The sequence below is a fragment of the Lewinellaceae bacterium genome (assembly GCA_020636105.1).
Lineage (GTDB): Bacteria > Bacteroidota > Bacteroidia > Chitinophagales > Saprospiraceae > BCD1.
Window position 1 is genome coordinate 1,791,373 of record JACJYL010000002.1, and the last position, 115,343, is coordinate 1,906,715.

The following is a 115,343-nucleotide window of genomic DNA, read 5'->3' on the forward strand; positions in this document are numbered from 1 at the left end:
TAAAACTCAGGTAGCCCTCGGCAGGTATTACAATTTCTAATTGTAGCCTGTCGGTGGGCCTACTTCTAACCAGCAGATCGCCAGCCCCTTCAGCCAGCAATCCCATGGGAGCTCCGGTGACATCTACCCCACCGTCACCATTTATCTTGGAAGCTTTCCACTTTTCAATTTCAAAGTACCCTGAAAAACCTTTAGTATTCCCAAATTCGTAATAACGCTCTTCGTATCCGGCAAGAAAAGCCGGCGTTCCACACTCACTGATTACAAACGGTTTTTCAATCTTACTTTCCTCCCAATCGTCCGAACAGAACATTTCGGTATGATTTGCCTGGTAGTGCAATGCGCAACCAGGAACATTATTTTGTACTGAGGTAAAGTTTGAAACTTTTGCAGAAAAAACATTTGTTGCCAAAGCGATGATGAACCCAATTGTCAATTGGACTCTACAAAAGTCATTTTTAAATAGTCGTAACATATTTTGTTCGTGTGGTCTTCTATCGCTCGGCTAAAGGGCATTCCTTCGGATTAAATACCGCAGCTAGTAGTGATGATCACAAAAGCTTTTTTTTACTAAAGATGCATTGGAAGGAAGACAATCAGAATTATCAAAACGCCCGTACAGGCATGAGACTTGCATGTTAATAATCATGGGACTAAACAGTTTAAGGGACTTTGAGAAAATTTGGTTGCGAAGATACATCCTTTCCTGCACTAACGCAACCTTTAATAAGGTATTTTTCTTTTTGCCATCTGTTATCGTCAAACCTTTGCATTTATCCGCCATCCCGTTAAATTCAGAGGTAATGCTTTGATATATATCGTTTTTACATCTTACGTTTTAATGACATAAATGTTTCAAAACCCAGCAAAAAAATCGACCACGTCTGCCTTCGGAGGATATTTTCGCAGGATGGAATCAGAAAGGTTAAAGGATCTAGACTAAAGGGTAAAGGGTTCAAAGAGATAGCCTATTGGTTGATTCCTGGTGATAGGGAGGCAGAAAATTAGCGGTGTTTTTTTATAGCGAATGGTTCATTGAAATTGACGGACAAAAATTTAGCCCTAACGCACTAACGGGTATTATTTTATCCCATCATTTTAAGCAGGAAATTCGCCAGCCAATGGTCATCAGAATTGGTAAGTGCATCGAGTGCTTTCTCCGCTTTGGCAGAAACGGCATTGATGTCATGAATCACTTTTTTAAATGCATCGGCCTCCGCGCTTTTCTCTTCTACCTGGGAAAGTTGTTCCAGCGTTTTTATGATGGGATCGAGTTCTTTCTTCTTGCGTTGGGCGGTAATTTTTCGCACTACATCCCAGATATCCTTCTCCGCAATGAAAAATTCCTTACGTTGCCCGACGACCAGTTCTTTATACACAAGTCCCCAGTCGATGAGGGCTCGTATATTCATATTGGCATTGCCACGGGAAATTTGCAGCTGCTCCATGATGTCATCCGCACTCAGGGACTCAGGAGCGATGAGCAAAAGGGCATGAATCTGAGCCATCGTACGATTGATGCCCCAGTTTGATCCCAATGCTCCCCAAGATTGGATAAATTTTTCTTTAGCAGCTGCAAGTTCCATAGTTAAATTTTATAAAACGGCAATTTCACCACTTTGGCCGGGAGGTTTTTTTTGCCCAGGGAAACGAAAATTTCCGTACCCGGTACAGCAAAAGCAGTCTGAACATAACCCATTCCAATGGGAATGCCCAGGGATGGGGATAATGTTCCTGAAGTGACCACCCCGATAACCAAACCATTGGCATCTTCAATAGGATAATCATGACGTGGGACCCGGCGACCGTCCACCTCAAAGGCGACCAGTTTGCGGCTCACCCCTTCCGCCCGCTGTTGGGCAAAGAGATCCCTGTTGATAAAATCCGTATCCTTGGTCTTGGTGATCCACCCTAATCCTGCTTCAATCGGTGAGGTTTCGTCGTTAATGTCATTTCCGTAAAGGCAAAAGCCCATTTCTAGTCGAAGCGTATCACGTGCACCCAGCCCAATGGGTTTTATCCCAAAGTCGGCTCCAGCTTCAAAAACGGCATCCCAAATAGCAGGAAGATCCTTATCGTCCGCATAAATTTCAAAACCGCCAGAACCGGTATAACCAGTTGCCGAAACGAGGACATTGTCAAAACCTGCAAATCTGCCTTTTTCAAAGGTATAATACTTCATGGCTTTGAGGTCAATATCCGTCAATGACTGCAATGCTTCGGCCGCCTTGGGACCCTGGATGGCCAGCAAGCCCGTCCTGTCGGAAATATTCTCAAGGGAAGTGTCAAACTTGTTGTGTGCATTGATCCAATCCCAGTCTTTCTGGATATTGGAAGCATTTACAACCAGTAAAAACACCTTCTCTCCTTCAGCACACTTATCTTCAGGAAGACGATAAACGAGAAGATCATCCACGATACCGCCTTTTCCATTTGGCAGGCAGGAGTATTGTATCTGGCCAATTTCCAGGCGGGATACATCGTTGCTCGTCACCCATTGTACCAGGTCAAGGGCTTGTTTTCCTTTTACAATAAATTCACCCATATGGGTCACGTCAAAAACGCCCACCCCTTCACGTACCGTCTGGTGCTCTTCCTGGATGGAACTATAAACAATAGGCATGTTGTAGCCTGCAAATTCAGCCATTTTTGCCCCAAGGGCAATATGCTTGTCTGTTATCGGTGTATTTTTCATTAGTAAATAATACTTCGGTTCTATTAGAAAAGTTGGTTTTTTACCCTGCCACAAAAGTAGTCATTTTCTTTCTAATGTAATAGTTTTTAAGCCATACTCAGAACCCCTTAAGGGTTCGACCAAGGATGAAAATAAAAAAACTCAGATCAGGGGCCTGACGCTTACATGACGGCTTAGCCTGTTATTTGCCGAATAATTCTTTAGACTATGCCCCAATATGGTCAAAGATCCAACTAAATATCCATCATAAATTGAACGAGACCGGCTTCAACATCAGCTTAGTCAAAAACGGTCAGATCGTTTAAACGAAAAGAATAATCAACCAATAATCCACTTATGCGTTGGCTCAGTTTTATCATTATCCTCATGATTATGCCAGTTTCCTGTCAAAAAAAGGAAACCATAGAGCCATAGTATATGCCTGACCTCTTGGAAATTCCGAACAGTTTCCCAAAGACACCCCCTTTTCAGAAGCAAGATGGCTCTTGGGGAAAAACTGTTTTACGACCCGGTGATGTCTCTCGATTCATCGGTGAGCTGTGCTTCCTGTCATCGTGCGGAGATAGCTTTCAGTGATGATTTAGCATACAGCCTTGGCGTTGAGCAGCGGCCGGGCACAAGGAATGCCCAATGCTTGCCAATATTGCCTATCATCCTTATCTCACTCGTGACGGCGGCGTTCCGACGCTGGAAACGCAAATTCTAGTGCCCGTACAAGAGCATCTTGAATTCGACTTCAACATAGTGCTGCTGGCAGAACGTTAGTGAACGTACCCAATGTTTGGCATGTCACAGCGGCTTCAATTTTACCCATTTTTCTTTTACGAACAACGGCCTTTATGGAAAATACTCCAATCCCGGAAGATTCCGGGTAACAGGAAACGATAGTGACAAATCCGTTTTTAAAGTCCCCACGCTGAGGAACATCGAACTAACGGCCCCTTAACGACGAGTCAATCAATACCCTGGAAGAGGTCATCGACCATTACAACGAAGGCATACGCGCATCTGCCACGGCAGAACCCGCTATTTTAAACACTAAAGATACCGGACTTTTCTCACGGATCAGGACAAGCAGTATTTGGTCAATTTCCTAAAATATGAACTGATGAGGGTTTCTCAATGACGAAAAGTATAAATCTCCTTTTTGAAAATTCCCCCTGGTTAAGTAGTTCGCGGAATTGGGTTACCAATAAGATGGTAGATATTTTGCGCTGAATCGAGGCGCGAAAACCACACATAGCCAAAGCTACGTAAGGATTTGAGTAACGAAGAGTCAGCGTAAAAGATCACCATATTATTATGTTGCTTAATTTCGTGAACTACTTAAATATTAAACCCTATGCTTATAAACCCCAGCAACCGGGCATCCTCGAAGGAGCTGTGCAAGGTTCCTGAAACCGGCCCGAAAGGGGTCATCCAGATCACTTTTAGTCCCCAGCCGGCAAGGTGATCGAGATGGGTATAATCGTCCCATTCCATGTTGTGAATTCCGGCATTGACGATGAAACTTCCGTAGAACTGCCTGTTCATCCGGTAGCGAAAATCCAGGGCACCGGTGGCCACAATCTGGCTGATAAAAACTTCCTGGTAACGATACCCCAAAAATGGTTTTTGATTGTTAAAAAAATAATCCCCGGCTCCCCCAAGGATATGAAAATAGGTGGGAGACGGCCTGTTGAAAAGATTGACTCCCATATTCATATCGGACACAATGGTGAATCGATTGGTGATTGGCCATACGTTTTTCCATTGGCCGCGGGCAGAAATAAAAGCCTTATCCAGCAATCCAGAAAATTTGGGAAACCCTTTCCCTATCGTCATGACAAAATCTCCACGAATCTGTGCAAAAATCCCTTTTTTGGGGACGTAAGCATCATCCAGCCGATCGTAGGTAAGGTCCATAAAAGGCCCCGTTTGCTCGTATTCAAAATGCATCTCCTCATTATTCCCAATACTATCCAAAAAAACACCCACCGGCACATCCTCTATATTGTAATTGCTGTGATTAAAAGCAACCCCTAACTTTAGCCCTACTGAATTCTCAATGGTCTGCAGGGCATAAATCCCTGCATGAATATCCAACTGCTGGTATCTTCCGATAAAATTCCTCTCCTTGTAAAGGCTGTTGGTAAATACCCTCATATTCGCATCAAGCCCGAAACTAAAAGAGCGTCCTGCATCCAAAAGATAGGTCATGTCCAGGCGGGGACGCTCACTGATCACAAAGTTGGCCAGCAACTTACTGCCTTTAAAAAACAAATTTTCAATGTCCCCACTCAGCAAAATACCTGCCTTTAGGTCGGAATCGTAATGCAGTCCCACTCCAACGACCGTTTCTGCTTTTTTTTCTTCAATAACCACCTCACAATCAAAACTTCCCGGGGTTTCAGTTTTATATAGAAAAAAATGACTCTGGACTACCCTGCCAGTACCGAATAATTCTTTATTTTTTGTATCTAAAAGACCATAATTTATTTTTTGACCGACGGGCACATTAAATTTTGCCCCGAGATACTTTTCAGTCAGGTTATTCATCCCCTTGAATGTAAGGCTTGCCAGTACAATGGAATCAGGTATTTCAAATGTTCCATTGGCTGAACGGGCTACGCCGGTTTTTACCCTCTCTGCGATCTTTTGCAATTCAGGAAGCGCTTTTCGTGCCGCTTCATATCCTCTTTTTAAAATTTCTTCTTTCGCACCGAAAGAAGTTACACCGTATTCGGAAATATCCGGTTCAACCAAAACATCGCACAATGCTTTGCGTTCTTCCGCTGATTTAGAATCACTAAACATGGCCGTTTGACCGATAATTTCCATTATGGAAGGATTATCGCCCACTTTTGCAAAAGGGGTACTGACATTCACCCCAATAATAATATCGCATCCCAAAGCTTTCAGATGATCTGAAGGCAAATTATTAATGGCCCCTCCATCGACGAGCATTTTTCCCTCATACCGGTTTGGACTAAACAGCGTAGGGATGGACATGGAACTTCGCAATGCATTGGGAAGACTCCCGGAGGTCATGACCACTTCACTACCCGTTTCCAGGTCGGCAGCAACACAAAGAAAACCTTTAGGAAAAGAAAGGAAATTCTGGTCATCATGGTAACCGAAAGTAAGCTGCAATATCTTATCAAAAACATTCTGACCGGCGAGATAAGCCGTTGGAAAAAAAACTTCTATTTCCTTTTTTTCCTCTGATTTTCTTAACGTCTTGATCCCTATTGAAGCCAACCTGTTCTGCTTGACATCTTTTTCCATGATGGGAATATTCCTGCGCAGGGGAGCATCTTCCAGAATGGCTGACCAATCTTCCTGGTAAATCATCTGTTCTAATTGATCGGGGGTGTAGCCAATTGCATAAAGGCCGCCTATTATGGCTCCCATTGAGGTTCCCGCAACATAATCGACCGGGATACCCAATGAGTCGATCATCTGCAATGCGGGCACATGGGCAAATCCTTTAGCTCCACCTCCACTGAGCACAACCCCAATGATTGGCCTTTTCGCGGGCATTTGTGCGTAAACCCAAAACGGAATTTGGCAGCATAGGTAAATTAAAAAAAAGGAAATAATCAGTTTTTTGGATTTCATCTTTCAAGTGAATTTTTTTTAGTAGCAATATTTTTTTTTACTATCCGGGGCTTATTTCTGGTGGAGAGCATACCTCAAAAAGGAATGGCGCTAAATCGGCTTTTTCTATCAAATCGCAGGGCACGTACAAAACAAAAAATATTCGTATCAGGTAGTTATAATTAGAACAAAACGGCTCCCCCTAAAAGTTCTAGAAAGAGTAAAAAATAGACCAAAAAATTTACAAAAGATTGATTTAGAAATGCTTTAAAATAAATTGACCTATTTCGGGGGAAGACTCCTCTTAATAACGCCGTAAAGCGGCGGCAAGCAGGTCAATTTATTTTCATTAAAGCTCCTAGAGAATATCGACCGATTCGATCATGTCACCGATCTGAATCTGGTGCACCACTTCCATTCCTTTAACCACCTTTCCGAAAATGGTGTAATTTCCATCAAGATGAGGGGTCGGAGAATGGGTGATAAAGAACTGGGTTCCTTCCGTATTATTGCCGGAAGAAGCCATACCGAGGTAACCTCCCTCGTCAAAATGAAGTGGGGATAATTCGGAGCGGATCGTATAATTCAGGCCACCCCAACCGTCGCCGCGTGGGCATCCGCCCTGAATGACAAAATTTGGCACCACCCGGTGAAAGGCGATTTTATCATAAAAACCTGAGCGTGCCAATTCAATAAAATTGATGACAGAACCCGGGGCCACATCCGGAAACAACTCAATCTCAATGAGACCTCTAGCGGTTTTGATATTGACCCTAGGTCTTTTATTTAGCCCCGTCAATTCGGACCACTCTATAGGATGAGAAAATTCGGGTTTTCTCGCCGGCCGCTCTTCAGCTCCGCTAAAATAATCGATCGTTTTTTGTAAGGCATTATAAACCTCCAGGTCTCTCGGTAATTCCACTTTTTGCAGGGCTTTTGTCAAAAACATAGTACTATCTCCAAAGATGGTTTTAAAATCCCGATCCTGATTTTGTAGCGCCTCTGCTGCTGTGGCGACCATGCCTGCATCTCCGGATTCGATGGCAGACCTGAAGAAAGAAGCGATCTCTCTGGTGACAAAATTACTACTCGAAGTGAAGGTACTCCTGAAATTTTCATCATTACTGATATAAGCTAATGATTCTATGCCGGCAGTACGTACCACGGCACTATTCTGCAGCTGAGCTTCCCGAAATACGTAGCGATAGTTCCAGCTAAATTCAGCGAGTGCTACCAGGCAGGCTGCCTTTTCATAAGGGTTTGAACTTCTTAAATAACGCTCCCGCAATTCCGCATTGATGTTGTTCCGGTGATCGATAAAATAAACGGGCAACAGCCGGTTGGCGGCACGGTACAAAATGAGTTTCGGCTCCCAACCCATGGGTTCTTTTGCCCAGTTCCAATAGGCGGTAGCTTCTTCCGGAAGGCCATTTTCCAAAAAATACTGCGCGGCAACAACCGATACGTTGTTATTTTTATCTTTCAATAAGGGATAAATAAGGGGTGTGGCATTTTCGTAAGAAAAATTAGCCAATGCCCGGATGATATTACATTTCACCCGGTAATCTTCTTCTTTGGCGAGCACGGTGGTGAGGGCTTTCAGGGCATTAGGCGATTTCCCCTTACCGATGGCAACAGCCAGTGTCATACGGACCTTGGCATCTTCTTCTTTTTTAAAAAGGTTGGAAAGTCGCAACACCTGCATGCTGTCGAGTTGAATGCCCTGGGCGCGGTAGAGGTAATTGGCGGCAATAGACCGGACGCTTCCCGGCAGTTCAGTATTTAACACCAATTCCAGCATTTTACGGGTACTTTCAGGGCGCACCATTTTACGCAAGGCGAAACGATAAATACCCCAGGCCTGACCTTCCAGTAAAAAAGTATCCTGCGGCATATAAGTCGTAGTACTACTCAAAAATTGAAGGACCTTTTCATCTCCGCATTTGCCCACAGCTTCCAGGATGGCACGGTTGGCAAGTTTAAAATGCCCTGCCGTATCGTTTTGCGCAAAGGCATTTACCAGATAGGGGGTGGCAAAAGAAGCACCTGTCTGGCCGAGAGCAAAAGCCGCCATGGCCCGAACTTTGTCAATTTCATCCTCCAGCAATAAAGCAAGGCTGTCAACGGTAGAAGAATCTTTTATAGACCCCATGGCAGCAGCAGCGAGGTATCTGTAGGTAGGGTTATTATGACGGAAATAAGGATAGAGTTTGTCGATTTTTGCCTCGTCCTGCCACTCAAAAATTTGCCTGCAAATACTATCCCTTGTATCAGGAGTCACCTCCGTCAGTTTTTCTTCCTGGTAAGGCATGCAACTGCTTTGCCCTATCAACCATAAAAGTGCAAATATATATATGACTTTCCTTAGCATTTTTTGGTATGTTTAGTGTTCCTGAAAAAAACTGTTTCGCCTTTACCCTCCTGATTCGTCTTCAAACATATCTTCATCAAAAGTGCCCTCATCTTCAAAGGGCTGCTTCCCGGTGAGCGGGGAAACGTCCTGCCGGTATTTATTGCAATCCATTTCTATATTCAAATTTCCTGCAGGAACCTGAAAGCGGGCATTCATATCGTAATCAATACTGTCGCTTTCCGCCTCCAGTCGTTTGATAAAATTGCGAAAAAAAGGCTTTGCCATGTATGCTCCCTGTCCATAAAGGATTTCACGGAAACGAATCCACTTATCATCACCGCCTACCCAGGTGCCCACCACCAGGTCAGGGGTAATACCCATGAACCAACCGTCGACATAATCATTGGTCGTTCCCGTTTTTCCGCCCGCCTCACTTTTTAAGTCTCCCATTCCCCCAGCGTATTTGAGCATTTCAACCATCACATAGTTGGCCTGTTCTTCCATTACGTCGATTCCGTCAGGGATACTTCGGTATATTTCATTCCCGTCCTTATCCTCAATTTTAAGAATGTAAATAGGTTTGTTGTAATAACCGTTATTGGCAAATGAAGCATAGGCTCCCGTCATTTCTCTTACAGAAAGATCCGTAGAGCCAAGGCAAATGGAAGGAGATTTAGGCACGCGATAACGTCCGTTAGGATATTTGGCATCCTTACTGATGCCCATCCGGTCAACCAGGTTCCTCACGGGTTCCGCGCTGCCTAATTGTTTCATCAGATGTACTGAAACCGTATTTTTTGATTGTTTCAAGCCTTCTTTCAGGGTAAAAACTTTGCCGGTGTAAGTGCCGTCTGAATTCCTGGGAGTCCATTCTTCATTGAGATTAAAGCTGCCGTCTCCCGGCCTGATGGTCACTGGCAGGTCAAGCACCTCATAACAGGGAGAAAACCCCTGCAGGGCGATGGCCGTAGCATAAACAAAAGGCTTGAAAGTAGACCCTACCTGTCGGTTGATCTGAGTGTGATCGAACTTGAAATATTTGTGATCAATCCCTCCCACCCAGGCTTTGATATACCCGGTTTTTGGATCCATAGCCAGGATGCCTGTCTGCAGAAACATCCGATGGTATTTCACGGAATCAAAAGGCGTCATGATGGTATCTTTTTCCATTTGTTCGTTGTAATCGAATACCTTCATTTCGACTTTCTCATTAAAAACACGTTCCACTTCTTCCTGCATCTGATCCCAACTGGTTCTGAGTTTCGGAAAAAGGTCACTGCGCAATACTTCCCGGTACTGGGCTGCAAGGCTCGAGGTGATCAACCCCTGGGAAACCAGTTTGGAGAGGGTGCCTTGCTCTTCATACTCCTGAATGATCCTTTCAATTTCACGGTCATCTTCATGAAAAATGACATCAGTCTGGTTTTCCAACTGCCCAATTAGGTCTTCCAGGTAATCTTTTCTCAGGTTCTGGTAGCGATCAGAGGTACGGATGAGCTTTGCCAGCGATTCCTGCCTTCTGTCAACACTGATTTCAGTGTCCGATCCTTCGCGGTAAGTCCAGGGATCCAGATTTTTCCAACGCTTCCAAAAGGTCTTTTGTACCCTTTCCATATTTTTCACCATCTCCTCCTCTGCGATCCGCTGAATATCAGGGTCGATGGTTGTATAAATCTTCAACCCGTCTTTGTAAATATTGTATTCGGTACCATCTGGGCGAAGGTTTTCAGGTTTTTCGAGGATAGCCTTCACTTCTTTTGCCAGTTCCGACCGAAAATAAGGCGCCAGCCCGTCGATATGGCTTTGCCTGGTGAAGTTCAGTCCTAAAGGCAATTGTCGCAGAGAATCATAAGCGACCTGAGTAATGAGGTCGTTTTTCTCCATTTGCTTCAACACCACTTCCCGTCGATGTAAAACGCGTTCTGCATGTCGTAAAGGGTTGAAATAGGACGGATTTTGAAGCATGCCTACCAACATGGCGGCTTCGTTAACATTGAGTTCGTCTTGTGATTTTGCGAAATAAATTTCAGACGCGGCTTTAATGCCGTAAGCCCCATTGATAAAGTTGAACTTATTGAGGTAAAGGGCGATAATCTCCTCTTTGGTATATTTTCGTTCCAGCCGCACGGCGATAATCCATTCTTTTAATTTCTGAACAATGGCCTGCTTTTTATTTTTGGAACGGACTCCGATAAACAACAACCTGGAGAGTTGCTGGGTAATGGTACTTGCGCCCCCCTTGGTTCCCATATAGGCCAATGCCCTGGCCAAACCTTTAAAATCAATGCCCGTATGTTTGTAATACCGCTCGTCTTCGGTGGCAACGAGGGCCTTAACGAGATTAGGGGAGAGTTCTTCATAATTGACGGGCACCCTGTTTTCAGTAAAATACCGTCCTAAAACCTCCCCGTTTATGGCAAAAACTTCAGAGGCTTCCTCACTGCGCGGATTTTCAAGATCCTTAACCGAAGGAAGGTTCGAAAAAGAAAGGGCCACAAAAAATATGACCGTAAAAATGATCCCTGCAAAAACGAGAAACCATACCCATTTTATAATTTTATTATAATTGGGATGAGCTTCATCGGCGAGGTATTGATTAAACAGATTTCGCATAAATAATTGGGTATTTTTTGAAGTCGCTTTTTAGCCTTCTTATTAAACAAAGCCACGGCACTTCAATACTTTTACAAAACTATCACTTGTAAAGGGTAGTTTCAAACTTTTTGAGTAAATGTTGTGATTTGGAAATTATTCGTTGCTGGTTACTGGTTACTCGTTGCTGGTTACTGGTTACTCGTTGCTGGTTACTGGTTACTCGTTACTCGTTGCTGGTTACTCGTTTGCTGGTTACTGGTTACTCGTTGCTGGTTACTCGTTACTCGTTGCTGGACACTGGTTACTGGTTATTTTGCCAGCATCCTTTCCAGCGACTTCCTCCAGTGAGGAATTTCCATTTCAAAAGTGGTTTTGAATTTTGTTTTGTCGAGGACACTAAACGGGGGCCGCATCGCCGGGGTGGGATAATCCACTGAAGCGATTGGTTTTACGGTGCATTCCGTCCAGGTGATTTCAAAAATGGCCAGCGCAAAATCGTACCAGGAACAAACGCCTTCATTGCTATAATTAAAAATTCCCGAAAGCTGGTTCCTGTCGAGTTTCCCGGATTCAATATTGGCGAGAATCTGTATCACGGCTTTGGCCAGGTCGCGGGCGTTGGTAGGCGTGCCAATCTGGTCAGCCACTACTGACAGTTGGTCACGTTCTTTTCCCAGCCGGAGCATGGTTTTGACGAAATTTTGGCCAAAAACCGAATAGACCCATGAGGTGCGTATGACCATAGCCAAAGGGTGCGAGGCCAGTAATTGTAGCTCGCCCTCAAGTTTAGTGACCGCATAAACCCCCTGTGGGCGGGTGGGGTCCGTTTCCTTGTAAGGCGTATTTTGTGAAGTGTGGTAAACGTAATCCGTGGAAAAATGGATTACCGGGATATTATGGCCGGCGCAGATTTTGCCGAGGTTCGCCACGGCCTTCACATTGATTTCCCGGGCCAGGTCGGCTTCACTTTCTGCCTTATCCACTGCCGTGTAGGCGGCGCAATTGATACAATAATCCACCTTATTTTCAGCAAACCATGATAACAGGGCTTTTTCATCACAAATATCCAGTTCAGCCCTATCGAGGAAGACAAATCTAAAGGCAGGAAAACGGTCGGCGAGGAAGGCAAACTCCCTTCCCATTTGGCCATTGGCTCCGGTGACGAGGATTTTTTGCATGTGTTCAGTTATGTATCAACTTACAAGGTTTCCTTATACGGGAATAAAAACGAATTTGTCATTCATCTTTGAAATCACTCCTGTATCCGCTGCCACAACATATCTTTCAGCTCATCCAACCCTTGCTGTGCAACGGAAGAAATGAACACAAATGGCACCCCTTGTGGCAATTCGGGTCTGAGCATCGCCTTCAACTCTTCATCCAGCAGGTCGGATTTGGTAATGGCCAGCACCCTGGGCTTATCCAGTAGTTCTTCGTTATACATCTTCAGTTCGTTGACCAGAATATCGTATTGTTTTTTAATGTCATCCGCATCGGCAGGCACCATAAACAACAAGGTGGCATTCCTTTCGATGTGGCGCAGGAATCGATGGCCCAAGCCCTTACCTTCATGTGCCTTTTCGATGATCCCGGGAATATCCGCCATGACGAAAGACTGGTTATCCCGGTACTCAACGATCCCCAGGTTGGGCACCAGTGTGGTAAACGGATAGTTGTCAATCTTGGGTTTGGCAGCCGTGACCACAGAAAGCAAGGTAGATTTTCCTGCATTCGGGAACCCCACCAGGCCTACATCGGCAAGGACTTTTAATTCCAGGATCTTCCATTCTTCCAAACCCGGTTCTCCCGGCTGGGCATACATGGGCGTTTGGTTGGTGGCCGATTTAAAATGCCAGTTTCCTTGTCCGCCCCGGCCTCCGGAAACCAGGATGCGTTCCTCCCCGTCCTCGGTGATCTCAAAGTGCACCTCCCCCGTTTCGGCATCCTTGGCCACTGTTCCCAGGGGCACATCCAGGATGACGTCTTCCCCGTTTTTGCCTGTACTCATGCTCGATCCCCCGTTCTCTCCGGGCGTAGCAATAACGTGTTTGCGGTATTTCAGCACCAGCAAAGTCCAAACATTACGATTGCCACGTAAAATGATGTGTCCCCCACGACCGCCATCACCGCCATCCGGTCCTCCCTTGGGATTTCTCTTGTCGCGGTGGAAATGGGCTGAGCCTCCGCCCCCCTTTCCCGACCGACAACAAATCTTTACGTGATCTACAAAATTTTGTGTTGCCATGTTGCTGGTTACTTGTTGCTGGTTACTTGTTGCTGGTTGCGAAACTAAGCGTTTTGATAAAAATAAATTTACTGTTTCCCTAATCTGGTAAATCACTAAAAATCAGAACCTTGAAATCTGCCTTCCAGCGTCTGCAGGCAAGTTTTAAATTTATCAATTTCCCAAGAGCCTAGTCCTGTAATGCATTTACCGCATCGCACAATCTACCGAAGATATCATCGATAGAGCCGATGCCGTATATTTTCTTTCCTACCCCTTTTGATGAATAATAATCAAAAACAGGGGAAGTTTCTTTTTCATAAACCTTGATGCGATTGCGAATGATATTTTCATCCACATCATCGGCACGACCTGACGACTCGCCTCTGAGCAACAATCTTTTGACTAATTCTTCTTCTTCAACATCCAGCATCAGCAAGAGGTTCACTTCGTGGTCCTTTTCGCAGAGCAGGTCATCCAGGGCTTCACACTGGGTAATCGTACGAGGGAATCCGTCAAAAATATACCCCTTCACCTCAGGATTGGCTTCTACCTTATTGCGCAACATTCCGATGGTCACCTCGTCGGGGACCAATTCGCCTTTGGCCATGAAACTTTTTGCCTTTTCTCCCAATGGAGTATTATTGCCCATCTCGTAACGGAAGAGGTCGCCGGTTGAAATGTGTAACAGTTCGTATTGCTCAACCAGTTTTGCAGCCTGGGTCCCCTTACCTGATCCCGGAGGGCCAAAAAGAATTAAATTAATCATCTTTCAGAATTTTAAAGTAGCGTTAAAGTCGCGGCCAATTTGGTTAGGAACGCGAAATTACAAAAATGTATCGAGAAAAGTAAGCCTTCGCCCAAGACTGGGCCGGAATGACCAAAATTTCATGCAATCCCGGATGGCTCGTTTTCATTCGTTATTCGTAATTCTGCGATCATCATTTGTCTATCAACAATCTTTTTTACTTTTGCAGTACGATGGAAATAATGGTACAATCAATAAAATCACTGGATCAGGCAGTAGAAAAGTTGCTGGACTTTGCCGGCAGCCGCAAGGTCATGGTTTTTTCCGGGGAGATCGGAGCCGGTAAGACGACTTTCATCCAGGCTATTTGTCGTTTTTTAAAGGTGAATGAACAGGTGACAAGTCCCACTTTTTCCCTTATCAATGAATATTCATACAGGGATAAAACCGGTCGTGAAACCTTCATTTACCACATGGACCTCTACCGTTTAAAAACCCTTGACGAGGCCCTGAACATTGGCCTGGAAGATTACCTTTACAAAGATGAATACTGTTTTATCGAGTGGCCGGAAATTATAGAGGACCTTTTGCCCGGGGATATCGTCAGAATAAATATTACCATAGAGGCAGATTCCTCCAGGAAATTGGTATTTTTGTAAAGATGCTGTTTTTCCCCTGACCTGTTTGAATTATTTTTGATCCGCGACAGTTAAGTATTTCACGGAATTGGGCTACCAATAAGATGGCATCACCTTTGATAGTAGTATGCGGAAGGCCGAAGCGTATAGCGGAGGTCGCCGCAGGGACGAGGACAGCGAGGGATAGGAGCAAAGCGGATAGCCCGGTGGCCAGCCTGTCTGCCGACCAAAGGAAGGCAGGCAGAGCGCAGGCACGATGCCCAACCCTTTGTATTTGATGTATTAACCCCAATGGGCAAGCCAGGAGGCTTTTGGAAATGTCCCGAAAAAACCGTTAATCGTAAACCGTTGACCGGCTGAAAAATTTTTTTAAACCATGAGTGACCAGGAAAAAAGAATCCCAATTCCCCGAGTATTTAGTGAAGGGTTTTACGAAACCCAGCCTGAAACGCTGCAGGTGCAACAAAAAAACCAAAAGCTTTTTATCGGAATTCCCAAAGAAAGTACCCTCCAGGAAAATCGAGTGGCCCTGGCGCCTACATCTGTTGCTACCCTTGTAGCTCACGGACACAGGATCGTCATCGAAAGTGGCGCAGGAGAAAAGTCAAACTTCTCCGACCGCGACTATTCCGAGGCGGGAGCCGAAATGGCCCACAGCAAAGAACACGTTTACAAAGCAGAAGTCATCATAAAAGTGGCGCCCCCAACCCTGAAAGAGATCGAATTTATGCACCCCAACCAGGTACTTATCTCTCCCCTGCAACTGCCGATTATCTCTGCCGAATATATCAATAAGCTGCGCCAGAAGCGTGTCATTGCCCTGGCCATGGAATACATCAAAGACGAATCAGGCACTTTCCCTGTCGTGCGTATCATGAGTGAGCTGGCCGGCATCAGCGCCATGCTGACTGCTGCCGAACTGATGACCAAAAATCACGGTGGCAAAGGCACGTTATTGGGAGGCATATCCGGTGTACCCAGCGCCCACGTCGTCATTCTGGGGGCCGGAATCGTCGCCGAATACGCCACGCGTGCCGCCCTCGGACTGGGAGCGGTAGTACGCATTTTTGACAATAACATCTATAAACTCAAACGCATACAAAACCTCGTCGGACAAAGGCTTTCCACTTCCGCCATCAATCCGGTTTACCTGGAAAGGGAACTCATCAAAGCCGACGTAGTTATCGGGGCCATCCATTCCGAATCAGGACGCACCCCGATGATCGTCAATGAAGACATCGTTCAGAAAATGAAAACAGGGGCTGTGATCATCGACGTGAGTATCGACCAGGGCGGCTGCTTCGCTACCTCTGAAGTCACCTCCCTCGACAAACCAACGTTTATCAAACACGGGGTCATCCACTATTGTGTGCCCAATATGGCTTCCAATGTTCCACGAACCGCCTCCATCGCCACGAGCAACATACTCACTCCTATTCTGCTCAAGGCGGGAAGCACCGGTAGCATTGAGTATTTGTTTTTCAACAACGTGGGCCTGCGCCATGGTATCTATACGTACAAGGGCTGCCTGACCAACGAATACCTGGGCCGCAGGTTTAACATCAAATCGACGGATCTTGATCTGCTCATGACCTCAAGTTTGTAAACCAGCATAGCACGAGATGACTCCTTTTGCCTGCTCGTAATGCACGCCTGGCGAAGAAGTCACCTCAAGCAACCAGCAAACGAGCAACCAGTAACAAGTAACAAGTAACCAGTAACAAGATGCCCCCTTTTGCGTTTTCACAAGGCCCCCACGGCGAAGAAGTCACCTCAAGCAACCAGCAACAAGTAACCAGTAACCAGTAACAAGTAACCAACATGAATCTCATCTACACCTTCGACCTCGCCGGTACTTTTGTTTTCGCCATCAGTGGTGCATTGACTGCCATCCAGAAAAAATTTGACGTGTTTGGAGCGGCGGTCATCGCTTTTGTTACTGCTGTCGGCGGTGGTACGCTCCGGGATGTACTCATTGGCAGCACCCCGGTAGGATGGATGTTAGATACCAATTATCTGGCCGTCATTACCTTCGCTGTGGTCTGTAGTTATATATTCCTCAATCCCATACAAAAACTGCGCAAGACCATGTTTTTATTCGACACCATCGGCATCAGCCTGTTCACGGTATTGGGGCTGGAAAAGACCTTGTCGCTGGAACTCTCCATGGCCATCGCCATCATGATGGGGGCTGTATCGGCCGTCTTTGGCGGCGTGATCCGGGACATTTTGTGCAATGAAGTTCCCCTCATTTTCAGAAAGGAAATTTACGCTACCGCCTGCATCTTTGGCGGAGTAACCTATATGATTTTACGTCATTTTGAAGTAAACTATCACGTAAGCCTGATTTTTACCGCAATTCTTATTAGCTTTATTCGCATAATGGCTGTGAAGAAAGACTGGTCACTGACCATCAAAAAGTAAAAATCTTCAAACAACAATCCAAAACCCATGCGCTACGACGAAGTAATAACAAAAGAAGATATGCGCCTGCGGGAGCGCCGGCAGAAATTATTTGGCAAAGAAAGTGCCGATAAATTAGATCAAAATCGCTTTGGCATTGCCCTTTCCGGCGGTGGAATCCGTTCTGCAACCATCAACCTGGGGCTCTTAAAGACCCTCAACCGATTTGGCATTTTGAAAAAAAGCGATTATCTCTCCACTGTTTCCGGGGGAGGATATACGGGCTCTTACATTCATGCCACGCTCAAGAATGAAGGCAGTTACGATGCCCTTTTCCAGGAAAAACACATAAAGTACATGCGTTCACGGGGAGAGTACCTTTTCCCCGGGACCGGGCTAAGAAAGTTATGGAACCAGTTTGTACTGATGGTCAGTTATGTAACCAGTTTGTTGATGAGCCTGGTCAGCCCGTTGATCATCGTCCTGTTTCTCACCGGCATCTGGATGTTTGTGGATGAGACCTTCGATAGCAATTCTGCCGGTTTGAATGAGGATTTGCAATGGCTCTTCAGGTACGGGGGCCTTACCGTGCTGGGAATCTTCACAATCCACTTTTTCCTCAATGTGCTGCTGAATTTCCAACTGGATGTCTCCTCCTGGCTCAGCAAGGTCGAGACGGTCGTCATTGGGCTGGCATTAATGATCATCACCTGGTTTTACCTTTTCAACATCCAGCGCATGGAAGCGCCGAGCCTCGACACCATTATTCCCTACCTGGGTTTTGGGGTGCTTTTGGGAGTATTGGGCTTGTTTACCAACCCCAATGCTACGAGTTTTCACCGTTTTTACCGCAAACAACTGTCTGATGCCTTTTTGAACTTTGCCGGTCCTTACCGCAATGTGCTGATCAAAGATCTTTGCAACACTGCCTCTGACCAACCGAGTGATTATTCGGCGCCTTATCCGCTCATCAATACCTGCCTGAATCTACAGTCTTCCAATGACCCCAATTTCAAAGGCACCAAGGCCAGCGACTACTTCCTGTTATCGCCATTGTATTGCGGTGCCAAACTGACCGGGTACATCCCCAGCGCTGAGACCATAGGGTACAAAAGCATGACGCTTCCTGCCGCCGTCACCATCTCCGCAGCAGCAATCAACCCGGGCATGGGCATTTATTCCAACAAGACCATGAGCATTCTCACTACCCTGCTGAATCTTCGCCTTGGCTACTGGACCTGGAATCCGATAAAGCTAAAAAACAACATCCTGCACATCGTCTGGTGGCCGTTGTATTTCTTTTACGAGCTGTTTTCTCTCATAGGTACTGATAACAGGATGGTCAACATCTCCGATGGGGGACATATTGAAAACCTGGCCGTCTTTGAGTTGCTGCGCCGCAAGTGCCGTCTCATCATCGCCATCGATGCCGGCGCCGACCCTGATTTCACTTTCGCCGACCTGGAAAACCTGACCATCCGTGCCCGCAACGAGCTGGGCCTGGAGATCCGGTTCCGAGAGGGCAACATCCCGGAAGAGACCATCCGCCCGAATCCGTCACACGGGTATTCCCGCAAGCGTTTTGCCATTGCCGACGTGTACCAGCTATGGGATAAGGTAGTCAAGGAAGGAAAAGAGGTGATAGAGCATTACAAAAACAAAAAGATCAGCACTTTTGTGTATGTAAAATCCAGTGTGACCGCCCCGATGGGCAAGCCGGAACTTTCTCCTGACGATCACCTTAAATACGGCACCTACAAATACAAAATCTACCACCCGAACTTCCCCCACGAACCGACCTCCGACCAGTTTTTCGACCCCATCCAGTGGGAGGCCTACTACCAGCTCGGCCAATATATCGGGGCTGACATCCTGGATTTTGATAATTTGGAAAGCGATGAAAAACAGGAAGAAATCTCTATCGAACAGCTGATCGCCCACTTCGATGAGGCGGATGCCCTGTTTGGAAAGGTCATCCCGGAAGAAGAGGATATTTTCGCTCCGGTGGAGCCTGCGCCTTCCCGCGAACGCGGCGCTATCGAAGAAGAAACAGAAATCCAGCCTGCAAAGGATGTGAAGGAAGTGGTGCTGGATAAGAAGGTGGATTATACGATGTAAAATATCAAATGTAAAATGTAAAAGTGGCTGCTGGGTGCTTTTTAATCGTTGCTCCGAGGTGAAATCTTCGAGCGAGGCACAAGGAAAAGCATAAGGTATCATCTCGGTTTAGCAAATCCGACCCCGCAAGCGGAAACACCCCCGAATTTGACGGGGTGGAGTTTTGTGTCGGATTAACTTTTTTCGTCAAATCCGACCCCGCAAGCGGGGTGTATTGTTGTTTCAGGGGGAGATGAGGCTGGGCAATTTTTTTTGTTTTAAAGCTGGTTTGTTCAATTGGTCAGTATTCTGCGCACGGCAAAAAACACCCCCAACGCCAATAGCAGGATAATGAACAAAAAAAAGGGGGCATCATCGTGCAGGTTGTAGAGCGTGTCTTCCAGTTTCAGGTAGCCCATGTAGCCCATTCCGGCCAGCAGGATCATTCCGAGTATGCGTTTTGCAATCATTTTTGTGCATTTTAATTTTGGGGCAAATATGGGGAAGATTTGGGAAGATGTTTGTGATGGAGGTTACGGAAGGGAAGGGGTGCGTCCAAATCCAATGTAAACTTTAGACTGCTTTTGTGATAGTATCCAATTCTTAACTTAAATCTGGTTTGATTTTAATTAAAGAGCACCCCATACCTCCCCCAAACGGGCAAATGATCCGAAATTCCCCTCGCTTTTTCGAGTTGATCACAATCCCCCACAAAATCAACTACCCCCGATTCCAGGTTTTCAAAATACCGATGCTGGAACAGCATAAAATCAATGGCATGGTATCGGTACTCCCCTGCTCCGTTGCATTTCTGCTTCAAGGTTGTTTTTTCCAGGTATAAATTAGCTGAGAAACCATTGTTAAACAAGGGTTTAAAAACCGCCTCATCCGTTTCTGTATTAAAATCTCCGGCTATGATCAGAGGATAACCCGGTAATTTTTGAGGGTAGGCATAAAACGTTTGTATTTCCTCTGTCGGGTCGTCCTTATGGGTTCTGGAATGAAAATTGACGATGATGAAGGTTTTTCCTTTCACCTGGAATTTGGCCAGGTAGGGTTCCCTATCCACAATGCTCTTATCATCTTGGGCAAGCCATGGCCGTCCCAATAGCTTTACCTTTGAGGTTTTCCATAAAAAAGCGTAACGTTCAGTTTTGTAGGGAGGGCTATCGGTTGGATCGCTGATGCGATAATCCCATTTGCTGCCCATCCTGTTCAGTTCATCAGCCAGCCGGGCAACAGCCTGGGCACCGCCGTTTCCTGATACCACTTCCTGAATGGCCGCTATATCGTAATTGCGGAGAATGTTGGCCATAAAGGTAATTTCTTCAGAGTCCTTGGACTTTCCTAAATTCTGGATATTCCAGGATAACAGCGTAAATTGTTCCTGCCCGACAAGACTTGAGGCCAGGAGTAAGAAAAGCAGCATGCTTTTCCATCTTTGTACAGATTTCTTTATCATTGGGTCGATGATTCACTAATTTAAAAGATACCATTACCTATTCTAATCTCCTCTTTTCAAATAATTCCAATTTTTTCCTAAAAACCCGGTACCAGCCCCTTCCTGCTTTGTTTTCGGCTTGACGCTCCTCGTCAAATCCGACCCCGCAAGCGGAAACACCCCCGAATTTGACTGCTTGAGTTTTGTTTGCTTCTTGACTCTCTTTGTCAAATTCGACCCCGCAAGCGGAAACACCCCCGAATTTGACGGGGTGGAGTCTGGTTTTAGATTCATGTTCCTCGTCAAATCCGACCCCGCAAGCGGAAACACCCCCGAATTTGACTGCTTGAGTTTTGTTTGCTTCTTGACTCTCTTTGTCAAATTCGACCCCGCAAGCGGAAACACCCCCGAATTTGACTGCTTGAGTTTTGTTTGCTTCTTGACTCTCTTTGTCAAATTCGACCCCGCAAGCGGGGTAGTAGGGAAGGTTATTGGGTTAGGAGGAGGCGGGCGGCAAAGATGGTTTGCCCTGTTTCCACGCGTATCCCATACACCCCAGCGGGAAGCCTGTTGCCGCCGGCATCGTGGCCGTTCCAGCGAAATTCATCACCCTGGGTGGTGGTCTCAAAACACTGACGGCCATCGGCGGCGAAAATCTGTATCGCCCAGGGCGCCGCTGTGACGGTTTTCGGGCGGATGAGAGTATAATCCCGGAAAGGATTGGGGTAGATGTCCAGCCCTTCTTTAATCGACGGAGATTGAGTGGCCGTGAGGCTGCTGTTAGGCTGTCCCGGGGTACCCGTGTTTACCGAGGAGGCCTGCCAGCTTTGGGGCAGGGCGTTGTCGTAATTGTAATAGATGAGCTCCAGGCTGGGGCCTTCACCATTGGGTGCAACAGGCCAGGGGAGGCTGACACCGTAAGCCACAGAATCTACCAGCATGCCTGCTGCATCGTAAAGTCGGACGGCATCACCGCTGCTGCCGAGACCAAAATCAAACTCACCGGCGTAAGGGGCCACATCAGGGTGAATGGCCTCAAATTTATCTGAATCCTGGCACAATACCAGGTAGCCATAAGCAGGGATCACTGTGCCTTCTGGAATCAAAAAAGCATGAGCATCATCATCATCCTTCATCACCCAGGCCGACAGGTCGATGGCATTGGCGGTGGGGTTGAGCAGTTCCACCCAGTCGCCTGCATTGGCCCAGGAGGGAGAATTGTAATTGATCTCGTTGATGACGATGCTGGTCACAGCGCTACCCTCCGCGAAGTAGGCAAAAATATTGGTTCCTTGCGTGATGTCTACCTCGATGGTTTCCGAGGTCAGCGTCTGACCGTTGACCTCCCAGTGATCGAATACATAACCGACGTTGGGCTGTGCCGTCAGCCGGATGGGAACGGTCTGAAAATAAACGCCCGACCACTGGGGCTCGTACAGGGTCAGTGTATTGAGCCGGATGATGCCACCCGTTTCGGGGATCCTGTTGACCCCCACGGCATATTGAGCCGGCAGGTTGAACTTCGTCCGGATATGGTTGCGCAGGTAATATACCCTGACGTTGGCAAAATTTTTCATCTTTTCGATCTCCTGGCTCCATGTCCAAATGTTCGGTCCCTGCCATTGACTGGAATGACGCGGCATTTCCGATTCTATCCTTTCTGCCACGATATCGATGTGGTTTTTTACGGTCAGGGCTTTAAAGCTGGTATTCATCAGGTCGGCAAAGCGGTTGATGAAATAGTTCCGGAATTCAATATTCTGGAGCAACCGCCTCAACAGATAGGTGGACCAGGGCGGGTTGGGCCAGTCGGGGCCATTGGTAGCCGTTGCAAATTCCAGGGTGTTGTTCAAATAATTGGCATCGGCCCAGGTACTGAAGCCGAAATCCGTATCAAACAATATCCACCGCCACTTGCCGCCATCGGAATGGGATCGCCAGAATTTGATGTTGTTGCCCGGCCAGTCCTGATTGTCAAAATAAATTTCTGCGATAGTGTAATCGGCAAAGTTGCTGATATCCATCCGCTCGCTTACCGCCTCGTAATTGGCTGACTGGGCAATGTCATTCGTTTGCAAAAAACTGATCATATCCAGGTAAGCGGCGTTGCTGCCTTCAACGGGAGAAGCATTTCCTTCCAGCAAATCAATATTGCTGGCCGGGACTCCGTGATTGGCTTCGAGGAAATCTTCGTTGACCTTTTCACGGATGTTATGTATGCCCCAATACTGACCATTAAGGTACATCACTGCCGGACGGTAGGCCTGTAGATCAATATCCAGGTTCCTCACCAGGCTCGACATCATGCCGTCCCGCATCATGGACGTATTCCAGTCGTTGCCGCTATTGCGTAATACGAGGGAGTGAAATTGATCAATGGGTTTATCATCGAACAAATGATATTCAATGGCATCATCCCCATATTCACTCCTCATGAAAATGGATAGTGACTTTTGGGCATTACCCCGGCTCCATCCGCCGAATATACTGATGCCGCAATTGACGGAAAAAGCCGTTTGGCCGGAAGGCTCCATCATCGTAATATGGGCAGGACGCTCCCAGTCTTCCCAGAAATTGGCCCCGAAAAAAGGAAAGTTATTGTCATAATTGGTCCCCAGGGCATAAATGCCGGTCTGGTTGCTCCACAAATTCTCGGGATCGGTGGTCAGGGAAATGACCGGCAGATCATGGGGTGAGTCAAAGAGGTAGGTACGTGACGTTATCCGCCCCTGGAGTGCTCCCGTTTTGGTGATCCGTGCCTTGACCACCTTATTGCTGGAAATATTGATGGGCAGGGAATAAATGGCACTGGAGGCCGTCGGATCCGCACCGTTTAGGGTATATCGTATTTGTTCTCCCTCACCGGCCCCGGAAAGAACCAGGCTTTGAGTAGAAGTCAGGAACATCTGGTTGAGGGAAAACTGCACTTCATGATCTACAATCTCTGAATAATAGGTGCCTCCGTTGGGAGCTTCCGGTGTTGGATTGGCAAAATAAACGAGTTCGTCAGGATTATTCAACAGGCGGCCGAAAGAATAATTGGCAGGAAAAGATCCAAAGGTCAGGGAATCTACCACCCCTTCTACGTCATGGGTGAGATACAAAGTCTCCCCGCCGGAAGATAATTTAAAATTGGTATGCAGCCGCCCGCCTTCCAGGTAAACATCATTGGACAAAGGTTCATTTAAACTGACGGGTTGAACATATCCAAGGGTGAGAATAGGAATGCCCGACATATCCGAAGAAACTGCACCAATGTTATGTACCTGTACGGCCAGTACATTATCTCCTTCCACCAGCAGGCTGGTCATCTCCGACAGGTTGAATGCTTCGGGGGAACCTCCGTTGTAGATCGCGGCTTCATGGTCAGACCCAGCGGTCTGGTTGTAGGAAACCATAACCCCCGGGGTGCCAATATTGGCCCGGGCGATCTCGGTACCGTTGAGGTAAGCTACGAAAGAGTCGTCGTAATCCATATGCAGCCAAAGGGCTTCGAGGCCTTCGGTCGTTTCCAACGTAAAATGCTTGCGCATAAATACTGAAATGGTTCCGTTGGGCACATAGGTGGCATCATCGCCATCACCGTAACCGATGCTGGTTCCTCCCATATTCCAGGGGCCGTCATCAAAACCGGGATTCCTCCAGCTGTTCGGCACGGAAGCATTGGGAACTATATATTTCCAAACATCCCCCCGGTCGATCACGGAATACCAGTTCATGGACACCTGGGTTCTGTCCTTATCGGAAGCAAAGATCAAAAACGGATCTCCAGGGTTAAGACTGAGTGCTGGAATGTGCCATTTCAACAAGTCATTGGAATCATCGCTGAGATAATAATCCCCGAGGTTGACGGGTGAAGCGCCAAAGTTGTTGAGTTCTATCCAGTCAGGGGTATCGCCATCCTCGTCGTAGATCACATCGATATTGGAAGACATCACTTCATTGATGCGAACATCCTGCCCGGACAAAGATTGGGCAGCGACTAAAATGACCAAAGAAAAAATGCCTTGAATGAAAAAACGTCCCATCCCCTGTTGTTTTTTTAGATTAAAAAAAGAGTCCACAAAAAAGGTAAATGTCGTGTTTTTTGGACAAAAGACAGGGGGTTTGGGTTTTTAATTACGGGGGGAGTTGTAACAGCTTGCACTTTCTTCAAATGGAAATATCATCCGTCCTTAGAGAACTCAAATAGATTGGGCTCAGTGGCAAATCCCCTCCCCCGGTGTCCCCCTCAGGACAGTTAAGGTAGATAACCCAAACGGTACAGTCGAATTTGTTTTGTTTTTTTTGTAGTATTGCCTTGGCAAAGCATGACGATTTACTCAAGAGGTAACTTTACCGGATGCAATCAGGAACAAATACTGCCCTATTGATTTTCTCCCGCCAGGCCAGGGCTGAAGCGGAGGTAAAGTCATTTGTTCCGACGATGGGTAAAAAAGGAAATACCTCCATTGCCCAGAAGCTCATCCGAAAATCCATTTCCACCGCCCGAAAAACGCGTCTGCCCTTTTTTACCTGCTACGACACAGCCCAACATGGCGATACTTTCGGAGAACGTATGGCCAACGCCATTGAAGGGATTTATGCGAAAGGGTATCAAAACGTCATCGTGCTCGGAAACGACTGTCCCGGAATGGATCACTTGGATCTTTTATCTGTTCCTAACAAGCTGGAATCACACCCCCTGGTTATGGGGCCGGCAACCGACGGAGGGCTATACCTCATCGGGATGCGCCAGGACAGTTACCAGCGGCAGGCTTTTATCGATCTTCCCTGGGAAACGTCCCAATTACAATCCGGACTGATCCAATACGCCGAAACATCCTCCAATGCTATCTTCTGGCTGAAAGTCCAACAGGACATCGACAATGCGGCTGATTTTAACACGCTGCTCACCTGTCTGCCGGGGATCGACCCATTGAGACAACAATTCATCAGCATAATAAATTCTTTCCAAACCGTATCCAGGACAACAAATACGTTAGGGGTCTTCCTGAAATATCTCCTGTACAACGGGCCTTTGAGGGCTCCTCCTCTCGCCTAATTGTTATGCTGAGCTTTAGCCCAAATTGGCTGAAGCAGTTTCACTATTTTCAAATTAACTCAGGAACAACCCGTCCATCAAGCGGGCTGCATCCCTTTGTTTACTTTAACCATTCGAATAATGAAATTTTATCTTTCTCTGATTTTTTCCATCATGACCTCCCTGGTTTTCGCCCAATCCGACCTGGTTTCGGGTATAGTCACCGATGCGGAAACCGGTGAGCCCTTGCCAGGAGTCACTATTTACGAAAAAGAAACCCGTACGGGAACCGTAACGGATGTCAATGGTTTTTATTCCCTGACCATTTCAGGGGAGGAAGCGGTTTTGGTCTTCAGTTTTTACGGTTATAAATCCATTGAAAAAACCCTCGACGAGAGACCTTTCCTGGATGTCGCTCTTTTTTCGGACATCAAATTGCTGGATGAGATCGTCGTCACCGCCCTGGGGCTCAGACGGGAATCCAAAAAACTGGGTTACGCCACCCAAAGCCTTGAAGGCAAAGAAATTTCGGAAGTAAAATCCGTAAATTTTGTGGACAACCTTGCCGGGAAGATCGCCGGACTGACGGTAAGCCACGGGGCCACAGGCGTGGGATCCACCTCCAGGATTACCATCCGCGGCGAGTCCTCTTTTACCAACAATAATCCACTGTTTGTGGTGGACGGCACCCCGATCAACAATAATACCGTCCTGAATTTCAACAACGAAGCCGCGGCCGGTTTCCAGGAGATCGATTTCGGCAACGGAGCCATGGAGATCCCTTCTGACAATGTAGCTTCTGTTTCGGTTTTGAAAGGCCCGGGCGCAGCTGCCCTCTATGGCACAAGAGCCTCCAACGGCGTGGTCATCATCACCACTAAAGACGGATCTGCCTCTGACAAACCAACGGTCAGCATCAATTCCTCTGTTTTTCTCGAAAAACCATTCCGGTTGCCACAGTTCCAAAACAAATACGGGCAGGGCAACAGCGGGCAGTTTGAATTTGTGGATGGACTGGGCGGAGGCATCAATGACAACATCACTTACAGCTGGGGACCGGCTCTTGACCAGGGGTTGCTCATTCCTCAATTCGACAGCCCTGTGAATTTGCCTGACGGCACAATTGTGCGAGGCGGTGATGTAGCGGTCCATGGCGGTGCCCCTATTACTGCGACTCCTTTTCTTTCCCACCCCGACAACCTGAAAGATTTCTACCAGACCGGTGTCACCCTGATCAATAATGTCGCCGTAGCTTCTGGTTTCGACAAAGGACACTACCGTTTGTCCTTTACGGATCTGAGGAGCGAATCCATCATTCCCGGGGTTAATCTCAACCGACAGACCATCGCCGCAAGGTTAGCCTTCAACCCGTTTCAAAAACTGAGGATAGAATCTTCCCTGACCTACGTGAATGCCAAAAGCGATAACCGCCCGGCCAATGGGTACGGTTCCGAAAACATCAACTATGCACTGGTTGCCTGGGGGCCCCGGTCCATGGATATTCAAAACCTGAAAGATTACTGGCAGCCCGGACTGGAAAACATTCAACACTATTCTTTTAATTACACCTTTTTCGACAATCCTTATTTTACGCTGCTGGAAAACCGCAACGCTTTCGGTCGCGACCGCCTGTTCGGCAATATTTCCGCTGTTTATGAATTTACGAAAAATCTGAACCTGAGGGTCAGGTCAGGCATGGATTATTCCGATGAACTGAGGACTTTTCGCAGGGCGCTGAGCAGCAACCGTTTCAAAAACGGAGCCTATGCCGAGCACACCGTTTTTTACAGGGAAAACAATACTGATTTCCTGTTGAACTACAACAAAAATATCGGGGCACTCCAAGTGGATCTTTCCCTTGGCGGTAACCGCCTGGATCAACAGGCGAGAACGGTACAAACCCAGGCACTTTCTCTCGCCCAACCCGGCACCTATAGCCTGACCAATGCCGCTTCCCCCCTGGAGGTCTTCCAATTCAGCTCACGCAAACGCATCAACAGTTTTTACGGACTGGCAAAAGTCAGTTTCAAAGATTTGGTCCACATCGACATTACCGGCAGGAATGACTGGTCGAGTGCCCTGGCCACCCCAACATCATCCGACAATACTTCTTTCTTTTATCCCTCCGTTTCAGCGAGTTTTGTGCTTTCCAACCTCATGGAAATGCCCGCCGGGATATCCTTTGCAAAAGTACGCGCCAGCTGGGCCCGGGCCGGAAATGACACCGACCCTTACCAGACCAGCACGGCTTTTGTTGCCCAGACCCCATACAACGCTCAACCCACTTTTAGTGCCAGTGATCTGATTCCCAATACCAACCTGCTGCCGGAACGCACCACTTCCGTGGAATGGGGGGCCGACATCCGTTTCTTTGACGATAAACTGCGTCTGGACTTCACCGCCTACAATGCCCTGACCGAAAACCAGATCATTTCCCTGCCCATCCCGATTTCTTCAGGTTACAACCAGCAGGTAGTGAACGGCGGAGCGGTAAGATCAAAAGGAATCGAGGCCATCGTAGGACTGAACCCATGGCGCTCCGACCGGTTTTCATGGAATATCCTGTTCAACTTTAGTGAAAATGTGTCCACCGTTGAATCTTTACCCAAAGGGGCCGACCGGATCACCCTCGCCTATTCCCGGGTCTATGATAATGTCAACCAAACGGTATGGTTCCAGGTCGATGAAGGCGGCATTATTGGAGATATTTACGGCACCGGTTACCTGAAAAATAAAAACGGGGACTTTGTGATCGGTAGCGACGGAAGGTATGTCGTGGATAATACGCTAAAAAAACTCGGCAACTACAATCCTGATTTCATCCTGGCAATGAACAATGACTTTCAATTCGGCAACTGGCATCTTAATTTTCTGCTCGACTGGAGACAGGGTGGGGAGATTGTTTCAAGAACCTTATCCCTCGGCGGTGTCGGAGGACAGCTGATCGAAACCGAAGACCGCCCTGGATCAGGCATCGTTGCGGAAGGGGTAGTCAATTTGGGGAGTGATGAAAGTCCGGTGTGGGAAGCCAATACAAAAGCCATCCCGGCAGAGAGTTATTACCGCCAGTATTACGACCGGAATCACGAGGAAAACAATGTTTACGATGCCTCTTATCTGAAACTGCGACAGCTTTCCATCGGGTACACTTTCAACAAGGGTATATTCCGAAACGGCCGGCAACTGGACATTGCCCTCGTCGGCAGGAACCTGTTTGCCCTGAGCGAAATTCCCCACTTCGATCCCGAACAACTGGCCATACAGGGCAACCGTTTTGTGAGCGGGGTGGAAAATATGTCTTACGCCACCACGCGTAGTTTCGGGTTTAAGGTTGGGTTTCAGTTTTAACCAGTACCAAAAATAAATAGTAATGATAAATACCATAAAAATATTTTTCACCTCGGCAGTTATTGTATTGCTTACCTCCTGCGACCGGGATTTTGAGGCCATCAATACCAACCCGAATGCTGCCAACCAGGTAGAGCCCGGGCTTTTATTGCGGCAGATTATTTATAACTACGGCGAAGAAATGTCGTACGAAGGATTTGTAGCCGGCAACCTGCTCGGCCAGTATTTCACGGCCATAGATTTCAACCTGTTTGATCGCCATAGTCTTACAGAACCCCAGTTTGGCGGCAACCCCTGGCCCGTTCTGTACACCAACCTTCGGGACAATGAAATTTTGCTCAACCAGGCACGTTCCAAACCCATCCAGGCGGTTTATGAAGGTCCGGCTCTGATCCTGAAAGCTTACCTCGCAGCGGCACTGACCGACCTCTACGGAGATGTTCCTTACAGCGAAGCATTGAAAGGGCTTGATGGTAATGTGACGCCGGCCTATGATAGCCAGGAAAACATCTATACCGGAGCGAATGGCATCCTCGATAACCTGGACAAAGGCATAACTGCCATTCAAAACTATTCCGGCACCCAAAGCCTCGAAGGAGATATCCTTTTTAACGGCAACCTTCAAAACTGGATCACTTTTGCCAACTCCCTGAAAATAAAAAGCCTGCTGCGCATCAGCGGGAAAGTGGAGGTGGCCGGAGCGCTCCAGGCCATTTACGACGGAGATGATTTTATGAAGGAAAACAGCCAGAGCGCGACCTTTGATTTCACCGACGGGCAGCCCAATAACTTTCGAATGGCAACCCTTCGTGACGGCGATTTTAATTTATTCATTCTATCCGAGACCATGGAAGAAATATTAAAAGGACTTGGCGATCCCCGACTGGAAGTATTCTTCCGCCCGTTGGGCAATGATCCGGCGGGAACACAATTCACGGGCCTGCTGAACGGTCCGGATGCGTCCCAAACCTCCATCTCCGTGGCGGATTATTCCCTGACGGGAACCATTTTCCGGGAACATACGGGCGACCTGGAGGCCAACTTCTTAACTGCCTGGGAAACCCATTTTCTTGTGGCGGAAGCTGCTGAACGTGGCCTCATCACCGCCAATGCCCAAAGCCTTTACGAGACAGGCGTTCAGCTGGCTTTTGAATACTGGCAAACCGCCTTGCCTGCGGATTACCTGGTTTCGGGGCCCGCCGCTTATGGAATGGACGGCACAGACAAAATCCGGCAGATCGTCACCCAAAAATGGATCGCCAACATCATCAACGGCTACGAAGGATGGATAGAATACCGCAGAACAGGATTCCCGGAACTTAAAACCATATCTGCCAGCCTGAACAACGACCTGATCCCCGTGCGCATGCCCTACCCTACAGATGAGGCGGCTTTAAACCCGGTTCACTTCCAGGAAGCCACGGTTGGTAATGACAACAGTATCAATGCGCGGGTCTGGTGGGATTTGGATTAAAAGAAGGGACAGCACAGATAAAATTGCAGCGGTCCCATAAAATGCTTTGCGAACGCTGCACCTACTCCGCGACCATTGCGGTTAAAAATACTAACATACGAAGATCACAATGATAAAAAACCCGATATACTGGCAATGGGGATTGCTGATCGCCTTTGGAATATTCTTTTTCTTCATTGCGCCCTATTCCAAAAAGCGGGAGCAATTTTTCGCGGCCGTCACGGATAAAGGAAAACAACCCGGCTTCTGGATGCTCACCGGCAGCCTGGTCATCTCCTGGATTTTTGCCAAATCCATCACCAATGCCGCCAACCTCGGACTTAGTTTCGGAATGGTTGGAGGCGTGGCCTATGCGGTTTATTATCTCTCTTTTATCGTGGCGGGCATCATCATTTACCGGTTGCGGACGAAGGGCGGATTCACCAGCATTCACCACTTTCTTCAAACACGGTTTGGGATTTATGCCGTGGGCATTTTTTCCATCCTCATCGGTTTCCGACTGTTCAACGAAGTGTGGTCCAACACCATGGTCATCGGCAGTTATTTTGGAGATCCGGGAACGAAATCCTATTACCTCGCCATTCTTGTTTTTACGGTGCTTACCCTCGCTTATGTGATCAAGGGAGGGCTGCGCAGTTCCCTCCTGACCGATGCCATCCAGATGGTTTTTTTCGGGGTATTGCTCGTTTTGTTGCTGGGCGTTATTTTACCCAAAAACGAAGCCGGGGTGATGGATTACGTGCGCTCGGGCACCTGGAAAATGGATTCCGGGTTAAACCTGGTGTTCGCTGCGCTTTTGCAGGTTTTTAGTTATCCGTTCCACGATCCGGTATTGACGGACAGGGGCTTTATCAGTCCCCCAAAAACGACCCTCAAAAGTTATATGTGGGCGGCGGTAATCGGGGTAGTGTGTATGATATTGTTCAGTTTCGTGGGCATTTACGCCCGGTTTGAGGGACTGGAAGGACAGGCACCGGTGGCGGTAGGAAAAACCCTGGGCACCGGTGTCATGCTGGCCATGAATTTTATCATGATCACCTCCGCAGCTTCTACGCTCGATTCCAGTTTTACCTCTTTTTCCAAATTGATGGTCATCGATCTGGGCAAAGGATTGTCTCATTCCCTGACCAAAGGAAGATGGATGATGATCCTGCTTGCCGTTGGAGGTACGCTACCTGTTTTTGCAGGTCCTGAAGTCCTGTCAGCCACCACGGTGAGCGGCACAATGGTGATGGGGCTGGCGCCGGTTTTTCTGTTGTGCCACCTTAAAGCTCCGAAAATTTCGTTTTATTTGTCCACCGGGCTGGGCGTACTGGTGGGAATCATACAGGTTTTAGGTTATTTCCCGGAACAACTGATTTGGACGACCGGCAAATATGCCGACCTGCTCTGGGCCAATGCCTGGGGACTTTTGGCTTGTTTTATGGTTTACCTGGCTCCGGTAATATTCAACTATGGAAAGGAAAAAAGTAACTAAAGACATCGGACAATTAGCAGGAAGGGTACTCGTCTTTGGCGGCGTGTACAGCAATTTACAGGCCCTTCAAAAGATGAAGGCCATCGCCGAAAGTTTGTCCATCCCCCCGGAGCACATCCTCTGCACCGGAGACATTGTGGGGTACTGTGCTCAGCCCGCGGAATGTGTGGAGGAGATCATCTCATGGGGCATTCATTCCATTGCGGGAAACGTGGAAATACAGTTGAGGGAAGGAGAAGAAGATTGTGGTTGTGATTTCACGAGTGGCGGCAGGTGCGATACCTTTTCCCGCCAATGGTACCCCTATGCCGCCGGACAAATGAAACCTAAACACCTGGAGTGGATGCATGAGTTGCCCGATTTTATCACTTTTGATTACGAAGGGAAAAAAGCACTGGTAGTCCATGGTTCTTTTCATGGTACCTCGGATTTCATTTTCAAATCCACCGCATGGTCCCAAAAATCCATTCATTTTGAGGATAGCGGTGCCGACCTGATCCTCGGGGGTCACTGCGGTTTGCCCTTTTCGGATAGCCGGAATGAAAAAACATGGTTGAACGCCGGGGTGATAGGCATGCCTGCTAATGATGGCACCCCGAGCGTCTGGTATTTATTATTGGAACAGGATGCAGCTAACAATATCTCTTTCCAGCACCATTCTTTTGAATACGACCACGCCACAGCGGCCCGGTTGATGAATGAAAAAGGGCTCCCCAAGTCTTACGCCCAAACCTTATCGACGGGCATTTGGGACAATTGTGAGATTTTGCCAGAGGAGGAGACGAGGGCGCAGGGGAGGCGGTTGGTGATTTGATTTTTGTAATTCCGACGGGAGTAGAAAAATAATTTATAACTAATTTATTTTCAGCGCTTTAAGCCAAAAAATATTTTCAACTTAGAAAAAACTAAATCAATAATCAAAAAAATCTACCCTAAAGTTCCTATTAAGGTACTTTCAATTCGAGTATTTCCTTTATTCCTTTTTCGATTTCGGGATTTACTTCTAAATTATTCGAGACTTTAATTAGCATTCCACTACAAAATGCAAGAGTCATAAAAATTAAATCTTTATAATTTTTCATTAAAGATTGTTGATCAGTAGCCGAAAATCGGGTTTCTATTACTTTTAAAGTAAGGCCTCCTAAGTGAGCTATTTTAGAGCTATTGAAATACCAGTTATATAAAAAAATCACCACACCTTTTGATTCTTTTTTGGTACGTGAATTGATGAATGAAATTTTATCAAATACTAAAGATTTTTTTCTATACCTTTTTTTTATTTCACCATTTTTATCCAGGTATTGGCTCATAGAATTTAGGAAATAATTCTCTGCTTCATCATAACCTTCGTTGTGTCCAAAAATTTCTCTATTTAACTTTCTTTTTTGATACATAAATAGGAAATGATCTGCATCTAATTTTTCTAAAACCATATCCATATCAACGGAGGAATCCAAACTCTTTAAACTTAAATATTCTGCAATTATCAAATCTGAAATAATATCCCTCATTGCAGAAGCGAAAGTAATTTGAAAGAAAGGCTTTTTTGAAAAATTACTTAACAAAAAAACTGCTCCTTCAAATGAGTGAATGGTCTTAAATAAGATTACATTATAGACATTTCTAAGTTGATCATTTTCTAACCCCTTGGTTTCCTGGAATTTCAAAAAATCTATGATAATTAACTTTATCACCCCTAAAGTCTTATTTGCCAATTGATCGATCATTTCAAAAGAAATAATGGTTGTGAAAAATTAGTTGATTTAGAAACCGGAAGGAATTCAATTAACTTCCATCAACTTCCCTAACAAAAAAAATATAAAAAAAGCTCCCCCACTCAAATGGAAAAGCTTTTATGCCCAATTCTATTATCGATTTATCCTAATTTAGCCTCCCTTTTTTCCCAATATTCAAACAATTGTCCCCTAGTCTTAAGAATAAGATCTACAATTTGCTCAAGTGATTCCTCGGAAAACTGAATATACTCTTGCTCCATCCCATTTTTCGATATCTTCAACATTACATATGTAAAACCATCTTCGTCTGTGTTTTCCCAATCAGCATGAACCACTAAATTCCTTAAGCGACCACTCTCTTTTAAGTTCCTGACTAATTCCTCATAAGGCTCAAGAATAACCGAAAAATGAAAATGAAAGTCATCACAAAATCTTTTAAATAGTTCTACTTTACTTGAATAGGTCAATTTGTGCAGAACAATTAGTCCAGTAGAATCTGTTCGGTCAGTAAATATTTCACACAGAAGTTTATCCAATGAATTTTCAAGACCATTAAAAAACATAACAATTGTTCCTATTAAAGGAAGAGAAGTTTCCAAATATTGATCTGCCGCATCCTCATCATAAATGTCATGAGAAAGATGCTGAATAAATTCCTTTTTCCTATATTTCATTTGAGTTTCATTTTTTGGCTATTCTAACCCTTTATATTTTGTCTTTCAAAAATTGATTTTTTTATCAATCGCAATACCAACCAAAAATATTACAAAGCTGTATTTTAATTTGGTCATTAAAAAGGTCTTGTACTAAGCCTTCTCCAACAGAAGTTAGAATAAAGGTTAAAATAGCCACAACAAGATACCTGGAAATTAACAGTACATTAGATTCCTTTCTTACAATCCTTTTTGAAAGCTGTTCATTATATTTGATCAAATAAGTGTAATCTTTCTTTTTAATTTTTTTCTCAATATCCATCAAAGCTCGTTTTTCTGCATTAACATTTAAATCGATTTGTGCCATCGCAAACGACAACTTTTCAATATCTGAATATCTCATTATTAGTCTCTGATAATGGGAAAATTTACTTCCATGTTTTACGTATAACAAAAAATGAACTGCGATTCCAAGGAAAATGGCCGCTGAAATCAGGTAAAGGTTTTCTGTAAAATTAGGCTTAATTATGTATGCAAAAATTAGGGTAATTAAAACTGAAAAGGAAATCAAAAGGAATTTATTAATAAATATTTGAATTCTCGAAAATATTAAAACAGGTCTATTGAAGCCCAAAATCAATTGAAGAACATAAATTCCAAGTAACACTACTGGTAAGGTCGCTTTAATTTCAATTTCAAAATATTTTGATCCTCTATCTAGTCCTATTATAATACCAACAACAAGGACTACTAAACTAATCAAAAAAGCCTTGAAAAGCCCGCGCCATTTTTTTCGAACATCCTGGTTTTTGTCAAAGGAAAGGGTTTTTTTATCAGACTTTATTTTGTTAAATAAATATAATCCGTACCCAAAAAAAATAGTTTGTGAAATAGCGATTAAAATACTTGACAACCTGATATTTAAAGGTACTTCGTTTGGCATAAAATCTCGTTCACTCCCAAGGAGAAATGAAACAACCCTGCCAATGGATATTAAAAATAACAAGGCCACAATAAAAACCGAGCTGCTAATTAAGTTCTTGGCAATTATTATTTTTTGATCTTTGGTGTTGAAGAAACTAATTAGTTTCTTGGTTTCTTGAATATTTTTTTCATTTGATTTAATTTCCATTTTTGTTTTTATTGATTAGACAAAATTTCCTACTACTATGCACCTAATTTCTGAGCCAAATTCGGATCGATCATAAGTATTGCCTACTTCATTACTTAAATCCATTGTTTCATCAATCAGATTAATGGATTGTCTTCAGAAGTCGAGGTTTTACCCTGGGCTTCATCTCCATCCTCCTGCCAAATCTCTTCCTCATAAAATAATGACTGGTGAATGGTTAAGAAAATCATTGTAGTACGAAATGGAATTCATTTCAAAACAAATCAACAATACATGGAATAAATATAAAAAAACTATTTAATAAGGCTCAGGTCGCTAACTTTTAATATAATAGAACAGTCAATTTCAGCCTCTTCCCGGCAATAAACAAAAAAACCCCTTATACATTGAATCACAAGAGCTTATGCTTTTTTAATCAGCAACTCCGACGAGTGTGCAAATGTCACACATAACTATCTTTGACTCCTACTTCTAAATAGTACCAATTGTAATCCTTTTCCAATTTTTTGATCTCAAGCTCGTGACCTGAAAATACGGATCTGAGGGTTTTCTCCGTTCCTCCTTCTCGAATTCTATTCTCTGCGTCTAATTTGACATCATTTTTGTCAGTTAGCCAAATGGTTTCATCTTTCCTATGGTAATACTCCGAAATTTGATCCTTGGAAATAGTCGCTATCTTAAGATTATTCATTGTAATTGGAATATCTGAAAAGAAACGTAATTCCCAATTTGTTTTCGGACTATATTTTTTTTGGACTAAATCTATCCATTTTATTCGTTGATTTTTCTGATTTTCAATTACTGCTTCTTGGTCTGCAAACATGTTAATGTCTAAAAAAATTTGATTATTTGTAAGTTTAACAACTTTAGTCTCGGTAAATAAAAACTTTGTTTTGGAAAGATGGTAACGAATTGTTGAGTTATTTGTATATCCAACAAGTCCACTGCCATCAATTGAACCTTTGGCATATAAATTAATCTGATTGGTATTAGGTTTATTCCATAAATTCAATTTATCACCTACTTCTATTTCAAAATCGGAAACAACCCTTTTAAATTCCACTGTTTTGTTGTAAGGTAGTTTTCTTTTATTCCCAAATAAAAAATTAAGAATCCCCATTTTTTATTTTATTTTAATACCTGAATTAAGTTATCTATTGAATTTTCCTTTACTGACCATAATTCCTAACTCAGTAATACATGAACAATCACTCCAAATGGCATACGGCCCTACCCTATCCCCAACTCCCCCGCCAATTCCGGATTATTCCTCCGTATCTCCCGTTCCAATGTTTGGATACGCTGCTTCATTAAGCGGTATAAAGGATCCTCCTGGGAGTAATCGGAATCAGCCATTTCTGTTGGATTCTCCCGATGGTCGCACTTGTAGCTTCGACCTCCTACGCTCACCAAAGTCTTCCCGTTTAAAAATAACGTCTTACTGAAAATGTGGGTGAATAGTCTGCTAATATAATTCAATTATCTGAAAAGGTTGCATTGCATATGGGATTAAGCTGTGTATCTTCTATCCTGCGGCCGAGATGACACCTTTTTGCCCGCCTTAATGGCCACCCGCGAAGATGTCACCTCGTCTTGGCCGGGACAAAGGTTATCGTGGAGTAAGACTACCCGTTTTTAATTTTTCCTTTCAATGACATCCATGACCAAATGAAGTAAATCGCCAATTAAATTGGTGATCCCAAAAGCGTAGGGCGGTGTGCCCAGGGCAGGGTTTATATTGGCGGCAAAAAAGATGAATGGGATGTTCAATCCGTTATGGACGGTTTTATTAAGCAATTCAAGGCCTGCTTTGGGGTCACCATTCCTATTGATATCAGAAATGATCAAATCGTATTCGTTATGATTTATCTGGTACCACGCTTGTTCAGAATTTAAAACGGTATCAAATTTCACGCCTATCGTGGATAATAATTCTTTTTCATACGCCTGGTTGCCGGGGTGATCATCTATCCATAATCCCTTTATGGAAACCTCCTTTTGTTTGATGTAGGACAGTCTTTGCACGAGTGCATCTTTGGCAAAGACCGGCCATTCCACGTTGGTCTTTTCTTTGGCATCCTGTTGAACTTTCTCCTCCACCTTATCATACTTTTCAAACGGTTTTGGATTGTCTTTAATTTCGTTGATCAATGAAAGAATCCCATGGACAATTTCATTATACCGTATCGTTTCGTTTTCATTGGAAATGATGGCTTTCCGCACATCCGAATTCAATTTTTTGAATCTTGCACTCAGCAAAATGGCATCATTAAACAACTCTGAATCCGCCAATGAAAAGATGGATTGAAGTTTTTGCAAGGTTTGCTGTACCTCGTTATTGGCGATTAAATTAAATAATTCCTGAAGGGTTTTTTCCATGAGTGGGTGGGTTTACGGTATCTCCCAAATGTCATACTGGAACTTTTTGATGCCAACAATTCCTGCTATAACCGGGCCGGTGTGGACACCAATTCTTATTTCAAATTCCGTTCTTTTAAAAGCTCTTCCAGGGCTTTATTATTTTTCGGATTATTAAATACTTTGAATATAAAAACCAAAGGGATCAATGTAAAAAATCCAAGACTGTTTTTTACAACACTCCAAACTATAATTCCAATCATAACTCCAATTAATGCAGCATTAATTATGGAAGCTGATTTCATTTTTTTTGCTTCGTTCAACAGTTCCTGATCTGTTAGCTCTGATAGTTCTTTTTGCTTCATCTTTCTCTTTTGATGGTTATCCGGGGTGACCCGCGCGATACTATTTTTCGTGTTTTTTCAGTAAATAGTTGGCCAGAGCAATCGATTTAGCCTCCAGGGCAAGGTGCTGTTCGTCCGTTCTGGTTTTATATTGGAACTTTGGAGCATAACTGATCAATAACCAATTATCATAATTTTCGTTGAGCACAATAACCCGACCATAACGAGGAGATTTTGCTAAATAAGTATCGCCGGTTTCGCTTTTTTCTATGCTCATCCCTAAACCACTATTGGTCTTTTCCAATTCCTGATAATTTTGAATCTCTTTTTTAACCTCTGCTTTGGTTGTTTTTTCCAGAAACCATGAAACTATCGTTTCATCTCCCAGTCCATTTTGGCCAAAACCCTTGATGACGAAAGCACAGCCTTCGGCTTTTTTATAATCCGGGGTACTTACATCGGATTCGGGCACGCCAAACACCTTTGCCACTTCTGCGACACTCATATTGCACGTAAAATCGGTAAAAAGTGAGTTGTAATCTGCACCCGGCAACTTATCATCTGTTTTGACTTCCTGTTGTTCTCCTGGTGCAGCATTTTCATTATTGGTCTTTTCGTTGGTATTGCTACAGGAAAAAGCGAAAGTGCTTAAAAAAATGAATACGGCTATTTTTTTCATAATTGTTAGGTGTTTGTCCTTAAATGTAAGCAATTGGAAGCACTTTCCAAATCATTTAACATTTGAAGGAATTATTGATTATGGAATATTCCAATGATGACAGCTTGCCTTTTCGATCCAATGCGCTCATCCTATACCCTGACCAAAAATAACCCCTTTCTTTGCACATATCAAAATATCCAAAATTATTCCGAAAATCCATGGCTAAAATTTCACAGAAATCCGGGACTGCTGGCGGTAGATAGGGGGCAAGGCCTGTAAGTCATTGATTTTTGTTTTTTTTTGAGGTATGCTTGAAATATCAGGGCTGCCTCAATAGAAAAAATTTAATTTTAATATGGTCTAACGGTTTTGTATATGGTTTCGTGGCCGGCCTTTGGAGGCCATACACTATACATCTTGCTAGCATAAGTTTATTATGTGTTTTGAACTATTACTTGACAGTTTTCAAAATTTCCATTTTCTAAATCTTCATGCTTAATCATATAATAGATTGATCCGTCTCCAAATTCGTCAAAAAAACCAAACCATTTACAATAGGGTGAAACCTGGAGTAGCAAAGTCCAATTAACTGCATCTTTGTAAATGTCATCGCTATAGTCTCTTTGATTAAATACTCTTTCTGCTTCGTAGCTTACACAATTTTGAACACTATCGGGGAAACCAAATAATTTGTTGACTTCATGATCAGTTTTGTCCCCTAACAATAGCTGCATGTAAACTGATCTCAATACATCATACCTGTTTCTTTCTTCCTCCGAAAAGTTAAGAACGTGGAGTAATGAGTGGTCATATCTAGGTAAATCCAATAAGTTTATTATATCAAAGTTATTAGCATTACCAGGCTCACTGGAATTAATTGGATGTTTGACATTGGCATCGTTAAATATTTTAAAATCGTTTTTTCTTTCAGGCCACCCCTTTTCAGTTTCTTGAGTTCTCAAATAGAAGGATAAGACGTTGTTCAACTTTTCAGTGGTTCCATCCTTTGGAAAATCATTAAGTTTCATTGTTGCTAAGTGAAGAAATTTGTATCCCTTTTCATTAGTGATTTCTGTTGCTCCATGTTTGGGGCTTCCCAGGAAGTGAGAAACACTTTCGTCTGTATCATCATTTGGAATGCATAGATATCCTGGTCTTGCAAACTTTAAAATCTCATTTTTCTTAACCGGAATAATATATGCAGCAAGTAAAGAAAGCAATTTCTTCTGGCCGTTTATTGAGTTTAAAGAATCTTTTTCATGTTCAGATAGCCCAACTATTGCACCTCTTTTCTGTATGAAATTCTGAGCACTATATTTTAACCTGTGTCTAAAGATGGCATCAAGTTTAATTTCTATTTTATATCCACCGAAAATCTGTTTTTTCCAATTTAAAAGCCTGCCTTCCTGAGCTTCATCCCCTATAAATAAAACCCGATTAATCTTGTCAAAACTGCCTTCGAGAATTTTCGTTGATAAAACGACTGAACCATATTCTGGATTATTAGGATGATTGCCAACAAAACGAACATAAGTTTGACCTTCAGAGAGTCCTGATAAATCTTTGGATGCCCATTTTGTGGGTTTGAATTTTTGGATGTTTTGGATTTCTAAAAGTATCATTTTTTAATGTGTGGTAATGTCCCCAGTAGCACGCGGTTGGCGAATAATAGAGCTACGGAGCTGCTATGGATTGTTAGAGGTAACCGTTTAATATCCTTGCACTTTGATTTTTATGGGAGTGTGCTGCTATAATTCACCTTTCAATGTCTAATATAATTTTTAGATTTTCAACCACTTTATTCTGCAAAGAACTTGGCAGTTCTCCAATTTTCTTTAATAGTCTCTTATTGTCAATTGCTCTTACTTGATCAATCATTATAGCACTTTCTTTCTTCAATCCACTTGTTTCTTTTTTTAAATTGACCCTTAAAATACTTACTCCTTTTTTGATATGGGGAGTAATAGGGCAGATTATTGAAGAAGGATGTATTTTGTTCAAAATATCGCTTTGAACAATTAAAACTGGTCTTGTTTTTCCTGCTTCAGTTCCAAATCTTGGATTTAAATCAGCCAGCCAAATTTCATATTGCTTAAATTTCATCTTCTAAAGATTCAAATTCACCAAGTATTTCCATAGAATCATCTGACACCAACTTTGACTCTTTGACAAGCTGTTCTTCAATCAATTTCCTTTTTTGATATTGGTTATAATACTCAATAGCCTCATTAATATATTTATTTCGGCTCGTCTTTAGGTGTTCCAACAAATTCTCTGTTTCCCTAAGAATTTGTTCCTGCAATTTTAATGATATACTTTTCATCTTAATTATTTTACCACAAAGGTATATCAAAATATGATATCAATCAAGTGTTATGAATAGTTTTCATTCGAACTGAGTTTTCGAAACAATATCCTGACAGATGTTCATAATTTATTGATTATCAAATATTATGCTTATAAACTCAGGATCATTTTTTAGTAATTTCACCTTTTTGAACCTTAGCTCTTGAAATTTATTTCAGCCCTTGTATAATAGCACACAACTAAGCTATCCAGGAACATTCCTGCCTTTTCATGCACCTCTCCCACCGAGGATCCAGGTCCGGGCCTACTGGCGGCTGAAAGAGGGCAAGCCGTACATGCGTATTTCGGTCAAAGCTACAAGCCTGCCTTCCGGCGGAGCAGGCAGGCCTGGACCATCGACTTTTTATTTTTTTGTTGTGTGCTTGGAACATCAGAGCAATGATCTACATTAAAGTCCGAAGCCTGCGCCCCTATTTCTCCAGCTGATTCACCTTTATGCCCGAAGGATGTCCTTCCTCGCTGTAGATTCTTATGGTTGCCTTTTGAAAATCTGTATTCGAACAGTGGTAAATATCTATCATTTGCTGTGGATTGCGGTCGAACAGGGGGAACCAGGAGTTCTGCACCTGCACCATGATCCGGTGGCCTTTTTTGAAGGTATGCGCTATGGAGGGCAGTTCGTAATTCACCTCGGTGACTTTTCCTGGTACGAATGCCTCCGGCTTTTCATAACTGTTCCGATAGCGGCCCCGAAAGATCTCTCCCCGCACCAGCATTTGATATCCCGCCATGGGCACGCCCTTTTCATTGGCCGGATAATTGGTGAGGGTGTCGGGAAACACATCGATGAGTTTGACCACAAAGTCGGCATCCGTACCGGTGGTGCTCACAAAAAGGTCGGCATCGAAAGGACCTACTATCGTCATATCTTCCGTCAAGGGTTCTGTTTGATAGACCATCACATCAGGGCGGCGGGCGGCAAAACGCTGGTCGTCGGTCATGTACTCCCGGGTGCGTTGAAGATGAACATCCTCCGTGTAGGGCACCGGGTTCATCGGGTCGGAGACGTATTCGTCAAAACCGGCTTTGGCTGAGGGTGGTTGCATCATTAAGCGGTTGCCCGGCTGGAAATAAAGCGTTTTTTCAGTTATGTTTTTCGGCGGCCAGGAATCGAACGAATGCCACTGGTTCTCACCGGTGATGAAAATATCGGCCTCCGGCAGCTGAATGCTGCCTTTGTCTTTGAGGTAATAATTAAAAAATTCCAGCTCGGCAGCCCTGTAATGTTCACTCGTACGGGCTCCAAAGTGAATATTGCCAAGGTTTTCCCCATCTCCTCTTGCCCACTGTCCATGAGACCACGGTCCCATCATCAGGCGGTTGGAAACAGACGGAGGGTTCTGTTTTTCAATGGCCTCATAGGTATGCCAGGCGCCCCAGCAATCCTCGGCATCGAACAGGCCGCCTACCGTCATTACCGCCGGTTTGATATTGGTCAGGTGTGGCAGCGGGTTCCGGGACTTCCAGAAATCGTCATAGTCCGGATGGCTCATCATTTGATTCCAGAATACCATGGTGTCGCCAAAGACCAGTGCCGTGGCATTTTTCAGGGCGCCCAGTTTCAGGAAAAAATCGTAGTTGTCCTGCCCGGGGATACTGTAGCCCGACTGTCTCTCCCTGGTCGGCTCCGGACGGGGCTTGCCGAAGGAGGAATAGAACCGGAAGGCATCCAACTGGGCGAAAGCGCCGTTGTGGTGAAAATCATCCCCAATGAACCAATTGGTAACGGGTGCTTGTGGCGAAACTGCTTTCAGTGCCGGATGTGCATCTATCAGCGACATGGTGGAATAAAAACCAGGGTACGAAATGCCCAGAATGCCTATTCTGCCGTTATTGTGGGGTACGTTTTGTATCAGCCAGTCGATGGCATCATAGGTGTCGCTGCTTTCGTCAATATCTTTGCTGCTTTTTTTCCGGGGATTGTAGGGGCGCACGTCCATGTAATCGCCCTCACTCATATATTTGCCCCGGACATCCTGGAACACGAAAATATACCCTTCTTCGGCCAGGTTGGCATAACCGCCAAGGCGGGGAGAATACTTGTCCGGGCCGAGTGGTTCTATATTGTAAGGAGTTCTGGACATCAGCATGGGGTAGGTTTTGCTGGTGTCTTTGGGCGTATATATGGAGGTGAACAAGCGCACACCGTCACGCATGGTGATGTACACTTCCTGTTTGTCGTAGCGGGCCATTAACCATTCAGGGCTTCCTTTGGGAGCCTCAATGGCCTGGGCGTTTAATGGTACCGTAAACATGCTACAGAAAATCAGAGAAAAGAGCAGTAGAAGGGTTGATTTGTTCATTTGTTTAAACATTTTATAAATTTATTGCTAACGATCCCCACCGATGGCCGCAGCCTGTCTGCTTACGCCAGGGACAGGCTTGCAGCTTTGATCCAATGCGCTCATCACATAACCTGACCAAAAATAACCCGTTCCGCAGCACATATCAAAATATCCAATATTATTCCGAAAATCGACTTTTATTTTTTTGTGGTACGCTTCGAATATCAAAGGGGTGCACCAGTGATTTCAGCCTTTATTATTGGGCTTTCGTTTTTTTTACCTGGTAATTCCGGAATATTGATCTTTTGATATGATCAAGGATTCTCAAATTTAATTTTCTCTACTAAATCTTTGAAATATTCAGGACTCCAAATATTTAAACCCTCATCATTTTTGATAAACCTGACAACATCTTCTTTTATACTACTAAAAGAAACTGATTTGATTTTCGTATCTAATAGTTCGATAATCTGTTCATTAGAAATACTATCTTCCTGCCAGTCTTTTGTGTCTTTTGCCCTGGCTAAGAAATGATTTACATCCAAAGGAATTCCTTTTCTAATATACCATTCTAAGTCATACCAATCCCTTCCTTTGACTCTATTTTTCCACTTTCTAAATAGCAGGGCATGCATTTTACCTGCAAATAAACTTGGTTTAGTAAAACATTTCACATAAAATGAAAATGGACGGAGTAATAACTTTTCTTCGGTTTTGAAATTTAATGGAGGCTGTCGATCAACTTCTATTTTTATCTTTAAAGTCTTGTTGGAACGCACCCCGGTTTCTTTGATTATATCTTCGAGTACAATTTCTTGCCATATTGTTTCAGCTTTCAGAAAAGCAGAATCAATAGCTGTTTGTTTTGTCTTTTTCTTAATGCTAACAGTCAGTCCCAAGGACTTAAACTCATCCAGGATGGCCTTGAAATAGGGCTCAATTGAAAAATTAGAATCAGGATTAAGTAAAGAAAAATCCAAATCTTCTGAATATCTATCCAACCCATAAAAAATCCGGAGAGCGGTTCCTCCATACAAAGCCGCTTTCTCAAAAAAATCGGTTCTTGATAAGCCTGCTAAAGTAATTTCTTGCATTATTTCTCGTAATGCAGATAATATTTCTTCTTCATTTTGAGGATTATATTCCTCTATCCACTCTTTTATCATAATTCTATGAGCGTTTTAAGAAGCATTTTCAGACTACTTTTTTTAGGGGCATTTTCAATCCATAATTCCATAACATCCGTATCTAATGAGCTTAATATTTCACTATCCATACGAAGGTCTTCCATTAAAAATTCTTGCGTTTGTTTGATGCTTCTAAGATTAATTTTGGGTGTTAGTACAACTTTGTCACACAAAGCTTTTTCAGGTGAAGCAATTAACATTGTTTGCTTAGATGAATATTTTATGTTTTTTATTCCATAAGAATAATAAGGAATCTTTAATTGTTGGTAACTAAATCGTCCAACTGGAGTTTTATATATTTTTGAAGTTTTTATGGTTACTGAACTTATTTCATAAGCTCTTTCTGGTATCATGTTCCAATAAGACAATGCGGACTCTAGTGACACATAACTCGGTCCTCTAAGGTGATTCGCTATTAGAAATGGTTCTGGTGATGGTAAGTCCATTTTAGGTCCGGTTAGATATAGCCCTCTTCTAATAGAAATAAGCTCTTTGCTTTTTAGTAGTTCACTAATTTTATCATTTGGACTCTGGTAATCACTTAGTAATTCTAAAATTAAATGCCTGGATATAGGGGATTCAGCATATTCCTTTATTATCGTTCTAAAATCCATACTGTCATTATTATGTTCGATAATCGGATAACACCCGATTATATAGTGTAAATATAACAATTTCCTGTTAATAATGGAAATGAAAAATTAAAGGTTTGTAAATGTTGTTATTTTGATGTGTAACGAGCATATAAAACTAGCTTTAATGTTGCCCGACGAAGTGTTAGTGGCTTTTTATTTTTTTTAATCCAATCCATTCATGGTCAATATCCTTCATTAGTAGCGCATTATCAAATTTAACCGAACCAGAAGGAAATATAGTTTCATCTTCAAAAAAGCTTGATTGAACTGATTCTACTTCTAAAAGCGATACTTTCCAATTTTTTGCTTTTAGCTCAAGACCGTCAAAATCACCTTTGTCAGGTGAATAACCCACCGAACCTTGTTCGAAAAAATTAGACACACAATCTAAATTCTCAAACACGCTTTCTTCATTCCAATTTTCCGTTTCTTTTGCTTTAATTGACAAGGAAGTTTTATCATCACTTACAAAGCTTACTTCATAAGTACCATCATTTTCATTTACCGAAAATCGTGCTAAATGATGAACACCTGGAAAAATTGCTCCACCTGCTATTGAATTAAGTCGTGAAGATGTATCTCTTCTTGGAATATAAACGCCTTCTTTAAGTGCTCCATTTTCTTCCCATTCAACTGCAATTCGGTGTGCTCCATTTTCAGAAGATATTCCGATTTGTTTTGGAAGTCCTTTGGGTCGTATTGCTTTAAGTCTTATCAAACAAATTCCCGCAATCCCTTTTCCCCTCACTAATTTCGGCTTGAATGGTTTCGGTAAATAATTTTCCAAAATTTCCTGGTCAATTTGGTAATTGATAAGAATTCTACGGTCTATTATCCCTGTGATTCTTGGTATTTTCATTCGTTTGTTCTAATTGCCACTAACGTTTTGCAGCTACCCGAAGGGCGGGACTTTTACCACAAAACTTGATTTTAAAAACCAATGTTTGATTAACCACAAAACTGTCTTTGGAACACGAAACCCCGCCTTTTGGGTAGCTGCTGCTAGCAGGAGCCTTGCTTTTTGTCAGTGTATCCATTGTCCGCCAGTTTGTGAAGTCCATTTATTATTTTGTTTAGTAAACACAACTGTCCAGCCTGTTCCACAGAGTCCTGGACATAAACTTCTAATCATCATTACAACTTTTTTTCTGTCCTTCGAGAAAAGTGGTCGAGAAAAGCAATACCAATTTTTGTCATTCGATGGGCTAAAACCAAGTCGTGAATTGTCCCAAGTAAAATTTGATAACCTCTCTTTTTGTAATAACATCTCATCAATATCTCCGTTTGTCAAACATTTTGGAAGTTGATTGCTTGTTATTGTCATATTTCTCCAGTCTCCAGTCTCCTTTTTGGGCAAAGACTTTTCAATTAATAGTGTCTTCAAAAAAGTCTTGTCGTCTTTTGATAAGTCACAACCTTGCTCTGGTTCAACTGTCAGCCCATAACTTAAATCTAATTTTTGATCAGCAATAACAACTTTCATAAAGTCATAAATATATTGATTGGATGTGTCTGGAAAATTAGTTTTTGCTTGGGCTATAGTGTCTGCAATTTTGGAACTCGTGTCCACTGAATTCGTGTTATCAACTTTGACCGTTGATTGTCCGCAACCAAGTAGGGTTAAGCAAATTGCTAAAATTATTGTATGTCGTGTCATAAGGTTACTGCTAACTCCGTTATCCAGGAACATTCCTGCCTTTTCATGCACCTCTCCCACCGAGGATCCAGGTCCGGGCCTGCTGGCGGCTGAAAGAGGGCAAGCCGTACATGCGTATTTCGGTCAAACCTAAAAGCTTGGACCATCGACTTTTATTTTTTTTTGATGTGTGCTTCAAACATCTGGAGCTTTTCGCTATCTAACCGAGATGGTGTTGATGCGAGCCACAAACGTTGATATTTACTACTTCCCCCGCCATTACGTATGACACATTGTTATAGCCTGTTATTATTTATCTCCTTTATCATGTTTTAAAAACCAATCATACAAGTCTTGCTCTGGATATACTAACCATTGAATCCAATGTCCAACCTCAGGCAATCTTCTATATTTCAAATTTTTATTTTTTCCTTTTAGCTTTTCAATCATTCTATCCGTTTCTTCAACTGGAACAGTCTCATCAATAACTCCATGGAATGCCCAAATCGGAATATCTATCAAGTTATTTGAGTTTTTATAAATATAATCAATATGACTTGTAAAACCGCTCATAGGAGCAATCGCAGCAAATTTTTCAGGATATTTTATTGCAAGATACCATGTTCCTGCTCCTCCAAGACTCACTCCTGTCAGGTATACTCTATTTGTATCTATTCGGTATTTAGTAGATATTTCAGCGAAAAAGTTCTCAAACCAATTATCAGTTGACCAACGTATCAACGCGGGACATTGTGGAGATGCTATGATAAAAGGAAATTCTCTGCCTCGATAAATTTGGTCAGGTATTCCATAACCGTATAATTTTTTTAAATCTGTTCCTCTATGTGAACCTCCATGAAGATAAATTATAAGAGGGTATTTTTTTAAAGTGTCAGACTTATAATCAGAAGGAGTGTAAATCAAGTAATGGTAATTGGTATCAATTGGATTTACTTTTAATCCATGGTCGTAATCAAAATCATATAGTAATTCTCCTTCTTTTGACCAACCTTTAAAATTACCATGTCTCATTCCTCGTGTGTTACCTTTTATTTCATCAGGTATCCAATATCCTCTATCACTTATTTGTCCGTTTGAATAGAATTCCTCGCAAAGTCCATTCTTTTTGCCATTAAGATATTTGTATTTACTTTCTGGATTTCCATTCTCATACCATGTCTGATAAAGTCCTTGTTTTGTATTTGTTCTATAATTGCACCAATAATTTTCTTTAACCGTTTTATCAAATGTACTATATGTTCCTTTCATTTGAATCTGTCCATTTTCAAAATAATCCTCTACATGATAAAGACTATCATTATTGTCAAATTGAACTATACGTTTATAAATAATCGTATCATATTTTGAAATCGGTTGATGCAATAGAAAAGTATCAATCTGTTGAGCATGTAATCCCCAACTAATCAGAACAAGAATTATTATGTTTGTAATATGCTTCATTTTAATGGGCTATAACTCCGTTATCCAGGAACATTCCTGCCTTTTCATGCACCTCTCCCACAGAAGATCCAGGTCCGGGCCTACTGGCGGCTGAAAGAGGGCAAGCCGTACATGCGTATTCCGGTCAAAGCTAAAAGGCCTGGACCATCGACTTTTATTTTTTTGAGGGATGCTTCAAACATCAGAGGGTATAGCGCAAGTTATGTGCCGGCTTCCTGGATCAGGCAGCTATTCCGTCAATTTTGATATTGATTTTAAATTCGGTGAGGATGTTTTCAAGTTCTTTTAAGAAATCTTCACGCATGGCTTCATATTGTCGCATCATGCTTAACTCTTTTGATTCATTTTTGTGAAAATCAACCATTTCATTAAGATTATTTATCTGCTCTAAAATGTCCGATGCCCTGGCTATATTTTCCTGAATTTTTTTTGAGTCCATCTCATTTTAATTTTTGGTTCCAAATTTTATCTCGACAAATCCTTTTGGGAACTTCTTTTTCATTCGATTCTTTTTTGTTTCAGTGAACCAATTTCGCCAATAAACCAAGTCGAATTCAGTCATGTAACTTTTGTCATGTTCTTCCGAATAGACTTTCACAAAATAGGCATCTACACCGGGATAATTATTTTTTGCCCCGTATTTTCTGAATTTTACCTCAATAATTTGCTCATTTTTTTCGTAAATGTCAAAATCAATCAAATTTACGAAGTCAATATCATTAGGATTTTCTTTGTTGGTGATAAAACTTCCATCAATCCATTGAACGAAATTTGGAGTTACTTCTTTCTGAAAATCAATTAAATATTTAGCGTAACTGTCAAATATAGCTTTACGTGTAACGCTATTTTCAAATCTATCTGAAAAATAATTTTTCAATTCTTCAAATTCAATTTCGATTTTTTGGTATGGTTCTAAATTTCCCCTAATGTCAAAACTCAATTCCATTTGTCTATTTTCTTATATTCAATAACAGCTTTTTCAATTAATTGATTTCCTATTTATCTAGCTGGCACATAACGGTTAGTATATGAAAAGTAGGCGATTTCGAAGCACCAAACTTTCGGTTAAGCACAAAGTTTGATACGAGCTAAAAGCTTTAAATTCAGCACTATTTCGCCTATTTTTTATATACATTGTTACCACACGTTTTTTATTCCCAATATTCATATTCAAAATATCTTGGTACATATCCGCGAATACTTTTCAAAAGTCCATTGTCGTAATATTTATAAGTCAGTTGGTACTCGTTTTCTCGGTCGTTCATAAACTTTGAATAGACGTCTGACTTTATAAGTTGACCTTTGTCGTTGAAAAAATTCGTTATGGTTTTATCGTCTTTAAATTTTTCTAAATCCTTGTAGTCCTTGTAAGCAGTTGTGTTAGGAATTCCGTTTATTGTGTCAGTCACTTTTTTAAGTTTTGGCTCAAAATAATATCCATAAAACCTACTTACATAAAAGTCTTTGTCGTATTCTTTAGTCTTATTATATACGATAACTGAATCTTTTTTCCTTATAGTAATAGATTCGTAAGGTTGATAACTATACGAAGTTTCATAAACAAAATTTCCCAAATTTTTTCGAGACCAAGTCAGTTTACCATTAGTCCCATATTTAAAAATTATTGAATCCCGACCAATCGAATCTATTATTTTAACCAACTGATTTTTATTGTTATAGTCAAACAGGTTTATTTTTTCAATCCATTTTCTTTTCCGTGTTTTTCGATTATACGAAGCACTATATTTTGTCGAGCGTATTCTTTTTCCAGTTCGGTCAAATTCTATGATTTCAGACAAGTCTTTTGGCGAATTCACATATACAAATATTTTCTTTACTTGTCGGTTGGTATAAATACTGTCAGGTTGCCATTTATTTTCAATTTGTCCAAAACTGAATATTGGAATAGAAAGAAATATTAAAAAAAGAATTCTGTTCATTTTATCCAATTCGGTTTTTTCAAATGTGTGGTAACTCCGTTATCCAGGAACATTCCTGCCTTTTCATGCACCTCTCCCCCGAAGATCGAGGACCGGGCCTGCTGGTGGTTGAAAGAGGGCAAGCCTTACATGCGTATTTCGGCCAAAGCTACAAGCCTGCCTTCCGGCGGAGCAGGCAGGCCTGGACCATCGACTTTTATTTTTTTTTGATGTGTGCTTCAAACATCAGGGGTGTTTTCAATTAGTTAAATATGGGTTACTATTAGAATCCAATCGTATTTTCCCAAAACCGAATACTTTTTTACCTAAAGAAAAATCTAAAATTAACCATATAGGTAAGCAATATGTAAATCCCATCAGAAATAGAAATAAAATTACAAATCCACCCAAAAGTGGAATATATATAAAAAATCCACCTACATTGTCGATAACCTCCCAAACAGTGCCCAAATTTTTATGGTGTATCTTTTTTCCTTCATTAGATACTGGTATTTCAAGTTTTTGAACAGAGAAAGAATTTAAAAAACTTCGCCATTTTCGGATTGTTATTGTTGTATCCAATCCTTTTTTTCCAGTTATTGGACATAATCCTTTTTCAACCATATCCGCAACGGTTTGATTATGACGAATATTCAACAACTGATTGTCAATTAAAATAGGTGATATCGGAGGCGGTGGCGGCAATTTTGTGTTTACAAAAGATGGATTAAAATAAGAATTAAAATCAGTAACCTCTTTTGCTTTTTGCCAATCTGGCATTCCGTCAGTCCAAACTAAGGTATTTTCGGTAATTTGACCTTGTTTTAATAAATCAATTGAAAATGGCCCAACCCTTTGGTTATTTACAAAAAAATAATACTGCTTCATTTTATTTTGCATTAGTTATTTTAATAAAATATACAATCCTCCAAACTATTTGATAAAATATAATACTAAAAGTAGTAGAAGTAAAAATTGCACTAAAAATTAAAACAAATAAACCTTCTTCGTGGTTTTTGTCAGCATTGATATATATAATTGATATAATAATTGAGCCTAAAATTGTTAATGCAACTGCCAAAGGCATCCCAATTTCTTTTGCACTTTTTTCCGATGTTATCTTTAAATTTTGTTTTTCTAAAAATTTTTGAGTACGTAATTCTGCATCTTCCTTATCTGCGATATCAGAATTATTTTTGCTGTTATCAGATTCTATTAACTTTGAAAATTTTTCATATAATTGTATTTCATCTAAATCCATAGTTGAAAAGGAATTAACATGATTTATTTTTTCCTTTTTGACAAACACTTCCTTGCTTCTGTTTATTTCATTTTGTTTAATAAGATCTTCACTTATGAGTGTCGATATTATTTGTTCCGTAGAATTAGCGATTTGTTTAGTTTTTAATATCCGCGGCAGATCATTTATTTGAAAATTCTTGAGTCTATATACAATCAATAGCCTCTCCTCGGGACTTTTTACATGACAATCTGAATAAAATGATTGATATTCATCTCGAACAAATGTTGATTGCAAAGCATTATTTGAAGCTAATAAAACTAAATGTTGACTATTTGATATTGCTTTATCAATTTCATCTAAAAAATTAAACCCAACTGTGTTTTGTAAGTCTTCGTCTGAAACAAACACTCGTAAACCATATCCGCGAAATGTTTCCCAAATAGGTTGAGCTATTGCTCTGTCTTTTGTAGAAAAACAGATGAAAATATCATAGGCAAACTTCGATTTAGTATCTTTATGAAGAAGTTCAATACTTTTTATTAATTGAGTACGAAATGAATGTTGTCTATCTGAAATTTTATGGTTCCAAAAGTGATTTGGAAGTTGTTCAATAACGAATAAAACAGCATGTTGAACTTCTGCCGTAGTAATCTTTTGTGTTTCTCTATCCAAAATCCCAAGCATTTTATCATGCTCCAATCCGTTTATTTTCCCACTATTTATTATTAATAAGTCTGAAAGTTTACGAATATGTTCGTAATCCACATGGTCTTTGTTATTATCAATGAACTCATTAAGTTTAAACAATAGATTTCTAATCGATTCCTTTAACCGATTTTCAGAAATATAACGTTTCAATGTGTCTTTGTCAAATATACTTTGCATTAAATATATCTATTTATTATTGGTTTTTATGATAAAATTTTCATGGTTTGATTATGTCCACAGATCCAAAAATAAACAAATAACTTTTAAAATTTTACTTCAAAATTTGATTATCGACCATTTGAAAAATTTACAGCCGATAAAAGTAGGTTGTGCCTCCAATGCCCGCATCTTCCATCTTCCCCCCAATACGCTCCTCCTATAACACGGCCCAAAAACACTCCGATGCCCGTCAATCAAAGTCTCCCTCCCTTCAACCGATCCTGCAACACCTTCAGCGCTTCCCATTTCCCATTGGCGGCGAGGGTGGCCTGCTCGCACCAGGTTTCCGGGTCGTGCATTTTGTAGCGGCTGCCGGCTTCGTCGAGGATGGCGCGCAGGCGTTTGTGGCTGCTGGCGGAGAGTTCCGTCCAGTTGTTGATGCCGGCGGTTTTGAGGATTTCTTCGATCTTGGGGCCTATGCCTTCAATGATCTTGAGGTCCTGGTCGTCGGTGGGATAGGTGGATTTTTTCGCAGGGATGGGGGTCGGATTGGGATCGAGCATCAGTTTTTTGGCCTGGCCCACCCAGTCGTCTTTTTCTATTTTTCCGGGGAAATAACCGATTTCGCGGGTGATGCTTTCTATCCTCGCTGCATCAAACTGACTGATCTGCTCGTAGGAATAAATGCCGGCATCGTAGAGTTGCTGCTGAATAAACGGGCCTACGCCGCTGATTTTCGTCAGGTCGTCTTTTTCCATCCCATCGGTGAGGATCTTTTTCTTGAGGACTGATTTTTCGGTGTTGATGCCCAGGTCGGGTTCTTCAAGACTGGCCTGTATCGGAGCGTTCGTACCTACCACCAGCGGGGTGCTAGCAGAGGCGTCGGCAGCCGATTGCACGTTCGTCATGCGGGCCTTGAGCATTTCGTTTTCGGCGGTCAGTTTGTCGAGTTTGGCTTCAAATATTTCCAGACGGCTGAGGGTTTCGCTTTGGATATTCCCTACCGGGGCAGCCACCACCGTCGGTGTATTACGAGCTTCCTCCAGGTCGTCCGCCAGTTGTTCATTCTGGGTCTTCAGCCCAATGATCTGATCGCTGAGTTCCTCGATGGTGCTGGAATAGGTTCGGTTGGTGGCCTGGATTTTTTCCAGTTCCGTGTTGAGCTGGTACACCTGGCTGAAGAGTTTTTCTTTATCGGCTTCCATGAGGGCCATTTTATCCACCATATCCCTCACTTCAGTCTGAGCCTCTTCGAGAGCTTTATTTTTTTTGACCAGTTCCTCCTGGGCGGTGTGCAGCTGGGTCGCTGCATCGATCATTTTTTGCTCGGCCTCCTTAAGTTCTTTTTTCAAACTGCGGACCCTGGCCGCCCTCAAAAGAAAACCAACCAATAACCCAAAAAGGAAAGCGATGATGCTAATGAACAATATCGTGTAACTTTCCTGAGATTCCATCTTATCGAAAAAATGCGTAAAATCCATGTTGTAAAAGTTTAAAGACTAAAAGTTAAAGACTAAAGGTTAAAGTGACTTATTGAGAACGGGAATTATTCGATGACGAAGTTTACCCTTCGGTTTTTTTGCCGGCCTTCCGAGGAATTGTTGGAGGCTACCGGCCGCTTTTCTCCCTTCGAATCGATTTCGATCTTTGCGGTGACGCCCAGTTCGCGGAAATATTTCATGGTGCTTCTGGCCCGGCGCATGCCCAGGTCAAGATTGTATTTTTTGTCCCCGATATTGTCGGTATGACCGATGATGGTCAGCTTTTTTTCCGGATTCTGCTGGAAATATATTTTCACGGAATCGGCGTACATGTGGAAGGGTTCACCGGGTTTGAATTCATCCGAATCAAAAGCAAAGTTGGCATCGGAGAAAGTCATATTGGTAAAGGTAAACTGCACCTTGTCGAACTCATCCGGCACATTGGAGGTGTACATTTCAAAAACCAGGGGAGCCGAAAGGGTCTCGTCTTCGCTGATCCCATGATCGAGGCTGATGTGGCCTTCCTTGATCCCGCGTTGTACCAATAGTTTTCTTATTTCGTCGGCCCGCGCGATTCCCATATTCTCAAAAAAACCGGGCTGAAGTTCCTTTTCGCTCTCCCGGTAAAAAGCGGTGATGGTCAGCTTTTTGGTGGAGTCGGCTTTCAGTATCATGGCGAGAGTGTCGAGGAAAGATTCGTTGTTGGCATTGAGTCTCGGAGCGGTAGAATCCTTATCAAAGGCAAATTCATCATATCCCTGAAGGATGGTGACGCCGTCATCCTTGAGTTGCAGCGTTTTCAATCGGACTTCCTCCGGAATTTCCTCCCCGCATAACTGTTTGACATTACATACATAAAAGTGCCTGGCCCAAAGCAGAAAGGCACAAAACAACAGAAAGACCAAAAAAGCTAATCCTCTCATGTGGTGTTATTTCGAAAATAATAATTTAAATATCTAAAGTTAAATAAAATACTGGTTTAATCAAAAAGTATTCATTTGATCTGCCAATTTATTGTTGTTTTCCCAGGTTCTGATTAAATTGAAACGAAATAATTTTTCACCCATTATTTTTTTTTGGGTTACATTAAAAACAAATCCTAAAATGAAAAATAATCACCTGCACAAAATCCTTGTTATTGTATTCGTTATCTTTTCCGGTTTTCCCGTTTTCGCCCAGGAAACAGAGGTAAAAACCCTGGATCAATATTTTGAAAAAGCCCGCCAGGACTGGCAGGTAGAGGGCATGTCCGTCGGCATCATCAAGGATGGCAAGGTGATCCTGGCGAAAGGGTACGGCCAACTCGAAGCCGGCAAACCGGCCCGGCCCGATGGCAATACGCTTTATGCCATTGCGTCCAACACCAAGGCGTTCATCTCCGCTTCCATCGGTATCCTGGTGGATGAAGGCAAGATAAAATGGGATGACCCGGTCACGAAATATCTGCCTTATTTTGAATTGTATGATCCCTACGTCTCGGCTCACGTGACGATAAGGGATTTGCTTTGCCACCGGGCCGGGCTCGGCACTTTCAGCGGGGATGTCATCTGGTACAAAAGTGAATACACCGCGGAAGACGCCATCAAACACATCAAATATCTGCCGCAGGCTTATGGCTTCCGCGATGGTTACGGTTATTCCAACCTGATGTTTATCACCGCCGGAGAAGTCATCAAAGCGGTGAGCGGCAAAACGTGGGCGGAGTTCATCCGCGAGCACATTCTGGATCCCACAGGAATGACCCGCACCCAGACGTCCGTTGTACCACTCCGGAATATGGCCAATGTGGCTACTCCCCACAAACCCAATGACGAAGGAGTCAACCATCCCATTCCCTGGGTCAACTGGGACAATATGGGCGCCGCGGGGGGCATCGTCTCCAGTGTGAATGATATGCTGAAATGGTGCCAGCTGCAACTCGACCACGGCACGGTAAACGAGGAACAAATCTTTAGCCTGCAGGCACAGGAAACTTTCTGGAAGCCTCATAACAACTATACCGTCAGTGCGCGCACTAAGGAAATTTATCCGACGCGACATGTAGCGGGATATGCGCTGGGATGGAGTTACTACGATCATGGGGGCAGAATGGTGTACAGCCATGGGGGCGGTTATGACGGCATGTACTCACAAGTCACCATCGTACCGGAAGAAAACATGGCCATCGTGGTGCTGACCAATTCCATGAAGGGAATTTCCGGCTCGCTGACCTACTACACGCTTGATCATTTTTTCGGCCTTCAAGAAACCGACTGGAGCCGCCAGAACCTGGAAAGAACGAAAGATTGGGAAAAGAGCAAAATCGAACGGATAACAGAACGCAAAGCCAAACGCATCCCCGGCACTACTCCGACATTAAGCCTGGAAGCCTACACCGGGGTTTACCATGATGATCTTTATGGAGATATTGAGGTAGTGGAAAATGAGGGCAAACTCGGACTTCACTTCAAAACGGCTCCGGACCTCAATGCCACCCTGGAACACTGGCACCATGATGTTTTTGAAATTAAATGGAATGAAGAACACGCCTGGTTTGATTTCGGTACCGTCCAGTTTTTAATGAGCAACAACCTCACTCCGACGGAGCTGCAATTCGATATCCCGAATGACGATATTTTCTTCGAAGAAATTCATGCAAAAAGGCAGTGAGGGAAATTTTAAATGATAAACTGACCAAAGGGAGATCCCGGCATCGTATACCGAGGACAGGCTACCGCAATATTTTTTCTATGGTTGGAGATTTAGGTTGCGGTGCGCTGCACCTTGAATCCTCTTCCCCCTTGTTTGGTGACAAAGATTAAGGTGCGCTGCACCTGATTATATTCGGCGGTTAAATTTTAAAAACCAATAACTCAATAAGTACGGAATGTCACTTTGTTCCATCTGCGAGAACCAACCATGCATTTTCAGCTCCCCGGCGAAGAGGCCACCTCGAAAAACCAGCAACCAGCATCCAGCATCCAGTAACCAGTACAAAACGACACCTTTTGCCGGCGCGGTTTAGCTCCCCGGCGAAGAGGCCACCTCGAAAAACCAGCAACGAGCAACCAGCATCCAGTAACCAGTACAAAACGACACCTTTTGCCAGCGCGGATCAGCTCCCCGGCGAAGAGGTCACCTCGAAAAACCAGCAACGAGCAACCAGTAACAAGTAACTAGCAACCAGCATCAAGCAACCTAATCCCCTCCCCCACTTCCACTTCGAACATCTCTGCCCGGATGCCAAATTGTTGATGGTATGCCTGGTCCAGATCGTTCCAGATCTCTTTAATGTGGTCTTTGTGAATGAGGTTGATGGTGCAACCGCCAAAGCCACCGCCCATCATTCTCGAGCCCAGCACACCACCCTTTTCCCGAATATGATCGACCAGGAAATCCAATTCTTCACAACTCACCTCATAGTCATTTCTCAATCCTTCATGTGACTGCCACAACAATTGGCCGAAGGTCTTCAAATCTCCGGATTTCAGGGTTTCGGCAGCTTTCAATACCCTGTCATTCTCCCTCAGCACAAATTGGGCCTTGATAAAATCATCTTTTTTAATCTGGTTTCGATACAGGTCAAGGGTATGTTCATCAAAATCCTGGTAGGATTGAATGTAAACATTGTCCTCGTGGAGCAATTTGAGTACCCTGTCACAGGAATGCCTTCTTTGATTATAAGGAGAATGCACGAGACTATGTTTCACACAGGTATTGAACAATACGAAATGATAATCTCCCGTGAACATAGGCACCAGGGTATGGGTGAGGGTTTTAAAGTCGAGCAGCAAAGCGTGATCCTTCCGGCCATTGAGAATGGTGTACTGATCCATCAGCCCTCCTTTTACACCATAGCGATGTTCCGCAGCCTGGGCGATGAACATGATATCCCGGTTGGTAAGTTTCCAGCCAAACAATTCATTCAAGCCGTAAAGAAACCCGCAATTCAGGGCCGACGAAGACGACATACCCGCCCCGATGGGGATATCTCCCCCAAAAGTACAATTGATGCCGTCCACCTCGAAATCTCTTTCTTTCAATTCCGTGATAATGGTCTTAAAATAACCGGTCCAGCTGCCCTCGGGATAATCATGTTCCCAAATGGAAAATTGGATCCGCTCACCAATGTTACAGGCCTCGATGTTCATGAACCCATTATCGTTGTGGCTAAAGCCAAAAATCATGGACTGACCTACCGCTGCCGGCAGGGAGTAGCCCAGGTTGTAATCCGTATGCTCCCCGATCAGGTTGATCCTGGAAGGTACTTTGAGCATCAAAGGGGCACTTCCAAAGGAATCCAAATGACTTTGTCTGATTTTTTCAATCATCTTATTAATTTCAAGGCTAAAAATTGACGAAACCAGCGTTGAAGTTAATAAAACAAAAGACAAGATAAAGTCAAATAATCCTAATTTAGCGTAAATTTTTAGAATGATCCGATACGAAACGGCCCGAACACCTTCCGAGCTTCAACAAATCCTTGCCCTCCAGTCGGCTAACCTCCCTCATGTTATTTCAAAAGAGGAAAGGCAAAAAGAAGGTTTCGTTACGGTTCAGCATTCCCCGGAGTTGCTGAAATCCATGAACGACCATTCCCCACACATCATCGCGAAAGACAGGCAAAAAGTCATAGGGTATTCATTAACCATGGACAAGGTTTTTGGAGATCAAATCCCCGTTTTGGTTCCAATGTTTGATCAAATAAACGGGCTGTTGTATAAAAACAAGGCCCTTTCATCCATCGACTATATCGTCATGGGCCAGGTGTGCATCGATAAAAACTACCGCGGACAGGGCATTTTTGAGGGATTGTACCAAAGGATGAAACTGGAATATGCCCATAGGCATCCTTGCGTCATTACTGAAGTTGATGTATTAAACAATAGATCTATACGCGCCCACCAAAAAGTCGGGTTTGATCATCTCAACACCTATACCTCGCCTGATGAAAAGAAATGGGTGATTATGATTTGGGAATGGAAACCATAAGTGAAGTTTTTTTTAGAAAAAACGGTATTTTTGCAACCCGAAAAAATAATGGTTGTCTTTAATTTCCGGACTATTTGATCATTTTATTGCTAACAGAAAACCCTGGAGAAATTGTAAATTTTAAATGAATTTTTGTGATTTTGAATGGCTCCTGCAATCACATTTATTTTTCAACATTTCTTGCTTGTGTTTTTCTTTTTTTTTTAAACTTTATTCACCTGATGAAAAAACCACTATTAACCCTTGCGCTCTGCTGTTCCATATTTTCTTTGTTTTCCCAGGGAGCCGCCAGTCTTGATTTATCTAAAAAACAGATAACTGCTTACAGAGTCGAAAAAGGGCCTGTGATTGATGGAGACCTTTCCGATCAAGCCTGGGAATCAGCCACTTCTTATGCCACAGACTTCATCACCCTCGACCCGACTTTTGGAAAAAAAGCCACCTTCCCTACCCATGTAAAAGTACTTTACGACAATACCGGCCTCTACGTCAGCGCCATGATGTACGACAATCAGCCCGACAGTATCCGTCATGAATTGGTGGAGCGGGATGGCATTGGCAGTGCCGACTGGTTTGGTGTTTTCATTGACTCCTATAAAGGAGGAATAAACGGTGAAGAATTTATCGTCACCGCAGCGGGCGTCCAGTTTGATGCCAAGGCCAGCCCCAACGGAGAAGATGAGGGATGGGATGCCATTTGGAACAGCGCGGTAAAAATAGTGGAAAATGGTTGGGTGGCCGAAATAAAAATCCCCTACTCTGCCTTGCGTTTTCCCAATAAGGAAGAACAACTCTGGCACATTAATTTCGGAAGGAAAATCGACCGAACCCAGGAAAAAGTATTTTGGAGTGAGATCAACCCCAAGATCGATGGCTTTCTCAATCAATCAGGATTGCTCACCGGCATTGTAGGCATAAAATCCCCGGTCAGGCTTTCGGCAACGCCCTTCCTGGCTTTATACGGACTCCATTCCAAAGACGAAAACGGGCATAACAATTTCGGAAGATCTTTCAACGCAGGGATGGACATCAAATACGGGATCAACGATGCCTTCACCCTGGACATGACCCTCATCCCCGATTTTGGAGAGGCCAGGTCTGATCAGGAGGTCCTCAATTTAAGCCCTTTTGAAGTCAGGTATGATGAAAACCGTCAATTTTTCACAGAAGGAACCGAGCTGTTCAGCAAAGGAAATTTGTTCTACTCCCGAAGAATTGGCGGAGAACCGCTTCACTACTGGGAAGTGGAAGAAAACCTGAAAGAGGGAGAAGTGGTCGTCAGTAATCCTACAGAAACCCAATTATTGAATGCAACCAAACTGTCAGGACGAACCACCCATGGATTGGGCATAGGTTGGTTTAACGCTACAGCCAAAAAACAAACCGCAACGGTCAGGGATGTCGAAGGCGTAACCCATGAAATGGAAACTTCCCCCCTGAGCAATTATAATGTATTGGTTCTGGATCAGAATTTAAAAAATAATTCCTCGGTCTCCTTAATCAATGCCACCACCCTGAGATTTGGAGATGATTATGACGCCAATGTCACCGGTGCTGTTTTTGACCTGATCAATAACAAAAGAAGTTACGGCATTGAAGGGCAGGGCGTTTTGAGCCAAAAATATTACGGTGACAGCACCGCCCTCGGATATAACTATAATGTAGGCATCAAAAAAATCAGCGGCAACTGGAACTGGAGCCTGGGGTACAATATCGAAAGCGACACGTATGACCCCAATGACCTGGGGTTTATATTCAGCAACAATGAAAGATCAGCAAATTTTAATGTGGAATACAGCATTTTCGAACCCAAAGGCCGTTTTAACAGGATTCAGTTTGGAGGTTCCGCCTACTATTCCCGACTGTACAACCCCAATAATTTCACAGGACTGGGCGTAGAAATATGGGCCTGGGGGCAAACCAAGAATTTTTGGAATCTGAATGCCTGGACCTATTTCGAGCCGGTAAAAGGCTATGATTTTTTTGAACCCCGGGCCGAAGGTCGTTATTATGAATCTCCTACAAATGCCAGCCTTGGATTTAATATCAATTCCGACCGAAGGAAGCGGTTGCGGGTTTGGATCAATGGAAGAATTGCCAATACCAATGAAAAAGACAGATACGACTGGAGAATCGTCGTTGGACCTTCGTTCCGGGTGAGCGATAAATTTTCATTTGGCGTTTCCACACAAAAGGAATTTGCCAAAGGACAGGTCGGTTTTGTGAACCATATTTTTGAAAACGATCTGGATGAAGTGCCCGACGTAATTTTTGGAAGAAGAGACCGGACCACGGTGACTAATAACGCCTGGGCCAGTTATAATTTCAATAACAAAATGGCCCTTTCCTTCAACCTGTATCACTATTGGACCAAAGGCAAGTATTCCAGCTACCACCTGTTATCCGAAGACGGAACCCTCACAGATACCGACTATAACGAGGCGAATAATTTTACTTTCAATGCTTTTAACATCGACCTTCAGTACCGCTGGCGTTTTGCCCCGGGAAGTGATATTTTTGTGGTTTGGAAAAATGCCATTTTTAACGACGGCGACCAGGTGGACATGCAGTATTTTGACAACCTTAACACCTTGTTTACAGGCCCTCAAAGTAACCAGCTTTCGCTTAAGGTCATTTATTATCTTGACTATTTGTATCTGGCAAAAAAAGGATAGAAAATCCCTTCTTGATTCTACCCTGGATATCGGAAACCTTGCCTGCTGTCGCAGTAAGGCAGGTTCTGTGGTTCTATTTAATAAAAGACTGTTGGAAGTAGTTTCCGTCAGTCTTTTATTCTTTAAAAAATTATATCTTTACCGCCCATTACTGACAAAAGAAACCACTCAATAATGCACCGATATCCACTGCTTTTCGTCCTTCAATTTTTTCTACTCCTCACTACCTCCCGTATTTCCGCACAAGACCAGGCAATGGTCGTACGCCAGTCCCGTGAACAAGGATTCACTTGTATAAACGACCAGGGAACCGTGCTTTTTACACTGCCTCCGGGCCATGACCCCACCGTTCGGGAAACCAATGAACCTTTCAAATTGAGTAATTTTTATTTCGTGGATTTTTCAGGGGATGTTTTGCCTGTAGGCGATGATCTGCATTATTATCTGATCGACCGAAAAGGAGAAATGGTCCGCGACCTTGGAGGCGACATCAATTGGGTGTCCCCCTTTCGGAATGGTTTTTTCAGGGTATATGAACAATTCGAAAACCGGAGAAATGCTTCCGTAATCTACTATATCGACAAACATGGAAACCCAATGTTTGACGGCAAAAAATTCTGGGAAGCGAGTCATTTCAGAGAAGGAAGTGCAGTGGTTCAATTAGACGATGGGCAAGGCGACTGGTTGATGATCGATCCCACGGGCAAAACATTGGTCAACCTTTCACAGGAAATCCCCGGGGACATCAGGCGTATTAATCATTTCGATAGAGGTATTTGGCAATTGTCATTAAAAACAGGCAACAGTTATTCCACCATTTACCTTCGCCCGGATGGAGCCCATAGTCAAAGAGAAAGTGACCTGTGGCCTTTTACCGATGCCAATGGCCGTCCAACTTACAAAGAGGAAAAACTAAAAATCAGCGAAAAGATAAACAAACGAATCAATGCAATGGAAATGTTGACTTTTCCTGCCGTCTATAAAACCGATGAGTACGCTTATTTCATTTTTAACGACGCCCCAAAGGGAAGCAAAGAACCTTTTCCTGTCCTTTACGATCACCAATATGAGGTGGTCACTCTTGAACCCGGCAAAGGGGTAAAAAAAATAATGCCCCTTGATTTTATGGGTAAATACTTACTCGCCCTGAAAATCACTGAGACCGAAGAGAAAAGTCTTGTTTTTTACAATACCGAAAACCTCAAGCCGACTTATGAGGTGGATAATCTCCCTTATACTGCAAAAGTTGAAGGTAATTTATTGGTTTATTACACCGACAACAACACTTTCAGTACAGGAGTGTCCAAAATAATCAACCTGGATTCCGGAAAAGTCATTTACGAACCGGACGTGAGTACCAAAGTATTTAAATCCCTCCCTGAAGCTTTGCAATACCGTGAGGAGGTAAGAAATCTGGATCTCGAAAACCTGTCGGAACAGGACCTGATTTTGCTAAAATCATTCCCAAACCTGGAAGTTTTAAAACTCAAAAAGACGAATATCATCAACATCTCGGAAGGCATCTTCCCTTCCTTTCCTTCACTGCATAGTCTTAGTATTTCTTATTTCAACGACCTCCAAAACCTGCCTGAAGATATGCGCCAATTAACTCAATTGCAAAATATCTTCCTGTCCGATTGCCCGAATTTAAGCGGCCTTGAGGATATTCTGTCTGACTTGCCTTCGGTGAAAAATATCCACACAGATTACCGCTTCGACAAACAAAAACAAGCCGAAATTCAAATTAAGAATCCACAATTGGAATTCGAAGGGTTGTTGATGGTCGTGCCGGATAATCACTGATCATTTTAAAATAGCTAAATAAAAAAGCCACAAAGATTCAACCGAATCCCTGTGGCTTTTTTTATCACAGCATTAATGTTTGTCAGCATGCCACAAGAAAACACCTTTCTGCCTTCCCTCAAGCCATCGCACGAAGATGTCTCCTTATTCATCCGCACATCCGCACATCAAATCATCATTTTTTCAAATCCAGCTTCAACCCCCATTCTACCATCTGCTCATCAGACACAGCAGAAGGAGCATCGATCATCATATCACGGCCCTGGTTGTTTTTAGGGAAAGCAATAAAATCACGGATCGATGTCTGACCACTCAATACAGCGCACAAACGGTCAAAACCGAAAGCAATACCGCCGTGTGGAGGCGCTCCATATTCAAAAGCCCCCATCAGGAAGCCAAATTGATTTTCGGCTTCTTCCGGTGTAAATCCTAATAGTTTAAAGTTTCTTTCCTGCAACTTCCTGTCGTGAATACGAATAGACCCACCGCCGATTTCAGACCCGTTGATCACAAGGTCATAAGCATCGGCACGCAGGCTTTTCATCGATTCATGGTCACCGGTAAGCATGCGGTCCATATCTTCTTTCTTAGGAGAAGTAAACGGGTGGTGCATCGCGTGGAAACGGCCTGACTCCTCATCCCATTCCAGCAGAGGAAAATCGAGCACCCACAGTGGTTTGAAATCCCCGGCCTTCATCAATCCCAGTCTCCTGCCCATTTCAAGCCGAAGTTCGCTGAGTTGCTTGCGTGTTTTTTCCTCTTCTCCCGAAAGGATGAACAGGACATCACCCAGCTTGGCGCCAAATTTTTCGCCCCAGGCCATTAATGCTTCATCAGAGAAGAATTTACCGATGGAAGATTTCACGCTGCCATCTTCCATAAACTTGACATACACCAATCCTTTCGCCCCGATTTGAGGACGTTGCATCCACTCTGTCAGGGTCTTTATATCTTTATTGGAATAAGCTTCCGCCTGTCCTTCCACACAGATTCCAACCACCAATTCTGCGTCATCAAACACACTGAACCCTTTGCCCTTCGCTTCTTCGTTAAGCTCCACGAATTCCATCCCAAAACGAATATCCGGTTTATCAGATCCGTAACGCTGCATCGCTTCATCATAAGACATACGGGGAAAGTCTCCCAACTCCAATCCAAGCGTTTGCTTAAATACATGTTTGGTCAGACCTTCAAAAGTATTGAGAATATCTTCCTGGGTCACAAAAGCCATCTCGCAGTCGATTTGCGTAAATTCCGGCTGTCGGTCGGCACGCAAATCCTCATCACGGAAACACTTTACGATCTGGAAATATTTATCCATGCCCGCTACCATCAGCAGCTGTTTAAACGTCTGAGGCGATTGAGGCAAAGCGTAAAACTGTCCCTGGTTCATACGACTTGGCACCACAAAATCCCGTGCTCCCTCCGGCGTACTTTTGATCAAGAACGGCGTCTCCACTTCGATAAATCCCTGGGAAGCCAAATAATTCCGTGACTCCATAGCCACCTTGCTACGGAAGATGATACTCTTTTGTACCGGTCCGCGACGCAAATCGAGATAACGGTATTTCATCCGCAATTCATCTCCCCCATCCGATTCATCTTCAATGGTAAACGGAGGCACTTTGGAACTGTTCAAAACCGTCAGTTCTTTCACCTGGATCTCAATTTCACCGGTGGGGATATTCCGATTCTTGCTGCTTCGTTCCCGGACAATACCCTTTACATTGATCACAAACTCGCGCCCCAGCTTTCCCGCCTGTTCCAGCAAAGTCTCGTCATCATCTTTATTAAAATTCAACTGGGTGATCCCGTAACGGTCCCTCAATTGAACAAAATTCATGTGTCCCAAATTATTGGAATTCTGAACCCATCCACTCAAAACCACTTCTTTTCCTGCATCTTCGAGGCGGAGCGCTCCGCAGTTATGCGTTCTGTACATTTTTTTATATTTTGTTGCTGGTTACTGGTTGCTGGCTACTGGTTGCTGGTTGCTGGTTGCTTTTTTGAATACTGAAAGGCCTCCTTCCAAAGGTGAATCAATCAACCAGAATCAAGTAACAAGTAACAAGACTCCTTTTTCAAGGCCGCAAAAGTACCACTTTTCTTAAGTCCTTCCAATATGCCTTCAACTTTTTTCGTTTCTTTGACAGCAGAATTCAAATAATTTTCAAAAAACAAAAAAAATACCCAATTTAGCCATCCACCGTAGGCTGTTTATTGCCAATCGTCTAACTATGCGATACATAAAAAAAGTACTGCTTCTGGTTCTATTGTTACCTCTCTCAACCTTGTTGTCGGCTCAGGAATATACCACTATGGACAGTGCCGGCAAAAAGGTTTTAAAATACTACGATAACGCTCAAACGTTAAGCCGAGCAGAACAGTTCCCCGAAGCACTCGAACAACTCGACAAAGCCCTGAAGATTGACCCACAGTTTATCGATGGTAAAATATTGAGAGCCTCCTTAAACGGTGCCAGCGGCCAACTGGAGAAAGCAGCCGCAGAATTTGAAGAGGTGTTAAAAATGGCGCCTGACTACCTGCCCCGGGTGTGGTATGAACTGGCCATAACCGAAATGGACCTCCGGTTATACGACCGCGCCGCCACGCATTTTGAACAATACCTGGAAAGAGACCCCAAAAGCAATGTCCGGAAACAAAAGGCAGAACACCACCTCATCAACGCCCGGTTTGCGGCCAATGCCATCACCCATCCCGTTCCGTTTGAACCGGTAAATCTCGGAACCGCCATCAATACCGAAGGACAGGAATATCTCCCCAGCCTCACTGCCGACGGCACCCGGCTGGTATTCACCGCCCGCGTTGGCAATCAGGAAGATTTTTATTATTCAGTAAAAAAGGACCAAATTTGGCAACCCCGACAGCCGATGGAAAAGATCAATACCCCCCAAAATGAAGGAGCCCAGTGCATTTCCGCCGACGGCCGGCTCCTGGTCTTTACCCGCTGTGATTCCAGGGCAGGGATGGGCGGATGCGACTTGTATTTTTCATCCTTCCAAGGCGGTCAATGGACCGACCCCAAAAAGATAGAAGGAGCGATCAACACTTCGGCCTGGGAAGGCCAGCCTTCCCTTTCTGCCGACGGGCAAAATCTCTACTTCGCCAGCGACCGAAGCGGCGGACTTGGTCAACGTGATTTATGGATGAGTCGCCTAAAGGAAAACGGGCAATGGGGCACCCCCACAAACCTGGGCCCTGAAATCAATACCCCCTACAACGACCAATGCCCCTTTATTCACCCGGACAACCGGACCCTCTATTTTTGTTCCGAAGGGCATCCCGGTATGGGAGGCATCGATCTCTACTTTTCCAAAAAAGACAGCCTGAACCAATGGACGCCCCCTCTGAATATCGGTTACCCCATTAATACTCCGGCAAATGAAGGTACTCTTGTGGTGAGTATTGACGGGCAGACCGCCTATTATGCCAGCGACAAGGACAGCGACGAAACAACACCGGCTTCGGTTTTGGTGGAAAAACCTTCCAGCAGGTTGAATATCGATATTTTTAGCTTTTCGCTTTATGAGGAAGCCCGCCCGGATCCCGTCACTTACGTAAAAGCAAAGGTAGTGGATAGTCGCAGCCACAGAGGCTTCGAAGCCAACGCTGAGATCATTGACCTGGCAACCGGCAAAACCGTCACCAAAACAGTGGCCGACGACCTAGGCGAATTGTTGCTCTGTTTGCCTGCCGGCAAAGATTACGCATTATACATCTCTAAAGAAAAATACCTTTTTTATTCCGAAAATTTTTCCCTGCATACGCCTGCAAGCATCGAAGCACCTTACCAGATTTATGTAGAACTCCAACCCGTTACGGAAGCATCCATTGCGGAAGAAACCGCCCCGGAAAAACCGGTGGTACTAAAAAACGTTTTCTTCGAAACAGGCTCTGCCGAACTCAAAAATGCTTCTGCATCCGAACTGGATAAGCTCTTCGACTTACTCACAGACAATCCGGAATTAAATATTCAAATCAACGGGCATACCGATAACGTTGGCAACGAGGCTGACAACCTTTTGCTTTCTGAAAAAAGGGCAAAAGCAGTGTATGGCTACCTCATTGAAAAAGGAATTGACTCGGTAAGGCTGCGCTACAAAGGATTCGGGGAAACGAAACCTGTAGCCGATAACGAATCTGAAGCAGGTCGTAAAGTGAATCGCAGGACGGAATTTGTGGTTTGGTGAGTTTCAAATCCAGGCCTTTCCATTTTTTTCTTATTTTTATACCCAACACATTACAAAAAAACATGACAGACATTCTCGACAACGACTTTATCGAAAAACACCCGGACGATTCATCGGATGAAAAACTGGAGACATACCGCATGTTCACCCATGAAAGCATCGCCCTGGATTTCGTTTCCATTCTCGATGAAAACAAGATCCCTTACAAACTTGAAAAGGGCCAGGACCTGCTAGACGGAGCCATCATCGGAAATTCCATCAGGCCTCATATTGCCCTGAAGATCCTTCCGGAAGATTTTCTGAAGGTCAATGAATTGTTGCAAAAAGATATTGAAAATCAACCCGGAGAACAATTCGGAATCCTTGAAGGATTTTCCAAAGAGGAGTTGGTGGACCTGCTTACCAATCCGGATGAATGGAGTCCGGAAGCCATTGCCACGGCAAAAGTTCGTTTACAACAAATGGGGGAACCCCTTGATGACCAATACATCAAAAACCTCAAAGAGAACAGGCTCAATGAATTAAGAAAAGGCAAAGAACCACACATGGCCTGGCCCATATTTTATTTCGCTCTGGCCATTTTGGGTGGATTTTTAATTCAATTTTTAGCCATCATCCCTGCATTGGGGATGGGTTGGTATTACTGGAAAGGGAAAAGCGTGGACTTCGAAGGGAAAAAGTATTTCACTTTTGAGAAAAACACCCGGCAATACGGATTGATTATTTTCATTTCCGCCATCGGAGCAACTTTATTGGGATTTATTTGGTGGACGTATCTCATCAATTATTAACCGGGGGCTACCTCTAATCATCAAAATATCCAGGTGGGAATGGCCTATCCATATTTTCCTGGAAATGAAGCCGGCGGTTTGTCATATCAAACGCACAAAGCTGGCCTTTTCCCTCCCCTCTGAAAAAACAACCGTTATCGATATTCAGCACCGGGAAATGGTATAATGCATCCAGGCGATCCTCAATAACGGGCCGGTCCAACGGGGTATGGCCGTGAACGACCACACGGTCCCCCAACCATTCGGGGTCAAGGCTGTCGTACCAATACCGGAGCCACATCATATCAATAAGATTTTCCAGCGGATTTTTAACAGAAAAATCCAGCCCGGCATGTACGAGCAAAAAACCTTCCGTTTGCAGGAAATACGGTAACTCCTCGATCCATTTTACATATTCCAAAGGAATTTCACTGACGTCCTTAGCCTCAAAACTTCGGAGCATGGCCGCATCACTGAAATAGACGCTTTTTTGACCTGCTTCCAGATCATCCAGGATCATTTGCTCATGATTGCCCCTCAGGCAATGGATATCATACCCCTCCTGTTTCATGCTCCTAACCAGGTCAATGACTCCCTTACTGTCCGGACCGCGATCGACCATATCGCCCAACACGAACAGTTGGTCCGTGGAAGAATAAGCCAATTTGTCCAGCATGACCTCCAGTGTCTTCAGACAGCCATGAACATCGGAGATGGCCAGTTGACGGCCTGCAGGTTGTTTGATAACGTCCATTCATTTAAGTTTGTCTACACTTTACTACAACCTGTTTTTTAAAAAAAAAGTTCTCTGAAGACCGGAATTCAACTAACACCAAACAGGGAAATATCGGGTACCTCCCGGTAGTTAATAATAACAGAAAATGACTCTATGGAAAGTTTTTTCGAGATCAAAATGTTAAAAGACGAAAAAACAGGGGACAAAAATGTCACCTTTCCAGGTTCCGTGGCTTTTATTAATGGGGGAATATATTAAAACCCAGCCTTCATTTTCTGGCTAAACACCTGCCGCCCGGCCCGAACACTCACGACGTAAATCCCGGCAGCTATTCTCGCCTGGCGGGATTCGAAAACATGTTGATGGTTACCAAAAGTCTGGAATCCTTCAAACAATTTTTTCACGGGGCGTCCCAGTACATCAAAAACCTGTACGGTAACCGGCATGGATTCAGGAAGATCATACGAGATGATGACCTGGCCCTGGTCGTAAGCAAGTTTCAGTCCGATATTTTTTAGGCCGGGATCATAGGTCGAAACAGCTGAACATTCCAATCCGAGCTCCTGGCGTGCAAAATCCTGTCCCAATACATCATTCACCACATCAGGATCGAGGCAAAGCCATTGTTCGAGTACCGTAGCATATACCGACCGGAAATCTACATCGTAATTCAAATTCCCCACGGGATCGGGATTTTCCAGGTCAGGATCGGCCCCGAGGATACCGTTGCCGTTCAAACCTTCCCCGAAAAGCATCATGGGTGCGGCCGCTCCATGGTCCGTTCCCTCGGAAGCGTTTTCCTCTATCCGGCGACCAAATTCGGAGAAGGTCATGCCCAGCACACGTTTGGCATCATCGGTGGATTCCAGGTCCTGAAAAAAGGTATTCACCGCCTCCGAAACATTGTTCAACAGGTTGGCGTGGTCTTCGATCTGGTTGGCGTGGGTATCAAAACCATCCAGGTTGACCATATACAATTGAGTGCCCAGTCCTCCTTTGATGAGCCGGGCCACCAGGGCCAGCTGGTCGCCGAGGGAAGTGGTATATTCCACTGAATTGGTGGCATTGTTGTACGCCTCAGCCACAGACTCTGCGTAATTGAACACACTGTTAGCCACCGTTCTCAGGTAAGTCAACTGTTCGCCGTAATAACATTCCGGCACATCCAGCGGATCGTAGAGCTGGCCGGTCTGGGCAATCTCGTACAATTGGTCAGGGTTGCTCACGATCAGGCCCATATTGGTCAGATCACTGTTGTTGAAAAGGATATTTCCGGCTCCTCCGATCTGGATGGCAGGGGGTGTCGTAGGAGGATCGGTCACGTAATCAGGAAACTGGGTTTCCAGGAATCTTCCCATCCATCCGCTCGTATCGTAAACATCGGCATCGCTACCGGAAGACCAGATATCCGTAGACCGAAAATGCGACAAATTTTGATCTTCATAACCGACACTGTTCACGACTTTCATTTTACCATCCTGCCACAGGTTACTGAGAGCGTTCATCTGTGGGTGCATCCCGAATTTATCATCCAGGGTGATGACTTCATTTTGAGGGATGGCCAACTGTGGGCGATAAGACTGGTAAGTACCATAGTTAAAAACAGGGATAATGGTATTCAAGCCGTCATTTCCACCCTTGAGGCGGATGAGGACGAGAATGCGGTCGCCTTCGTTGTTGAGCAATGCTCTCCCCAGAGGTGATTCGGCCAGGGCTGTAACAGGCATCCTGCCCAACATCATAGACATACTGCCCGCAATACCGACATTACGGAGAAAACTCCTCCGGCTCCAGGTGTTGTGATCTTGTGCGTGAGCTTTTCCGTGCTCAAGGGCGCTGCCAAAGCGCAATTTATTTTTATGAGAATTGGATTTCATTTTTCGATTTTTACGCCATTAAAAAGAAAGATTAATGCAATTGATATTCGGGTAAACGGGACAGGTGCTGCAACAACAAAGCTACCTGGGCAGGTGCGGTTTCCCAGTTGAGATTCCACAGGCCCAGGTCATAATAATTCTGGGGCACTTCCCATTTGAAGACCTCCGTTGCCACGGCATAAGCATCGGGCGTATTGAGGCCGTTGGGCACCAGGTGGTCAATAATCTTTTGGGTGACCAAAGCAGGGTCGGTAGCATTGCCGGCAAGGGAAAAGGCAAAATCCACAAGGGTTTGTGGCAATTCGTTGAATAAGGTTCCCAAAACAATATCGGCAGATTGCCACCTGCCGGTGAGTGTCGTTCCGTTGACCCAGGTGCGGTTGCCGGGCCATCCTGCCACATCTACCGGATTGAACAATTCCTGCCCAAGACCGTAAATTAGGTAGGCTGAAATTTCCATCAATCCTTCATTGGTCTCAAAATTGCAGGGTTTGAACAATCCAACCACAAAATCGGCAGGGTTTTTCACCAGCGTGCCAATGACGTATTCATCAAAAAAATGTTCGCTTTTGAACAGTTGGCGAAAGACGGGTGCCAGCTCCCAATCGTTGTCACGGAAAGTGGCCGCCAGTTCGTTGACAATCTCTTCACTTCCATCAGGATGGACGAAATTTCGGTAAAATTTATCGCAGATGTAGGTCGAAATTTCCACTGCACGTTGTTCGAACAAAATATTGACTACATCATCGTATCCCCAATTGCCAGTCTGCCCGAAAATGGTTTTGGCATTGGAATCATGAAGCAGCGGTAAAAATTCAATATCGGCGCAATACTCAAAATATCCATTCCAGCCAGTAAGAGCCCTGGCGGTTTCTTCAATATCGGCCTGGGTGTAATTATTGTCCTGGCCGAGGGTGAACAATTCGTACAACTCCCTGGCATAATTTTCGTTGGGGCTGACCAGTGAATTCTCCACTCCATTGAGGAATACGAGCATAGCAGGCGTTTTTCCCATTTCACTCACAAAAGTTTTAAAGTTGCCCAGGGCATATTGCTGCAGCAATCGATGATACCTGAACATATGCGAGGGGCAGATATACGATTCTGCACGGGTCACGAAATGGTTATGCCAGAAAAGGGCCAGTTTTTCCCGAAAACCTTTATCGTGCATATCCTGTACCCATGCCAGAATCCATTCGATAAATTGTTGTGATTGTTGTTCAAAAAAGGCCTCCTCTGTTCCTCCGTAATCAGCAAAACTCCAGTTGGACCACTCGGGTTCGTTTGTAAAAGGCATATTGATCGCTTCGTCGATGAGGGCATCAACGAGGCCTGCCGGAGATTGCCCAAGTGCCGCTTCGATCTGTACACGGTTACCTCCAAAGCCCAGTCGATGGTAAAGGTGTCTGGCCCGGGCTTCATTCCATGGCTGACTGCCAGAAGGAATGTATTCGTCTATGGTGCCGGTTGCACAGTTGATTACTACCATAAGTCAGGATTTTATGATGAAAATAATGTTGTATTAATGTTTATACACTGAAGGAGAGAAATACCCTTAGTGAAAAAAGCATTTTTTTACAACAACGAATGCAGTAACGCAAAATTTACCAGTTCAGAGGTGTTTTTAACACCCGTTTTTTCGAGTAGTCTTTTTCTGTAGGTTACAACGGTATGGAAACTGATTTCCAGCTTTTCCGAAATAGCTTTGCTGGAAAGTCCGGATGCCAACAACCCCAGTACTTCTTTTTCACGTGGAGTAATTTTTAGCACATTCCCCTCTACCAGTACTTTGTCAACACTAATTTCCGTCAACACGTTATCTCTTCTATCCAGAATAAAAGTTTTTGGAATTTGGGGCCTGTTGAGGTGAGATATATCTGTATAAATATTGGCAAAAATGTAAGGTTTCCCCTCCACGTCAAATCCAATGGCAAAAGACTGGTGCTGCACATTGAGTACCGTCCCATCCTTTTTTACTCCGCGATAATAATGAATAGCTGTTTGAAAAATCCGATCTTCCACCGACAAGGAATAAAGATACTTAATGCCCTTTTCATTATAGGTCATCACAATCGGAAAATCTTCAGGGTGGGTAAACCTGACCATCAACTCCGGTCCCATCTCAAAGGCTTCCTTACGAGAATAACCTGTAAGGAGCTCACAATCCTTGCTAAGAAAAATAGTTTTCCAGCTTTGAACATTACCGATCAAAACGAAATATTGGCCAACACTCAGAATGCCTTTGGTGAGTGGGTGGGATTCTATTTTTTTCAATAATTCGCTATGGTCTTCTTTTCTGACCTTGTAATGCCGCATCCCTATGGTTTTGGCTAAATCTATATAATTATAGCCTCGATGTTTGTTCATGCCTTTAAATATAAGGGATACTGACCAATCTTGTCCCCTTTTTTAGGGATTTTTTGTTTACTACACATACAATATATTTGTTTGTTAATAATGAACATCCAATTTTTCATCCCTAATTTTTGTAAAATGAACCGTATCTTACCCTTCTATGTTTTTGTTATTTTTTTGATCATCTCCACTCAAAATCTACTGGATGCCCAACAATGGAATCTGGTACAAAATATTTCAACATCAGACCTCGAAGCCCAGGACAACCTCGGCTTTTCCGTAGCCATTGACGAAGATTATTTCATAACAGGAGCCTGGTGGGAAGACTACCAATTGACATCTAACTTGAGTACTGCTGGCGCTGCTTATCTTTTTAAACGCAACACTTCCAATACCTGGGATGAGGTCGAAAAATTGTACGCTGGCTTCCCCGAAGCTTTAGGGTACTTTGGCTGTTCCGTTGCAATCGATGGTAATCAATTCGCAGTAGGTGCTTATAATGAAGATGACATCCCTTCCGGGAGTGGCAACGCAGGAGCTGTTTACGTTTACGAAATACTTCCCAACGGCACCGTTCAGCCAACAGCTCACCTCGTCGCTTCGGACCCGGGTAATGGTGATTTATTCGGCAATAATATAGCGATGTCTGGAGGGTGTATTTTAATCGGGGCACACAACCAGGATGAAGACATTACGGATTCTAATACTATGAATGAGGCAGGAGCAGCCTACGTTTTTGAAAAACAAAATGACGGATCGTGGATTGAAGTGCAAAAATTAGTGGCATCCGACCGAGCCAGCGGTGACAATTTCGGAAAATTTCTTGACATTCGTGGTGACAAGTTGATCATAGGCGCTCCCAATAAAACTGATGAGTCCAATTTTTATTTTAATGCCGGAGCAGCTTATATTTTTGAAAAAGATCCCTCTTCTGGACAATGGATCGAAGTCCAAAAATTATTGGCATCAGACCGGTCTAATTTTGACAATTTCGGTTCAGATGTTGCCATTCAAAACGATTGGGGCCTGGTAGGTGCGCGATCAAAAGCTGATTTATCCGTTGGGGGCAACGCAGGAGCCGCCTATTTTTTCAACCGTGACAACGATGGCGATTGGCAGGAAGTACAAAAGGTCCTTGCAAACGATTTTGACCAAAATGATTTTTTTGGTACTTCAGTGGACGTGGATGGTTCGATTGTTGCCATTGGTGCTGAAACCGAAAGAGAAGACCCCGATGGAAATAACACGGTGGTCGGTGCTGGCTCCGTTTATATTTTTGAAAAACAATCAAATGATCATTGGACACAGGTTCAAAAAGTGGTAGGCGAAAACAGGGAAGTGAATGATTTATTTGGCTCGGTGGTAGCAGTAAGGGATTTTCAAATTGCTGTCGGTGCATGGAGTGCAGATGTGCCTACTGGGAGTGGTTTCTTATTAGATGCCGGGGCCGCTTACATTTTCGAAAGAGATGAACCACTGGATTTAAAAAATAATACCCTCCGACAATTAGATGTTTCTTTAAGTCCAAATCCGTCCTCAGGAAGGTTGCGCCTGGAAAGTAAAACACCCCTCCATGAAGCTTCCGAGGTTTTTATATTTAACCTTCTGGGAGATGAATTGTTTCATGATCAATTATGGCTAAATGAAACCAATGATATAGATTTAAGCCATTTACCTTCAGGAATATATACCATTTATTTAAAAATGGAAAACCAATCACTTAAGGTTTTTAAATGGGTAAAAACCTAAACGCCTAGTTGCCCTTTAACATCCTAACCGTAAACCACCCCAGGACCAATATAATAAGCACCATGATGCCCCACAACCAGTTCTTATTTCCAAACAATGGTTTCCGCGGCGGGGTGGTTTCTTTTTTGATGACCTGCTCGTCCCCTAATTCGAGGAGCGTCAGATTTTCAGGGATATTGTCCGCAAACATCCCGATATCATAATGCGGTTGGCGGGCGGTGGCATTCCCGTAGAACAGAAAATAATCAGCAGGATCGGTAAACCGGCCAACCAACTCATGTAAATACCCTTTAACGGTAACTGTATTGATTGTCAATGATTTATTATCATAATTATCGATCAGGATCTTCAATTTCTTAACCCGGGTACTGGGCATTGTAAATACATTGGATTCCAAAGAACTCAGGGTTCCAGTGGCCATAGTCCTGTAATCGTAATGCCATCCCTGCTCCGTTTGTGTACTGTCCGATAAATACTTCATGGTGATGGGGCGGTAATAATCGAAGGTATCCTTTATTGCTATTTTGAGATAACTCACCGGAACGGGCCAGTCCATATCCAGATCAATAACCGTCTGCCGGGCTTTTTTATCCTCTTCAACCAAAACACTTTTGACCGGGTAATCCTTGTAGCCGATCTCCGAATCTTTTTTTAACGCCAAAGAAACGGATGTAAGGTCCGGTTTTGCTGCACTTTTTATCAATAGCCGCAGGTAAGGATACCTGGCATCCGGAAAATCCACTTTCGTAAATTGATAATCGGTCAGCGCATTTTTAATGGAAAGTATCCGGTAATCTTTCCTGAGGGTAAACCACTCAAGTTGATCCTGACTGCCCTCAAGCGTCAGTTTCCAGTCGAAATTTTGCTGTTTGAATGCCAATTCGACCTGATTCACCGCCTCTTTTGAAGGAACCTCAAGGGTAAAATAATACCCTTTTTCATTGCTTGAGGTATTGATTATTTTACATTGGACGGGGTCCGTAGATTTATTTTCGGAACCAATTTGCCACAAATAAGGTACTTCAAGGGTGTCATGGTTTGAAGTCACTCCAAATATTCTGATGTCCTGCATTTCAGCTGAAATTTTACCGAAAATATCGTCAGGAAGAACGACCCGGTGCCACTGGTCTGACACTCCCCGTAATGGCCGAACATAATCATATTGCGCCATTTGTCCATGAACCGCAATGCCCGTAAAAAGCAACAAGAGAAGTATGCTATTAATTTTCAGCTTCATCAAAAATATGGTGTTTGTATTTATTATAAAGGAACGAGATGATGAGGAGAAGTACTCCGAGTGAAACAAATACTATGGTTTTGGCGATGGTATCCAGGTCCGCCACATCGTAAAAGAATAGTTTCAGAAGGGTTACAGCAAACAATACAATTGCTCCTACCCGAAGGTGCGTTTTCCTTTTCCAGATCCCCAGTACGATCAACAATAAGGCGTAAATGCCCCAAAGAATGCTCAGCCCCAGTTTGTAGGACTGCTCCGATGCTGCCATATCCATCCAGCTGATCAATTCGCTGCTGGCGATCCATAATACGGACAGGTGGAATACAATTTCAAAAAGGATACGGAAGTCGGCCTTCATAAAATCGGCGCGAATATATTTAAAAGAAGCCCAAAGCATGACTGCCATAAAAGCGAAAGAAATATACCGGATCAGGATATTGAAGATTCCCCGGTCGTAATATTGGGCCAAATGCTGATCCAGGTAACTTTCCCTCAACTCACTCAATCCATAAAGTCCAATCGTCAAAAAAGCACCCATAGCGATGAGGTTCAAGCCCAGGTTGATAAATCCCAACGATCTGTTTTTCCACCTTTTTATGTTCAAAAACGACAAAAGCGCAAGAAACAACAGGGAGTAGTTAATGATCCAAATATTTCTGAATAAGGGCAGGTCTTCATTTCTGTAGTAATCCTGGTAGTCCTGTCCGTCCGGGTAAACTGTAATATTTGAATGGCCGTACAACTGATCAAAATAGGCGGCTATCTCCAGTCTTCCTGAAGTGTAGATGGTAAAAAGCAGGATGGCCGGAAGACCAAAAGAAAGCAGAGTCAACAACCCGTTTTTATTAGTAAGTGGCGAAGGATATTTTTCATTACGGTTCAGCAAAGTGATAAAACCGAAAGCGGCAATAAACAATAAAGAACTCAGGAAATTGATATTAAAAACCGGGCGTAGCGTTTCATTGGTTACCTCATATTGATACCCATTGTAAAGCTCGTTCCAGTCCATAAGTATACTGATAAAGGCAAGCAACATCAGGACATAACTCATTTTTTCATAAACGGGAATGTTTTTTGTCCGCCCGATCCAGAACAACAAGGCCGCTTCAGCTGCCCATAAAAGGGTAACCCAGTGTCCGTCCAACTGAACGGGAATGGCTATGGTCAGGAAAGTCAAAACCAGTATTGATATCAGATAAAACAGTTTCCGGCTGCCCAAATTCTTTCGGTAAACGATAATGCTCACGATAAAATGTACTACTGCATTACCAACCGTAAACAAGCCCAACAATTGCGATCCCGTCTCGTGGTCCTCTAAAATGAAATACCCGATACTGTAAAAAATAAATGAATTGGTCAACAACAACAGCACATCCAAAATGGAAAATTCCTCCCGTTGAATCAATTTATAAGCCAGGAAAGTCAGATAGAAAATAGCAAAAAAGAGACATAGGAAGATAGAAGCCAGCTCAAAATGTTCCGAAGTCTGATAATCGATGAGGTACCAACTGGAATAAATAAGCCAGGTCAGCAGGAAGGCTGCATAATAAAGCGGCTTCCAGTATTTACGAAATGCAATGACGAGAATACCTGTGTTGATGATGGCCACATAACTGAAGAGTACTGCCACTTGCCCGGAATTTTCACTTAAAAAGAAAGGAACAGCATAAGCTCCGACGAGGGCAATATGGGCAATGATCTGTTTGTCATAACTCAAGGCTGCCACTACCGTAAAGACGGTAAATATCACCATTAAGCCAAAGGCAACCATCTGGGGAAAAAGGCCGTAAAAGCTATAGGCGAAATAGGTGATAAAATACATGATGGCCATGGCTCCGCTGACCAGTACCGCACTGTAATTGGCATAATTTTTCTTTAACCTTATGCCGACGACCAATAGCGCCAGGCCTGCCAGGTAACCCAAAATGATTCTTGTGAGGGGAGTGATCAGGTCGTGTTCAATGGTATATTTAGCCCCGATGGCCACCCCGATGATGGTCACCAGTATCCCGATCTTATTGATCAGGTTTTCCCCGATGAATTTTTCGAGATCGAATTCCTCCTCCATGTATTTTCGGAGATTGGAAAATAAGGGCGTTCCGGAACTAGATGCTGATTGCGGTTGAGGTAAAAGAGCCTTTTCCTCGGCAATTTTAATTCCCGGGGTTTCTACAGAACTGTCCTCTATTTCTTTTTCAGGTTGAAGATCGGCTTCTTTATTTTTTAATCGAAAGATCTCTGTTTTTAACTCTAAAATTTCCCGCGAGAAGGCATTTTGCCTTTTGATGAGCCCTTCGAGCTTCTCAAGCAGTTGATTTATGTTATCCGGATTGTCAGCCATGGCACAATTTTGCCCTAATTTACATCAATTGTGGCAAAGAGGCTATAACCCATGCTGAAATTTCTATCCGGCGATATCTAAGCTTTCTTGACAAACTTCGTCAAAATCACGATACGCTGATCATTTACTTTGCCTTCAATGTGCTCGGGATTATCTTCGACCAACGATATCCTGCGTACGGCAGTTCCGCGTTTGGCTATGAAATTGGCCCCTTTCACATTTAAATCCTTAATGAGTACGACCGTATCTCCCGCCTCCAGAATATTACCGTTGCTGTCGATGTGTTTTGTCGCCCCATCCTCTACCGCACCTTCCCCGGTAGCTTTAGCCCAGGCCAGCGTTTCGTCATCCAGGAAAAGCATCTCCAGCAATTCTCCAGGCCAGCCTTCAGCCCGCAGGCGATTCAACATTCTCCAAACCACTACCTGTACCGCAGGGGTCGGGTTCCACATACTATCATTCAGACAACGCCAGTGATTGGCATCCATTTTATCTTTGTCCCCGATTTGTTCCAGGCAGGTTTCGCAAACCAAAATACTTTGGTCGGCACTCCCGTCGGAAGAGGGAGAAACTTCATAAACTGCTAAACCACTGGTAGCGGCGCACAATTCACATTTGGATTCGCTCCGAGCCGCTAATTCATTTTCTATACTCATCTTTAATTTTTGCGCAAAAATATAAAAAAAGACGACAATTATCAGGTTGTGGGCAATTAGCCGCGAGAGTTGGGAGGGATATATCTGCCCCCTTAATGTTACATTTGCAATTTAGCAGCGCAAATGCTAACGGTAATTAATGAAACTGAATTGGCTCCATTGACCATACCCGGGAAACGCGGAGCCGTTTCCAATGATAAAGGATTTAGCCTCTGTTTTTCCGGGCAAGGATCTCGCTGACAAAAATTAAGTCTCTTTTTATTAATGCAGCAATTTGTTCTGGTTCCATACCATTCTCATCCAAGGAAAAAATGATTTCGGTAAAAGCTTCAATTTTACCTTTTTCCATTCCTTTTTCCATTCCTTTTTCCATTCCTTTTTCCATTCCTTTTTCAATCCCTTTTTCAATCCCCTTTTCAATTCCCTTTTCCATTCCTTTTTCAATCCCTTCCTCGATTCCAATTTCCAAACCTTCTTTAATTCCTTCCTTCATTCCTTCCTCTCTTGCTTGTCTTTTGAGCTCCTGCTCAATTGCTTCCATAATTCCCATAGGTTCCGATTTTTTGATCAATGGTTGAATTTTGTTTTCAAAAATAAGCTTTTCTTCGACTTTGTCCAAATCAATATAATAACTGATAAAATTGAATAATCGTTCAATTTTCCATTTGGGAAAACCTTTTTCAAAAAGTTTTTTTACAATTTTAAGCTTCAATTCAAGCCTATTTACCTTTTTGCCTTTCTGCAAGGCGATCCAGACAGTTTCCAGTATGATAGAAAAAGGATTTTGAGGACTCTTGGAGAAATCTTCAGGATTTTGGTCAAGCACCTTGAACGTTCGAAATTCATAAAGAATTCGTGTATCCCAAAATTCATTTTCGAAATGCTTTGGATGAAAGGAGGGCCTGTCATCCGTGTAAATAGCAATGGCAGCGACAGGTTTACCGTATTTATCTAAAATACGGTAATAATAAATAAACATTCGATCTGGAAATACATGATCTACATAACCCTGAACTTCAATGTGGCATAACACCCATTTCTCCAAACCACTCTTTAAATAAAATTTCACCAGTTTATCGGCAAACTTGTGTTGGGTATAAGAATCAGGAGAAAGTTGTTCCAACTCTTTATCCAGAAATTCATAATTTCGGTCAAAGTCAACTTCATCGACAAATTCCGAAAAAAAATAACGCAGAAAATCTTCAAAAAAATCTTCAATAGCGCCTTTCCATAAAACATCTTTGCTTATCATTTAGTAAATTGAGGCTGAATGGTAAAAACCAAATATACTAAATATTGTTTTAAAATAAAAATTAATGACACAAAAAATTATATCCATATTTCTATGGGTCGCTTTTTTATCCACTACTTCGTTTTCCCAGGACTGGAAAAACTACCCTTACCATGAAGATGAAACAGTCATTACCTTTCCTGAAGATGAAGGCTGGCACGAGGGAGAAGCCATTGAATGGTGGTACACCACAGCCCATCTCACAGGTGAAGAAACCGGAAATGAATACACGGTGATGCTCACCTATTTTTATTATGATTCTTTGATCTTTGATGGTTTTCGACTCTTGAATATTGCGAATGAAACCACCGGTGCTTTTTATTCTGACATGAAGGTCTGTACCTACCCGACCCTTGCCACAGATCATCTGGAGATCCAAGCCAGTTTGTTCCCGGGTGGAGGCAATGAAAGTTGGGTTACTGCCAAAGATGAAAACGGAGATCTGCTCCCCTTTGAATACAATATTTCGGCCGCCTCAAATGCGGGGGCTATCCAGTTAAATTACAATACCGTAAAACGCCCGTTGATCGTAGGAGAAACAGGTCTTTTCAACCAGGGGATTGTAAATTACACCTACTACTATTCGCTCACCGGTATAGAAGCCTCCGGAACATTAACCCTCGGAAACATTACTGAAGCCGTCACCGGAACGGCTTGGATAGATCGTCAATATGGCAGTTTCAATCCCCTGACCGGCGAAAAATACGAATGGTTCAGCCTGCAACTTTCCAATGGTATGGACATCAACCTTTGGAATATTTTTACCGTGGATAATGAAATTCCGCCGGTCCAGGAATACCAAATGTTTTCTGCTTACGTAAACGAAGATTCAACCTTTACCACTTCGGATTTTCACCTAAAGCGGCTGGGCTATTTCATTACTCCTGATCAGCAGAGAAGTTACGCCAAAAAGTGGCAACTGACATCGGAAATCCACGATATTGACCTGGTCATCACCTCTATCAATACCAATAGCGAACTGGTCCAGCCTTTTTACTTTTTTGAAGGTGGCACTTCCATAGAAGGTACCGTAGATGGAATGGAAGTCACTGGCGTTGGATTTGCTGAACTATTACACATGTATAACCATCCCGAAATTCAAATCATAACCCCTTCCGATGAATGGTCAGCGGATCAGCCCATAAGCTGGGAGTTGACCAACCCGGACGAGGGATGCCCTGTGAGTTATACTGTTGAAGTGAGTTATGACGACAAGGTTTCTTATAACACAATTGCCCAAAATTTAACCGACGCCTCCTTTCTTTGGGATCCTTCCGGCTTTCCGCAGGAAGCACTGTATTGGTTTCGCATTACTGCCTACTCCATAGATTCTACCTTGATAGGCGTAACGGAAACATCAACGTCTTTTCCTTTGACAACAGGTACTGGCGAAACCACCAAGGATGTTTTCGTAAAAATTTACCCCAATCCGACGAATGAGGTTATCGTATTGGAGTGGGCCTCCGAAGCTATAGGTAATTTCGACATACAATTGTTTAACACAATGGGGCAAACGGTAAAATCCACCTCTGTCAAAAAGAACCTGTCCCACTATGAAATGAAGATAAAGGACCTGGAACCGGGATTATTTTTCATAAAAATTTCATCTAAAAACATGGACCTGACGAAACCGGTTGTCATTCTAAACCATCAATAAAAGCACCCAAAAGCATTAATCCACGTTGTGGACTACGGTTTATTTTATTAAACAATCTTTTATCGCTTTTTCCAGGAGAGGCTCCATCACAGCATACCCGGCAGCATTGGGATGTACACCATCGCTTCCCAATGCTGCTTTCAAACCATTGGATTCGTCTGCCATTGCCGAGAAAAAATCGACATAAATTAAATTTTGTTTGTCAGCATAAGCTTTCAGTATAGCATTGAGTTTTACGACTTTTTCGGCAGGTTCCAATCCTGGTCTCCAGGGAAAATCAAAAGCAGGGAGTACTGAACATAACACCACCTTGATATTATTGGCTTTTGCCAGTTCCACCATTGAAAAAATATTATCCGTTATCATTTCAATAGTGGAAGGGCCTGTATTACCCGCTATATCGTTAATCCCTGCCAGGATAACTACTACAGTTGGGTTCAAATCAATAACATCCTGTCTAAACCGCAATAACATTTGCGGGGTTGTTTGTCCGCTGATGCCTCTGTTTACATAGGGTTTCCCGGCGAAAAATTCAGGTCGGATATTCGACCAACCTTCCGTAATGGAGTTGCCCATGAATACGATACGATTTGCTCCGGGCACAAGCGTTTTCAATTCAGCATTCTCTTTTTGAAACCGTTTTAGATTCGCCCAATCCTGTGCCTGGCAAAATCCAAAAAGGGAAAAGCTAAATAACATAATGAAAGCCCATTTTAAAATTTTCATAGAAAGTTATTTTACAATGAAGGTAGTGAAGTTGTTCAGAATTTCCTGCTAAAATAACTATAGTAAAAAAACGGGCTACTCATCCAATGATGAATAACCCGTAATTTATTTTTCAAAAATGCGCATAGATTTACCTTTCGGAAAATCCGGCTAAAATGCTTATTTCTTCGCCAGCAGGTCTCTGATTTCGCCCAACAGATCTTCAGTTGAAGGTCCGGCAGGAGGAGAAGGAGCGGCGGCAGCTTCTTTTTTCTTCATACTGTTGATTCCTTTGACAAGCATAAACATGACGAAGGCAACGATAATAAAATCGATGGTAGCGGTGAGGAATTCTCCGTATTTCACGGCAATTTCTTCCACAGCAGCGGTTACCACAGTACCGTTTGCATCCACTTGTTCGGCGGCCCCTTCCTTCAGCACCCATTTAAGACTGTTGAAATCACTGTTGAATATCATCCCAATCAGCGGTGATACAATACCCGCTGTAAATTTAGTTACAACAGTATTGAAAGCGGCACCCATTACAAAAGCTACTGCAATGTCTACCAAATTGCCTTTCATGGCAAAGTCTTTAAATTCTTTAAACATTTACTTTTAATTTGTTGGTTAATGATGATTCTTTCGACCTTTAAAGTTAGAGAAAGTAACGGAAAAATCAAAATATCACATTATTGAGTGTATTTTTGTCGAAATTTTCTGACACAGAGCCTTTTAGATTTTTAAACCGGAAAGAAAAACAGGCGTTATACACTATACAAACCTGTTTTGCGGTTATTAAGCCAAAATTATATTTATGGATAAGATATTTTCATTACTCCTGCTCACTTTTTGTTCCACAACTATCTTCGCCCAGGGGATAGAATTTTTACATGGTACCTGGGACGAAGCCATTGAAATGGCCCAAAAAGAAGACAAAATCATCTTCGTCGATGCTTATGCCACCTGGTGCGGACCTTGCAAACGTATGTCTGAAAATGTTTTCACCCAGGCCGAAGTCGGAAGTTTTTACAACAGTAATTTTATCAATCTCAAACTGGACATGGAAAAGGGAGAAGGCCTGAAATTCGGTAAAAAATACCCGGTAAGTGCCTATCCTACACTTTATTACATCGCCCCTGATGGAAGGGTAGTCCAAAATATACGTGGTGCTCAGGATGTCGAGCGTTTTATCGCCCTGGGCAAAAAAGCATTGGAACTCAATGACAACAGTGATCAATTTGCCGAAGAATACGAAAAAGGCAACCGGGATCCTAAGCTTGTACTCAAATACATTACTGCCTTGAATAAATCAGGACAATCAAGTCTTAAGGTAGCCAATGAATACCTTCGTGATCAGAAAGACTTTTCTTCCGAAGAAAACCTGATGATCCTTATGGAAAGTACTACCCAGGCAGACTCTTACATTTTCGATCTGTTCATTCAGAACAGAAACAAAATCGAAGCCTTAACGTCTGTGGGAGCGGTGCAAAATACGATCGTTAAAGCCTGTCAAACCACTGTAGAGAAAGCTTTGGAATTTAAATCGCCCGACTTAAAGGAAGAAGCCTATGATAAAATAAAAAAACATTACCCCGAAGGCGCCGACCAGTTCATCCTTACCAACGAGATGAAATACAGCCTGATCACCAAAGACGCAAAGGGCTATTTGAAAGCCGCCAAAAAATACGCTAAAAATGAAATTGACAAAAATCCGGAAGCCTTGAGTAAGCTGGCTATTGTCATCGTCCAAAATTTCAAGGATGACAAAAAAGCCATGGATTTTGCCGAAGATTGCGCCAGAGAAGCTGCCGAAATCAGCGGCGATTATGATTATGACCTGACCTATGCGGGTTTACTGTTTGAAAATGGGAAGAAGGAAGAAGCTATAAAGGTTGCCGAAAAAGCCCTCGTAAAGGCTGAAGCGGTAGGCATGAAAGCCAAGGCAAGAGTTGAAATGTTCCTAAAGAAACTCAAAGGAGCCTAAAGAATAGTCAAAATAAAATGCTAAAGTAAATCCTTGAACCCTTGGAGCCCTCCCGACCTGCGGCACAGGATTTCGCTGCCCTCAATTTGAACCCTTGGAACCCTTGGAATCTCTGGAACCATTTGAACAAAAACATTCACTTTTTCAACAATAACATTCACCGGGCAGAGTACCTGATTTTGACCAAAACAACCGTCCTCCGTCCAAAAGTCAACCTTAAAAATATGAAATTTATTCCATTCACTTTCCTGATCGTACTGATTTCGGCAACCCAATCTTTAGGTCAGATAAAGTTCCAGCATGGAGACTGGGACGAGTTACTCGAAAAAGCGAAATCACAAGACAAAGTTATTTTTGTAGATGCTTACGCCGATTGGTGCGGCCCATGTAAAATGATGGACAGAGACGTCTTTTCTGACGAAAGTGTCGGCGATTTTTTCAACAATACCTTCCTCAATGTAAAAATGGACATGGAAAAAGGGGAAGGTCCCGGCCTGGCACAACTTTACAACGTCAGAGCCTACCCTTCTTTTTTATTCATCGACGGTGACGGCAATCTCGTCCACCGCGGCATCGGCTACCAGCCAACAGAAACCTTTTTGGCTCTGGGAGCCGCAGCCATGGATACCGAGAATAGTATTGGAAGCCAGGAAAGAAAGTTCAAAAGAGGAGAACGCGATCCCGAGTTCCTTTACAATTTTGCAAAAGCAAAGATAGACCTGATGGACGGGAGCCATACCAAAATTGTGGAGGCCTATCTCGACACCCAGGAAGACTGGACGACCGAGAAGTCCATGGAACTCATTTTTTATGCAGTCGATGACGTTGACTCTAAAATGTTCGAATTTTTCAAAGACAATAAAACGTCGTTTGAAAATATGTTTGGCGTCGATTATATGGAACAAAAGGTACAGGATATTGCCGTCAAAAATGCCTACGTCGGCGAAGCTTCCCCTAACTTTGAACAGGTGGAAAATATTATCCAGCAGTTCTACCCGGAGTTGGCCCAGAAAACTTCAGCACAGATGAAGATCAATTATTACAATACTGCCGGGGATGCTCCCCACTTCGCACAGTCGGTCGTTGATTATTTCAAAAAATACCCCTCCGATGATTACCAGGAACTCAACAGTTACGCCTGGGCGTTTTATTTATCGGTGGATGATAAAAAAATGCTCAAGGAAGCGGTGAAATGGGCTCAAAAATCCGTCGAATTAAGTGCAGAATACTTCAACCTCGACACCCTGGCCGCCCTTTATGCCAAGCTGGGTAAAAAGGGGAAAGCCAAAAAATACGGCAACAAAGCTATCGCCATGGCCAAAGAAACTGGCGAAGATTATTCTGAAACACAAAAATTATTGGATTCATTATAACATATTGCTCGTTACTGGTTACTGATTTGAGTAGACTCAAGTCAACCAGTAACCAGTAACGAGCAACCAGTAACGAATAACAAGCAACAAGCGTATGTCAGATAATAAACGAACGGACGTAAACGAACTGGGTGAATTCGGATTGATCGACCACCTTACGGAAAAGACCATAGTCAAGAACAGCTCTACCCGCAAAGGGGTTGGCGATGATGCCGCAGTGATCGATAATGGCCAATTCCTGACCGTCGTCTCAACGGATGCCCTGGTGGAAGGCATTCATTTCGACCTCATGTACATGCCCCTGAAACACCTTGGGTATAAATCTGTTGTCGTCAACCTTTCCGATATCTACGCCATGAATGCACAGCCTAAACAAGTGCTGGTATCCATTGCCATGTCCAACCGGTTTTCTGTCGAAGCCCTTGAAGAACTTTACGATGGCATACACACCGCCTGTAAACATTATGGTGTGGACCTTATTGGTGGAGACACGACCTCAGCCCCCAAGGGACTTTTTATCAGCGTCACAGCCATAGGCCAGGGCGAAAAAGAAAAGCTCGTTTACCGCAACGGTGCCAAAGTGGGCGATATCATTTGCATTACGGGTAACCTCGGAGCCGCCTACCTCGGATTGCAATTGCTGGAACGAGAAAAACAAATCTACTTATCCAACCCGGGAATACAGCCCGATCTTATGGGAAAAGATTACCTGGTAGGACGGCAGTTGAGACCCGAGGCTCGGAGAGATATGATCGAAGAATTCAATAAAGTTCAACTGGTTCCTACCTCCATGATCGACATTTCCGACGGGCTGGCCTCTGAATTGTTCCACATTTGCAAACAATCCGGAGTAGGAGCCTTTATCGAAGAAAGCGGCGTGCCCATTCATCCCGACGCAGAAATTACGGCCATAGATTTTAATATGGATCCGATTACCTGTGCACTAAGCGGAGGAGAGGACTACGAATTGTTGTTCACCATCGACCCGTCAGACCTGGATAAAGTGAAGTTCATGCCCGACATTTATATTGCCGGAGAGATCACTCCTGCCGCTGACGGTGTAAAACTTCATTCCAAGGGTGGTAACATCCATGAAATAAAAGCCCAGGGCTGGAAACATTTTGGGTAAGGGTTTTAGATTGAAGGAAATTGAGACAGATTGAGAGAGATTGAACCCTTGAAAACACCTGAAACATCCCCGACCTGCGGTGCGGGATTTCGCTTCGCTCAACTTGAACCTTTTGAACTTTTAAACCCTCCCAAAAAATAACTCCCATTTCTCCGCATACTTTGGATCTCCTTTACGACCTTTGCGGTTAAATAAAAATATTACCCATTTTTCACCCCCAACCCTTTAACAAAAAATTTATTTAGCATGTACTCCAAACGCAATTTCCCTGGTGTTACCGTTCTTTTGATGGCCTTCTTATTAACTCTGGTCATGGGCTGTAAAAACGATAAATCTGAAGATAAGCCGGACACGCCGACTGTAGAAAAGCCACCCGTAAAAGTCCCTCCTTTCAATCGGGATTCGGCTTATACCTTCGTGCAGCGACAGGTAGATTTCGGCCCACGCGTCATGGGCAGTAAAGGGCATGAAGACTGCAAAAACTGGATCATTGGAAAGATGCGGTCTTACGGTATGGAGATCACCGAGCAAAACTTCGAAGCAGCTGTATATACAGGAGATAAATTCCCCGCTACCAACATCATCGCCAAATACAAACCCGACAACACCAACCGCATTGTGCTCGCTGCCCACTGGGATACCCGACACATTGCAGATTCAGACCTGAGCACGAGGGATCAGGACAAACCTATCCTCGGTGCCGATGACGGGGGAAGCGGTGTAGGCGTTCTGATAGAACTGGCCCGCCAGTTCAGCATTGACGGCCCCGATATGGGCGTGGATTTCGTCTTTTTAGATGCCGAAGATTACGGTGATAGCACTGATCCGGAGCCCACAGAAGAAGCTGAAATCGAAAAGAGACAAAACTCCTGGGCCATTGGCGCCCAATATTACGCCCACAATTTCAGCGGCATCAGGCCAAAATATGGCATCTTACTTGACATGGTCGGCTCCGCCGGCGCAACTTTCCACAAAGAAGATGTATCCATGCACTTCGCCCCCGGGCTGGTCAATGGAATATGGTCCACCGCCATAAAAATGGGCTACGGCACCTATTTTATCAACAAACAGGAGGGTTTTGCCTTTGACGATCACTATTTCATCAACACCATCGCGAATATCCCCATGGTGGACATCATCAACATGAAGGACAAAAAATTCGGTGCCCACTGGCACACTCATGATGACAATATGAAAGTCATTGACCGAAATACACTCCGTGCCGTAGGACAGGTATTGCTGGCGGTAGTTTATCGGGATGAGTTGAGTATTTGATTTTCGCCGGGAGTGAAGAGGAAAGTATTGGAATGATTTAAAAAAAATGCCCGTTGGAAGTCGTCAATAGGCCGTCGCATTTCTTTGATGACCTTATGGTTGTGATAAATTTGACTTCTATAAGATGCTCTTGGAATAGGTTTGTTGCGTGAAACCAGCCAAAAAAGCCTTGATTCTCCGCTTCAATTGCTCAACCAGGACCATCTTAAAATCCACTATTTCCGGATACTGGTAAAAAGACTCCTTTTCACATTTTAATTTTAAATTTTAAATTTTAAATTTTTTTCCTCCTACCTTTGCACCCATGCAGATATCCGCTAAAGAATTAGCCATTTTATTGAAGGGCACCATCGAAGGAGATCCCGATGTTGTGGTGCATGCCCCTTCCAAGATTGAAGAAGGCGGCGAAGGAACCATTTCCTTCCTTGGAAATCGTAAGTATGAGCAGTTCGCTGCTACGACTACCGCTTCCGTTTTGCTGGTGGATGAATCTTTCCAACCCCCTGATCTCATTAAGCCAACCCTGTTACGGGTAAAGGATGTGTATGCTTCCATTGCCATTTTATTGGAACATTTCAACCGTACACAGGAGATACCCTCCGGCGTATCTTCCATGGCCTTCGTCGATATTACGGCCCGCCTCGGAGAAGGGGTTGCGGTAAGCCGCTTCGCCGTTGTAGGAAAGGACACCTCTATTGGCGCCAATACGATCATTTACGACCAAGTGTATATCGGTCAGGATGTGGTGATTGGTCAGGATACGATCATCTACCCGGGGGTACGCATCATGAACGGCACACAAATCGGCGACCGATGCATCATCCACCCCAATGCCGTGATCGGCGGCGATGGGTTCGGATTTGTGAACAAAGCTGACGGCACTTACGAGAAGATCACCCATGTGGGCAATGTGGTCATCGAAGATGATGTCGAAATTGGAGCCAATACGACCATCGACCGGGCCAGCATCGGCTCAACCTTCGTCAGAAAAGGCGTAAAGATCGACAATCTCGTCATGTTGGGACACAATACCGAAGTCGATGAACACACCGTCATGGCCAGCCAGGCCGGCGTGGCAGGGAGTACCAAAATAGGAAAATTCTGCCGCATCGGTGGACAAGTCGGTTTTTCGGGCCATATCCAGGTAGCCGACAAAACCATGATACAGGCCCAGAGCGGGCTCGCGGCATCCATCACGGAGGAGGGCACCGCTGTTTTCGGTTCCCCTGCCATTGGTTACAGGGATTACATCCGGTCCTACAGCGTATTCAAACAGTTGCCCGACCTTTACAAACGACTTCACCAACTGGAAAAGACAATAGAAGAATTAAAAAAATAATGGCCGGCAAGCATCCATTTACGGACAAATCTCATTTTGACCTATGAAAGGATGTTTTTTAGCATGGTTATCACTACAACACCGCTAAATTTTTAAAAACAGACTTATGAAACAGAAGACCATTAAACAAGAGGTTACCATCAAGGGTACCGGTTTGCATACCGGCCAGGCCGCTATTATGTGCATCAAACCTGCCCCTGAAAACCATGGTATTAAGTTTCAGCGGACAGATCTGGAAGGACATCCATTCATCACCGCAGATGTGGGTAAAGTATCCACCACACTGAGAGGCACCACCCTGGAACAGGGCAAAGCCAGTATCAGTACCGTGGAGCACATACTCTCCGCACTCGCCGGTTTACATATCGATAATGTGCTCATTGAAATTGACGGACCGGAAATTCCCATCCTGGACGGCAGTGCCAAACAGTTCGTAGAAGCGATCCTGGAAGCAGGCATCGAAGAACAAAAAGAGAATCGTGAATATTTCATCCTCGAAGAACCTGTCGTTTATAAAGATGAAGCCACCGGCACGGAAATCATGGCCCTGCCTTCCGATAAATTCGAGGCCATTGTTATGATCGATTTCAACTCTCCCGTGCTGGGCCAACAGTATATGGACTTTAATGAGAAGACGGATTATGTCAGTGAAATTGCTTCCTGCCGGACTTTCGTTTTTCTTCATGAACTGGAAGCCCTGGCCGACAGCAACCTCATCAAAGGCGGCTCCCTCGACAATGCCGTCATCATTGCCAACAAAGCCATGCCACAGGATGAACTGGACGCCCTGGCAAAAAAACTGGGCGAACGCTCTATAGGCCTCAGCGGCGAAGGCATTATCAATACTGAATTGCGTTTCAATAACGAACCCGCCCGACACAAACTGCTCGACCTATTGGGGGATATGTACCTGCTCGGCAAACCCGTAAAAGCCAAAATTGTGGCGACAAAACCAGGACACAAAGCCAATACAGAGTTCACGAAGTTGCTTCGGGAGCAATACATGCAACAGCGCAAGTTAAAGGGGAAACCCAAATACGATCCCGATGTTCCTCCATTACTCGACACCAAAGAAGTGATGAAACGACTGCCCCACAGAGCCCCCTTCCTGCTAATTGATAAAATCATAGAACTATCTGACGAGCATGTTGTTGGTGTAAAAAGTGTTACATTTAATGAGTATTATTTCCAGGGACATTTTCCGGGAAACCCGATCATGCCAGGGGTTTTACAAATTGAAGCCATGGCGCAGACTGGTGGAATCCTCGCCCTCTCTACGGTGGAAGATGAAGGAAACTGGGACACTTATTTTCTTAAAATAGAAAATGCAAAATTTAAACATTTTGTGGTTCCAGGAGATACCATTCTTTTTAAGATGGAACTCCTGGCACCTATCCGGCGTGGCATATGCCAAATGAGAGGGACTGCCTATGTAGGCAACAAAATCGTATCGGAAGCAGACCTCACCGCCCAAATAGTTAATCGCGGATAGACATGACTAAATCAGAGAATAATAGCAGACACATCCATCCAGAGGCTATAATCGGGCCCAATGTAGAAATTGGCCCCTTTACATTTGTCGATAAGGATGTAGTCATTGGCGAAGGCACCTGGATCGGTCCGAATGTGACCATTTTTGAAGGAGCCAGGATCGGTAAAAATTGTAAAATTTTCCCCGGGTCCGTCATCTCGGGTGTTCCCCAGGATCTTAAATTTGCCGGAGAAACCACTACTGCCGAAATTGGAGACAATACCACCATCAGGGAATATGTCACTATCAACCGCGGTACCAGTTATGCCGGTAAAACGGTGGTTGGGAACAATTGCCTGCTCATGGCCTATGTGCATGTGGCCCACGACTGCATCATTCATGACAACGTCATCCTGGCCAATAATGTCAACCTGGCCGGTCATGTGGAGATCGACGACTGGGCGATCATAGAAGGCATGGTCGGCGTTCAGCAATTCATCGAGATCGGTGCCCACAGCTTTATCGCCGCCACCAGTTTTGTGCGAAAAAATGTGCCGCCTTATATCAAAGCCGCCAGGGAACCCTTATCTTACGTGGGGGTCAACAGCGTTGGACTTAAACGCCGCAATTTTAAAACCGAGCAGATCAACCGCATCCACGAAATTTACCGGATTCTCTTTGTCAAGGGATATAGCATCAGTAATGCGATGGAGATCATACAGTCCGACCTCGAAGACAGCACGGAAAAGGAACACATTCTCGCTTTTATCAAAAAGTCGGACTCAGGGATTATCAAGGGCTTTCAGCAACTGCCACGGGAGCAATTTCTGTAAATCAACCTGTTTTTTTTGTCCCTAATGGGCTTGAACGGTCAAAAACGAAAAAAAATCGTTTTTGACCGTTCTTTTTTCGCCTGGTTCGCAACCTCTCTTTTCTGTTCTTTTTTTCCCGCTCTCCAAGCCATTGGATGTCAATAGCATAAAGACAACTCCTTCGGTATTCTTTGCTAAGAAAAAAATTGGCACAAAATTCCCTTATTATTTTGTTGAGAAAACATAAATTGGTTTTCGCCTTTGTCATTAGGAAGGACAGGGCGCTAAACCTGCATTTCCGAATACAGCAAAGCTGCAGGAAGAGAAAAATGCATACTGTGAGGAATTTACTTCTGAGACTCGTCGCAATAATTATTGCTGCGGTCCTGATCATTAAAAATGAGTCGCTGATCCATAAAAAGGATCTGTCTCCCGATGGAAAATAGGCTACTGACCCCGGGCAATTCCCCGATACCGCCTACGAAAACCTCAGTAAATTTCTCAAACTAACGGATAAAACGAAAATTTAATTGGCATTTAATTAATCCAAAAACTATTCAATGCTCCAAAACAGAAAGGAAGAAATGCGTACCCTTGCCAGTGCGCTGAGGAAAGAGCTGAAACACTTTGAACACCTCGGAGTTAACAAAGACCTGGATCCGGAAATCTTCCGGCCTCTTCGCACCCGTCTGAACGGCACGCCACTGCGGGCTTATTTCGCTCAAAAAATGTATCTCATCATCCGGGATCGACTCGGATGGAACAAAAAGATGCATCATTCGGTATCTCAAAACGAAGCCTTATTTTTGGTAAAAATCCCTTTTGTTTTCGAAGGGATCATCACCATTCAATATCTCCACAACCAGATCCTTGACCGGAAAAACGGGGTAAACTCTCCAGCAACCATAGCCAACAACCTGCTGATTGCCAATATTTTAAAAGATAATTTATACGAATATATAGAATCTGCGTTCCCGGAAAGCATTCAACTGAAACTCACCCAAACGGTACGAAAAGCCTTCAAACTCGTCGATATCGGGCAACTGATCGAAAAAAAACACAATACCTATCAAAGTTTCATCCAAAAGGACCACCTTGAGGAATTTCAGTTTGCGGCAACAATGGATCCATGCATTGATTTCGAGGGGCTGGAAGATTTTATGGATCAGCTGAAAAGTGACCTTCCAAGATCCCTTTGGGAATTTACGGAACTTTACCTTAAAAGGATCTACCTGACCTGCGCTGCGCTTTTTACGCTCAATACATCATTCCTTTGCGACACGCTGGGCATTCACCAGGAAGAGAAGAAAAAGTTGATGAAGTTTGCCACCGCTTATGGCATGATGCGGCAAATTATCAATGATAATGCCGATTGGGTGCCGGCTTCCTATGAATTATCGACTTTGAGTAAATTGCCGGAAGACGCCTTCAGTGATCTCAAAAACCGGAATATTACCCTGCCGCTGATCTTTCACCTGGCAGAATCTCCCCGGAGCATTATCGCTCAATGGCTGGCAGGTTCACAAAAAACACTCACTGCGAGTCAGGAACAAGAATTTGCACTCGCGATTTTGTCCGATCACTCTATTTTCAAATCCATCCAGCTGAGCCGGCTTCTGGCAACCATTGCCAATACCTTTTTAGAAGGAGAAGGCGAAGCAGAGATGCTCCTATCAGACACCAGTCAGATTGCCTGGTGGAATAAGTTCCTCGCACCGGTGATCAAAACAGAAGCTTACAAAGCATACAGGAAAACCGGAAACTACAAACGTTTAAAAAGACTGATCGCCCGACAAACTACTTTACCTACTCTGAGTCCAATTGATGAAGCCATCGAAAACGAAAAAAAACCGGTCTTCTGGCCGTTAAAACTCAGCCTGAAATAACTCCGGTCAGCACCTCCATAGGAAGGAAAGAGAAAACTACCGCAGAAATACACAATACAAAAACGTAAAACAAGAATAAAATTCGTATAAAAACGTAAAATTTTCGCATATTTTATTCTCATAGGGAAATTTGTCCTATAAATCCACCTTCCCTTCCATTGTTTTTTTATAACTTTATTTTAAATTAAACAAAACTACACGAGTAATGCCGACTACGCATACCCTTACACGCGATCCCTTTTTGATACGGGAAGTGATCGCGTTTCCACGCGTCGATGAATTTTACAGCCTTTTGCAGGATCGACTGCACATGGAGGTTGAAGGGTATTTCCTGGAACACAACTTCACTATGTTCATCAACGCACTTCCCCGGTTAGAGTCTACGACCATTACCCGTTATCAGGACGTGCCCCTTATTTATGCCGGAATTCCTCGTCAGCGAGAGTTATTGGAAGGATCCGTCAGGAACTGGAAGGAAGAACTGGACGAACATTGGGATTTCCTGGACGTGACCGACCTCAACAGTAAAACGGCCGTAGTGAGTTCCCAACTCTTTAAAGCCTTCTACCGTGGAGACTACAAGCTCTCGGATATCCCGAAGGTAAGCATGGGCAACCTGGCTGATTATTTCGAAGCCATCCTTTATCCCGACTCTTCCTTTAAAACGGCTACCCCGCGTCAGCATGCAGAATACCATATCCTCCAGTCCTATTTCAATGTTATGGAGGATAAATACCTGTCCATTCCCCTGATTGAATTTGGAGAATTTGACGGGATCATCCACCTTGTGTACAGTGCCGCCGATGCCGAGGCGCTCAATGAAAAAGTGATCGCCAAAATGATCAAGGCTTTCAGTATCCTTTACGAAAACCTTATCCTGGACTGGGACCTCGTAGGTCGTAACATGGAAAAATCCGAAGCGATTCAACTTTCCCTGAGCCCGGTGTTTTATGAATACATCAATAAAAACCCCATACTCAAAGAGCTCAAATACGACGAATACTACAAAAAATACCTCCTATATTTTAAGGAACGTATACGCCTGAATGACAGGGTGATTCACAGTAAAGTTTACTCTCCCTACCTCAAGGCCGCGATCATTTCGATTATGATCGACAGTTACGCTCATAACATCAGTGCCCACAGTCTCATTGCGCTGAGTTGGTGGTTCAAGCGTCGGGCAGATCGCATTCAACATGAAAAAGCAATCCACCTGGAGGAAACGGCAGAGCTGAAAGATATCGTTCAGGAACACCTGCCCCCGGGTTATGACCATGACAGGTTACTGGAACTTATCGCCCCATGGATGGAAGGATACTTCGTTAAAGACACTGAGGATGAATACGACGTAGTGAAATTTCCCGGATCCCTGGACCGTGAAATCTACCCGCTCATTAAATTCCTCATGCAGAAAGGTGCCTTCTGGAGCGGCATCGCCCGCGACAATCATTTTGGGGGCGAATCAGCCAGTATGTTTGATGTATTGTGGGAAGATTTTATCAACAACCCACTCTACCTGGGCACCATCGCCAAATCTGAAGATATTTTTAAAATATCCATTTGTTTTACCAAATACGCCGATCAGCTCAAATCGAGTGAGGAAAAGATATCCTGTTTCAGACCAAAGCAATTACACGATGAAGGAGTATTTGTAGAGATTGACATCAAAAACAAACGCCCTGATGCCAAAAAAAATGAGGCGGGCGAATACTATATTGAGCTGGAAACCGGCGAAAAACTTTGGTTCTCGGAACACAAGGAATTCGAGGAAATGAGCGATTTTGTGAATCCGGGAAAAGATTATGTGAAAATTAAGGAATATCTAAAATCCAGCAATGTTTTCTTCCCGGGGGAAGTCGTCGGACGACATGCCTTTTTCACCATGCTGGAAAATGAAATCCGAAATGTCAAACATTACAAAGGCGATGACCTTGTAGGAATTCAAAAGAACGGTTTGAAACTGTACATTTCCATGCAGGAAACCAATGTACGCCCGAAAGATAGCGGGGTGATCGACAATAATATGCCCAACGAACTTTATCGGGTCGGGGTATGGATCGGCACGCCCACACAGCTGAAAGTCGATGCCATGCAGCCTTTGGTGCGCAGAAAATTCGAAGCGCTCATGGGAGACATCATGGATTCTGACACCTTCTCTCCAAGGCTGGGGGGAAGTTTCCAGGATAAGATCTGTGCGGGAATGCTTTTCAATAATAAATTTTCAAGCGTTCAGAGCGGAGACGAAAACCCCACCCGGGACAAAGCCAATGATTCGGACAGGGATTTGGGCTACTTCCCCTGGATCATCCCTGCCACAAGCCCGGAATCTGCCCCGCATGATGATATTGAAGTGTGCAAAAAAGTCAAGGAAAGCGATAACGAATTCGACAAAAAATATAACCACGAAAGAGGCTATTTTAAGAAATATTTCCATGTATGGAAGGCGGCCAACATCAAGCAGGTAAGTCGCATGCGTCAGGATGATTTCATCTGGGAAAACCTGGCCAGGTTCCGTTTCGTCAGCCTTTTCGCTCCTATCGGGGAACGTCAGCAATTATGGGAAAAAGTAAGGGCCACCGGGGTGATCCGCATCATCAACCAGCCCCAAACCCAACAGGGAGACCAGCCCCGTGGATACGACATTCTCGAAGCATACAAATTGTGGCTACGAGAATGGATCAGTGAAGATGCTTTGAGGATCAACATCCTTATTGACGGACTGCTCACCGGCCGGATGAGTTTTGATAAAAACAGTGACGAAGTTTTCAGATATTACAATACAAATGAACTGACAGACGACCATCCGTTTTCAGGCCATAAGCATACCATTCAACTGGCCCATGGAGGATTTTCGTCTGACAGCAATCTGCTCCGTTACCGTTCTCACGGCATTTATCGCACCTATTTTATGAGGGACATCACTGATGGCTCCCCTGTTTCCGTGCTTGAGCAATCAAGACTCATTGAGCTTTTTGAAGTTCTAACGACAAAAGTGACCATTTTTGACAATAGGATTCGACAAAGGATCAGAAACAATGACAGGGAAAAAATCTTTAAACAGGTGCTGAACATTTCCATCCATTCGGAGGAGCAACCCATTATGGACAAGCAGGGCCTGTGGTATGGCAATTGGGAAGACCAGAAAAAAGACATCGCTGCATCCCAGTTCCTTATCCTGCACCTGTCTTTCATAGAAAAATTATTACTGACCAAATATGGCGCGCATCCCGATTATGCAGATGAGAATATCGGGCTGTTCATTGAGGAGGAGATCATGCCTTTGGTCAGTATAAACGGCACCATCCGTAAGAATTTCATCCTCGTTATCACCTCAGGACGTGGAAGGACTAAGTGGTGGAAACGACTGGAAGAAAAACGCGAATACATGCCTTTCACCCAATTCACCATTTTCCGGCCAATAGAATCGATTATTTCAGGATTTGAGGATGCTTTGGGCAGAAAAGACGATATAGAATTAAAATATAACCTTTGTAAAGTTTTATTCGGTTCATAACGAAACATTTTCTATCCATACTACGTATGCCAATACAGGCCTCCCGGAAAAGCTATGGAATATGATTTGCTCATAGTTCATTGTTCTTTTGAATGCCGATTATTGGAAAGGAAATGTAATCGGTGTTATTTGAAACACATACTAAAGAGAAACATGAAAGACCACAAACGACGTGTAATGATCATTGTCTGGTGGTGGAATTACGGAGGTCTTGAAGGTGATTATGACAAATGGCAGGTTGCCGGCACTGAAGAAGGTGATTGTGTTATAAGAATTGACCAACGTTTTTCATCCACTGCAATAACCATTATTGCAGCCAAAGCGGCCGAATACCTAAACGATAGCGAGGTATTCATTTTCCTGCATCGCAACCATGGATATAGCAGCCAGTCTATTGAAGCTATTTTGGAGGAAACCCGTAAACAGAACAGGGTAATTGAATCGCTAAGATGTTTTCTGTTTGGTGAAGGCAGTGGCAGTTTATACATTGCCTCCAATCCACGTGGCCTGCTCGGCACCAAAGGCACTTTCAACGCTCAACGCATCAATGGCACCACTCATCTAATCGATTCCCGCGAAGATAAGGAGTTGAAGTTATTGAAAAAAAACCATTTCGACCAGGTATGGAACGCCTATTCCAGGGCTTTCAAAGCCAAAGTCTTTGAACTCAAAGAAGATATGTTCTCCGCCCTTTCTCCTTTTTTGTTAAAAAGTGAACCAAAGGCAGATGAACTGTACCAACACCTTCGCCTGGAGGACAATAAACTCTTATTTTTGCGGTTACTGAGTTTTACGGGAAAATTGCGTAAAGGGTCTTCCCAGGAAAAAACTTTACTGGAGCAGGAAAATTTGCTGGGCCGGACGCTGGATTTTGATGATTTCAGCACGAATCTTGAAACGGTTTATGCCAGTAAGACCCAAGGCATTTATAAACAGTTGGTACAGAACATTACCCAAAAATTACTGACCGGCACCCACACCGTAAATTTGGAAGAATTGCGGGATCAATTTGCTGATTTACTTCAATCCATGCCCGAAGAAGTGTACAATTAATATCTTTCAGTTGAAATCCTGAACCAAAAGAACCATCATTCACTTTCTTAAATTTATTGCTTAAATTTATCCTTATTTTCAATCGCCAATTCAGGGAGAAAGAAAGAATGAGCAGGATCATCATCATCACCAATTTTCCAACACTGGGTCAAACCCTGGAAAATATCTTTTCCGGAAAGGCTATTTCCTGCTCTCACCATACCTTGCCTCTGCAAAAAGACCTTCCTGAGTTGGCTCAGGATGATGTTTTGATTATTCAGGAACCAATTTTTATAAATAATAATTATCTTTCGGTTTCTTTATGTTGGAAGAACTATTTGAAACTGCACTCCCCCATGGCCATTCTGCTCAATGCCGGTTTCGGTAAAGCGCAAGATGCCAATTATTTGGACTTACTAAAATTACCGGCCAATGCCCCGGAGGCTTTATTCCATGCCAGGACATCTGAGCAGGAATGGACACCCGTAACCACGGGCGGGGTAGATGTCGCACAAAAACTCAATCGTTTTTTTGAAGGGCACGGAGACGAAAGTGTAACGGATGAGCTTCATAAAATGCTTAGGGTATGTAAGATAGCAAGGGATGAGTTAACGGTTCATGAGGCTGATTTTGAAACGGTGAGGGCTGAATTGTTGTTGCCCAACAAATTACCGCTTAAATGGAATGTATTACAAAGCAGGTGGCAATTTTATATGCCCTACTTTGAAAGCCTCCCTTATTACAGGGACTTTGAGGAACTCGGAAAGCTATTTTATGCCGTAGCTCCTTTTTTTACAAATGAGTGTTCTGACGAAAATTTATTTTGGGAAACCCTTTGCGTAGAAAGACTTGAACAGCTAAAAAACGGTTTGGAAAAGATCGAAAATTCGTATGCCTGATAAAAATTATTCCATATTAATCGTTGATGACGACCCTGAATTTCACCAGCAGATTCGTTATGCCTTCCGACGGCACTTCACCTTTGAAGGTGCCGTTAGCCCGGAGCATCTGGAGAAAAAACTGATCGAAAAAAGCAACTTTGATCTGCTGCTTATGGATCTGGTACTCGATGAGAGTAAGAAAAAAATCGGGTTCGAACTCATCTCAAAGGTCAGCAAATTTTACCCGGAAATACCCATTATCGTAGTCACAGCAGACAAACGCATCGAAACCGTTGTTGAGGCAATGAAACTGGGTGCCCGTGATTTTCTGACCAAAGGCGATTATGAATTCGATTTCTGGAAAAAAAAGTTTGAAGAGATCATTGAAAGCCACCACCTTAAAACCGAAAACAAAAAACTCAAAGAAGAAGTCAAAAAACATCGAGCCCAGGAAAACCGCGATTATCTCTTCGTCGGCCAGTCCACCAAAATACGGGAGATCAAACGCGTGCTGAAACTGGTGGCCGACGAACCTGACATTACCGTCCTGCTGCTCGGAGAAACAGGGGTCGGAAAAGAAGTGGCTGCCCGTTATATGCACCGCCACGGCTCCCGAAAAGATAAACCTTTCCAGGCCATCAATCTTTCTGCCATCCAGGATACCTTGCTGGAAAGCACCCTCTTTGGCCATAAAAAAGGCGCTTTTACCGGAGCGACGAGAGATGTGGAGGGATTCTTCCACCAGGCCGACGGCGGCATCCTGCTGCTCGACGAAATCGGAGACATCGATGCCAATATCCAGATTAAACTGTTACGTTTCCTCGAAACGAAACTCATACGCCCGGTAGGGGCTGAAAAAGACATCAAGCTGGATGTGCAGATCATCACTGCCACCCACCGCAATCTCGCTGAGGAAGTTCAGAAAGGCACTTTCAGGGCAGATCTTTATCAAAGGCTTAAAGCCATGACCGTCGAGATTCCTCCCTTGAGAGAAAGGAAGGACGATATTGAATTTATCATGGAACATTTCCTGGAACAACCTCCACACGAAGTCGTTACCCAGGAGGCCATCAGGCATTTGATCGATTACAATTGGGAAGGCAATATCCGGGAACTAAAAAACACCCTTAATTATATGTTGCTCCGCAAAAAGATCATGGGCAGCTCCCAAATGGATGTCAGGTGCCTCCCTGCTGAAATTTCGAATTTTTCCCCTGTTACTGAATCGCATGCCTCCAGCAAAAGCTTGTCGGGATCGTTAACGGATTTTGGGGGACAATCGGCACATTCGGCTGTATCTATGGAAGAGGAACACGCTATTTTGGACCTCCAGCGCATTGAAGCCGCCCTGATCCATAAAAATAAAGTAAAGAAGGATGTTGCCCTGGAACTCGGTTTTGAGAATACGGACAACCTGCGCTACCGGATCAAAAAATACTTTGATAAACATCCGCATCTTTTCGACAAGTTTCCCATAATCAGCAATAGCTATAAAAAAGTGGTAAGATAATACAGAGGAATAATTTGATGGGATAAAAAAAGGATGCACCATTCACATCGTGCATCCTTTCAGGTAATATTTATTTTATCTATACTTCTGTCTCATAAAAGTGAGGGATTGGCTCTTCACTTTTTAACTTAAAAACAGTGTCAACATCTTGGGCCGGTTTATTTATGATGGTAAAATTCCATTCCGGTCCACCCAGAAATAACTATACAGCAAAACTCTCCCCGCACCCGCAAGTACGCGCCGCATTAGGATTGTTGAAATAAAAACCCTTGCCATTCAGTCCACCTGAAAATTCGAGTGTGGTATTGCACAGGTAAAGAAAACTCTTTAGATCTGTTACAATCTTGACACCATTGTCTTCAAAGACCTGGTCATTCGGTTTGGATTCGTTATCAAAGTCCATTTGATACGACAATCCTGAACATCCACCACTGGTAACGGATACCCTGATGAAATAATCCTTATCCAGTTTTTCACTTTGCATGATATCCTGGATTTTCACTTTTGCTGTATCTGCAACAAATAACATTGTGCTAACTATTTTTATTTATTATTCTTTTTCTTGTAATCTTCGATAGCGCCTTTGATCGCATCTTCGGCCAATACTGAACAGTGGATTTTTACCGGCGGCAAGGCCAGTTCTTCCACGATATCCATATTGTCGATGCTCAATGCTTCATCAATAGTCTTTCCTTTCAACCACTCGGTGGCTAAAGAAGAAGATGCAATGGCTGAACCACAACCAAAAGTCTTGAATTTGGCATCGAGGATAGTATCTGTGGCTTCGTCCACTTCTATTTGGAGACGCATAACGTCACCACATTCAGGGGCACCAACCAATCCGGTACCCACGTTGTTTTTGCTCTTATCAAGCGTACCAACGTTCTTTGGGTTTTTAAAATGCTCTAATACTTTTTCAGAATATGCCATAATTGAAAGTGTTAATTTACTTTAAACTTTAATTTTATATCTATTTACCGCACTCATTAATGCTCCTGCCAGAGTACGCTGTCAAGGTCAATGCCTTCTTTGTACATTTCCCAGATCGGGCTGAGGTCACGCATATGATTTACTCCTTTGGTCAGGGCTTCAATGGCCAGGTCAATTTCTTCTTCTGTGGTAAACCGTCCAAGGCTGAACCGGATAGAAGAATGTGCCAGGTCATCCCCAAGGCCAAGGGCCATCAAAACATATGAGGGCTCCAGGGAAGCAGAGGTACAGGCAGAACCTGAAGAAACACCAATTTCCTGGTTGAACGTCATCATCAATCCTTCTCCTTCAACGTGCTTGAAAGACAAGTTCGTCACATGCGGCATACGATTTTCTGTATTCCCGTTGATGTAAACTTCCTCCATGTTGTTTCTCAGGGTGGTTTCCAACTTGTCGCGTAATTTGGAAAGGCGGGCAGCGTCTTCAGCCATTTGCTCTTTAGCGATACCCGCTGCAGCACCAAACCCAACGATTCCGGGAACATTAAGCGTTCCGGAGCGCATCCCGCGCTCATGACCGCCACCGTCCATTTGAGCCGTTACTTTTACACGAGGATTTTTGCGATTCACAAATAAAGCTCCGACGCCTTTAGGGCCATACATTTTGTGGCCGGTAAAAGCCATCAAATGAACGCCAACTTCTTTGGGTTTCACAGGAATTTTACCAACAGCCTGGGTTGCATCACTCATCAACAACACTCCATGTTTTGCACAAATGTCCCCGATAGCTTTCATATCCTGGATCACGCCGGTTTCATTATTGGCCCACATCACGGAAACCAATATTGTACTCGGCTTAATCGCTGCCTCCAGCACGGCAAGGTCCAACATTCCATCCCTTTGCACATCAAGGTAAGTTACCTCTCCTCCCATCTTCTCGATCTTCTTACAAGAATCGAGCACAGCCTTGTGTTCTGTTTTCAGCGTGATAATATGATTTCCTTTACGGGAATACATTTCAAAAACCCCCTTCAGTGCAAGGTTATCCGATTCAGTAGCGCCTGAAGTAAAGATAATTTCCTTTGGATCAACTTCAATTAGATTGGCAATCTGCTCTCTTGCATAATCTACTGCTTCCTCTGCAACCCAGCCAAACGGGTGATTTCTACTGGCTGCATTCCCTGGATGCTGATGAAAAAAGGGTAACATGGCCTCCACTGCCCGTGGATCCATGGGGGTTGTAGCGTTGTTGTCAAGGTATATGAGTCGCTTCTCCATTTTTGTGTTAATTTTATTTAGATTGAATCTAATTAAGCTTAGTTCTGCAAATATAACCAATTTTTTAAAAAGAAGTTTTATTCAAATGAAAATATTTTTGAAGGCAAACATTTAAACGGTGCCTGCCACCTTACTCGTGGAATTTTCCGTAAATTGCAGCCATCCGGACCGGCCGAATCATTAGCCAGGGAATATCCCTTATCGTCCAATTAAGCATGGCGAACCACCATATTCCCCTTCATTTTTTTGCCTGGTGGCTCTTACTGAGCATCCGGTACGCCGAAAAACTAAAACAACAAAGCATATATCATATGTTCGAAGATTTTAAAAAAACATCCAAAAAAGTGTGGCAGGAGAACGTCGAAGCGGATCTGAAAGGCCAGCCCATTGAATCTTTATACTGGCAGGTTGAGGCTCATCTTTCCGCGGAACCCTTTTACCATCCGGATGATTTCACTGAACCCGCTCCATACATTGCCAGCCAAAGATCTTCGAATGATTGGGCCATTGGAGAAACCTTCGACACGCTGAACCTCAAAGAAGCCAACGCCAAAGCCATTGCCGCCCTTTCAGGTGGGGTCAATGCACCGGAATTTATACTGAGTAAAACCTTGTCTCCAGAGGATTTTGACGAACTTTTTACCCGGATAAACCCTGCTTTTATTTCCACTCATTTCATTTTGGAGTCCGAAGCTTCTTTACCGGAAACATTCAGCAACTGGATTACCTGGCTGAATGTACATCATGTAAACATTGATGAATTAAAAGGGTCGTTTTTTAAGGAAGGGAGTAAATCGACAGAAGTGGTAAAAGTCATTTTCAATCAGGCGAACCAGGCCCTTCCACATTTTACTCTATTTAATGCCATAGCGCTTAAAACCACGGCTCCTTCTGAAACACTTGCAGAATTAACGAGCGAAGCCAACAATTTTTTGAAAAAAATGCAGGAAGCCGGATTTGCCGTGGAAGATGCGGCCCGCCAGGTTCAGTTTGACATTTCCATAGGAAAGGATTTCTTCGTAGAAATCTCCAGGATAAGGGCATTGAGACTGCTTTGGGCCAATTTGCTAAAAGCATACAATTGCGACCCTGCGATCCCGGTCAAAATTTGTGCCCGGTGCAACCATTCTGCCCTGGAGAAAGAAGAGAATCAAAACATGATCGCCGCCGCTACGATAGCCCTTTCTGCTGTCATCGGTGGAGTGGATCGTTTATACGTTGCGCCCGCCGGACCTAAAAACGAAGCCTTTACCCGGCGCATCGCCCGCAATGTCCAACACCTCCTGAAAATGGAAAGTTTTCTGGACAAAGTAATCGACCCGGCAGCAGGCAGTTATTACATAGAAACACTCACCAGGCAACTGGGGGAACAGGCCTGGAAACAATTCTCCAACATCACCGGTTGAACCGCCCTGACTACCGATTCATTCCACTGGTGATTTTTTGAACGATCTGGAATCTGTTCAAAAATTCTTTGGCCACCACCCTGATCACTGTGTAAGTTGGAATGGCCAGCACCATGCCCGTAATGCCCTGGATCTGGGCTCCGATGAGGATAATGAGAAATATTTCGAGCGGGTGTGCTTTCACGCTGTTCGAAAAAATAACGGGCTGAAAAATAAAATTATCCATGAGTTGCATAACGGCAAATACGCCCATCACTTTAAAGATCATTGGCAACATTTCATTGTAAAAACTCAGATCGAGATTGGAAGAAACGGTGATCAATACTCCAAAGGCCGCTCCGATGATAGGCCCTATATAAGGGATCACATTGATCAAGGCTGCAAACAGCCCGATCAGGAGGGCATTGTTAACGCCCAGCAGGTTCAAACTCACGGAAACCAAAACTGTGATAAGGGTTATTTGGATTAAAACACCTGCAAAATATCGGCTCAACAGGCTGCTGATATCTCCCAGGGCATGGGCTACACGTTTTTCATAATCCGGAGAAACAAGACTCGTTACTACCCTAACGAACAATCCTTCCTCTTTCAGAAAGAAAAAGGTGATGAACACCACCGAAAAGATTCCGATCAGAAGATTGCCGGCAACGGACAGGGCATCCGCAAAAATATTGGCGAAGTTTCCCGGATCGAAATACCCCGTCAAAGACCTTTGCAACAATTCCTCAAGAGACTCGTCGGATTTTACCCCATAACGTTCCAGCCATATTTCCAATTGATTGAAAGGCTGGTACAGCGCATCTGCAATTTCCTTATAATCGACCCCCGCAAGATTGTCAGCCTGTTCAATGACAAGGGGCACGAACAAAAGAATAAAAAAGGTAAATACCACAAAGTAAAGCAACAAGGTAATGGCTGCACTAAGATTGGTGCCCATCCGAAACTTCCCTATTTTTACTTTGGTTTTTAAAAATTCCACAATGGGATTTCCGATCATGGACAGTACCCATGCGATAAGAATGTATGTCACAATGGCCCGGAAAACATAGATCAGAAAAGCTGCCAGTAAAAAACTCAAACCAATAACCAGGTAACGGCTGTATTTTTTCATCAACAGGAATATATCTTTTAGGAAATAAAAGTTAAATTTGAAAATTAAAATGTAAATTAAACCTTATTTCGTTCAAATTTAAGCCTTTTTATAATTTTACAGGATGTTTAATCCTCCCTTATTATGGATAGTCAAGCAAAGGTAGTCCTTATTGAAGACAATTCCGGAGACGTAAAACTCATAAAATTTGCGTTGAAAAATGTCAAAAATGCCCCGGAATTAATTCATTTCGACTACGGCAAGGATTTTTTGGCCTGGGCCGAAGAAAACGGGTTGGATGAAATATCTCTTATTCTTCTCGATTTCAACCTGCCCATGCTCAACGGTCAGGATATCATGCAAATGATCAACAGCAGGTTCCCTGATTCAAAACCGCCCATTGTCATCCTTTCAAGTTCTTGTTCTCCTATTGATATCAAAAAGAGTTATGCTCTGGGAGCCAACGCTTTTGTGGCCAAGCCCGTTGAACTCGATGATTTTTGCGAGACCATCGAAGTGACCATTAAATTCTGGTGCGATCACAATTTGCTGCAGGCGGAATAATTTTTCCTTTTTATTCCGTAAGCATTCAACCCTCAGTTTTTATTATTCTTTAAGCCCGTTTCTGCCATGAAGCCCTCTGTTTCTTTTCCCTGCTCCATTTATCGGCATCCGGCCAACATCTTGCGACACGAATGTCCACAATAAATTAACATAAAAAATGATTTTTTCCATTTTGCCCCACTTCGCAGAACATTATTTGCAATAAAAGGTATACTTTTGCATTGATTTTGAGAGGATTAAGAAAAAAAACGTATCAGAACAAGCATTTTTAAATGAATTCAAGGGTTTTTCATCTTGACACCATTCGTGCCTTCGCCATTTTGATGATGTTGCAGGGGCATTTCATTAACTCCCTATTGGATAATAGCTACAGGGATACGGGGAACTTTTTTTTCAATACCTGGCTTTTTTGCCGGGGTTTTACGGCACCCTTATTTTTTACGGTAACAGGACTGGTAGTCACATATTTACTCTTCAAAACTGAAGATCCCGCAAAGCAAAACAAACGGGTGAACAAAACCATGAAGCGGGCGATAAAACTCATTCTCTGGGGTTATTTGCTCAATACGAACATTTTCAGCATTGTTACCGGGTACTTTTCAAGTGGGTTCTTCTCCGTCAATGTTTTACACTGCCTGGGACTGGGGCTCATGGCCCTGATGGGACTTTTCCTCGCAGTGGGTCGGGAAAATAAAAAGTTTTTCCAAAATCTTTTGCTGGTGCTGGGACTGTTGTTCTTCATTTTCGAACCGGCAGCCGTTTCGCATCAATTTACCGTTGAAAATCCTTTTTTACTCGGTTATCTTACTAAAGCCAACGGCAGCGTATTTACTCCCCTGCCCTGGCTGGGATATACTTTCATTGGTGGATTTCTCGGGTTAATCTATGTGCGTTTTTACGACTTGAAAAGAGGGAGTTCCATTATGATGAGTGCTCTAACCATCATTGGAACGGTAATGGTTATTTTTTCCTCGAAGTTTTTTTTAAATCTTGGCCTTTTCTTCAATGTGGAATTGTTCAAAGATATTGCTAATAACAATTATCTGTTCATTCGTTTAGGATACGTTTTTATTATCCTTGCTGTTTTCTTCGCCCTGGAAAAATTCCTGTCAAAGGTGCCGACCCTGAACAAGATCGGGCAAAACACCCTCAATATTTATATTATCCATTACATCATTCTTTACGGCAGTATTTTCGGACTCGGGTTATCCCGTTATTTCTACCGGGCGCTCACCCCGGTGGAAGCCATTTCAGGGGCTATACTTTTTATGATCGGCACGGTCATTTTGGCTTCCAAAGCGCAAACAGTCCCCGTGACGGCCTATTTAAAAAGCTTCGCCGCGGCTTTCCCTGTGGTGCTGTTAAAACTGGCCAAAAGAGTGCGAAAGCCTTCTGAAGTAGAGGAAAGATAACATCCCCAGGGTGGCTTTCGCTGTAAAACGATGACTTAAGACCGACAAAAATGAAGCCTCTCCCTTTTAAAATTCCGAAAACAGAAGCGACCTCCTTCCGGATACAGGTGGATGAAGGACCGCATTTTTATGACCGCCTGCACTATCATCCCGAATGGCAGTTGACGGCCATACAACAGGGAAGCGGCATGTTATTTTTGGGCAATAGTTTTATTCGTTTCCAGGAAGGCAGCGTTTTTCTCGTGGGCTCCAATGTTCCGCATTTGTTAAAAAACGATGCTGTTTATTTTAGCGAAAACAGCCCCGGCGTTCGGGCTACTTCCATTTTTTTTCATAAAAAATCTTTTGGCGAAGGATTTTTCGAACTCCCCGAATTGCTGGAAATCCAACAATTGCTGGAAGCTTCAGAACGGGGCATCTGGGTTTTGGGAGAAGAAAAAAAGAAACTGAGCGCCCAAATTGAATCCTGCCTCCTCATGAGTGGAATTGATCTTTTTCAAAACTTCCTGTCTTTACTGGGAATTTTGTGCCAAACCAAAACCATCCAATACCTGAATGAAGCCACTTTCAAACCGGTTTTTGAGGAAAAAGATGGTCAGCGGCTGGATCATGTTTTTCAATATTCTTTCCAACATTTTGCCGAAAGCATTGAATTAGCAGAAGTAGCTGCCATTGCCAACCTGAGCGTTTCCCAGTTTTGCAGGTATTTTAAATTGCATACCCGGAAAACGTATTTCGGTTACCTCAATGAACTGAGAATCGAGGCCGCCTGCAAGCTGTTGTCGGAAGGAAAATATTCGATTGCCCAGGTTTGTTACGAGGTGGGATTCAATAACCTCTCCAATTTTAACCGCCAGTTCAGGAAATTAAAAGGGATCACACCCTCTCAATTCAGAAAGGCATTTGAATTTGAAAAGAGCTTTTTTGAGTAATGCCGTTCCTACGGAACTTCAAATTAGTGCTGCAAGGCAGGACACTCCGTGCCCTGCTTTGCATATGTCGTCTCTACGAGCCTTAGAATGGTTCAAAATTTCTAAATGCCGCAGGCATCATACTCTCTCTTTACAGGAGGCTAATTATCATTTAACAAAAATAATCGCTTTAAATAAAATTTCGCTTGAAGAATCCAGGGCCTTTAGGCCTTACCAATAAACGACCATAAGAAAGGGCTGAAAGCCCTGTAGCTTTGTTTTTTGTATTTCCTGCGCTAATTGGTTTTGAAATTTAACCGCCGAATATAATCAGGTGCAGCGCACCTCAATCTTTGTCACCAAACAAGGGGAAGAGGCATCAAGGTGCAGAGCACCGCAACCTAAAAAAACCCGACATAGAAAAAATGTTGCGTTAGCTAGTCCTCTGCATACGATGCCGGGACGCTGCACTTTGAATCTCATTTTCCTTTTTTAACAACACAGATTTTGGTCTCGCCTGGCTGCCAGACAGGTGCTCTGATCCTAATTTCAATTTAGCAGTAAATTTATAAAAACCAATTAGCCTCTCCCCAAACCAATATAGTATTCCGGGAGAAAACACTTAGTATAGTAAAAATTAAAGACCCAACTTAGTAAAGGCAAGCCCGGTCTTTAGTTGTGTTATTTCTTAAAAATAAACACTAATGATATATTATGGAATCTTAAATTCGGATAGGAAGAATCTTGACTAATATTTAATAGCCCAAAAGAGTACCTTATTAATAATTAATTCAATTGAACAATTAAGTAATTTTATGTCATTCATAATTTTTTTGATCCGGTCAATAAACGTCATATTTGTAGTACTTATACTTGATTGGGTTATTTTAACACATGAGGATATTTGTCGCACAAAAGGTTCTTTATGCTGCTTTGGATTGTGTGGAACTCAGTTAAAAAGGATTCCCCCCTTTTTTATATACCTTTTTCACCTCCAACCTTAAATCTTGCAACGGACTTTTCACATTCCGGATGATCCGGTTGCTCATTTGGATATCATTTGGTTTTCAAAAAATAAACAACTCAAAACCTGTCCACCCGGAACAAACTCACATCCATTTCCGGTTTTTTTCCGGCAAACATTTGGGTCACCAGCTTTCCTGTAGCCGGGCCGGTACTCATGCCCATCATGGCGTGCCCGGTGGCCACAATGAGGTTTTCGATCTTTTTGGATTTACCGATATAAGGCAACCCATCAGGAGAACAGGGGCGGTAACCATGCCAGATTGATTTTTCATCGGGCATTTCAACAGAAAATTCAGGATAATAATGCTGGAGACTATTCAAAATTCCCTGCAACCTGAATTGATTGACCTTTTCTGAAAAATTACTGATCTCAAGTGTGCCTCCTATTCTTAGGTGTTTGCCCATTGGGGTAATCGCCACTTTTGCCTCGGTTAGAATGGTAGGTATTTCAGGCCGGGCAGGAAGATTCTCATAAGTTACGGAATACCCTTTCCCATCCTGCAAAAGGATTTTCACCCCGGCTTTTTTCAACAGTCGGGCCGACCAGCTTCCGGCGGCCAGGACTACCTGTTTTACCTCAATAGCTGATCCATCAGACATCAACAGTTTTTCGATCTTTCCTCCTCCTATATTAAAATCAACAATCGATTTACCCGTGATAAAATTCACACCGGATGCTTTTAACTCAGCAGCCAGTTGCCTGATAAAGGTATTGGGATATAAGTGGGCATCACCAGGGTAATACACCCCACCGCGTACATCAACCTTTACGCCGGTTTCCAGTTGCTGAACCTCAGCAGATGATAAAACCCGCGCCTCCATACCCAAATCATGAGCCTTTTCGGCGATCTCAATTTCCTCCTGTTCTGTTTTGGGGTTGTTGTACAAAAGCAACAGGCCTTTGCGTTCAAGGTCAAAATTAAAAGGAGGGGTAGCCGCAAATTCCTGGTAGAGTTCTCTGCTCCTTTCATTGAGTTGTTTTAATACAGGAATGGCCTTATTCACCTTTTCGGGCGTTGCCGACCGGTAGAATTTCCATACCCATTCCAGCAATTCAGGGCTCAACCGCGGCTTGATGAAAAACGGACTCCGCTTATCAAACATCCAGCGAATCCCCTTGGCCATAACACCCGGGGTAGCCAGTGGTATAAAATGACTGGGAACCACCATTCCCGCATTCCCATGGGAAGCGCCGTCAGTAAGGTCGGTATTATCGATCACGACAACTTCATGGCCTTCCTGCATCAGGTACCAGGCCGAACACAGACCAATAACGCCTCCGCCAATGATGTGAATTTGCATGTGTGAAAGGATTTTAAATTATACTGAAACCTGCTTTTTAAATCACCTGAAATCCGAGTGCATAGGGATCATCCTCTTCATCGATGATGATCTGGTTGTAACCCGTAATTTTGGCCCAACCCTCTATACTCGGCACGATGGCCTCAAAATCACCACACTTCCCTGCCGACTCCACTTTCCCGACAAACTGACTGCCGATAATGCTTTCGTGCACAAAAGTATCCCCGACCTTGAGTTTTCCTTTTGAAAACCACTGCGCCATTCGGGCAGAAGTTCCTGTCCCACAGGGGGAACGGTCGATGGCTTTATCCCCATAAAAAACGGCATTTCGTGCATCTGCCTGGGGGGAGATGGTATCGCCGGTCCAAAGCATGTGACTAAGTCCCCTGATATTGGAATCGAGGGGGTGTTCAAAATGGTATAACTCATTCAGCCGCCGGCGCACGACAGGGCTCCATCGGATCAGGTCGGCAGCCTGAAAATCCTGTATGCCAGAGAAATTTTCCTGCGGATCGACGATGGCGTAAAAATTTCCGCCATAAGCAACATCCACCTTTAATTTCCCCAGATCGGGGCAATCCACCTCAAGATTTTCTTTGAAAAGGAAGGACTGGACATTTGTAAGTTTGACCGAAGTGACCTTTTTTCCTTCCTGTTTGTAGGAGATCATCACCAGACCTGCAGGTGCCTCCATTCGAACTTGTCCGGGTATTTTAGGCTGGATCAATCCCTCCTCGATGCCAATGGTGATCGTACCAATGGTACCATGGCCACACATGGGCAGGCAACCGCTGGTTTCAATAAAAAGAACACCCACATCGTTCGCTTCATCCGATGGCGGGTACAAAATACTTCCCGACATCATATCGTGCCCCCGGGGTTCAAACATGAGCCCTTTCCGTATCCAATCATACTCTTCCAGGAAATGGAGTCTGCGTTCCATCATACTATTCCCTTTGAGTTGAGGTCCGCCGCCTGCCACCAATCGAACCGGATTACCGCAGGTATGTGCATCTATGCAGAAAAATGTCTTTCTCATTATTTTGTCCGTTTTCCGTCCACCAACCGCCAAATATTCAAAGGATTCCCTGTCTTGAGTGCTTCAGGGAGTAATGTTTCAGGGCAATCCTGAAAAGCGACCGGGCGCACAAAACGATGGATGGATCCGGTGCCCACTGAGGTGAACCGGCTGTCCGTCGAAGCCGGGAACGGACCGCCATGCTGCATCGCATGACATACCTCAACACCCGTAGGCACTCCGTTAAAAATAACCCTTCCTGCCTTGGTTTGCAAAGTATCGAATAATGCATTCCAATCTCCAAGCTCATGGTCTGTTCCCATCATGGAAGCGGTCAATTGCCCGTGTAATTTTTCAGCCACAGCCTGCATTTCGGTTTCATCTTTACATTTCACCACCAGGCTAAAAGGCCCGAAGATCTCCTGCTGCATGGCAGGATTTTCCAGGAATGCAGCCGCTTTTACAGAAGCTATAGCAGGATGAGCTTTCCAGGATTCTTCCTTTTGTGCCTGAACGTATTCAGCCTTAACCGTCGATTCCTCAAGACATTCGGCTTTCAGGCGTTCGTAATTCTGATAAATACCTTTGTTGAGCATGGTTTGAGCCACAAGGTTTTGAAAAGCGGTCCGGAGGTGTTGCGTAAAATGCTCCGAATCTTCATTATCCATCACCACGACCAGCCCGGGGTTGGTACAGAATTGACCTGCCCCGAGATTAACGGAGCCGGCAACCTGGCCCGCGAGTGTTTCTGCCTGTTGGTGTTGTAATTCAGGAAGTATAAAAACAGGATTGATGCTGCCCATTTCGGCAAATACCGGAATAGGATCCGTCCTTTCCTGCGCAAGCCGGTGCAAGGCCATCCCACCATTATAAGAGCCTGTGAAGGCCACTCCTTTAACCTGAGGATGTTGAACCAAAGCAGTACCTACCTTGAAACCCACCGCATTCAAAGCAGAAAATACACCATCAGGCATATTGGTTTTACGGGCCGCCTTTTGAATAGCTTCCGACACCAAAGCATTGGTCCCCGGATGCGACTCATGAGCCTTTACGATCACGGGACACCCGGCCGCCAGTGCTGAAGCAGTATCGCCTCCTGCAGTGGAGAATGCCAGGGGAAAATTACTCGCGGTAAAAACCACTATCGGGCCAACCGCCTGGAGCATATTGCGAATATCAGGTTTCGGAGCCGGTTGGCGATCTGGTTGGGGGCTGTCAATAATGGCGTTGACCCAACTGCCCTCTTCCACAAGGTCGGCAAACATGCGTAGTTGACCGCAGGTACGGCCTCTTTCACCGGTTACCCTGCCTTCCGGCAAACCGCTTTCTGCCATTACCCTGTGGACAAGGGTATCTCCCAGCGCTTCGATCTCATCAGCTATGCCTCTCAGGAATCCGGCTTTTTCAGCCCCTGAAGTGTGGCGATACACTTTCGAGGCTTTATTGGCCCGTTCCACGGCGAGGTTCACTTCATCGAGAGTTGCCGCGACAAATGTTCCTTCAAGCGATTGCCTGGTGGACGGATCTGTAGCATGATAGGTTTGATCTCCCTTGCCTGAATGGTCGTATCCGATTATGTTTTCCGTGATCATTTTTTGCGTTTTTTTTCTTGGTTCTTAACTCTATTTATTGGTTCAAGTTGAGCGCAGCGAATTACAAGCTCAGATAATCAGGAAGCACCGGACGTTTGGCCAACCCTTTATTTAAAATATCGAGCACGCGTTGTCTTTCGGCTCCTTCCAGCATTTTCCGTGGTTGTCTGACAAACTCCGTTCCTATTCCGGTCATCACCTCGGCTAATTTAATATTTTGCACCAACTGGGGACTAATATCCAGTTCTAAAATCGGTAAAAACCACCGATGAATGGCGAGGGCCTCTTCAATCCGGCCGGCTTTCACCAGTCGGTAGATGGCTACTGTTTCGGCAGGGAAGGCATCCACCAGCCCGGCGACCCATCCGTCGGCGCCCATAATCAACTCTTCCATGGCAATGGTATCTACCCCGCAAAGTATCTTTATGTCGGTCCCGAAACTATTTCTCAGACGGGTAACATTGGAAATATCCCGGGTACTTTCCTTGATGGCCTGAATATTGTCAAGCTTGAGCAACTTTTCCAGCATAGGAATTTTGATCTCAATCTTATAATCCACGGGATTGTTGTACAAAAGGATCGGGAGATCGGTACTCTGCGCAATTGTTTTGAAGAATTCAGTCGTTTCGTCATCCGTAGATTTATACATCATAGGCGGCAAAACCATCAGGCCGTCGGCTCCGGCATCCTGTGCTTTTTTGGCCAGGGAAATCGCTGAACGTGTCGATCCTTCGGCAATATTGACGATCACAGGAATTTTATCCCCGATATGCTGTTTGGTCGCTTGTAACAATTCGATCCGCTCTTCATGCGTGAGGGTAGAGGATTCTCCAAGAGAACCTCCGAGGATCATTCCGTCGATGCCTGCTGCGATCTGTGCATCTGTGTTTTTTAGAAAACCCTGGATATCCAGCGCTTCGTCTTTTGTAAATTTTGTGGTAACTGCCGGGTAAACCCCTGTCCATTTTACTTTCATAGTTATTTTTTTTTTGAGGATACAAATTTGGGGGTTGCTGATGGAAATTGTTATTCCTAAATTATTAAAAACCAATACTATTTTATCGAAAATGATAAAAATTCGTAGATAAATCAATTAATAACATCAAAATAGTACGCAAACAGAGCATTGGCTTTTCAATATTCCTTTTTTTCCTCCATTAAAAACTTAATGTTGCGTCTTAGTCCTGAATATTTTGTTCGTTTCACTGCCGATTTCCTGAATAATTCACTAAAAACGTCTTCTGTTATTTCCTGCCATTCCCTTCTGGTCATGGACAACAGCTCGGGATGGGGTTCAAAAGCAGGTTCGTTGTGTGGTTTGGCAAAACGGTTCCATGGGCAAACTTCCTGGCAAATATCGCAGCCGAACATCCAGTTTTCGAATTGCCCTTGGTAGGATTCTGGAATCTCTTCTTTGAGTTCAATAGTGAAATAAGAGATGCATTTACTGCCGTCCACAATATATCCCCCGGGTGATATTGCTTCTGTCGGACAAGCCTCAATACAGCGCCTGCA

General features: G+C 43.8%; 91 protein-coding genes and 1 pseudogene (2 of these 92 only partly in view). 34 read left to right on the plus strand and 58 right to left on the minus strand.

Annotated features, from left to right (window positions below; all coding sequences use genetic code 11):
* The 3 genes from H6571_24195 to gcvT all read right to left on the minus strand — a co-directional run.
* Positions 1 to 313, minus strand: the 5' end (the start) of a protein-coding gene (locus H6571_24195; protein ID MCB9326852.1) for a hypothetical protein. 656 nt of this gene lie to the left of the window's left edge; only the first 313 of its 969 coding nucleotides appear in the window; it begins with the start codon at positions 311 to 313; the stop codon falls past the left edge of the window.
* A gap of 772 nt (positions 314 to 1,085) precedes the next feature.
* A complete protein-coding gene (locus H6571_24200) occupies positions 1,086 to 1,586 on the minus strand; it encodes a transcriptional regulator (GenBank protein MCB9326853.1) in 501 nt (166 codons plus the stop codon).
* A gap of 2 nt (positions 1,587 to 1,588) precedes the next feature.
* A complete protein-coding gene (gcvT, locus tag H6571_24205) occupies positions 1,589 to 2,695 on the minus strand; it encodes a glycine cleavage system aminomethyltransferase GcvT (protein MCB9326854.1) in 1,107 nt (368 codons plus the stop codon).
* 478 nt (positions 2,696 to 3,173) lie between these two features.
* Here gcvT and H6571_24210 point away from each other — a divergent pair.
* Positions 3,174 to 3,792: pseudogene (locus tag H6571_24210) on the plus strand (hypothetical protein).
* 229 nt (positions 3,793 to 4,021) lie between these two features.
* Here the strand turns inward: H6571_24210 and H6571_24215 are convergent.
* From H6571_24215 to H6571_24240, 6 genes are all read right to left on the minus strand, one after another.
* On the minus strand, positions 4,022 to 6,295 hold the full coding sequence (locus H6571_24215; GenBank protein MCB9326855.1) for a patatin-like phospholipase family protein: 2,274 nt from the start codon (positions 6,293 to 6,295) through the stop codon (positions 4,022 to 4,024).
* A gap of 337 nt (positions 6,296 to 6,632) precedes the next feature.
* A complete protein-coding gene (locus H6571_24220) occupies positions 6,633 to 8,645 on the minus strand; it encodes a peptidylprolyl isomerase (protein MCB9326856.1) in 2,013 nt (670 codons plus the stop codon).
* A 42-nt stretch (positions 8,646 to 8,687) separates the two neighbouring features.
* Positions 8,688 to 11,240 carry a transglycosylase domain-containing protein gene (locus tag H6571_24225; protein ID MCB9326857.1) on the minus strand — a complete coding sequence of 851 codons (2,553 nt, stop codon included), beginning with the start codon at positions 11,238 to 11,240 and terminating at the stop codon, positions 8,688 to 8,690.
* A 290-nt stretch (positions 11,241 to 11,530) separates the two neighbouring features.
* Complete coding sequence (gene rfbD, locus H6571_24230) at positions 11,531 to 12,400, minus strand: dTDP-4-dehydrorhamnose reductase (protein ID MCB9326858.1); 870 nt, start codon at positions 12,398 to 12,400, stop codon at positions 11,531 to 11,533.
* 74 nt (positions 12,401 to 12,474) lie between these two features.
* Complete coding sequence (gene obgE, locus H6571_24235) at positions 12,475 to 13,467, minus strand: GTPase ObgE (GenBank protein ID MCB9326859.1); 993 nt, start codon at positions 13,465 to 13,467, stop codon at positions 12,475 to 12,477.
* Positions 13,468 to 13,636: 169 nt separating this feature from the next.
* Positions 13,637 to 14,215 carry an adenylate kinase gene (locus H6571_24240; GenBank protein MCB9326860.1) on the minus strand — a complete coding sequence of 193 codons (579 nt, stop codon included), beginning with the start codon at positions 14,213 to 14,215 and terminating at the stop codon, positions 13,637 to 13,639.
* Positions 14,216 to 14,427: 212 nt separating this feature from the next.
* Here H6571_24240 and tsaE point away from each other — a divergent pair, with 212 nt between their 5' ends.
* The 4 genes from tsaE (at position 14,428) to H6571_24260 (ending at position 19,353) form a co-directional block, all read left to right on the plus strand.
* Positions 14,428 to 14,853 (plus strand): tRNA (adenosine(37)-N6)-threonylcarbamoyltransferase complex ATPase subunit type 1 TsaE, encoded by a 426-nt coding sequence (tsaE, locus tag H6571_24245; protein MCB9326861.1) that lies wholly within the window; start codon positions 14,428 to 14,430, stop codon positions 14,851 to 14,853.
* A 355-nt stretch (positions 14,854 to 15,208) separates the two neighbouring features.
* Positions 15,209 to 16,438, plus strand: coding sequence for an alanine dehydrogenase (locus tag H6571_24250; protein MCB9326862.1), 1,230 nt, complete (start codon positions 15,209 to 15,211; stop codon positions 16,436 to 16,438).
* Positions 16,439 to 16,653: 215 nt separating this feature from the next.
* Complete coding sequence (locus H6571_24255) at positions 16,654 to 17,256, plus strand: trimeric intracellular cation channel family protein (GenBank protein MCB9326863.1); 603 nt, start codon at positions 16,654 to 16,656, stop codon at positions 17,254 to 17,256.
* 27 nt (positions 17,257 to 17,283) lie between these two features.
* Positions 17,284 to 19,353 carry a hypothetical protein gene (locus H6571_24260; GenBank protein ID MCB9326864.1) on the plus strand — a complete coding sequence of 690 codons (2,070 nt, stop codon included), beginning with the start codon at positions 17,284 to 17,286 and terminating at the stop codon, positions 19,351 to 19,353.
* Positions 19,354 to 19,625: 272 nt separating this feature from the next.
* On the opposite strand, the gene H6571_24265 is transcribed toward H6571_24260, so the two are convergent.
* From H6571_24265 to H6571_24275, 3 genes are all read right to left on the minus strand, one after another.
* Positions 19,626 to 19,802, minus strand: coding sequence for a hypothetical protein (locus H6571_24265; GenBank protein ID MCB9326865.1), 177 nt, complete (start codon positions 19,800 to 19,802; stop codon positions 19,626 to 19,628).
* A gap of 155 nt (positions 19,803 to 19,957) precedes the next feature.
* Positions 19,958 to 20,794, minus strand: coding sequence for an endonuclease/exonuclease/phosphatase family protein (locus H6571_24270; protein MCB9326866.1), 837 nt, complete (start codon positions 20,792 to 20,794; stop codon positions 19,958 to 19,960).
* Positions 20,795 to 21,261: 467 nt separating this feature from the next.
* Positions 21,262 to 24,801 carry a CotH kinase family protein gene (locus H6571_24275; GenBank protein MCB9326867.1) on the minus strand — a complete coding sequence of 1,180 codons (3,540 nt, stop codon included), beginning with the start codon at positions 24,799 to 24,801 and terminating at the stop codon, positions 21,262 to 21,264.
* Positions 24,802 to 25,115: 314 nt separating this feature from the next.
* On the opposite strand from H6571_24275, the gene H6571_24280 reads away from it, so the two are divergent.
* From H6571_24280 to H6571_24300, 5 genes are all read left to right on the plus strand, one after another.
* Positions 25,116 to 25,817, plus strand: a complete 702-nt coding sequence (locus tag H6571_24280) for a DUF2064 domain-containing protein (GenBank protein ID MCB9326868.1) — start codon at positions 25,116 to 25,118, stop codon at positions 25,815 to 25,817.
* A 120-nt stretch (positions 25,818 to 25,937) separates the two neighbouring features.
* On the plus strand, positions 25,938 to 29,144 hold the full coding sequence (locus H6571_24285) for a SusC/RagA family TonB-linked outer membrane protein (GenBank protein MCB9326869.1): 3,207 nt from the start codon (positions 25,938 to 25,940) through the stop codon (positions 29,142 to 29,144).
* A gap of 22 nt (positions 29,145 to 29,166) precedes the next feature.
* On the plus strand, positions 29,167 to 30,618 hold the full coding sequence (locus H6571_24290; protein MCB9326870.1) for a SusD/RagB family nutrient-binding outer membrane lipoprotein: 1,452 nt from the start codon (positions 29,167 to 29,169) through the stop codon (positions 30,616 to 30,618).
* 109 nt (positions 30,619 to 30,727) lie between these two features.
* On the plus strand, positions 30,728 to 32,095 hold the full coding sequence (locus H6571_24295) for a sodium:solute symporter (protein ID MCB9326871.1): 1,368 nt from the start codon (positions 30,728 to 30,730) through the stop codon (positions 32,093 to 32,095).
* On the plus strand, positions 32,073 to 32,909 hold the full coding sequence (locus tag H6571_24300) for a metallophosphoesterase family protein (GenBank protein ID MCB9326872.1): 837 nt from the start codon (positions 32,073 to 32,075) through the stop codon (positions 32,907 to 32,909). The genes H6571_24295 and H6571_24300 overlap by 23 nt, the downstream gene beginning before the upstream one ends.
* A gap of 130 nt (positions 32,910 to 33,039) precedes the next feature.
* On the opposite strand, the gene H6571_24305 is transcribed toward H6571_24300, so the two are convergent.
* From H6571_24305 to H6571_24425, 25 genes are all read right to left on the minus strand, one after another.
* Positions 33,040 to 33,810, minus strand: coding sequence for a hypothetical protein (locus H6571_24305; GenBank protein ID MCB9326873.1), 771 nt, complete (start codon positions 33,808 to 33,810; stop codon positions 33,040 to 33,042).
* 161 nt (positions 33,811 to 33,971) lie between these two features.
* Entirely contained in the window at positions 33,972 to 34,505 is a 534-nt protein-coding gene (locus H6571_24310; GenBank protein MCB9326874.1) for a hypothetical protein, read from the minus strand.
* A gap of 64 nt (positions 34,506 to 34,569) precedes the next feature.
* Positions 34,570 to 35,616 carry a hypothetical protein gene (locus H6571_24315; GenBank protein MCB9326875.1) on the minus strand — a complete coding sequence of 349 codons (1,047 nt, stop codon included), beginning with the start codon at positions 35,614 to 35,616 and terminating at the stop codon, positions 34,570 to 34,572.
* A 442-nt stretch (positions 35,617 to 36,058) separates the two neighbouring features.
* Positions 36,059 to 36,736: a hypothetical protein gene (locus H6571_24320; GenBank protein ID MCB9326876.1), complete on the minus strand. Its 678-nt coding sequence runs from the start codon at positions 36,734 to 36,736 to the stop codon at positions 36,059 to 36,061.
* 110 nt (positions 36,737 to 36,846) lie between these two features.
* On the minus strand, positions 36,847 to 37,095 hold the full coding sequence (locus tag H6571_24325) for a hypothetical protein (GenBank protein ID MCB9326877.1): 249 nt from the start codon (positions 37,093 to 37,095) through the stop codon (positions 36,847 to 36,849).
* Positions 37,096 to 37,251: 156 nt separating this feature from the next.
* Positions 37,252 to 37,995, minus strand: a complete 744-nt coding sequence (locus H6571_24330; protein ID MCB9326878.1) for a response regulator — start codon at positions 37,993 to 37,995, stop codon at positions 37,252 to 37,254.
* Between the two features lie 12 nt (positions 37,996 to 38,007).
* Positions 38,008 to 38,094 carry a hypothetical protein gene (locus H6571_24335; GenBank protein MCB9326879.1) on the minus strand — a complete coding sequence of 29 codons (87 nt, stop codon included), beginning with the start codon at positions 38,092 to 38,094 and terminating at the stop codon, positions 38,008 to 38,010.
* Positions 38,091 to 38,339 (minus strand): FUSC family protein, encoded by a 249-nt coding sequence (locus tag H6571_24340; protein ID MCB9326880.1) that lies wholly within the window; start codon positions 38,337 to 38,339, stop codon positions 38,091 to 38,093. The genes H6571_24335 and H6571_24340 overlap by 4 nt, the downstream gene beginning before the upstream one ends.
* Before the next feature lie 40 nt (positions 38,340 to 38,379).
* Positions 38,380 to 38,997, minus strand: a complete 618-nt coding sequence (locus H6571_24345) for a hypothetical protein (GenBank protein ID MCB9326881.1) — start codon at positions 38,995 to 38,997, stop codon at positions 38,380 to 38,382.
* A gap of 416 nt (positions 38,998 to 39,413) precedes the next feature.
* Positions 39,414 to 40,601 carry a DUF1963 domain-containing protein gene (locus tag H6571_24350; protein MCB9326882.1) on the minus strand — a complete coding sequence of 396 codons (1,188 nt, stop codon included), beginning with the start codon at positions 40,599 to 40,601 and terminating at the stop codon, positions 39,414 to 39,416.
* 133 nt (positions 40,602 to 40,734) lie between these two features.
* A complete protein-coding gene (locus H6571_24355) occupies positions 40,735 to 41,082 on the minus strand; it encodes a type II toxin-antitoxin system PemK/MazF family toxin (protein MCB9326883.1) in 348 nt (115 codons plus the stop codon).
* Complete coding sequence (locus H6571_24360; GenBank protein MCB9326884.1) at positions 41,072 to 41,302, minus strand: hypothetical protein; 231 nt, start codon at positions 41,300 to 41,302, stop codon at positions 41,072 to 41,074. Before H6571_24360 ends, H6571_24355 begins: the two co-directional genes overlap by 11 nt.
* Positions 41,303 to 41,756: 454 nt before the next feature.
* Positions 41,757 to 43,649, minus strand: coding sequence for a CocE/NonD family hydrolase (locus tag H6571_24365; GenBank protein MCB9326885.1), 1,893 nt, complete (start codon positions 43,647 to 43,649; stop codon positions 41,757 to 41,759).
* Between the two features lie 296 nt (positions 43,650 to 43,945).
* Entirely contained in the window at positions 43,946 to 44,797 is an 852-nt protein-coding gene (locus H6571_24370) for a nucleotidyl transferase AbiEii/AbiGii toxin family protein (GenBank protein MCB9326886.1), read from the minus strand.
* Positions 44,794 to 45,432 carry a hypothetical protein gene (locus tag H6571_24375; GenBank protein MCB9326887.1) on the minus strand — a complete coding sequence of 213 codons (639 nt, stop codon included), beginning with the start codon at positions 45,430 to 45,432 and terminating at the stop codon, positions 44,794 to 44,796. The genes H6571_24370 and H6571_24375 overlap by 4 nt, the downstream gene beginning before the upstream one ends.
* 163 nt (positions 45,433 to 45,595) lie before the next feature.
* Positions 45,596 to 46,312 (minus strand): DUF2071 domain-containing protein, encoded by a 717-nt coding sequence (locus tag H6571_24380; GenBank protein MCB9326888.1) that lies wholly within the window; start codon positions 46,310 to 46,312, stop codon positions 45,596 to 45,598.
* Between the two features lie 165 nt (positions 46,313 to 46,477).
* Positions 46,478 to 47,110 carry a hypothetical protein gene (locus H6571_24385; GenBank protein MCB9326889.1) on the minus strand — a complete coding sequence of 211 codons (633 nt, stop codon included), beginning with the start codon at positions 47,108 to 47,110 and terminating at the stop codon, positions 46,478 to 46,480.
* A gap of 288 nt (positions 47,111 to 47,398) precedes the next feature.
* Positions 47,399 to 48,550 (minus strand): prolyl oligopeptidase family serine peptidase, encoded by a 1,152-nt coding sequence (locus H6571_24390; protein MCB9326890.1) that lies wholly within the window; start codon positions 48,548 to 48,550, stop codon positions 47,399 to 47,401.
* Positions 48,551 to 48,770: 220 nt separating this feature from the next.
* Complete coding sequence (locus H6571_24395; GenBank protein ID MCB9326891.1) at positions 48,771 to 48,989, minus strand: hypothetical protein; 219 nt, start codon at positions 48,987 to 48,989, stop codon at positions 48,771 to 48,773.
* Between the two features lie 6 nt (positions 48,990 to 48,995).
* Positions 48,996 to 49,496, minus strand: a complete 501-nt coding sequence (locus H6571_24400) for a hypothetical protein (GenBank protein MCB9326892.1) — start codon at positions 49,494 to 49,496, stop codon at positions 48,996 to 48,998.
* 205 nt (positions 49,497 to 49,701) lie between these two features.
* Positions 49,702 to 50,490 (minus strand): hypothetical protein, encoded by a 789-nt coding sequence (locus tag H6571_24405; GenBank protein ID MCB9326893.1) that lies wholly within the window; start codon positions 50,488 to 50,490, stop codon positions 49,702 to 49,704.
* A 237-nt stretch (positions 50,491 to 50,727) separates the two neighbouring features.
* On the minus strand, positions 50,728 to 51,369 hold the full coding sequence (locus H6571_24410; GenBank protein ID MCB9326894.1) for a DUF4339 domain-containing protein: 642 nt from the start codon (positions 51,367 to 51,369) through the stop codon (positions 50,728 to 50,730).
* The gene (locus H6571_24415; GenBank protein MCB9326895.1) at positions 51,359 to 52,597 is read right to left on the minus strand and encodes a toll/interleukin-1 receptor domain-containing protein; all 1,239 of its coding nucleotides are present in this window, start codon (positions 52,595 to 52,597) and stop codon (positions 51,359 to 51,361) included. The genes H6571_24410 and H6571_24415 overlap by 11 nt, the downstream gene beginning before the upstream one ends.
* A 236-nt stretch (positions 52,598 to 52,833) precedes the next feature.
* Positions 52,834 to 54,060, minus strand: coding sequence for a hypothetical protein (locus H6571_24420; GenBank protein ID MCB9326896.1), 1,227 nt, complete (start codon positions 54,058 to 54,060; stop codon positions 52,834 to 52,836).
* A gap of 65 nt (positions 54,061 to 54,125) precedes the next feature.
* Positions 54,126 to 54,983, minus strand: a complete 858-nt coding sequence (locus H6571_24425; protein ID MCB9326897.1) for an OmpA family protein — start codon at positions 54,981 to 54,983, stop codon at positions 54,126 to 54,128.
* Positions 54,984 to 55,164: 181 nt separating this feature from the next.
* On the opposite strand from H6571_24425, the gene H6571_24430 reads away from it, so the two are divergent.
* Complete coding sequence (locus H6571_24430; protein ID MCB9326898.1) at positions 55,165 to 56,709, plus strand: serine hydrolase; 1,545 nt, start codon at positions 55,165 to 55,167, stop codon at positions 56,707 to 56,709.
* Between the two features lie 506 nt (positions 56,710 to 57,215).
* On the opposite strand, the gene galK is transcribed toward H6571_24430, so the two are convergent.
* Entirely contained in the window at positions 57,216 to 58,370 is a 1,155-nt protein-coding gene (gene galK / locus H6571_24435) for a galactokinase (GenBank protein MCB9326899.1), read from the minus strand.
* A gap of 103 nt (positions 58,371 to 58,473) precedes the next feature.
* Here galK and H6571_24440 point away from each other — a divergent pair, with 103 nt between their 5' ends.
* From H6571_24440 to H6571_24450, 3 genes are all read left to right on the plus strand, one after another.
* A complete protein-coding gene (locus H6571_24440) occupies positions 58,474 to 59,031 on the plus strand; it encodes a GNAT family N-acetyltransferase (protein MCB9326900.1) in 558 nt (185 codons plus the stop codon).
* 221 nt (positions 59,032 to 59,252) lie between these two features.
* The gene (locus H6571_24445; GenBank protein ID MCB9326901.1) at positions 59,253 to 61,706 is read left to right on the plus strand and encodes a carbohydrate binding family 9 domain-containing protein; all 2,454 of its coding nucleotides are present in this window, start codon (positions 59,253 to 59,255) and stop codon (positions 61,704 to 61,706) included.
* 174 nt (positions 61,707 to 61,880) lie between these two features.
* Positions 61,881 to 63,509, plus strand: coding sequence for a leucine-rich repeat domain-containing protein (locus H6571_24450; GenBank protein ID MCB9326902.1), 1,629 nt, complete (start codon positions 61,881 to 61,883; stop codon positions 63,507 to 63,509).
* A gap of 175 nt (positions 63,510 to 63,684) precedes the next feature.
* On the opposite strand, the gene aspS is transcribed toward H6571_24450, so the two are convergent.
* Positions 63,685 to 65,451 carry an aspartate--tRNA ligase gene (aspS, locus tag H6571_24455; GenBank protein MCB9326903.1) on the minus strand — a complete coding sequence of 589 codons (1,767 nt, stop codon included), beginning with the start codon at positions 65,449 to 65,451 and terminating at the stop codon, positions 63,685 to 63,687.
* 295 nt (positions 65,452 to 65,746) lie between these two features.
* Here aspS and H6571_24460 point away from each other — a divergent pair, with 295 nt between their 5' ends.
* Both H6571_24460 and H6571_24465 read left to right on the plus strand, forming a co-directional pair.
* Positions 65,747 to 67,720 carry a PD40 domain-containing protein gene (locus H6571_24460; GenBank protein ID MCB9326904.1) on the plus strand — a complete coding sequence of 658 codons (1,974 nt, stop codon included), beginning with the start codon at positions 65,747 to 65,749 and terminating at the stop codon, positions 67,718 to 67,720.
* Positions 67,721 to 67,782: 62 nt separating this feature from the next.
* A complete protein-coding gene (locus H6571_24465) occupies positions 67,783 to 68,511 on the plus strand; it encodes a hypothetical protein (GenBank protein MCB9326905.1) in 729 nt (242 codons plus the stop codon).
* Between the two features lie 13 nt (positions 68,512 to 68,524).
* Here H6571_24465 and H6571_24470 read toward each other — a convergent pair whose 3' ends face one another.
* The 4 genes from H6571_24470 to H6571_24485 all read right to left on the minus strand — a co-directional run bounded on the left by H6571_24470 (position 68,525) and on the right by H6571_24485 (position 73,419).
* On the minus strand, positions 68,525 to 69,244 hold the full coding sequence (locus H6571_24470; protein MCB9326906.1) for a serine/threonine protein phosphatase: 720 nt from the start codon (positions 69,242 to 69,244) through the stop codon (positions 68,525 to 68,527).
* A gap of 236 nt (positions 69,245 to 69,480) precedes the next feature.
* A complete protein-coding gene (locus H6571_24475) occupies positions 69,481 to 71,103 on the minus strand; it encodes a DUF1501 domain-containing protein (protein MCB9326907.1) in 1,623 nt (540 codons plus the stop codon).
* A 31-nt stretch (positions 71,104 to 71,134) separates the two neighbouring features.
* Positions 71,135 to 72,592, minus strand: a complete 1,458-nt coding sequence (locus tag H6571_24480; GenBank protein ID MCB9326908.1) for a DUF1800 domain-containing protein — start codon at positions 72,590 to 72,592, stop codon at positions 71,135 to 71,137.
* Between the two features lie 86 nt (positions 72,593 to 72,678).
* On the minus strand, positions 72,679 to 73,419 hold the full coding sequence (locus H6571_24485; GenBank protein MCB9326909.1) for a PAS domain-containing protein: 741 nt from the start codon (positions 73,417 to 73,419) through the stop codon (positions 72,679 to 72,681).
* Positions 73,420 to 73,596: 177 nt separating this feature from the next.
* Here H6571_24485 and H6571_24490 point away from each other — a divergent pair, with 177 nt between their 5' ends.
* A complete protein-coding gene (locus H6571_24490; GenBank protein MCB9326910.1) occupies positions 73,597 to 75,207 on the plus strand; it encodes a T9SS type A sorting domain-containing protein in 1,611 nt (536 codons plus the stop codon).
* 4 nt (positions 75,208 to 75,211) lie between these two features.
* Here the strand turns inward: H6571_24490 and H6571_24495 are convergent, their stop codons facing one another.
* From H6571_24495 to H6571_24510, 4 genes are all read right to left on the minus strand, one after another.
* Entirely contained in the window at positions 75,212 to 76,444 is a 1,233-nt protein-coding gene (locus tag H6571_24495) for a DUF3999 family protein (GenBank protein ID MCB9326911.1), read from the minus strand.
* On the minus strand, positions 76,428 to 78,785 hold the full coding sequence (locus H6571_24500) for a DUF2339 domain-containing protein (GenBank protein ID MCB9326912.1): 2,358 nt from the start codon (positions 78,783 to 78,785) through the stop codon (positions 76,428 to 76,430). Before H6571_24500 ends, H6571_24495 begins: the two co-directional genes overlap by 17 nt.
* Positions 78,786 to 78,862: 77 nt before the next feature.
* Positions 78,863 to 79,441, minus strand: a complete 579-nt coding sequence (locus H6571_24505) for a PhnA domain-containing protein (GenBank protein MCB9326913.1) — start codon at positions 79,439 to 79,441, stop codon at positions 78,863 to 78,865.
* A 205-nt stretch (positions 79,442 to 79,646) separates the two neighbouring features.
* Entirely contained in the window at positions 79,647 to 80,186 is a 540-nt protein-coding gene (locus tag H6571_24510; protein MCB9326914.1) for a hypothetical protein, read from the minus strand.
* A 571-nt stretch (positions 80,187 to 80,757) separates the two neighbouring features.
* Here H6571_24510 and H6571_24515 point away from each other — a divergent pair.
* The gene (locus H6571_24515; GenBank protein MCB9326915.1) at positions 80,758 to 82,389 is read left to right on the plus strand and encodes a T9SS type A sorting domain-containing protein; all 1,632 of its coding nucleotides are present in this window, start codon (positions 80,758 to 80,760) and stop codon (positions 82,387 to 82,389) included.
* 39 nt (positions 82,390 to 82,428) lie between these two features.
* Here H6571_24515 and H6571_24520 read toward each other — a convergent pair whose 3' ends face one another.
* Positions 82,429 to 83,115, minus strand: coding sequence for an acylhydrolase (locus tag H6571_24520; GenBank protein ID MCB9326916.1), 687 nt, complete (start codon positions 83,113 to 83,115; stop codon positions 82,429 to 82,431).
* Between the two features lie 159 nt (positions 83,116 to 83,274).
* Positions 83,275 to 83,703 (minus strand): large conductance mechanosensitive channel protein MscL, encoded by a 429-nt coding sequence (gene mscL, locus H6571_24525; GenBank protein ID MCB9326917.1) that lies wholly within the window; start codon positions 83,701 to 83,703, stop codon positions 83,275 to 83,277.
* Positions 83,704 to 83,908: 205 nt separating this feature from the next.
* On the opposite strand from mscL, the gene H6571_24530 reads away from it, so the two are divergent.
* The 12 genes from H6571_24530 (at position 83,909) to H6571_24585 (ending at position 101,300) form a co-directional block, all read left to right on the plus strand.
* Positions 83,909 to 85,078, plus strand: coding sequence for a thioredoxin family protein (locus H6571_24530; protein ID MCB9326918.1), 1,170 nt, complete (start codon positions 83,909 to 83,911; stop codon positions 85,076 to 85,078).
* Positions 85,079 to 85,302: 224 nt separating this feature from the next.
* Positions 85,303 to 86,451, plus strand: coding sequence for a thioredoxin family protein (locus tag H6571_24535; protein MCB9326919.1), 1,149 nt, complete (start codon positions 85,303 to 85,305; stop codon positions 86,449 to 86,451).
* A 94-nt stretch (positions 86,452 to 86,545) separates the two neighbouring features.
* On the plus strand, positions 86,546 to 87,580 hold the full coding sequence (gene thiL, locus H6571_24540) for a thiamine-phosphate kinase (protein MCB9326920.1): 1,035 nt from the start codon (positions 86,546 to 86,548) through the stop codon (positions 87,578 to 87,580).
* A gap of 246 nt (positions 87,581 to 87,826) precedes the next feature.
* Positions 87,827 to 88,855, plus strand: a complete 1,029-nt coding sequence (locus H6571_24545; GenBank protein ID MCB9326921.1) for a M28 family peptidase — start codon at positions 87,827 to 87,829, stop codon at positions 88,853 to 88,855.
* Positions 88,856 to 89,159: 304 nt separating this feature from the next.
* Positions 89,160 to 90,194, plus strand: coding sequence for a UDP-3-O-(3-hydroxymyristoyl)glucosamine N-acyltransferase (lpxD, locus tag H6571_24550; GenBank protein MCB9326922.1), 1,035 nt, complete (start codon positions 89,160 to 89,162; stop codon positions 90,192 to 90,194).
* 106 nt (positions 90,195 to 90,300) lie between these two features.
* Positions 90,301 to 91,686, plus strand: a complete 1,386-nt coding sequence (locus H6571_24555; protein MCB9326923.1) for a bifunctional UDP-3-O-[3-hydroxymyristoyl] N-acetylglucosamine deacetylase/3-hydroxyacyl-ACP dehydratase — start codon at positions 90,301 to 90,303, stop codon at positions 91,684 to 91,686.
* Positions 91,687 to 91,688: 2 nt separating this feature from the next.
* Positions 91,689 to 92,498: an acyl-ACP--UDP-N-acetylglucosamine O-acyltransferase gene (lpxA, locus tag H6571_24560; protein ID MCB9326924.1), complete on the plus strand. Its 810-nt coding sequence runs from the start codon at positions 91,689 to 91,691 to the stop codon at positions 92,496 to 92,498.
* A gap of 539 nt (positions 92,499 to 93,037) precedes the next feature.
* Complete coding sequence (locus tag H6571_24565; GenBank protein MCB9326925.1) at positions 93,038 to 94,363, plus strand: polyprenyl synthetase family protein; 1,326 nt, start codon at positions 93,038 to 93,040, stop codon at positions 94,361 to 94,363.
* Between the two features lie 205 nt (positions 94,364 to 94,568).
* Positions 94,569 to 97,877, plus strand: a complete 3,309-nt coding sequence (locus H6571_24570; protein ID MCB9326926.1) for a hypothetical protein — start codon at positions 94,569 to 94,571, stop codon at positions 97,875 to 97,877.
* Positions 97,878 to 98,030: 153 nt separating this feature from the next.
* The gene (locus tag H6571_24575; protein MCB9326927.1) at positions 98,031 to 98,930 is read left to right on the plus strand and encodes a hypothetical protein; all 900 of its coding nucleotides are present in this window, start codon (positions 98,031 to 98,033) and stop codon (positions 98,928 to 98,930) included.
* A 107-nt stretch (positions 98,931 to 99,037) separates the two neighbouring features.
* Positions 99,038 to 99,808: a hypothetical protein gene (locus tag H6571_24580; protein MCB9326928.1), complete on the plus strand. Its 771-nt coding sequence runs from the start codon at positions 99,038 to 99,040 to the stop codon at positions 99,806 to 99,808.
* Positions 99,801 to 101,300: a sigma-54-dependent Fis family transcriptional regulator gene (locus tag H6571_24585; GenBank protein MCB9326929.1), complete on the plus strand. Its 1,500-nt coding sequence runs from the start codon at positions 99,801 to 99,803 to the stop codon at positions 101,298 to 101,300. Before H6571_24580 ends, H6571_24585 begins: the two co-directional genes overlap by 8 nt.
* Positions 101,301 to 101,502: 202 nt before the next feature.
* Here H6571_24585 and H6571_24590 read toward each other — a convergent pair whose 3' ends face one another.
* From H6571_24590 to H6571_24600, 3 genes are read right to left on the minus strand one after another with little or no spacing between them, the layout of a single operon-like run.
* On the minus strand, positions 101,503 to 101,829 hold the full coding sequence (locus tag H6571_24590) for an iron-sulfur cluster assembly accessory protein (GenBank protein ID MCB9326930.1): 327 nt from the start codon (positions 101,827 to 101,829) through the stop codon (positions 101,503 to 101,505).
* A 14-nt stretch (positions 101,830 to 101,843) separates the two neighbouring features.
* Complete coding sequence (gene iscU / locus H6571_24595) at positions 101,844 to 102,230, minus strand: Fe-S cluster assembly scaffold IscU (protein MCB9326931.1); 387 nt, start codon at positions 102,228 to 102,230, stop codon at positions 101,844 to 101,846.
* Between the two features lie 56 nt (positions 102,231 to 102,286).
* The gene (locus tag H6571_24600; protein ID MCB9326932.1) at positions 102,287 to 103,507 is read right to left on the minus strand and encodes an IscS subfamily cysteine desulfurase; all 1,221 of its coding nucleotides are present in this window, start codon (positions 103,505 to 103,507) and stop codon (positions 102,287 to 102,289) included.
* A 215-nt stretch (positions 103,508 to 103,722) separates the two neighbouring features.
* On the opposite strand from H6571_24600, the gene H6571_24605 reads away from it, so the two are divergent.
* On the plus strand, positions 103,723 to 104,913 hold the full coding sequence (locus H6571_24605; GenBank protein MCB9326933.1) for a hypothetical protein: 1,191 nt from the start codon (positions 103,723 to 103,725) through the stop codon (positions 104,911 to 104,913).
* 10 nt (positions 104,914 to 104,923) lie between these two features.
* Here H6571_24605 and H6571_24610 read toward each other — a convergent pair whose 3' ends face one another.
* Positions 104,924 to 106,024, minus strand: coding sequence for an AI-2E family transporter (locus tag H6571_24610; GenBank protein MCB9326934.1), 1,101 nt, complete (start codon positions 106,022 to 106,024; stop codon positions 104,924 to 104,926).
* Between the two features lie 123 nt (positions 106,025 to 106,147).
* On the opposite strand from H6571_24610, the gene H6571_24615 reads away from it, so the two are divergent.
* The 3 genes from H6571_24615 (at position 106,148) to H6571_24625 (ending at position 108,911) form a co-directional block, all read left to right on the plus strand.
* Positions 106,148 to 106,567 carry a response regulator gene (locus H6571_24615; protein MCB9326935.1) on the plus strand — a complete coding sequence of 140 codons (420 nt, stop codon included), beginning with the start codon at positions 106,148 to 106,150 and terminating at the stop codon, positions 106,565 to 106,567.
* A gap of 272 nt (positions 106,568 to 106,839) precedes the next feature.
* Positions 106,840 to 107,979, plus strand: a complete 1,140-nt coding sequence (locus H6571_24620; GenBank protein ID MCB9326936.1) for a DUF1624 domain-containing protein — start codon at positions 106,840 to 106,842, stop codon at positions 107,977 to 107,979.
* A 50-nt stretch (positions 107,980 to 108,029) separates the two neighbouring features.
* The gene (locus tag H6571_24625; GenBank protein ID MCB9326937.1) at positions 108,030 to 108,911 is read left to right on the plus strand and encodes a helix-turn-helix transcriptional regulator; all 882 of its coding nucleotides are present in this window, start codon (positions 108,030 to 108,032) and stop codon (positions 108,909 to 108,911) included.
* Positions 108,912 to 109,973: 1,062 nt separating this feature from the next.
* Here the strand turns inward: H6571_24625 and H6571_24630 are convergent.
* The 5 genes from H6571_24630 to queG form a co-directional block, all read right to left on the minus strand.
* Positions 109,974 to 111,218, minus strand: coding sequence for an FAD-dependent oxidoreductase (locus H6571_24630; protein ID MCB9326938.1), 1,245 nt, complete (start codon positions 111,216 to 111,218; stop codon positions 109,974 to 109,976).
* Between the two features lie 37 nt (positions 111,219 to 111,255).
* A complete protein-coding gene (locus H6571_24635; GenBank protein MCB9326939.1) occupies positions 111,256 to 112,257 on the minus strand; it encodes a 4-hydroxyproline epimerase in 1,002 nt (333 codons plus the stop codon).
* The gene (locus H6571_24640) at positions 112,257 to 113,828 is read right to left on the minus strand and encodes an aldehyde dehydrogenase (NADP(+)) (protein ID MCB9326940.1); all 1,572 of its coding nucleotides are present in this window, start codon (positions 113,826 to 113,828) and stop codon (positions 112,257 to 112,259) included. The genes H6571_24635 and H6571_24640 overlap by 1 nt, the downstream gene beginning before the upstream one ends.
* A 61-nt stretch (positions 113,829 to 113,889) precedes the next feature.
* A complete protein-coding gene (locus H6571_24645; GenBank protein ID MCB9326941.1) occupies positions 113,890 to 114,804 on the minus strand; it encodes a dihydrodipicolinate synthase family protein in 915 nt (304 codons plus the stop codon).
* A gap of 158 nt (positions 114,805 to 114,962) precedes the next feature.
* Positions 114,963 to 115,343, minus strand: partial view of a tRNA epoxyqueuosine(34) reductase QueG gene (queG, locus tag H6571_24650; protein ID MCB9326942.1) — the 3' end only. It continues 564 nt past the right edge of the window; 381 of the gene's 945 nt are visible here — the last part of the coding sequence; the start codon falls outside the window, past its right edge — the gene reads right to left on this strand; the stop codon is at positions 114,963 to 114,965.

Excerpts from the sequence above, each read along its gene's own strand:
- H6571_24520 (MCB9326916.1), bottom strand. The coding sequence starts at position 83,115 with ATGAAAATTTTAAAATGGGCTTTCATTATGTTATTTAGCTTTTCCCTT.
- H6571_24365 (MCB9326885.1), bottom strand. The coding sequence starts at position 43,649 with ATGAACAAATCAACCCTTCTACTGCTCTTTTCTCTGATTTTCTGTAGC.
- aspS (MCB9326903.1), bottom strand. The coding sequence starts at position 65,451 with ATGTACAGAACGCATAACTGCGGAGCGCTCCGCCTCGAAGATGCAGGA.
- obgE (MCB9326859.1), bottom strand. The coding sequence starts at position 13,467 with ATGGCAACACAAAATTTTGTAGATCACGTAAAGATTTGTTGTCGGTCG.
- H6571_24380 (MCB9326888.1), bottom strand. The coding sequence starts at position 46,312 with ATGAAAATACCAAGAATCACAGGGATAATAGACCGTAGAATTCTTATC.
- H6571_24265 (MCB9326865.1), bottom strand. The coding sequence starts at position 19,802 with ATGATTGCAAAACGCATACTCGGAATGATCCTGCTGGCCGGAATGGGC.
- H6571_24225 (MCB9326857.1), bottom strand. The coding sequence starts at position 11,240 with ATGCGAAATCTGTTTAATCAATACCTCGCCGATGAAGCTCATCCCAAT.
- H6571_24440 (MCB9326900.1), top strand. The coding sequence starts at position 58,474 with ATGATCCGATACGAAACGGCCCGAACACCTTCCGAGCTTCAACAAATC.
- H6571_24625 (MCB9326937.1), top strand. The coding sequence starts at position 108,030 with ATGAAGCCTCTCCCTTTTAAAATTCCGAAAACAGAAGCGACCTCCTTC.
- iscU (MCB9326931.1), bottom strand. The coding sequence starts at position 102,230 with ATGGCATATTCTGAAAAAGTATTAGAGCATTTTAAAAACCCAAAGAAC.
- H6571_24420 (MCB9326896.1), bottom strand. The coding sequence starts at position 54,060 with ATGGATTTTACGCATTTTTTCGATAAGATGGAATCTCAGGAAAGTTAC.
- H6571_24580 (MCB9326928.1), top strand. The coding sequence starts at position 99,038 with ATGAGCAGGATCATCATCATCACCAATTTTCCAACACTGGGTCAAACC.
- H6571_24240 (MCB9326860.1), bottom strand. The coding sequence starts at position 14,215 with ATGATTAATTTAATTCTTTTTGGCCCTCCGGGATCAGGTAAGGGGACC.
- H6571_24300 (MCB9326872.1), top strand. The coding sequence starts at position 32,073 with ATGGAAAGGAAAAAAGTAACTAAAGACATCGGACAATTAGCAGGAAGG.
- H6571_24255 (MCB9326863.1), top strand. The coding sequence starts at position 16,654 with ATGAATCTCATCTACACCTTCGACCTCGCCGGTACTTTTGTTTTCGCC.
- H6571_24570 (MCB9326926.1), top strand. The coding sequence starts at position 94,569 with ATGCCGACTACGCATACCCTTACACGCGATCCCTTTTTGATACGGGAA.
- tsaE (MCB9326861.1), top strand. The coding sequence starts at position 14,428 with ATGGAAATAATGGTACAATCAATAAAATCACTGGATCAGGCAGTAGAA.
- H6571_24390 (MCB9326890.1), bottom strand. The coding sequence starts at position 48,550 with ATGAAGCATATTACAAACATAATAATTCTTGTTCTGATTAGTTGGGGA.
- H6571_24275 (MCB9326867.1), bottom strand. The coding sequence starts at position 24,801 with ATGGGACGTTTTTTCATTCAAGGCATTTTTTCTTTGGTCATTTTAGTC.
- H6571_24640 (MCB9326940.1), bottom strand. The coding sequence starts at position 113,828 with ATGATCACGGAAAACATAATCGGATACGACCATTCAGGCAAGGGAGAT.
- H6571_24605 (MCB9326933.1), top strand. The coding sequence starts at position 103,723 with ATGGCGAACCACCATATTCCCCTTCATTTTTTTGCCTGGTGGCTCTTA.
- H6571_24375 (MCB9326887.1), bottom strand. The coding sequence starts at position 45,432 with ATGGATTTTAGAACGATAATAAAGGAATATGCTGAATCCCCTATATCC.
- H6571_24250 (MCB9326862.1), top strand. The coding sequence starts at position 15,209 with ATGAGTGACCAGGAAAAAAGAATCCCAATTCCCCGAGTATTTAGTGAA.
- H6571_24555 (MCB9326923.1), top strand. The coding sequence starts at position 90,301 with ATGAAACAGAAGACCATTAAACAAGAGGTTACCATCAAGGGTACCGGT.
- gcvT (MCB9326854.1), bottom strand. The coding sequence starts at position 2,695 with ATGAAAAATACACCGATAACAGACAAGCATATTGCCCTTGGGGCAAAA.
- H6571_24340 (MCB9326880.1), bottom strand. The coding sequence starts at position 38,339 with ATGAAGCAAAAAGAACTATCAGAGCTAACAGATCAGGAACTGTTGAAC.
- H6571_24590 (MCB9326930.1), bottom strand. The coding sequence starts at position 101,829 with ATGTTATTTGTTGCAGATACAGCAAAAGTGAAAATCCAGGATATCATG.
- H6571_24385 (MCB9326889.1), bottom strand. The coding sequence starts at position 47,110 with ATGACACGACATACAATAATTTTAGCAATTTGCTTAACCCTACTTGGT.
- H6571_24515 (MCB9326915.1), top strand. The coding sequence starts at position 80,758 with ATGACACAAAAAATTATATCCATATTTCTATGGGTCGCTTTTTTATCC.
- H6571_24295 (MCB9326871.1), top strand. The coding sequence starts at position 30,728 with ATGATAAAAAACCCGATATACTGGCAATGGGGATTGCTGATCGCCTTT.
- H6571_24545 (MCB9326921.1), top strand. The coding sequence starts at position 87,827 with ATGTACTCCAAACGCAATTTCCCTGGTGTTACCGTTCTTTTGATGGCC.
- galK (MCB9326899.1), bottom strand. The coding sequence starts at position 58,370 with ATGATTGAAAAAATCAGACAAAGTCATTTGGATTCCTTTGGAAGTGCC.
- H6571_24645 (MCB9326941.1), bottom strand. The coding sequence starts at position 114,804 with ATGAAAGTAAAATGGACAGGGGTTTACCCGGCAGTTACCACAAAATTT.
- mscL (MCB9326917.1), bottom strand. The coding sequence starts at position 83,703 with ATGTTTAAAGAATTTAAAGACTTTGCCATGAAAGGCAATTTGGTAGAC.
- H6571_24290 (MCB9326870.1), top strand. The coding sequence starts at position 29,167 with ATGATAAATACCATAAAAATATTTTTCACCTCGGCAGTTATTGTATTG.
- H6571_24470 (MCB9326906.1), bottom strand. The coding sequence starts at position 69,244 with ATGGACGTTATCAAACAACCTGCAGGCCGTCAACTGGCCATCTCCGAT.
- H6571_24280 (MCB9326868.1), top strand. The coding sequence starts at position 25,116 with ATGCAATCAGGAACAAATACTGCCCTATTGATTTTCTCCCGCCAGGCC.
- H6571_24355 (MCB9326883.1), bottom strand. The coding sequence starts at position 41,082 with ATGAAATTTAAGCAATATGAAATTTGGCTGGCTGATTTAAATCCAAGA.
- H6571_24395 (MCB9326891.1), bottom strand. The coding sequence starts at position 48,989 with ATGGACTCAAAAAAAATTCAGGAAAATATAGCCAGGGCATCGGACATT.
- H6571_24615 (MCB9326935.1), top strand. The coding sequence starts at position 106,148 with ATGGATAGTCAAGCAAAGGTAGTCCTTATTGAAGACAATTCCGGAGAC.
- H6571_24400 (MCB9326892.1), bottom strand. The coding sequence starts at position 49,496 with ATGGAATTGAGTTTTGACATTAGGGGAAATTTAGAACCATACCAAAAA.
- H6571_24345 (MCB9326881.1), bottom strand. The coding sequence starts at position 38,997 with ATGAAAAAAATAGCCGTATTCATTTTTTTAAGCACTTTCGCTTTTTCC.
- lpxA (MCB9326924.1), top strand. The coding sequence starts at position 91,689 with ATGACTAAATCAGAGAATAATAGCAGACACATCCATCCAGAGGCTATA.
- H6571_24330 (MCB9326878.1), bottom strand. The coding sequence starts at position 37,995 with ATGGAAAAAACCCTTCAGGAATTATTTAATTTAATCGCCAATAACGAG.
- H6571_24630 (MCB9326938.1), bottom strand. The coding sequence starts at position 111,218 with ATGCAAATTCACATCATTGGCGGAGGCGTTATTGGTCTGTGTTCGGCC.
- H6571_24480 (MCB9326908.1), bottom strand. The coding sequence starts at position 72,592 with ATGGTAGTAATCAACTGTGCAACCGGCACCATAGACGAATACATTCCT.
- H6571_24215 (MCB9326855.1), bottom strand. The coding sequence starts at position 6,295 with ATGAAATCCAAAAAACTGATTATTTCCTTTTTTTTAATTTACCTATGC.
- H6571_24600 (MCB9326932.1), bottom strand. The coding sequence starts at position 103,507 with ATGGAGAAGCGACTCATATACCTTGACAACAACGCTACAACCCCCATG.
- H6571_24620 (MCB9326936.1), top strand. The coding sequence starts at position 106,840 with ATGAATTCAAGGGTTTTTCATCTTGACACCATTCGTGCCTTCGCCATT.
- H6571_24310 (MCB9326874.1), bottom strand. The coding sequence starts at position 34,505 with ATGAAATATAGGAAAAAGGAATTTATTCAGCATCTTTCTCATGACATT.
- H6571_24500 (MCB9326912.1), bottom strand. The coding sequence starts at position 78,785 with ATGGCTGACAATCCGGATAACATAAATCAACTGCTTGAGAAGCTCGAA.
- H6571_24410 (MCB9326894.1), bottom strand. The coding sequence starts at position 51,369 with ATGCAAAATAAAATGAAGCAGTATTATTTTTTTGTAAATAACCAAAGG.
- H6571_24360 (MCB9326884.1), bottom strand. The coding sequence starts at position 41,302 with ATGAAAAGTATATCATTAAAATTGCAGGAACAAATTCTTAGGGAAACA.
- H6571_24505 (MCB9326913.1), bottom strand. The coding sequence starts at position 79,441 with ATGAGTATAGAAAATGAATTAGCGGCTCGGAGCGAATCCAAATGTGAA.
- H6571_24320 (MCB9326876.1), bottom strand. The coding sequence starts at position 36,736 with ATGGGGATTCTTAATTTTTTATTTGGGAATAAAAGAAAACTACCTTAC.
- H6571_24405 (MCB9326893.1), bottom strand. The coding sequence starts at position 50,490 with ATGAACAGAATTCTTTTTTTAATATTTCTTTCTATTCCAATATTCAGT.
- H6571_24485 (MCB9326909.1), bottom strand. The coding sequence starts at position 73,419 with ATGCGGCATTACAAGGTCAGAAAAGAAGACCATAGCGAATTATTGAAA.
- H6571_24495 (MCB9326911.1), bottom strand. The coding sequence starts at position 76,444 with ATGAAGCTGAAAATTAATAGCATACTTCTCTTGTTGCTTTTTACGGGC.
- H6571_24635 (MCB9326939.1), bottom strand. The coding sequence starts at position 112,257 with ATGAGAAAGACATTTTTCTGCATAGATGCACATACCTGCGGTAATCCG.
- H6571_24475 (MCB9326907.1), bottom strand. The coding sequence starts at position 71,103 with ATGAAATCCAATTCTCATAAAAATAAATTGCGCTTTGGCAGCGCCCTT.
- H6571_24575 (MCB9326927.1), top strand. The coding sequence starts at position 98,031 with ATGAAAGACCACAAACGACGTGTAATGATCATTGTCTGGTGGTGGAAT.
- H6571_24350 (MCB9326882.1), bottom strand. The coding sequence starts at position 40,601 with ATGATACTTTTAGAAATCCAAAACATCCAAAAATTCAAACCCACAAAA.
- H6571_24260 (MCB9326864.1), top strand. The coding sequence starts at position 17,284 with ATGCGCTACGACGAAGTAATAACAAAAGAAGATATGCGCCTGCGGGAG.
- H6571_24315 (MCB9326875.1), bottom strand. The coding sequence starts at position 35,616 with ATGGAAATTAAATCAAATGAAAAAAATATTCAAGAAACCAAGAAACTA.
- H6571_24270 (MCB9326866.1), bottom strand. The coding sequence starts at position 20,794 with ATGATAAAGAAATCTGTACAAAGATGGAAAAGCATGCTGCTTTTCTTA.
- H6571_24370 (MCB9326886.1), bottom strand. The coding sequence starts at position 44,797 with ATGATAAAAGAGTGGATAGAGGAATATAATCCTCAAAATGAAGAAGAA.
- H6571_24465 (MCB9326905.1), top strand. The coding sequence starts at position 67,783 with ATGACAGACATTCTCGACAACGACTTTATCGAAAAACACCCGGACGAT.
- H6571_24430 (MCB9326898.1), top strand. The coding sequence starts at position 55,165 with ATGAAAAATAATCACCTGCACAAAATCCTTGTTATTGTATTCGTTATC.
- lpxD (MCB9326922.1), top strand. The coding sequence starts at position 89,160 with ATGCAGATATCCGCTAAAGAATTAGCCATTTTATTGAAGGGCACCATC.
- H6571_24450 (MCB9326902.1), top strand. The coding sequence starts at position 61,881 with ATGCACCGATATCCACTGCTTTTCGTCCTTCAATTTTTTCTACTCCTC.
- H6571_24535 (MCB9326919.1), top strand. The coding sequence starts at position 85,303 with ATGAAATTTATTCCATTCACTTTCCTGATCGTACTGATTTCGGCAACC.
- thiL (MCB9326920.1), top strand. The coding sequence starts at position 86,546 with ATGTCAGATAATAAACGAACGGACGTAAACGAACTGGGTGAATTCGGA.
- H6571_24530 (MCB9326918.1), top strand. The coding sequence starts at position 83,909 with ATGGATAAGATATTTTCATTACTCCTGCTCACTTTTTGTTCCACAACT.
- H6571_24200 (MCB9326853.1), bottom strand. The coding sequence starts at position 1,586 with ATGGAACTTGCAGCTGCTAAAGAAAAATTTATCCAATCTTGGGGAGCA.
- H6571_24585 (MCB9326929.1), top strand. The coding sequence starts at position 99,801 with ATGCCTGATAAAAATTATTCCATATTAATCGTTGATGACGACCCTGAA.
- H6571_24415 (MCB9326895.1), bottom strand. The coding sequence starts at position 52,597 with ATGCAAAGTATATTTGACAAAGACACATTGAAACGTTATATTTCTGAA.
- rfbD (MCB9326858.1), bottom strand. The coding sequence starts at position 12,400 with ATGCAAAAAATCCTCGTCACCGGAGCCAATGGCCAAATGGGAAGGGAG.
- H6571_24565 (MCB9326925.1), top strand. The coding sequence starts at position 93,038 with ATGCTCCAAAACAGAAAGGAAGAAATGCGTACCCTTGCCAGTGCGCTG.
- H6571_24425 (MCB9326897.1), bottom strand. The coding sequence starts at position 54,983 with ATGAGAGGATTAGCTTTTTTGGTCTTTCTGTTGTTTTGTGCCTTTCTG.
- H6571_24220 (MCB9326856.1), bottom strand. The coding sequence starts at position 8,645 with ATGCTAAGGAAAGTCATATATATATTTGCACTTTTATGGTTGATAGGG.
- H6571_24610 (MCB9326934.1), bottom strand. The coding sequence starts at position 106,024 with ATGAAAAAATACAGCCGTTACCTGGTTATTGGTTTGAGTTTTTTACTG.
- H6571_24445 (MCB9326901.1), top strand. The coding sequence starts at position 59,253 with ATGAAAAAACCACTATTAACCCTTGCGCTCTGCTGTTCCATATTTTCT.
- H6571_24285 (MCB9326869.1), top strand. The coding sequence starts at position 25,938 with ATGAAATTTTATCTTTCTCTGATTTTTTCCATCATGACCTCCCTGGTT.
- H6571_24460 (MCB9326904.1), top strand. The coding sequence starts at position 65,747 with ATGCGATACATAAAAAAAGTACTGCTTCTGGTTCTATTGTTACCTCTC.
- H6571_24490 (MCB9326910.1), top strand. The coding sequence starts at position 73,597 with ATGAACCGTATCTTACCCTTCTATGTTTTTGTTATTTTTTTGATCATC.